Below are 115,343 nucleotides of genomic sequence, written 5' to 3' on the forward strand. Positions count from 1 at the left end.
AATGCATAAGTATCGCCAATTATCGGCTCAAAATCAGTTGTAGAATAGTTTCCATCGTTTTGGTCTACAAATAAAACCTCTGTTCCGCTATTTACATTAAGAACGCTAACTGTGGCACCTATTGCAGGTTGATAACTTGTATCAAAATAAGGTGTAGAGGTGGATAGTTTTATAGTTTGATAATTACCTTCTGTTCCTTTTTCCCAATCTAAAGAAGCTTCTATTACAAGTCTTGTTGGTCCTTCTTGCACCTCTATATCTACAATGTCTTCACAAGAAGTAAAAACTATTAGTATTAGGATAGCTAATTGTTTTAAGAATGATTTCATGATTAAAATTTAAAATTATAAGTAATAGAAGGTAATATGCCAAAAATGGCGGTTCTTGTGGCTTCATTGGCACCGGTCTCAAAGTTTTGCCCAAATGAAATACTGGCCGCATTTTTACGGTGATAGAGGTTGTAAATGCTTAAAACCCATTCTCCCCTAAATCGCTTATTTAAAGATTTTTTGGGCGTGTAAGTTATGGATGCATCCAAACGGTGATACGCGGGTAGACGGTCAGAATTTCTACTTGAATAACTTGCAATGGACACTCCCTCGTAACTATACTGCCCATTAGGGTAAGTCACTGGTCTACCAGTCTGAAAAACGAGGTTGGTTCCAAAACTCCAGCTATCGCTTAAACGGTACGCTCCAGAAATGGATATATCATGGGTTCTATCAAAAAAAGTAGGATACCAACTACCATTGGCGATTCCAGGTCCGCCAGCTGTATCACCTAGGGTACGTTGTTCAGATTTTGACAAGGTATAAGCTATCCAGCCCGTAAAATTTCCTGTGTTTTTGCGCAGTAAGAATTCTAGTCCATAGGCACGCATTTCTCCATTCAATATTTCGGTTTCAATGGTATTCTGGCCTATAAGGTCAGAACCATCTATATAATCAATCCTATTTGCTACTGATTTAAAATAACCTTCTACCTCTAAAGAATAGGTTTTATCCTCAAAATCATAAAAGTATCCCAGGGCGTATTGATTAGACAATTGGGGCTTTATAAAAGGGCCGCTTGGAGTCCATACATCCAAAGGCGTTACGGAAGAAGTATTAGACAAAAGATGAATATACTGGGCTGTTCTAGAAAATCCTGCCTTTACAGAACTATTGTCATTAATTAAATAGGCTAAAGATGCTCTAGGTTCTAAATTGCGAAAAGAAGTTATTACATCGCTCTTTTTATAAGCAGTTTCATCAATTACTTCTCCCCTCTCATAGATTTCTAAATCTGGATTATAAACTACTGGTTGGTCATTTTGATATGTTGAAATTGGTTGCCCTCCTAATCTAGAAAACCCACTAAAACGAAGTCCATATTCAGCAGTTAATCTATTGCTTAACTTATGCTCTGCATTTAAATAGATAGCACTTTCCAAAGCTCTTTTCCGATCTAAAGCAAAGGGGTTAATGGAAGATGTATTTGATGTTGGATTTATTTGACCAGGGTCAAACACATAGAGCAGACTGCTGGCCCCAAAACCCATAGTAAAACTATCCTTTAAGTAATATTTAAAATCATACTTAAGATTGTAGTTGTTTATGGAGGACATCCACTCAAACTCTTCAAAATCCAAATCTAAATCATAATCATATCTACTAACAATTGCAGAGAGATTAGAGAATAATTTATCATTAAAAATATGGTTCCACCTAAGATTACCAGAAGCATTACCATAACTACTGGCAAAGCTTTGTCCAATTTTAAAAGCATCTCTTCCAAAATAACCACTCAGGTAAATTCTATTGTTTGGATTTATACTGTAATTGGTTTTAAGGTTTAAATCATAAAACATTACGGAATTCTCTTCGCCTGCTGCTTTAAGAAAAAGATCTAGATAAGAGCGTCTGCCAGCAACCAAATAAGAACCCTTATTATTAAACATGGGTCCTTCTGCTGTTACCCTACTAGAAATTGCTCCAATACCACCCGTAAGTGCAAATTTTTTACTGTTCCCGTCTTTTTGTCTGATATCTAAAACAGAAGAAACTCTACCTCCAAAGCGAGCCGGTATTCCGCCTTTGTAGAGTTTTAAATCTTTAATAGCGTCTGCGTTAAAAACCGAAAAAAAACCAAACATATGAGAGGTATTGTAGATGATAGCCTCGTCTAACAATACTAAATTTTGGTCCTGAGCACCTCCTCTTACATGAAAACCCCCAGTTCCTTCTCCGTTGTTCGTAACCCCTGGTAGCATTTGTAATGATTTTAATATATCTACCTCTCCTAACACCACAGGCATTTTTTTAACGGTGTTAATATTCATCTTTAACACGCTCATTTCTGGTTTTCGAAGTAGTGCTTTCTCTGGTTCTTCTGCAGTTACAATTACCTCGTTCAATTCGGTAGATAGTTCGTCAAGTTCTATATCTTTTTTTGTGTCTGTTTGTAAGCTCAATTTTACAGTAATATCAGTAAAACCTATATAAGAAACGTTTAAATTGTAGTCGCCTTCTGGAGCGGAAATAGAATAAAAACCATATGTATTGGTAGTAGCACCAATGGTTGTACCCTCCAGAAAAACAGAAGCTCCATATAGCGTCTCTCCATTACTTTTATCTTTTATGATTCCGCTAATTGTATAATGAGTTTGTCCTAAGCCCCAGAATGATTGGAGTATTAATACAACCACAATCCATGGTATTTTTTTTGAATTCATTTTTTAATTTGTTTTTTGATGATTGAATGAAAATGTATACCACCAATAGACAATTCTAAAAAGACAAGGTTGCATTTCACACTAAAAAAAGTGGGATAACTTCGCTTCACTATAAAAAACTTTACACTTTTTTTACTTTAGGTGCAACCCTTAGTTAGTTCCTTTGTCTTTAGAGCAGAAAGTATCAACCAAAACCATTGAAAACGGACATTCGTTTTACGCATAAGTCATTAGTAGAACAGAGCAAAGCAGGCCATAGTAGTTCTCAATACGAACTCTATAGTTGCTATGTAGACGCCATGTATAATGTAAGTTTTAGGATTTTAGAAAATAAGGAAGATGCAGAAGATATAGTACAAGATAGCTTTATTGATGCTTTTAAACAATTACACTCCTTTAAATACCAAAGTAGTTTTGGAGCTTGGTTAAAAAGAATAGTAATTAATAAAAGTATTAATCATCTTAAAGTAAAAAAGGTAGACTTAGTCCCTATGGATGAGCATGAATTTCATCTAACCCAACCAACAGAGGCTATGTTACCAGATGTATTGGATATTACTAAAATAAAACGTGGCATTGCGTTATTACCAGATGGCTATAAGCAGGTTATTAATCTCTATTTGATAGAAGGATACGACCATCTGGAAATTGCGACAATTTTAGAAATAACGGAAAGCACTTCTAAATCCCAATACCACAGAGCTAAAAAGAAGTTAATGCAAATTGTAAGTGAATTATGATGGATGATTTTGAAAAATATATACGTAAGAATGCGGCAGCTTTTAATACTGAAAAAGCGAATAAAGATAAAATGTGGCTACATATTAATTCTGCCTTAAAAGATGATAAGCCTAAAGTTGTTCCACTTTATCAAAGGAAACTACTTTTAAAATTTGCAGCAAGTTTGGTTGTAATAATGGCTATTACATTGTTTTTTACTCAATTTAAATCAAGTGTAAATACTGGAGAACAACTGGTTTCAAAAGAACTGCTTGAAATAGACATGCATTACAAAAGCTTAGTGAATTACCAAGTAGCGTTGGTAAAGAATAATCCTAGACTAAGTATAAAAGATAAAAATGAATTTTTGTCTTTTATGGACGAATTGGATACGGAATACCTTGCACTCAAAAAAGAAATGGCAATCAATTTAGATAATGAACAGGTTTTAGAAGCCATTGTTGCCAACTACAAAAAACGTATTGAGCTTATTGAAAAGCTTTTAGAAAGACTTAATGAAACAAAAAATATTGAGCAAGATTATGGGTACACTTTATAAAACTTATCTAGTATTGCTCCTATTGCTTTTTGGGGGTAGCTTAATGGCACAAGAGTCACTTACGAAAACCATTCACAAGGAATTTAAGCTAGATACCAATGGAGAATTGCATGTAGAAAACAAATACGGTAATGTAAAAATTACGGGTTGGGAACAGTCTAAGGTTAAAGTAAATATTACAGTAAAAGTAAATCATAAAAAAGAAGAAAACGCAAAAGACCTTCTAAACCGCGTAAGACCAGAAATACGTTCAAATCAAAGTTTTGTCTCCATTACTTCCCTAATTACGAATAGAAATACGGGATGGTTTGCCGATTTCTTTAATAAAACAAACCCTATTGATACCGACCGTAGCAGAGTACAAATAGATTATGAAGTGTATGTACCCAAAGAGGCTAAACTGAATGTTAAAAACAAATTTGGAGATATTCTGATAGAAGATTGGAAGGGCGAATTAGAGACCAATCTGGAACATGGTGATTTATGGCTTGGAGAAACCATTAATAAAGCAAATATTCAGTTGAAATTCGGAAAAATAAGAGCAAAAAGCATAATAAGCGCTAGAATAGCATTAAAAAATGGCGAATTAAACATGGATGACGCCAAAAAACTGCAATTAACTACAGAGGGTAGTGAAATACAATTAAATGCTACGGAGACCCTTGAGCTATACTCCAATAAAGACGAAATACATTTAGAAGAAGTAACGCATCTTTTTGGGAGTCTCAAATTCTCTTCCATTAGAATAGAGCAATTGCAATCCGATATTGATACCGAGTTAAAAATTGTAGATTTTGTGATTGGGAAAGTAAATAGTCCTAATGCCACTATTACCTTAACTCAAGAATCCTCAGATATAGCCATTAAAACAACCAATTTTTCACATCGGTTTTTAGCTACTTTAGAACAAGGGGTAGTTAGACTGCCTAAAAGCTATGAAAATGTAGTTTCTAAAATACTTGACAAGGGTAAAAAACTTAGAAAAATAGAAGCTACTTATGGTAATAAGAAACAAGGTACCATCACTATTTCTGGTGTAAAAGGAATTGTAACCATTAACGATTAAAATAGAATACAGATGCAACCTTTTTAAACTTAGGTTGTCTTTAAAGCATATCAATCAAAATTAGAATTATGTTCAATCAAAAAACGACAGTATTATTTATATTTTTTATTAGTGTGTTATCACTACACGCGCAACAAACAAACAGTGACGAATACATCACCTTTAACGACCGTAACAATGTAGTTCATGGTGTTTATCTTGGCATTCCCTTGGCAATTGGTGAAATTGATGGTAAGGATACTTTTTTTGCTGGTCTAAAACTGGCGTATGTGGCTAACCGTAAATTAGAAATAGGTTTAGCAACGTACGGGTTTTATTCTCAACAGAACTTAACAGGAGAATTTTCAATAGATAATGAAGATTTAATTGGTGGTTATGTAGGGTTACATTTAGAACCTATACTTTTTGGTAAACGGACAATTAGCCTATCATTTCCACAATTTATTGGCGGAGGAGGCATTGGTTATGTAGATGGTGACACTTTTGAAAACGATGATAGTGATTTTGATAATGAAGATTTTGAAACTTCAGATTTTATTTTTGTTTACGAGCCAGGTGTAAGTTTATTATTTAATATTAATAGATATGTACAATTAGAAGCTACAGGCAAATACCGATTTTCTAGTAAAATTGAATTGGAACAACAAGCGCTAGACCGCATTAATGGATTCTCTGCAGGTTTGGGGATTAAAATAGGCATATTTAATATGGGTAAAAATCGCTATAAGAAGCAAATAGATGAGGATGCACAGAGATAATTTACCCAACAAAACAGCCATACCTGTTACAAAAGTATTTATTAAAAACAACATTGTTTTTACTTATAACGAAAGAAAAATACCTAAGCCATTTCAATTTACTTGGTCTACTTTAGAGGTATAGAAAAAGCCCCATTCCTGGGGCTTTCTTTAATGTCTTTCTATCAAAACCCTTTCAATATCTTTTAAGGTGTAACCCTTGGCTTGTAGTAAGATTAAATAATGAAAAAGTAAATCTGCACTTTCATTTAAAAACAATTCTTCATTATCGTCTTTGGCCTCAATTACGGTTTCTACCGCCTCTTCCCCTACTTTTTGAGCAATTTTATTAATTCCCTTTCTAAAAAGAGAAGCTACATAGCTTTTTTCATCCTCTTTATTTTCTTTTCGGGAAGCAATTACATTTTCTAACTCAGACAAAAAGCTAAAATTTGGTGTGTTTTCTTCGTCCCAACAGGTGTCTGTACCTGTATGGCAAGTAGGTCCAATTGGCTTCACTTGTACCAACAGGGTGTCCTTATCACAATCCACCTTCATAGAAACCAGTTCTAAAAAGTTGCCGCTTTCCTCTCCCTTGGTCCATAATCTATTTTTAGAACGACTAAAAAAAGTGACCTTACCTGTGTCTTGTGTTTTATCAAATGCTTCTTGGTTCATATACCCTAGCATTAACACATTTTTGGTGCGTGCATCTTGAATTATTGCGGGTACTAAACCGTTCTTATCTTTTGAAAAATCGATTTTCATTATGCTGTATTCTCTTGTTGTTTTTAAACTTTTTGAATTTGAACCGTATTTTGATAATCAAATACGTACTGGTATTCCTTCTTTTTCTAACTGTTGTTTTAAATCTGGAATGGCTATTTCTTTAAAGTGAAATACACTGGCCGCTAAAGCTGCATCTGCCTTGCCATTTTTAAAGGTATCTGTAAAATGAGAAACCGCTCCCGCACCACCAGAGGCGATGATAGGAATGTTTACCAGACTAGAGAGTTTTGCTAATTCCTCATCAGCAAAGCCATTTTTAGTACCGTCATGGTCCATGGAGGTAAACAGAATTTCGCCAGCGCCACGTAGTTCTACCTCTTTTGCCCAATCAAACAAATCCAATTCCGTAGGCACTTTGCCGCCTACCAAATGTACTTTCCAACCATCAGTAGTTTTACGGGCATCTATGGCCACTACTATGCATTGCGAACCAAATTTGGCTACCAATTCGTTAATCAAGTCCGGATTTTTAACCGCTGATGAATTGATAGAAACTTTATCCGCTCCATTTTTTAGTAAGATATCCACATCTTCCACGGAAGAAATTCCACCCCCCACAGTAAAGGGAATATTTAATTTTTCGGCAACATTGTAAACTAATTCGGCTAAGGTTTTACGTTTATGTTCAGTAGCAGAAATATCGAGAAAAACGAGTTCATCTGCACCCTCATCCGCATAACGCTGTGCTAATTCTACAGGGTCACCCGCATCACGTAAATCCACAAAATTTACGCCTTTTACGGTTCTTCCGTCTTTTATATCTAAACAGGGTATAATTCTTTTTGTGAGCATAATTTATATCGTTATTACAACGAAAGAATATATCCTTCCAATTGTTTTAAACTAATTCTATTTTCATAAATGGCTTTGCCAATAATTACTCCTTCACAGCCTATTTCATTTAATTTTGGAAGCTCATCAAAAGTAGAAATGCCACCACTGGCAATCAATTTTATTTGATGCTCAATATCTTGCACACCACTACCCGTAATTTCTGTTGTTACCGTTTTTGTTTTTTTTAATATTTTCTGATACAAATCAAATGCCGGCCCTTGCAACATGCCATCTTTAGAAATATCTGTGCAAATAACATAAGAAATGCCTTTTGCTTGATACGCTTTTATAAAGGGAACTAATTCTTGGTCCGATTCTTCTTGCCACCCAGAGACCGCAATTTTCTCATTATTGGCATCGGCACCAAGAATAATTTTGTCGCTACCGTGTTGTTTAATCCACCCTATAAAAGTGTCAGGGTCTTTAACAGCAATACTACCACCTGTAATTTGATTTGCACCACTTTCAAAGGCAATACGTAAATCTTCATCTGTTTTTAGTCCGCCTCCAAAATCTATTTTTAAATCAGTTTTTGTAGCAATTTGTTCTAATACCTTATGGTTTACAATATGCTTGGACTTAGCACCATCTAAATCTACCAAATGTAAGTATTGAATTCCGTGATCTTGAAACTCTTTAGCTACTTCTAGCGGATTCTCGTTGTATATTTTTTTGGTATCGTAATCGCCCTTAGACAAGCGAACACATTTACCGTCTATAATATCTATTGCTGGGATTATTCTCATTTCTTAGTTAATAGTTGTTAGTTGATAGTTGATAGTTCTTAGCTAATCTAATTTTGTCTTATCTATTGCCATCCATAATTCTGAATTGCCCACAGACTTAAAACCATATTTTTCATACAGTTTATGCGCATCTTTTGTTTTAAGACTAATAGTTAGTACATTTTTTAGGCAATCATCTTCTAAAATATGGGCAACTAGCCATTTGCCCAATCCTTTACCTTGATATCCATCAAATATGATAACGTCCATGATATAGGCAAAAACAACTTGGTCCGTTAGTACTCTAGCAAAACCTACCTGTTCCATTGCATCATTGTAAACACCAAAACAAATCGTGTTTTCAATGGTAGTTTTAGTTTGCTTTTCGGTTCTATATCCACCCCAATACGATGTTTTTATCGTTTTATGGATTTTATCGAATTGCAATAAATTCTTATCCTTGGAAATGGTGTAACCAATCATAACTAGAGACTCAGGAAGTTTTTAAGTATTTGAGCGCCATATTGGCCCGACTTTTCTGGGTGAAACTGCACCCCGTAAAAGTTGTCTTTTGCCAAAGCTGCTGCGTATTCTAATCCGTAGGTACAGGTAGCTATGGTTTCCTCACATTTTGGAGCATAAAAACTATGAACCAGATATATAAAATCGTTTTCCAAATTTTTAAACAAGGGCGATTGCAGGTTTTCAATCTTATTCCACCCAATCTGAGGCACTTTTACGTTAGAATTAAACTTAATTACCTCCACGTCAAATATGCCTAATCCCTTAGTATTTCCTTCTTCCGAAGCATTACACATAAGCTGCATACCCAAGCAGATACCCAAAACAGGTTGTTTTAGGGTTGGAATAACAGTGTCTAAACCGCTTTCTCTTAACTTACGCATAGCGGAACTTGCTTCCCCTACTCCAGGAAAAATAACTTTTTCTGCCTTACGGATAACTTCTGGGTCATTACTTAGCACAGCATTTACCCCCAAACGTTGAAAGGCAAATTTGATGCTTTGTATATTCCCAGCTCCATAATCTATAATTACCAAACTCATAACATTCCTTTTGTAGATGGTAAAATCATTTTTTCTTTGTCTTGTTTTACCGCCATTTTTATAGCCTTTGCCAACGCTTTAAAAATTGCCTCTATTTTGTGGTGCTCGTTGGTGCCTTCTGCCTTAATATTTAAATTGGCCTTTGCACCATCTGTAAACGATTTAAAGAAATGATGAAACATTTCTGTTGGCATATCTCCTACCTTTTCTCGTTTAAAATCTGCTTCCCAAACCAACCAATTTCTACCACCAAAGTCTATAGCTGCAGAAGCCAAACAATCGTCCATAGGCAAACAAAATCCGTAGCGTTCTATGCCCAACTTATTTCCTAGTGCTTTGTGGAAGACTTCGCCTAGGGCTATACCCGTATCTTCAATGGTATGGTGTTCATCTACCTCCAAATCGCCATTCACTTTTATGTCTAAGTCCATTTGACCATGGCGCGCAATTTGGTCTAACATATGGTCAAAAAACTTTAAACCCGTATCTATGTTAGCTTTACCAGTACCATCTAGATTTACTTTAATATGAATTTTGGTTTCCTTGGTTTCTCTTTTTATTTCGGCAACTCTATCTTGTACCTTTAAGAACTCATAAATAGCTTGCCAATCATTGCTTTCTAGAGCAATGTAGTCATCCAAATCTTTACGGTCTACTGTAATTTCGCCAGTACCCAAATTGGTGTTATCGTTGATAAAAATTCCCTTTGCACCTAAATTTTTTGCCAATTCCACATCGGTTAGCCTATCGCCTATTACAAACGAATTTTCCAAGTCGTACGCTTCAGAAAAATATTCCGTTAACATTCCAGTGCCTGGTTTACGCGTATCGGCATTTTCATGCGGAAAAGTTCTATCAATATAAACCGCATCAAAGTGTACGTCCTCATTTTCAAATGCCGTGATAATAAAGTTGTGCACGGGCCAAAATGTATCTTCAGGGAAAGCTTCGGTACCCAAACCATCTTGATTGGTAATCATGACCAAGGTATAGTCTAACTCTTTAGCAATTTTACCCAAATAGGTAAACGCTTTAGGATAGAAAATCATTTTTTCAAAGGCATCTATTTGCTCATCAACAGTTTCTTTGATGATGGTGCCATCACGGTCTATAAATAATACTTTTTTAGCCATTTAAAGGGCTTTAAGGGTTGAAATTAGTTTGTCGTTCTCTTCTTTCATACCAATGGTTAGTCGAAGCGTATTGTCACACAAGGGTTGTGTACTCCGGTTTCGTATTACGATTCCTTTTTCTAACAATTGGTTGTATCGCTTATTCGCATCATCTACTTTAATTAAAATGAAATTAGCGTCGCTATCATAAATTGTTTCGATGTACGGAATTGTAGCTATGGCTTCTGATAATCGCTTACGTTCTTGAAGTAAGGTTTGCACCTGCTCTTTTACCCTTTCATAATTCTCCAAAGCTTCAAATGCCTTTTGTTGCGTTAATTCATTTACATTATAGGGCGGTTTAATTTTCTTTAAAACCGCTATGATTTCTTCCGAAGCAAAACACAAGCCCAAACGAATACCCGCCATAGCAAAAGCTTTAGAAAGTGTCTGTGTTACAATAAGATTAGGGAAATCATTTAAACGAAAACTCCAACTACCATTTGTTGCAAAATCGATGTAGGCCTCGTCTACAACAACTAATCCAGGAAACTCAAACAGCAAGCGTTCTATCGCTTCAAAATCAAAACTATTCCCGGTTGGATTGTTTGGGGTGCACAGAAATAACAATTTGGTATTCTCATCTGTAGCAGCCAAAATTTCGTCCACATTGGGTTGAAACTTATCTGTTAGCAGTACTTCTCTATTCTCAATATTGTTGATGCCAGAAAGCACCTTGTACATACCGTACGTTGGTGGCAAGGTTATAATATTGTCTTTCCCTGGTTCACAGAACGCTCTAAAAATTAAATCGAGTACTTCATCGCTACCATTACCTACTAAAATCTGACTGGCCTCTACTTGTTTTACCTCAGAAATCAGTTGTTTTAAATTACGCTGGTGTGGATCTGGATATCGATTTAAACCATTTTCAAACGGATTTTCATTCGCATCTAAAAATACCATCTGTTCACCAGAAGAAACATACTCGTCTCTTGCAGACGAATACGGTTTTAACGCCTTAACGTTTTCACGAACCAACAGGTCCAAATTAAATAGTGTATTCATTCCTATTCCTCTAGAGCTTTAAGGCGCAAGGTAACCGCATTTTTGTGCGCTTGTAACCCTTCTGCTTCTGCCATTAATTCTATACTTTTTCCTAGTTTTTTAATCCCTTCCTCACTCAAACGTTGGAACGTCATGCTCTTGGTAAAACTATCTAGATTAACCCCACTATACTGCTTAGCATAACCGTTTGTTGGTAAGGTATGGTTGGTGCCAGAGGCATAATCTCCCGCACTTTCTGGTGTATAATTGCCTATAAACACAGAACCCGCGTTATAGGTGTTTTCTACATAAAAATCTTCATTTTCTACACAAACAATGTAGTGTTCTGGTGCATATTGGTTGATTATAGCCAACGCAGTTTCATCATTATCTACAATAATTAGCTTGCTATTATCGATTGCCTTCGCTGCAATTTCTTTTCTTGGTAAAACCGCCAATTGATTTTCCAATGCTACAGTAACCTTAGAGGCAAAGGCTTCTGATGTAGTTACCAAAACCACCTGACTATCCACCCCGTGTTCTGCCTGACTCAATAAATCTGAAGCTACAAAATCGGCATTTGCAGTATCATCTGCTACTACTAACAATTCGCTAGGGCCTGCAGGCATATCTATACTAACACCAAATTTAGTTGCCATTTGCTTGGCTGTGGTTACGTATTGGTTCCCAGGGCCAAATATTTTATATACTTGAGGTACGCTTTCCGTACCAAAGGTCATTGCACCAATAGCTTGTATACCACCAACCTTTACAATTTTGGTAACACCGCACAATTGAGCCGTAAATAAAATAGCAGGATGTAACTTTCCTTCCTTATTAGGAGGACTACACAATACAATCTCTTGGCAACCTGCAATTTTTGCAGGTAAGGCCAGCATTAAAATGGTAGAAAACAAAGGTGCTGTACCACCAGGAATGTAAAGACCAACTTTTTGTATAGCTCGTTTTTCTTGCCAACAATCTACACCTGGCATGGTAGTAACGGCTACCCGTTCTGTTTTTTGTACTTGGTGAAACACTTCAATATTAGCTTTAGCTACTTTTATCGCCTCTTGCAAATCTGTTGAGACTAAGGATACACCTTCTTTAATTTCTTCTTCAGAAACCAATAAGTTATCCAGATTGGCACCATCAAATTTTTGAGTGTACGCCTTTAAGGCTTTATCTCCTTGGTCTTGAACCGCATCAAAAACCTCTTTTACAATGGGCTCTAAAGCTTCATAAGATTGTGTAGGTCTTCCTAAAATGGAAGCCCATTCACTTTTAAGCGGATTTGTATAACTTTTCATTTTAAAGCACCATTTTTTCTATAGGACAAACTAAAATACCTTCTGCCCCAGCTTGTTTTAATTCGTCTATTACTTCCCAAAAAGTATCTTTATTAATTACGGTGTGTACAGAGCTCCAACCCTCTTCTGCCAAAGGTAAAACCGTAGGGCTACGCATACCTGGTAAGATGGTAAGTATTGTATCTAAACTATCGTTAGGCACATTCATTAAAACGTACTTGCTCTGCCTTGCTTTTAAAACGGATTGTATACGGAATAATAACTTATCCAGAATTACCTTTCGTTCGTTATCAATCTTTGGGGAAACCGCTAAAACCGCTTCACTCTTTAGCAAAACTTCAACTTCTTTAAGATTATTCTTGAACAAGGTGCTACCACTAGAAACGATATCACAAATAGCGTCTGCAAGACCAATATTTGGTGCAATTTCTACAGAACCATTGATCAAATGAATATCTGCTTTTACGCCATTTTGTTCTAGAAATTTGTTTACGGTGTTTGGGTAGGAGGTGGCAATACGTTTACCTTCAAAATCTTTAAACGAAGTGTACTGTTTCCCTTTAGGAATGGCCATACTTACCTTGCATTTAGAAAAACCGAGTTTTTCTGCAACAGTAATACCTTCTCCTTTTTCAAATAGTACATTTTCACCAATAATTGCAATATCTACCACACCATCTTTAAGGTACTGTGGAATATCTCCGTTACGCAGGTAAAAAACTTCCATAGGAAAATTACGGGCAGAGGCCTTTAATTGGTCTTTACCATTATCTATGGATACGCCGCAATTCTTTAAGATATCTAGAGAATCTTCATTTAAACGGCCGCTTTTTTGAATAGCAATTCTTAGTTTCATTTTAAGTTTACGTGTTTCGCTTTACGCTTGTTTTACTTTTCTTTTTCAGTTATAGACATAAAAAAACCCGTTTGAATGCTCAAACGGGTTTTTATTATTTTGATATACACAAAATACAGTTACCTCGCTTGAGCGATTGTAAAAGTATGATGATGTACATGGTTTCTTTTCATAATGCTTCAAAAGTAAAACGAAAATCTTTTACAAAAAAGAAAATTTTAGTTATTTCCTAAAATTAATGGTAACCCATCATCTCCAGAACCTACCACAACCACTTTAGAATTTGGACTTTTGGCCAATTCTAACGTAGCTTCTATTCCTTTGTCCTGTAGAATTTTATCTGTTAAAGAAGCACTTAAAATTTTATTGGCGTCTGCTTTACCCTGCGCTTCTATACGTACTTTTTCTGCTTCTTTTTGAGCTGTTACCAATCTAAATTCGTATTCTAACGACTCTTGTTCTTGCTTTAGTTTGCGCTCAATTGCCTCTTTTATTGTTGGTGGCAAGGTTACATCTCTAATTAAGATGCTATTGAGTTGAATAAATTGAGATTGAACAATGCTTTTTGTCTCTTCAAAAATCTCATTCTGAATGGCATCTCTTTTACTAGAATACAACTGTTCTGGCGTGTACCTGCCTACTACACTACGCGCCGCACTTCTTACGGCAGGCTTTAGTACTCTAACTAAGTAATCTTGACCTTTTTCTTTGTGCAATCTTCCCAAATTTTCATACTCTGGTTGATATAAAACTGATGCGTCTAGTTTAATATCTAGACCATTAGAAGAAAGCACAGACATAGTTTCTGGTTCCTCTTGCTGCCTTACCTCGTACTCAATCACAGAATTCCAAGGAGCTACAAAATGTAGACCTTCACCTAACGGAGGTTTGTTTGGGTCTACCCCACTCCCTAATGTGTATAAAACACCGGCATGTCCGGAATCTATGGTTATTGCTGCTTTAGAAATTAGAATAAATAGAATAATTATTCCAACAACGACTGGTATCCCAATCTTAGGTAATCTGTCCATGGTATATAGTTTAATTTATAGTAATCCGTGATATTTTCTAATAAACCACTCTACAGCTAAACTAAGAGCTAAGAGGCCTAATAGCCATTGAAAATCTATTAAAGGTACCATATTTTTACGGCTTTTTTGTATAGGCGTAAATTGGTTTTCTGTAAGTAATAGCTGCTTAAGTTCTTGCAATTGATTGGGATAAAAAAGCTTTCCCTTGGTATTCGATGCCAATTGCTCTAATTTTTTATAATCCGCAGAAAGTAGTTGCCCTTCTAAATCGAAATCTAAAATCCTGAACATACCACTTTTAGAAATGCGTTCCTCTTGTTCTGTAACAGTAAAAACAAATTCGCCCTGAGGCAAATGACTCAAATCTACCTCATATTGTCCATTAGAGACAATCATTGGCAAAGATTGTTCAAAATCAACATCTTTTCCTGAAACTTTAATGGTAAGATTCTTAGTTGTTGTTAATTTAAAACTATTATCATAAAATGTAGCATATAGCTTTGCAGTAGCGGCATTTGTATAGGTGTTATCATATGTGAGTTGCAATCTACCTTTTGCTTTATCATTTGCCAGATAAAATATAAGCTTCCCTATAAACTGGTCAAAATTGTCAAAGTTTTGAGTGTTTCTAAAGCTTTGCATTCGCCATTTCCATAGATCATTCCCCATTAAAACTGCAGTTTTCTGTGGTTCTTTCATTGCAAAAAACAACGGTTCGTTTAAATTCACTCCACGGATACTTTGCGTGCTAATTAAATCATATTCTTTTGTGATTTCTACCTCTCCAAGATTACCAGCAAGTGGCGGATAATCTTCTAAAGTAAATGCTGCACTATCAAAAAGGGAAAAACCTGCATTTTTAACTGGTAACAGTTCTTCTGTTTGATTTAAATCTTCCTTAGTAAATCCTAATTCTAGTTCATTAATAAAACTCCAATCTGTTTTAGGTCCCAAAATAAAAAAACTGCTCAGACCTCTATTTTTAATTTGGTTAATTACTGGCAACTGGGTTCTTGTAGGATTAAAAAGAACCAAAAGACTCATATCTTCTAATTCCTCTGCAGTGGGAGTAGCACCTAGCAATTGTACATCTCTTTGTTCATTACTTGATATTGATTTTGTGAGAGCTCCAATATCTGGGTGTTTATAATTGGATACAATTCCTATTTTAGTCCGTTCATCTATGACTTCTACATAGGAAGTTTTATGATTATTTATGGTGTTTTTTTCATTCTCTAGAGCTGCAACGGAAATGGTAATAGGTTTAATTCCGACAGATTTTGCTTCAATAAGTGTAGAAAGTTTTTTGGTGTTCTGCTGATTATTTAGGGTGATGCGTTCTTGATACACTTTGCTGCCATTTACAGATATACTTGCTGTAGCATTAATGGTTGAGCTCCCAGAATATACTATTGTTGTTTCAACTGGAAATTTATTACCTAAAAAAGCAAATTTATTGCTATTGATATTTGCAATTCTTACATCTGTATAGGTCGTTGTATCCCCTACTACCACAGGAAATATTTTAAAATTATCCGAAAAGGTTTCAAATTGGTAATCGCTACCAACATTTTGATTTCCATCGGTAAATAAAACAACGGCACTTTGTGTACCTGTATAGGCTTGGTGAAGCTCTTTTAATCCTTCTTGTAAATTGGTTTGGGTCGCCGTAAAAGCTAAACTATCCCTAATATCTAATCCATCGGCAATGGTAAATTGATGTGTTGAAAAACGTTCGGATAGCTTTGAATCTTCAGAAATAAATTGGGTGCCCAGTAATACATCATTAGCTCCTGACAATTTTACAATGGAACCGCTATTATCTGTAAGTACCAGTAAATTTGCTTTTTCTATGCTTGTTGTTCTTTTGCTGTACTTGGGGTTAACTAACAATACGAACAAAATGAGGAGAGATATAAAACGCAAAGCGGCCAAAAAGATATTTACTTTAGACCGCTTTGTTTTATAGTAATATTGAAATACCGAAATTGCAAAAGCCACTAAAATGGCTGAAATTAAAAGCAATACGGTATAATTATTCATTAAAAAAAAATTAGGTTAGCATACCACCGTCTACGTTCAACACTTGCCCAGTAACATATGCAGATAAGTCCGAAGCAAAAAACAAACAAGCATTAGCTACATCTTCTGGAGCCCCTCCTCTTTTTAAAGGAATACCATCTCTCCATCCTTGCACCGTTTTTTCATCTAACTTTTCCGTCATTTCGGTTTCTATAAAACCTGGAGCAATGGCATTACAACGAATGTTTCTAGAACCCAATTCTAACGCCACAGATTTAGTAAAACCAATCATTCCTGCTTTAGAAGCCGCATAGTTGGTTTGGCCTGCATTTCCTTTTACCCCAACAACGCTACTCATGTTTATAATAGAACCTTTACGCTGTTTTAAAAAAGTACGTTGTACCGCTTTTGTCATGTTAAAAACAGATTTAAGGTTTACTTCTATCACCTTGTCAAAATCATCTTCTCCCATACGCATTAACAAGTTGTCTTTGGTAATACCCGCATTGTTAATCAGAACATCTAAACCTCCAAAATCTGCTAATACATCTGCTACTAGCTTTTCTGCCTCAGTAAAATCTGCCGCATTACTCTTATAAGCTTTTGCTTTAACCCCTAAAGCGGTTAATTCTTTTTCTAGTTCCAAAGCTGGGGCTTCGCTAGAACTATACGTAAAGGCAACATTAGCTCCATGCTTAGCAAAAACTTCTGCAATACCCTTACCAATGCCTCTACTGGCACCAGTAATAATTACATTTTTATCTTGAAGTAATTTCATCTTAATTGTTTAATAGTTGGAGCGCAAATATATCAAATTAAAAACCCTGTTGAAAAACAGGGCCTTTAAATAAGTTCTTAATCTTTTATTGGTGGTGGTGTTTCATAATTAAACAGATAATCTACATCCAATTCTTTTACTTTACCTAGTTTTTCTAATGCTTTAACATCCAAGTCGTTCTTATTCCCAACAACAAGTAAAGTATAATCTGTTTCTGCAATGTTGTCTGTAAAGAAAGTTGCCAAATCATTAAGTTCCATTTGTGCTACTTCGTCATAAATAGCTTTTGCGTTATTTTCTCTAATACCACGCTTCTTTAAAGACTCATAATTCCAAAAAATATCTTTGTCTAATACTCTTTCTGCAGCCATTTTATTTAAAGTGGCTTCTTTAGCAGCGTCAAAATTGGCTTGCACTTCTGGCATTTCTGTCATTAAATCTAACATAGCATCTACTGCCTGGTTTAATTTATTTGCCTGAGTACCAATGTATGCGTAAGTATAGTTAGGTTCTCCTTTTTTAGACGCTAAACTGTGCGCAGAAAAAGCAGCGTATGCAAGGGATTGAGATTCTCTTATTTCTTGAAAAACAATAGAGGATAATCCAGAACCAAAATATGAATTAAACACTTGTGCCTTTGCCATCTGGTTGGCATCAAAAGTGTTTCCTTTTCCTAAGAACACCATTTCTGCCTGGACCATATCATAATTGGTAAAGAAAACATTATCTCCTGTGTCTTGTTTACTATACTCTTTTTTAGCAGGATAGGGTTTTAAATCTGTAATCTTATGGTATGCAGCAATGGCCGTTTTAGCTTCCTCTATATCTTTGCCATAATAAAAGAACCGATGCTTGTATTCTTTTAAGCCTTTTATAAGGTCTACTAATGTCTGAGGTTGCATTTGCTTTAACTCATTTATGGTATAGATATCTCTGGTTGGGGAATTCTCTCCGTATTGACCATAACTAAATAAGCCATTCCAAAGAATTGCCCCTTTATTAGCCTTGGTTTCTTCTCTACTTTTAGCAATTTTTAAAACATATTTATCATATGCTTCTTGGTTGGGTACTGCATTAGCCCATAAATCTTCTAAAAGTCGTAAGCCTTCACTTAAATTTTCTCTTAGGCCGCTTAAATAGATTACCGTTTGCTCACCCCTTGTGCGTACGCCATAATCTACGCCAAGTTTATAAAATTCCTTACTAATATCTTCTGCAGACATTTGGTCTGTTCCTAAATATTCTAAATAGTTAAGTGCGATAGGTAATTGTTTATTATGTTCACTACCCATATCAAAAATGAGATTTAGTTCCATTAAATCGTTCCTTTCATTGGCGACATACGAAAGCGGCACGTTGTTTACTTCACTATTGGTTATTGCTTTTTCATAATCGATGAAAACTGGCTCTAATTTTGGCATTTGTACACTATCTAATTGTACAAAGAAATCTGACTTTTTATCACGATTTAATTCAACAGGAGTAATGCCTGGATTTTCTACCTTAACTACATTAGAAGGTTCACCTTGTCTTTTATAAACCACTACATAATTGTCTTTATAAAATTCATTAGCAAAAGCAACGAGTTCTTCTTTAGATACCTTTTTCATTTTATCTAAAAGTGCTACCCTATCCTTCCAATCTTGAAAATGAACAAAAGATTCAACCAAATCATAAGCTACATTAGAAGCGTCTTCATAGTTTTTCATTTTCTGCAATTTTAAATCGTTCACCACTGCATTTGTCAGCCAATCATCAAAATTTCCTTTTTTGACCTCTTCTATCTGGCCTAATAGTAAATCCTTAACTTCTTCTAAAGTTTGACCAGACTTTGGACTGCCATAAAAGACATGCATTCCATAATCATTCAAAAATTGCGTATAACTACCAGATTGTTGTACTTTTTGAGCCTTGTTTAAATTCAAATCGATTAAACCCGCGGTAGAATTGCTCAAAATCATATCTATTATCTTAATTTTGATTTCATCCTCTGTACCCATTGCAGGAGTTCTAAATGCTATGTTTAAACGTTCGGTTTCAGGTCCAAAAACTTCGCGCTCTACAACAGTGGTTAATGGGTCTTCCGTTGGTCTTTCTGGATGGGTTACTTCTTTATATTCCATTTTACCAAAAGTCTCATTAACCATTTGTATGGTTTTTTCAAAATCCAAATCGCCCACCAATATCACAGCCATATTATTAGGCACATAGTACTTGTTATAATAGTCACGAATTGCGACCATTGAAGGATTTTTTAAATGTTCTGAAGTACCTATGGTAGTCTGTTGGCCGTAAGGGTGCTTTGGAAAAAGTGCATCGTTCATTGCATAGCTAGCTCTTCTAAAATCATTATCCTGACTACGGTTAAACTCCTCATAAACAGCCTCTAATTCGGTATGAAAAATTCTAAGAACTAACTCGCCAAAACGCTCGCTTTCTAAGGTTAACCATTTTTCTAGTGCATTAGAGGGAATTTTGTTGGTATAGACTGTTTCTTCATGCCATGTCCATGCATTGGTTCCTTGCGCTCCGTAAGAGGCTACCATTTTATCATACTCATTCGCTATAGACACGGTAGAAGCTTCATAAGAGACTTGGTCTATTTGCTTATAAATTTCCTTTTTCTTTTCTTCATCACTTTCTGCTTTGTGCAATTCGTATAAGTTAGAAATAGAATCTAAAAGTATTTTCTCCGTTTCCCAATCCGACGTACCAAATTTAGAAGTTCCTTTAAACATCATATGCTCTAAGTAATGAGCTAGACCTGTATTATCTTTTGGGTCATATACAGAACCGGCCCTTACTGGTACAAAGGTTTGTATTTTTGGTTCAGCAGTATTTTTGCTTAAGTAAACCGTAAGACCATTTTCTAGTTTATAGATACGAGTTCCTGTAGGGTCATTACTAACAGTAGTGTACGTAAACCCATTAATATCTGTTTGCTGAACTTCCGCAAACCCCTGTTTATCAATGTTTTTTTTGCAAGATTGAAATACCAATAGAAGGACTAGCATTCCGAAGAAGAAGGTTTTTTTCATAATAGTGATGTAATGATTGATATAAAAAAAGCCGTTAGGTTACTCCTAACGGCTTTAAAGTACTTATATAACTGTTGTTGAGCAATTAACTTACAACTTCTTTAACTTTTACTCCAATCTCTGCAGGACTGTCTACCACATGGATTCCACATTCACTCATAATGCGCTTTTTAGCTTGAGCAGTATCATCGCTACCGCCAACTATAGCACCGGCATGCCCCATGGTTCTACCTGCAGGAGCTGTCTCACCAGCAATAAAGCCAACTACGGGTTTATCACTGCCACTTTCTTTATACCATCTAGCAGCTTCAGCTTCTAACTGACCACCAATTTCGCCTATCATCACAACACAAGTAGTTTCTGGGTCATTTACCAATAATTCTAAAGCTTCTTTAGTAGTAGTCCCAATAATTGGGTCGCCCCCAATACCAATAGCTGTAGAGATACCTAATCCTTGACGCACCACTTGGTCAGAAGCTTCATATGTTAACGTTCCAGACTTAGAAACAATACCTACGCCTCCTTTTTTAAATACAAAACCTGGCATAATACCGACTTTTGCTTCTTCTGGAGTTATTACTCCTGGACAGTTAGGACCAACTAATCTACATCCTTTATTTTTGATGTAATTATTAGCTTTAACCATATCTGCTACAGGTATACCTTCTGTAATAGTTATAATTACTTTTATACCTGCATCAGCAGCTTCCATAATAGCATCAGCAGCAAATGCTGGCGGCACAAAAATAATTGTAGTATCTGCACCAACTTTTTCTACTGCTTCTGATACAGTATTAAAAACAGGTTTTCCCAAATGTTCTTGACCTCCTTTACCTGGAGTAACACCACCAACAATGTTGGTTCCGTATTCAATCATTTGCTCTGCATGAAAAGTTCCTTCACTTCCTGTGAAGCCCTGTACAATTATTTTTGAGTCTTTGTTGACTAATACGCTCATAGTATCTTGTTTGTAAGTTGAACAAAAATATGCTATTCACTAAGAATATTAAAACCTAGCTTTTTAAATGTTGTTTAATTTTTCAATTATTCTGGGAATTTGCTTTACGTGTGCCAATTGTTTAAGACGTTCCCTCGCCTCTTCTGCAGGACTTCCAAAGTAGGTTTTACCACCTTCTAAAGATTTAGATATCCCTGCTTGGGCAAGAATTACTGATTTTTTACCTATAGTAATACCACTAATAATCCCAACTTGACCCCAGATTGTTACTTCGTCTTCTACCACTACACAGCCGGCAATACCACATTGAGAAGCAATAAGGCACTTTTTGCCAATGACGGTATCGTGTCCTATTTGTATTTGATTGTCTAGCTTAGTGCCCTCTTTAATTGTAGTATCTCCGGTAACTCCTCTATCAATAGTACATCCTGCACCGATATCTACATTATTCTCTATAATAACCCTACCTCCTGATATTAATTTATCAAAGCCCTCAGGTCTATTTTTATAATAAAAAGCATCGGCTCCTAAAACGGTACCAGAATGGATTATAACATGATCACCAATAATACTACCGTCATAAATAGTAACGTTAGCGTGAATAACGCTATTCTTTCCTATTACTACATTATTGCCGATAAAAGCATTGGGTTGTATTACCGTACCTTCTCCAATTACTGCAGAGTCAGAAATAACAGCTTTTGCTGCCACAAAAGGATTAAAGTGATTGGTAAGTTTGTTAAAATCTCTAAACGGATCATCAGAAAGTAACAAGGCTTTACCCGGCGGACAATCTACCTTTTTGTTTATAAGAATCGTAGTGGCCTTAGACTCTAAGGCTTTATCATAATACTTAGGATGATCTACAAAAACAATGTCTCCAGGTTCTACTACATGAATTTCGTTCATACCTAAAACCTGGAATTCTGGAGCACCAACAAATTCGGTTCCGATTAAAGCAGCAATTTCTTGCAATTGATACGGTTTAGGAAACTTCATGCTTATTATTTAGCACGTTCCATATACGCACCCTTTTCTGTATCTACCTTAATCTTATCACCCTCATTAATAAACAATGGCACATTTATACGCGCTCCTGTTTCTACAGTTGCGGGCTTAGTAGCATTAGTTGCTGTATTCCCTTTCACCCCTGGTTCTGTGTGTGTTACTTCTAAAATTACACTAGCAGGCATATCTACAGATAATGGCATTTGATCTTCTGCATTAAAAATAATAGTCACCACTTCTCCTTCCTTTAAAAGTTCTGGTGTATCTAAATTATCTTTTTGCAGTGCAATCTGATTGTAATCATCCGTATTCATAAAATGGAACGTATCCCCTTCTGGGTATAAAAATTGATAGGAACGCGTTTCTACCCTAACATCTTCTATTTTATGACCAGAAGAAAATGTATTGTCTATAACCTTACCAGAAGTAACGCTTTTTAATTTAGTTCTTACAAACGCTGGACCTTTACCTGGTTTGACATGTAAAAACTCTATAATTTTATAAATATCATTGTTGTAACGGATACATAATCCTTTTCTAATGTCTGATGTACTTGCCATAGTAAATTAATTATTGCTAAAATAACCTTTCATAATTCCTCGTTGGGAATCACGAATAAATTGAAGTATTTCATCTCGCTCTGGAGTAGCCTCCATCTCTGCTTCTATAATTTCTGCAGCTTGCGAGTTGTTATAATTTTTTTGATATAGAAATCTATAAATATTCTGAATTTCTCTAATCTTCGCCGCATCGAACCCTCTTCTTCGTAGTCCGATAGAGTTTATACCTACATAAGATAGAGGTTCACGAGCCGCTTTTACAAAAGGAGGTACGTCTTTACGCACCAAAGAACCACCCGTTACAAAAGCATGCTGCCCTACAGATACAAACTGATGTACTGCCACCATACCTGCCAAAACAACATTATCTCCAATGGTTACATGACCTGCTAAAGTGGAATTGTTACTAAAAATACAACCATTACCAACAAAACAATCATGAGCCACATGGCTATACGCCATGATAAGACAATTGTTTCCAATGACCGTTTTCATGCGGTCACTCGTACCTTTATTTATGGTAACACACTCTCTAATGGTTGTATTGTCTCCAATAATAACCGTAGTTTCTTCACCTTGATATTTTAAGTCTTGGGGCATTGCAGATATTACCGAGCCAGGGAAAATATTACAATTTTTACCAATTCTGGCGCCTTCCATAATGGTTACATTAGAACCTATCCAAGAGCCCTCTCCAATAGTAACATTATTATGTATGGTGGTAAATGGTTCTATAACCACATTTTTGGCAATTTTTGCCCCTGGATGAACATATGCTAATGGCTGATTCATTTCTTAGTTTCCTTTAGTTTTTACAATCTGTGCCATTAGTTCCGCTTCTGATACCAAACGACCGTTAGCGTATGCATACGCTTGCATATGACAAATTCCTCTGCGTATAGGCGATATTAAATCGCACTTAAAAATCAATGTATCTCCCGGTAGCACTTGTTGTTTAAACTTCACCTTGTCTATCTTCATAAAAAAGGTCAAGTAATTTTCTGGGTCAGGAACAGTACTTAAAACCAAGATACCCCCTGTTTGCGCCATGGCCTCTACCTGTAATACACCAGGCATAACAGGTGCTCCAGGAAAATGACCAACAAAAAAAGGTTCGTTCATGGTAACGTTTTTAACACCAATCACATGCTTATCAGAAAGCTCCAATATTTTATCTACCAATAAAAATGGTGGTCTATGAGGCAGCATTTCCATAATTTGATTTACATCCTTAACGGGTTTAGCATGTAAATCCACATCTGGAACGTTATTCCTACGTTCTTGCTTGATTATTTTTTGAAGTTTTTTTGCAAATTGGGTATTCACAAAATGCCCAGGCTTATTGGCTATAACTTTACCTCTGATAGGCGTTCCAATTAAAGCCAAATCGCCAATAACATCTAATAATTTGTGTCTTGCAGCTTCATTTGGTTGATGTAACGTAAGATTATCTAAAATACCATTAGGTTTTACAGATAGCTTTTCTTTATTAAAAGCCTTTTCAAGCTTTTTCATGGTAGCTTCAGAAATTTCCTTATCTACATAAACAATGGCATTGTTTAAATCGCCCCCTTTGATAAGTCCATGCTCTAAAAGTGCCTCTAACTCATGTAAAAAACTAAAAGTACGCGCGTAAGAAATTTCATCCTTAAAATCTGACATGCGCTCCAAAGTAGCATTTTGTGTGCCTAATACCTTAGTGCCAAAATCGACCATAGTGGTTATTTGGTAGGTATCAGAAGGTATTATCGTGATTTCACTGCCCGTATTTTCATCGCGATAGCTAATCACATTTTTAACTACATACTCTTCTTTCTCTGCTTCTTGCGCTACAATACCTGCCTTTTCTATGGCTTCTACAAAATATTTAGAAGAACCATCCATAATAGGAGGCTCTGGTGCATTTAACTCTATTAATACATTATCTATACCTAAACCAACTAGCGCCGCTAAAACGTGTTCAGAAGTCTGTATCATTACCCCTCTCTTTTCCAGATTGGTGCCTCTTTGAGTATTAACCACATAACTAGCGTCAGCTTCAATTATTGGTTCACCCTCTAAGTCCACCCTCTTAAACGCATAACCATGATTTGGTTCCGCTGGTAAAAAGGTCATAGTCACATCTTGGCCTGTATGCAACCCAACGCCTGTTAGGGTAATAGATTTTGCTATTGTTTTTTGATTTGTTTTTATGACTTCCATGGTCAGCTTTTCTTTTCTAATTCAGAAATTTTATTGACTATTTTAGGTAAGTTCTTAAAATGAACGTAAGATTTATTATAATCTCCGTAGTTTAATGCAGGAGAACCTTGTAAAACTTCATCATCTTTAACATTACGCCCGATACCAGATTGTGCTTGTATCTTAACGCGGTCACCTATAGTAATATGCCCAACTATACCTACCTGCCCACCAATTAGGCAATGTTTACCAATTTTAGTAGACCCAGCAATACCTGTTTGCGCAGCAATAGCGGTATGTTCACCAATCTCTACATTATGCGCTATCTGTATCTGATTGTCTAGTTTTACTCCTTTTCTAAGTATAGTAGACCCTAAAGTGGCTCTATCAATTGTAGTACCAGCTCCTACATCTACATTATCTTCTAAAATTACATTTCCCGTTTGTGGCACCTTATTATATTCTCCTTTTTCATTAGGAGTAAATCCAAAACCATCTGCCCCAATAATAGCCCCACTATGTACCACGCAATTGTTACCAACAACGCAGTCTGACTGAATTTTAGCACCAGCAAATATGCTTGTGTTGTCTCCAATAACAACATTATCACCAATAAAGGCATTAGGGTAAATCTTTACATTAGTTCCTAGCGTTACATTCTCTCCAATGTAAGCAAAGGCACCAACATACAATTGTGCTCCAAAGGTGGCGCTTTCAGCTATAAAAGAGGGTTGCTCTACACCTATTTTGTTATTTTTTACCTGATTGTAATATTCAAGTAATTTAGAAAAGCTAGTGTATGCATCTTCTACCTTAATAAGCGTGGTATCTATTGCCTGTTCTGGCTCAAAATCCTTATTTACTATGGTAATTGAAGCTTTAGTAGTGTAGATAAAGTGTGTATACTTAGGATTAGCCAAAAACGTTAACGAGCCAATTTCCCCTTCTTCTATTTTAGAAAGTTTATGAACGGCTATTTCCGGATTTCCATGAACCTCACCATCTAATATCCCGGCAATTTGAGTAGCTGTAAATTTCATTGGCGCAAAAGTAAGAAAATTTGTTAAACGCTTGCTTTGGGGTAACAGGCATAATATTTTACCACACGCTCAGACAGGGCTTTTAAATTTAGATGGTCTGATGCTCTTGCAACATCAATAAGCTTACCATTTTTAGCTAAAATCATGATGTTCTGATCATCAGCGTCATAGGCCTGATTGCTAATTTCCCCTTTGAAAACTAAATAATCTACTTCTGTATCATTTAAACCAAAACTCTTTTTGTATTCTTCCCTTTTTTGTTGAAACTTTTCTTCATTGAGAGGCTTTTTCTTCAACTTAATCTTTAACAAATTCCGATTTAGAATGATTTTTGACAATTCTGACAACACAAAATCGGGATGAAACTGCCACGACTTTAATGCAGAAAGTACATCTACATCATCCAATCTAGAAAAATACTCTAGAGCTGTAGCGTCCATATCAGTAGTAGATTTTCGTTCCATAAAATACATTAATACGGGTGAAGCATGTAGTTCAACTCCTTTATTATAAAGTTCTCTACCCCGTTGTATCACTCTAACCAATAGCTGTTCTGCCACTAAACTCGTTTTGTGTAAATAGGCTTGCCAATACATAAAACGCCTAGCCATTAAAAATTTTTCTACAGAATACAAACCCTTTTCTTCTACGACCAACTCATTTTGCTTAACGTTGAGCATCGTGATTAAACGTTCAGAACTAATATTACCTTCTGTTACTCCGGTATAGAAACTATCCCTTCGCAAATAATCCAAACGATCCATATCTAGTTGACTAGACACAAGCTGATTTAGAAATTTCTTTGGATGCTTTTTCTTAAAAATTGTAATGGCCATATCTAGCGCACCCTCAAATTCATCATTTAACTGTTCCATCAATTTTAAAGACAACTCTTCATGATGCAATCCTAAAACCAAATGATGTTCTAAGGCATGGCTAAAAGGTCCATGACCTATATCATGCAATAATATGGCACATAAGAGACCATTTTCCTCTTCTTCCGTAATAGGCACTTGTTTAAAACGTAATATTTCTACTGCTTTACGCATTAAATGCATACAACCTAACGCATGATGAAACCGGGTGTGGTGGGCTCCGGGATACACTAAATAAGATAACCCCATCTGACTAATACGGCGTAGTCGCTGAAAGTAAGGGTGTGCAATTAAATTAAAAATGAGTTCGTTTGGGGTGCTGATAAACCCATAAATAGGGTCGTTGAATATCTTAAGCTTGTTGGTCTGTGCCAAGGTTTTTATTTTTAAATTGCAAAGATAAGGCACTGTATTTATAAATCTTTATTTCTTTGCAATCTAGCCTTGCCAAACACCAAAAACGAAACAATTTGTATTAATTAGACACTTAAGGCGCTATAAATGAGAAAAATTTCCATTTTATGGGTAGATGATGAAATAGACCTACTCAAACCTCATATTTTATTTTTAGAAAAGAAAAATTACCAGGTGGCTACCGCCCCTAGTGGACAAGAGGCTCTTGAAGCCATCCGCGAACAACAATTTGATATTGTTTTTTTAGATGAAAACATGCCTGGAATTAGCGGCTTAGAAACCTTGGCTGAGTTAAAACAAATAGACTCTAACTTACCTGTGGTGATGATAACTAAAAGTGAAGAAGAGTATATTATGGAAGAGGCTATTGGTAGTAAAATAGCTGATTACCTTATTAAGCCAGTAAATCCAAATCAAATTCTACTTTCTTTAAAAAAGAATTTAGATTTATCTAGACTGGTTTCTGAACGTACTACTGCAAATTACCAGCAGGAGTTCAGAAAAATTGCTATGGACCTTTCTATGGTGAATTGTTGTGATGAATGGGCAGAAATGTACAAGCGGTTAATATATTGGGAATTACAGCTAGAAGAAATAGAAGATACGAGCATGGCTGAAATTTTAGAATCCCAAAAAATAGAAGCCAACAATCAGTTTAGCAAATTCGTAGATAAAAATTATCGTAATTGGTTTGATGAAGATGGCCCCGTTTTGAGTCACACGCTTTTTAAGAAATTAGTAACCCCAGAACTTAAAGGACAAAAGACCTTAATGGTGGTTGTAGATAATTTAAGATACGATCAGTGGTTGGCTTTTGAAGAAACCCTACATCCTTTTTACAAAAAGAAATCAGAAACCCCTTATTTTTCCATTCTACCAACGGCCACCCAATACGCCAGAAATGCTATTTTCTCTGGACTTACACCTTTGGCGATGGAAAAACGACATCCAGAATGGTGGAAAAACGATACGGATGATGGAGGTAAAAATTTACATGAGGCCGATTTTCTAGGTGCACAATTAAAAAGATTAGGACTGCAATTGCAATGGGAATACCACAAAATCAGCAGCCTAAAACAAGGAAAGCAACTCGCAAAAGACTTTAAATCCCAAAAAGAGAACGACCTTACCGTAGTAGTCTACAACTTTGTAGACATGCTTTCTCACGCTAAAACAGAAATGGAGGTGATACGTGAACTTGCCGGTAATGACAAAGCGTACCGTTCCCTAACCCTTAGTTGGTTTAAAAACAGCCCTTTATTAGAGATGATACAGCAAGCACAACAACTAGGACTAAAACTTATTATAACCACAGACCATGGCACTATAAATGTGAAGCAACCTAGCAAAGTTATTGGTGATAGAGACACAAGCTTAAATTTGCGCTACAAAACTGGAAAGAGTCTAACTTTTAATGACAAAGAAGTTTTAGCTGCAAAAGAACCTGCACAAGTGCACTTACCCAATATTAATGTGAGTAGCTCTTATATTTTTGCTAAGAACGATATGTTTTTTGCTTACCCTAATAACTACAACCACTATGTTAGCTATTACAGAAATACCTACCAACATGGCGGTATTTCTTTAGAAGAAATGATTATTCCATTTGTTGTATTAGAACCCAAATAAAATGAAGCAAATACGTTTTAATAAAACTGAAGTAAAAAATATTGCCCAACAACTTTTAACCCACATACCAGAAAAAATTATTTGTTTCCATGGCGAAATGGGAACTGGAAAAACTACTACTATTAAGGAAATGGTTCAGTTATTAGGTGCAATAGACGCAGGTAATAGTCCAACCTTTGGTATTGTAAACGAATACCACAACAAGCAAGGTGAATTAGTAGCCTATCATTTTGATTTTTATAGACTCAATCATGAGGAAGAAGCCCTAGATTTAGGCCTAGAAGAATATTTAGATTCTGGCGTGCATGTATTTATTGAGTGGCCAGAAAAAATTGAAAATCTACTACCAGAAATAAAAAGAGATGTGTATTTGCAGTTCGTCGAAGAATCAGTGCGGACTGTCGAATACTAACTTCGATAAATAAGACTTTTTCTATCTTCACAAGCAATAAGTTCCCTCGATTAACGGTTAAATTTTCAGATAAACTGTCATTTTTTGTCGACGAAATGCATTTTTAATGAAATATTTTCTTACATTGTAGGGGATTATTCAAATCATTTATTAACCAAAAATTTAGTACGATGAACACTAAAAAACTAATTTTTGGTCTTTTGGCAGTAGTAACACTAGTAGCATCTTCTTTGTCTACTACGATATTGACTGAGCAGGAGACTGGAGTAAGAAAAGATCAGATTGTAATCAAACCCAAGCGTTAATTTGTTTAGAACAATTAAATTTTCTTTAAAGAGCAATACTATTATTGCTCTTTTTTCGTTAGATATCCTAAAGTTTCAAAATTGAAAAAGAACAAATCTTCGAAAGAAACAAAAATTAGGTTTTTATTTGAATCAATATTAATTATATTAATTATCTTATCTCCTTTTATTTACAAGCTTCACGAAGCTACACCTTTTAACCCAGAGGTAGAGAGTATAAATATTTTAGGGATTAATATTTATAAATCTGGATTTCCTTCAATTCAAAGTCATATTTGGTTTCTATTAAGTAAAGCAATTCCATTTTACTTATTAATGATTTGGTTTTTGACATGTAAAGAATGGTGGTACCATATCTTATTAATTCCATTATTAATGTATGCTTTTCAAATTTTTGAGATTTATATTGGTGAAAATTCATCAGAAATTGCTGACAGTAGTAATGTAATATGGCTCTTACCAATATGCGTGATTATAATTCCTTTTGTATATTTAATAAGAACAAAATTATACGATAAATATGTCCATGGCATTGACCTTAAGGCTATGGATGAGGAGTTAAAGTTTTTGGAAGAAAAAAAGGCCTTACGTAAAGAATGGGAAAAGTTAGAGGAGGAAAAAGCTGCCCTCTTAAAAAAAATGTAAATTTGTTCTTTTAGTAAAACACTAAGCTAACAGAACACTATTTATGGACCAACCTGCTTTTCCTTTTAGCAAGCAACAGCTTTTACCACAAGAAGAAACGCTAGAGTTATTAAAACAAAAAGGAGAGTTATTCATAGGTCTGCCTAAGGAAAATCAGTACCAAGAAAAACGTATCTGCCTTACTCCAGATGCTGTAAATGCTATTACAGCAAACGGTCACCGTGTCCTCATAGAATCTGGTGCTGGTGAAGGTGCTAATTATTCAGATACAGATTACACTAATGCCGGAGCAGAAGTAACCAACGACCAGAAAAAAGTGTTCTCCTGCCCTATTCTTCTAAAAGTAGAACCGCCCAGTATAGCAGAAATAGAGTTAATGAATCCGCAAGCCATTATTATTTCTGCTTTACAGATTAAGACACAAACCAAAAAATATTTTGAAGCGCTTGCTAAAAAGCGCATTACGGCCATTGCATTTGAATATATTAGAGATGAAGATGGAAAATACCCGGCAGTCCGTTCGCTAAGTGAAATCGCTGGCACTTCTTCTGTATTAATTGCTGCAGAATTAATGGCTGCTACCAGTGATGGCAATGGACTTATGTTTGGGAATATAAGTGGTGTTCCACCCGTGGAAGTGGTTATTATTGGGGCAGGAACGGTTGGCGAATTTGCTGCTCGTTCTGCACTAGGCTTAGGAGCTAATATTAAGGTTTTTGATAATAGTATTACCAAGTTGCGCAACATACAAACCAACTTACATCAGACGATTTACACCTCTACCATACAGCCGAAAAACCTTTTAAAAGCATTAAAACGTTGCGATGTTGCCATTGGTGCCGTTAGAGGCAAAGACCGCTCTCCGGTATTAGTTACCTCTACCATGGTAGAACACATGAAAAAAGGAGCTGTTATAATTGATGTTAGTATAGATATGGGGGGCTGCTTTGAAACCACAGAAATTACTAATCACGATAAACCAACAGTAGAAAAATTTGGTGTAGTGCATTATGGCGTGCCCAATATACCTTCTAGATACCCCAGAACAGCTAGTATATCTATTAGCAATATATTTACACCCTATCTATTAAAAATTGGTGAGGATGGTGGATTAGAACATTCCCTACGTTTTGATAGAGGTTTACGCAATGGTTTGTACATGTATCATGGCATCTTGACCAATAAAAGCGTAGGCGATTGGTTTGGACTTTCTTACAACGATATTAATTTCTTGATTTTTTAAAATAAATGACCGGATTTATTAAACGCTTAGGATGGTACTTGGTTGGACTTTCCATCGGATTGCTTTTTTTTGTATTTATTTTGAAGAAAAAATCGGGTGATAAAAGTTTAGAGTTTTGCTATTTACCAAACTGCAGGGTACTTAAGGAATTAAGAACAAAACCGATGGAATTCAGCCCAGAATTGCAAAGCCAACTAGAAAAAGATAAAGATTCTACTGTGTTCTATTCTTATTTTGAGGATGGAGATGTATTATTCTCTAAAAGCGATACCAAAAGTAAACCGTGTAGTTTTTACATTATAGAAAACAATAAAGGGCAATTGATAAAAGCTAACAACTGCCCTGAAAAAGTTTCAGTTTCTGTATTTACACCATAACAATCTTACAAATTACGCCTAGTCTTTTCTTTTCGCAATAATTCTAATTCTCTAGAAGTTTGCCCGGCTACAGAAGTATTTTCTTCTGCTCTTCGTATAAGATAAGGCATTACATCTTTAACCGGACCATAAGGCAAATATTTGGCCGCATTATAACCATTATCCGCTAGATTATAGCTTATATTATCGCTCATACCATACAACTGGCCAAACCAAATTCGCTGGTCATTGTTCTCCAATTGTTTTGCTTTCATGATATCTAGTAAACGGTAAGTACTTTCTTCGTTATGCGTCCCAGCAAAAATGGTAAACACTTCTAAATTTTCTGACATAAAATCTATTGCCGCATCAAAATTTACATCCGTCGCCTGTTTAGAACTACAGATGGGCGATATATATCCTTTTTCTTCCGCACGGTCATTTTCTTTTTCCATGTAAGCCCCTCGTACTGCTTTTATCCCTACTTTAACACCAAACGCTTTAGCTTCTGCATGTAAACGTTTTAGATACTCTAAACGGTCCCAACGATACATTTGAGCTGTATTAAATACAACAGGCTTTTCTTTATTGTATTTTACCATCATTTCCCATGCCAATTGATCAGCGGCTTGTTGTATCCAGCTTTCTTCAGCGTCGATTAAAAGCATCACATCTAGATCATATGCTTTTTTACACACTTTATCATAACGATTTACCACGCGTTGCCATTCTGCCGCTTCGTCTTCAGTTAAAGCAATTCCCTCATTAACCTTTTGTAACAATCCAAAACGAGCAAATGCGGTAGGTTTAAATACAGCATAAGGGATGGCTTCTTTCTCTTTTACAAAGTCTAAAACCCTTAATATTTTTTCAAAAGCACTATCTAACTGATTCTCTACCGTTTTGCCTTCAACCGAGTAGTCCAAAATAGAATAGACTCCGGCCTCATACATACTATCTATGGTAGACATACAATCTTCCTCGTTAACTCCTCCACAAAAATGGTCAAAAACAGTAGCACGTATCAATCCTTCTACTGGCAATTTGGCATTGAGTGCAAAATTAGTGACCGCCGTACCAATACGCACCAATGGCTGATTCGCAATTAATTTAAATAGAAAAAATGCACGTTCTAATTCCGAGTCGCTCTTTAGGCGAAACGCTATTGAAGTATCCTCAAAAATTCGCTTCATAATTAAGAATATAATAAAGGTGCGAATATAAGCAGGTATGATAGAAATATATCTTCAAAAATATTTCTTTCTTTGAGTAATATTTAAAAAATATGCAGTCAGTAGTTACGGAAGCTCACGAAGTTCATTTTAATCAAATTGCAAAAGAGGCCTTAAATCAATGTATGGTTCAAAAAGGCTATTCTAAAATCTTCGTTTTAGTAGATAAGAATACAGAAAAACTTTGTTTACCAAAATTTGAAGCACTATTTGACCATAAAATAGATGAGGTAATCTGTATAACTCCAGGAGAAGAGCACAAACACATACACACCTGTCTTTATGTGTGGGAGCAACTGTCAGAACTTGGGGGTGACCGTAAAAGCTTACTCATAAATGTTGGCGGTGGCGTGGTAACTGATTTAGGTGGCTTTGTAGCCTGTACGTTTAAACGTGGCATAGATTTTATTAACATCCCCACTACACTTTTAGCAATGGTAGATGCTTCTGTGGGTGGTAAAAATGGTGTGGATTTAGGAACTCTTAAAAATCAGGTTGGGGTAATACAGCAACCCAAAATGGTCCTAATTTTCCCTGAATTTTTAGAAACCTTAGAGGATAGGCAAATGATAAGCGGTTTTGCAGAAATGCTTAAACATGGACTTATTGTAGACCGACAATACTGGAAAGATTTAAGAACTGAAGGACTTTCTAAAGACGCTGAAAGCATAGCCCGTTCTGTTGTTATTAAAAGTGATATTGTTACAGAAGACCCAAAAGAACATGGGATTAGAAAAAAATTAAACTTTGGCCACACTTTAGGTCATGCTATAGAATCTTTTTATTTAGATAGTGAAGAAAAAGAAACTTTATTGCACGGTGAAGCTATAGCTATTGGCATGGTGATGGAAGCATTTTTAGCACATAAAATTACGGGATTAAGCAGAGTCGATTTAGACGAAATAAAGCAAACCATGTTAAAATATTATCCTTTTGTAGTTATTAACGATGAAGATATACCAAAAATAAAGGAGTATTTGATTCATGATAAGAAAAACTCTCACGGAGAAATCAATTTTGTACTATTAAATGAGATTGGTTCTGCGGTTGTAGATGTTAAAATTCCTGATCATCTTATTGCGGAAGCATTTGCTTACTACAAACTTCCCTAGTTACACCAACAATTTTTGCTTGCTTGGCAACTCTTTGGAATATTCAACTTAAGAATTTCCTAGTTTAGGATTATCAACTTAAACCCCTAAAGTTATGCAACGTAAAATTGTAGATTACAAAAAGTTAAGCCACGAAGTAGCAGCAAAATTAATTGACAGATACCCTCACGGTTACGGAGATGATGATATTTATATATTTCAGAAAACGAGTGGTGAAATTGTAGAGGCAGTAGAAGTAAAAACAGAGGATACTATTTACTTGGTTAAAATAAGTAAAAGCTTATCTAACTTCATTACCAACTTTGCTGAAACCATAGAAAGTAAAATGAATTCGGAAGAGGATTCAACAGCAGATTTGCCAGATTTTAACAAGTCTGATGCCGCTTAACTTAAATACCGTAACGGTCTTTTAAAATAGTTACATGGTGTAATTGATGACCGGCAATCATGTATAGGATTGCCCTTGCAGAAACATTACCACCACTTACAATGGATGACCGCTCTAATGCTTGAGCATCTAGAGAATAAAACAAGGTGAGGGTCGACTCCCTTACTGCTTTGTATTCGACTATTATACTTTCTAAACTTCTGTTTTGTGCATTGCAAGTAGGAACAAAAATATTTTGGTCAAAGCCAGGAAGTTCGGTTTTATCATTTCTTGCTAAACGCAATACTCGGTATTGAAATACACGTTCTGTATCGATAATATGGATAATAGCTTCTGCTACTGTCCATTTACCTTCTGCGTAAGCATATTGTAATTGCTCAGGATTAATAGATTGCAATAATTCTAAAAAAGAAGATTTGGAATCTTCTAGAGCACTAGATAATTCCAAATCTCCTAAAACTTCTATATAAGGCCTGTAAAATTCTGGATATTCAGAAACAGACAATTCACTTGCTTTCAAATAAAACCTATTATAGTTCGTTAAAAATAGTGTGCATTAAACGTTTTTTATCGTTAATGCTTTCTTCTAAAGAAATCATGGTTTCTGTTCTGCTAATACCATCTATATCATCAATCTTAAAAATGATATTTTTAGCATGTGTTGTATCTCTAGCTCTAATCTTACAAAAGATATTAAACTTACCGGTTGTAATATGTGCTACGGTAACATATGGGATTTGAGAAAGACGCTCTAAAACGAATTTGGTTTGATGCGTTTTCTCTAAAAAGATACCTACATAGGCAATAAAGGAATACCCAAGTTTTACGTAATCTAAGGTTAAAGAAGACCCTTTTATAATCCCGGCTTCTTCCATTTTTTTAACCCTAACGTGAACAGTACCAGCAGAAATCAATAATTTTTTAGCTATATCTGTAAACGGAGTTCTAGTGTTGTCAATCAACATATCTAGAATCTGATGGTCTATTTCGTCAAGTTTTACTTTGCTCATTTTTGATAAATTTTGCAGTAAAATTAATGAATTAAGAAATATAACATAATAAAACCGTACTTTTTTTAAACATTATGTAAGAAAATGCGATAAAATACCATAAAATGGGTCGAAATAAAACAAAAATCGCTGAATTATATTTATTTGACACAACTAATAGTAAAGGATTAATCTTAAGGTAAATTTTACAATTGTAAATAAGCTCTATAAAGACAGCACTATATAGTTACATTTCAATATATTAAAAGACTTTAATTAAAGCTACAATACAGTTATTTGAGCAATATATTTTTAACGAATATTTGTCACTCTATCGATATAATTTACATTTGTAAACACTATGATAGACCGTTTAAAACAGATTATGGAATACTATAAACAAAACTCCACCGCCTTTGCGGATCAGCTAGGGGTGCCACGCTCTAGTATTTCTCACCTCCTATCCGGTCGAAATAAACCTAGCTTGGATTTTATACTTAAGCTTATAAATACCTATCCAGAAGTAAATCTGTATTGGTTCTTAAATGGAAAAGGAGAATTCCCAAGTACTACTTCGGATAAACAAAATAACTTGAGTGGCTGTGAATTTCAAGAATCTGAAAACACACAAAACCAACTGTCCATTAGCCCTACAAATACTACAAAAGAAATCAGGCAAATAATGGTGCTTTATACCGATGGTACTTTTGATACCTACCACCCTGGAAAATGATGTATTTTTGAGCTAAAATTTACATTATGAAATATTACTTAGCCTACATACTATTCTTGATTACCCTACTATCCTGTATGAAGCCTGTAGAAAGAGATTGCAAAGCTCATAAGGACGGGACATATAGCTTTACAATGATTTTAGATAAAGACAGTGTGAGCACCACATTTACCAGAAAAGGCAATTTAGAAATTGACCGTTTTAACGGTAAGATAGATAGTTCTTCCGTTCGTTGGATTAATGATTGTGAATATGTCCTTAAAAATTTAAACCCAAAAAACAGAGAAGAAGAAAAAGCCATCCACATAAAAATCTTGTCTACTACGGACAGTTCTTATACATTTGAATTTAGCGCCGTTGGCGAAACAAATAAATTACGTGGAACCGCAATTAAAACACACTAACTATGTTCGACATTTTTTCTAGTCCCGATGCTTGGTTTGCATTATTAACGCTAACCTTTTTAGAAATAGTTCTTGGGATAGACAACATCATTTTTATTTCTATTGCCGCAGACAAACTCGAGAAAAAAGACCGTAAAAAAGCAACTAACATAGGTTTAGTTCTTGCAATGGTTCTTAGAGTAGTTTTACTGTTCGGCATTTCTTGGCTTACTTCTTTAAAAAAACCGTTCTGGGTTTTAAAACACGAATGGATTCACGGTGGAATTAGCTGGCAAGCATTAATTCTATTTGCTGGTGGATTATTCTTGTTATACAAAAGCACCAAGGAAATTCACGAAAAAATAGAAGATAAAGGTCATGATGAGCGCGAAGTTAAAAAAGGTCGCTCTTCTACGCTATCCAACGCTATCGTACAAATTACCATTATAAATATTGTCTTTTCTTTTGATTCTATTTTGACAGCAATAGGAATGACAAATGGCTTATCTCCTAATCCTAATGATGCTTTAATTTTAATGATAATTGCCGTAATAGCATCTGTATTAATTATGATGCTTTTTGCAAACCCTGTGGGCGAGTTTGTAAGCAGACATCCTTCTATACAAGTGCTAGGTTTGTCATTCTTAATTTTAATTGGCTTTATGCTAATTGCTGAAGCAGCACACCTATCTCACTTAGTTGTTTTTGACCAAGAAGTAGGTGTAATTCCTAAAGGCTACTTATACTTCGCTATTGCATTCTCCTTAATGGTTGAGTTCTTTGATATGCGAATGAAAAAGAATAAAAAAACAAATGCTGTTGAAGAACAACAGCATTTGGAAGATTAATTAGGTCTTTGAAAGGCCACGGTGGAGTTTTTTTTATGCTCCTTAAACTGGGCCTGTTGTTGTTTTACGGTCATGGTGCTACCATCATGACTCCATCCTGGTGGGCCAAATATGTACATTAGTTTATGTGATATTTTGTCCACCTTTTTTACATCATTCCAAATATCTTTAAACTCATGCGTTAAAATTACAATAGGATTGTATGAGTTAGGTGCATGTATTACTCCGTATTTTACTTCTATTTCTTCATCATATTCTTTCCACGTGCCAAAAATACGGTCGAAAACATTTAAAAAACCGCCATGATTTTTATCTAAATATTCCACATTCTGTGCATGATGCACTTGATGCATGGTATGCGTATTTAAAAACTTTTCTAAAAAACCCAGCTTTGGTATGTATTGTGAGTGCAGTTGAAATTGCCATAACGCTTCTATTCCTAAGCAAACGATTACCATTTCTGGAGGAAAACCTATGGCAGGCATCCACATATAAAAAAGAGGTTTGTAAAGAATTGTAAACCAACCGTTTCTAATAGCAGTTCCTAAGTTAAAATTATCAGATGAATGGTGCACTATGTGTGCAGCCCACAAAATTCGTATTTCGTGATTGGCTCTATGAAACCAGTAATACGTAAAATCATCAGCAAGCATACAAAATAGCCATACGTACCATGCATAGCCGAAAGACTCATAGCCTAACAAATGATGCCTTACCCCGTTTGCGTCTAAAGGATTAAAAAACTCAAATGTAGCGTTGAACAACACTACCATGAATATGATTTTAAATAAAGGTCCTAAAACAGCAGAACCAACCCCCATAAAACCACTCGCGGCTAAATCTTTCCAATCATACAAATGGTCATCTCCATGAGTCTTACTATAGGTAAGCTCAACTAAAATAAAAGCAATAAAAACAGGCACTCCGTAGACTAACGGATTTGTTAAGTCCATATAAAATATTTAAGATTAGCGTTAGTTAAAACGGTTCTAAGATAAATTGAAATTTACATTAAAACAATGAGGTTTGGTCAGAATCCTGATTACCATTTGTTATTTCATCATCATCTAAATCAATCCCATCTTCTTCGTTGATATCAATTTCTTCTTCAATGGCTTCTTGCTGGTAAAGAAGTGGTTCTAAAGCATTGATATTTTTAAGTTTAAATGTAGTCAGTTGATTTCCTTGTGCTTTTATTCCTTTGATAGCGATAAAATCCTCCACATTTACCACCTCATTAGGTTTAGCTTCTTTCCCTCTTGGTTTATAGAATTCTAATTCTACCATTGGCCTCCAATCCGTCAAAAGTATTTCTAATTGTGAATCTGGATGGTCAGAAATAATAAGTTCCTCTTTTCCTGTATTTTCTATTAAAAAACGCTTTAAGTAGTACCTTTCTTTTTCACCATCATAGTAGATAGCGGAAATAGGTTTTTCTGGAATCCATTTTTCTAAGAGAATCATATCCTCATCAAAACGAGTATTTAAATCTGGTGTGATGGTTTTAATAAATCCTTTTTGATTCGCTACCAGAAGCAAATCTTCACCTTTAAAAGCACCAAGTAGCTCTCCTCGTTCTTCCGTATTTAAACGCCTTACCACATCATCAAACCAAATTTTTCTTGGCTTTAAAGTAGAAACTCCTTTTTCTTTAAGTTCAATTCTTTTTACTGGAAACTTGGTAACAATGTTACCTTTAGAGGCTCTACCCTTAATTAAAATATCTGCAAAATCAATATCCCATTTCAGTTTTTTAATACTTCCAGATTGTCTTAGGTGTATGGTTACAACTTCTGCCTCGCCGTTAGGGTTAGCGCTAAAATAGGTAACATCACTACTAGCCTTACCATTGGTTAAATCGTACATCCTATCTCTAGTCATACTAGTTACATTAAATCTTTTAATATAACTGGGTCCGCCTTTACCATCCTTGTAAATCATATTATATGTAGTGCGCTTGTCTTTTTTCTTAAAGACCGCAACATGGATAATCCCTTTATCAATAAAAGTTTTACTATCCACTTTCGTGACCATCATCCCTCCTTTTTGGGTAAAGACAATGATGTCATCTATATCACTACAGTCGGTAACATATTCATCTCGTTTTAAAGAAGTACCAATAAAGCCTTCTTCTCTATTTACGTAAAGTTTTGTGTTTCTTATTACAACTTTGGTAGCTTCAATATCATCAAAAACCCTAATTTCGGACAGTCTTTCACGACCTTCTCCATATTTAGCTTTTAGGTTTTTAAAGTAATCAATTGCAAAATCTATCAGATGTTCTAAATGATGCTTGGTTTCTGCTATGCGCTCTTCTAGACTATCTAGATGCTGTTTCGCCTTGTCTAAATCAAACTTAGAAATACGTTTTATCCTTATTTCCGTAAGTCTTACAATATCTTCTTCTGTTACCGCTCTACGTAAATGCGTGGTATGTGGTTTAAGACCTTTATCAATAGCAGCAATAACACCTTCCCAAGTTTCCTCTTCTTCTATCTCTCTATAAATTCGATTTTCTATAAAAATGCGCTCTAGAGATGCGAAATGCCAAGATTCTTCTAACTCATTAAGCTGAATTTCCAACTCTTGTTTAAGCATTTCTACCGTATTATCGGTACTCCGCTTAAGCATTTCCGTTACACCCATAAAAACAGGTTTGTTATCCTCTATAATACATGCTAAAGGAGAAATGGAAGATTCGCAAGCGGTAAAAGCGTATAATGCATCTATGGTTTTATCTGGAGATAAACCACTTGGTAAGTGCACTAAAATCTCAACTTCAGCAGCGGTGTTATCTTCAATTTTTTTAATTTTTATCTTTCCCTTATCATTAGCTTTTAAAATACTATCAATTAAGGAAGATGTATTGGAACCGTAGGGAATTTCTTTAATAACCAGCGTATTCTTATCTAAGCTTTCAATTTTTGCCCTAACCCTTATTTTTCCGCCACGAAGACCATCATTGTAATTGGTTACATCAATAATACCCGCTGTAGGAAAGTCTGGAAACAATTTAAAACTCTTACCCCTTAAATGTTTTATAGAAGCATCTATTAGTTCTACAAAGTTGTGCGGCAAAATTTTAGTAGATAAACCCACCGCAATACCCTCTGCACCTTGAGCTAATAATAATGGAAATTTTACCGGAAGATTGATTGGCTCCTTTTTACGACCATCATAAGAAAGTTGCCACTCTGTAATCTTTGGACTATAAACTACATCTAATGCAAATTTAGATAAACGGGCCTCTATATATCTGGATGCAGCAGCACCATCACCAGTTAAAATATTACCCCAGTTTCCTTGGGTATCTATCAACAAATCTTTCTGGCCAATTTGCACCATAGCATCGGCAATACTAGCATCTCCGTGTGGATGATATTGCATGGTATGCCCTACTACATTAGCTACCTTGTTATACCTGCCATCATCTAACTCTTTTAAAGAGTGCATAATTCTGCGTTGTACTGGCTTAAAACCATCTTCAATAGCAGGTACTGCTCTCTCTAGGATTACATATGAAGCGTAATCCAAAAACCAATCTTTGTACATTCCCGTTACCCGGGTAAGCGATTCTCCTTTAGTATCTTCTGTATTCTGCAAAGAATCGTTTAATTCTTCATTCTCTTCCATTAAAGATTAGTGTGGCGGTTTGGTTATTAATTAGTTATCTTCTATTAGGTCTAACTCTACTTTAAGGTTATTTATGATGAATTTTTGTCTGTCAGGTGTGTTTTTTCCCATATAAAACTGCAGCAAAGCTTCTATAGACATAGCCTTATCTAACATCACTGGCTCTAACCGAATATCATCACCAATAAAATGTTGAAACTCATCTGGCGAAATTTCACCCAAACCTTTAAATCGAGTAATTTCTGGCTTACCTGTTAGTTTTTGGATTGCTTTTACTTTTTCTTCGTCACTGTAGCAATAAATCGTTTCCTTTTTATTGCGCACCCTAAATAGTGGTGTTTGCAATATGTAGAGGTGATTTTCCCTTATAAGTTCTGGAAAAAATTGCAAAAAGAACGTAATTAACAGCAGACGAATGTGCATACCATCCACATCGGCATCAGTAGCAATAACAATGTTATTATATCTTAAATCCTCTAAAGAATCTTCTATATTTAAGGCTGCCTGCAAAAGATTAAATTCTTCATTCTCATAAACAATCTTCTTAGACATTCCATAAGAATTCAAAGGTTTACCCCTAAGACTAAATACAGCCTGGGTATTTACATCTCTAGATTTAGTTATAGATCCAGACGCAGAATCTCCCTCTGTAATAAAAAGAGTGGTATCTAAACGTCTGTCGTTTTTCATATCACCCAAATGCACGCGGCAATCTCTAAGTTTTTTATTGTGTAAGCTTGCTTTCTTAGCCCGTTCCCGAGCCAACTTACGAATTCCAGAAAGTTCTTTTCTTTCCTTTTCTGCCTGCATTATCTTACGTTGCAAAATTTCGCGAACATCAGCATTTTTGTGCAGGTAATTATCTAAATACTTTCCTACAAAATCATTAATATAAGTACGTACAGTTGGTAAATTACCACCCATATCCGTAGAGCCTAATTTTGTTTTTGTCTGACTCTCAAAAACAGGCTCCATTACCTTAATTGAAATGGCAGAGATGATAGACTTGCGCACATCTGACGCATCGTAATTTTTACCGTAATGATCACGAATGGTTTTTACAATAGCTTCTCTAAAAGCCGCTTGGTGCGTACCTCCTTGTGTGGTGTGCTGCCCATTAACAAAAGAATGGTAAGACTCGCTATACTGCGTTTTACTATGTGTTAACGCAATTTCAATATCATCCCCTTTTAAATGAATAATTGGGTATAAGAAATCTTCCTGATTGTTATTGTCTTCTAATAAATCTTTTAAACCGTTCTCTGAGACAAACTTTTCTCCATTAAAAACAATAGTTAAACCAGGGTTTAGGTATACGTAATTTTTGAGCATGCGCTCTACATACTCATTCCTATATTTATAATTCTTAAAAATGGTTTCGTCTGGTGTAAAAGTGACCATCGTACCTTTTCGCTTAGACGTTTCTACCAAATCTTCATTTACCAAATTACCAATAGAAAATTCAGCGGATTTAGCCTGACCATCTCTAACAGACTCCACCTTGAAAAATGTAGAAAGTGCGTTAACAGCCTTTGTACCAACACCATTTAAACCTACCGATTTTTTAAAAGCACGGGTATCATATTTACCTCCAGTATTCATTTTAGACACTACATCTACTACCTTACCTAGAGGTATACCCCTACCGTAATCCCTTACTTTAACAGTATTTTCTTTGATATTTATTTCGATGGTTTTACCAGTACCCATGACAAATTCATCAATACTGTTATCTAAAACCTCTTTTAAGAGTATATATATACCATCATCTGCAGAAGAACCGTCGCCAAGTTTACCAATATACATTCCTGGGCGCATACGAATATGTTCCTTCCAATCTAACGAACGTATATTATCTTCGGTATACTGTGTTTGCGACATGCTTTGAGGGATTATCCCAACGAATATATAATTATGATTGAAAAATCAAAATGTTGCATGCATAAAATAATCAACAATTACAGCAGGTTTTTTGTTGATATTTGATTTAGAGCTTATTGTGCTTTAGCAACAACGTAGTAGGAATCCAAAAAAAGCCCAGAGAAATGGGCTTTTTTTTTAAATTATGCGGAATACTTATTCTACACATTAAACCTAAAATGCATTACGTCCCCGTCTTTTACGATGTATTCCTTACCTTCTACACGCATTTTCCCAGCTTCCTTTACTTTAGCTTCGCTACCGTAAGTAACATAATCATTATAAGCAATTACTTCTGCACGAATAAATCCTTTTTCAAAATCGGTATGGATAACTCCCGCAGCTTGTGGTGCAGTAGCTCCAACAGGTATAGTCCATGCACGTACTTCCTTTTCACCTGCAGTAAAATAGGTTTCTAAATCTAGTAATTGGTATGCACCGCGAATAAGCTTTGCAGAACCCGGTTCTGACAAACCCAAATCTTCTAAAAACATTTGTCGCTCCTCATAAGATTCAAGCTCATTTATATCCGCTTCTGTACCAACAGCTAGGAAAATAACTTCCGCATTTTCATCTTTTACTGCTTCTTTTACCTTTTCTACATAATCGTTACCTTCTGTAGCGGCAGCTTCATCCACATTACAAACATACATCACAGGCTTATCTGTTATCAATTGCAATGGTTTAACAAACTCTAACCTATCTTCCTCTTCCACTTCTATGGCTCTCACAGATTTACCCGCTTCCAAGCCATTTTTAATTGCCGTTAATACCGTAGCTTCTTTTTGAGCATCTTTGTTGCCAGTCCTAGCGGTTCTATTTACTTTTTCTAGCTTTTTATCAATGCTTTCTAAATCTTTTAACTGCAGCTCCATGTCTATAGTCTCCTTATCTCTAATGGGGTCTACAGAACCATCTACATGCACCACATTATCATTATCAAAACAGCGTAAAACGTGTAAAATAGCATCTGTTTCTCTAATATTTCCTAAAAATTGATTTCCTAAACCTTCTCCTTTACTCGCTCCTTTAACCAAACCTGCAATATCTACAATCTCCACAGTTGCAGGGATAACTCGCTCCGGATTCACTAACGATTCTAATTTTTCTAATCTTGGATCCGGTACGTTTACCACTCCAATATTAGGTTCTATGGTGCAAAAAGGAAAGTTGGCACTTTGTGCTTTTGCATTAGACAAACAATTAAAAAGGGTGGATTTACCTACATTAGGCAATCCTACAATACCTGCTTTCATATACTTCTATTCGGTTTAGGCTCTTGTGCTAAAAATTAAGGCTGCAAATATAGTCCGAAGTTTAAGATTTTAAGCCCCAGAAATTAATAAATACACCCCTAACCCTATTAAAACAAGAATTCCAATTAAGGCTAGAGAAGATAAAAAGCATCCTACCTTCATCCAAATACCACTATACTCCTCTTCTTCTTGGTTGTTCATTTTAAAAATTTAATACCAGCACAAATGTACAATACCAATTATCAACCATAAAAATTTACAAATTCACAATTGAACTGTTCGAGGATATGATTTTAACTATGCTTTTTTGTTAAAAAAACATTAATTAGCTACATTAGTCTATAGAACACTGTTAAAATGGAAATGATTGATCAAATTTTATGGTCAGAATTTAGAAAAGGAAGCAAAGAGGCTTTCCAATCTTTATTCAGGGAATTCTATAGTCCCCTTTATTTCTATGGGGTTAAATTTTGTAATGATAAAGAGCTTACCGAGGAAGTATTACAAGATTTTTTTATTTATCTCTACAATAAATCAAACAGTTTATCTCCTGTAAAGCATATAAAATCTTATTTACTAGTTTCTTTTAGGCGAATGCTTTTAAAACGTTTAGAGCAAAAAAGAGGACATTTAAAAAAAATCACAAACCTTGAAAACTGTAGTAGTTTTTGTTTTAATTCGGACGAATTAGAAGATTTCCAAACTTTTTCTTCAGTAAAATCAACAGACCTTGCATTAATGTTAAATAAGTTGCCAGAAAGGCAAAAAGAAGTAGTCTATTTAAAGTTTTACAACAACCTTAAAATAAGCGAAATAGCAGAGGTTATGGAAATAAGCACTCAAAGCGTTTCTAACACACTACAAAAAGCCTTTTCTAAATTGAGAAATCTGATAGAAAATGACAAAATTCTATCAATCTTTAAATAAATTCCATAATTCATAGGGTATATTTTCAGAATACCATCTCTTTAGGTGCAAATGCCTTAGTTTATCCACCTTTTATTTCTCTGGTTATTTTCTCAATAACTCATATGAGATTATTAATTGGGGTTTAATCATAAGTAGCATTGAGAATACTAACTCATTTTATGAATTATGAAGAAACCTAAATTGACGTATTGGGGACTTGCCGCAGCGATGGTTGTAGCTACCAATGTTAATGCAAGTGCACTTAACACCCCCAACAATGAAAGTGACAACACCAACAAACTTAATGTTACAGCCACAGCGTACCAGAGTGTGGTTAATGGTAAAGTTACAGATGCAGACGGCCTTCCACTAGCTGGAGTAAACATTGCAGAGAAAGGCACCACTAATGGAACAACCACAGATTTTGATGGTAATTACCAAATTACAGTGCCTAGTGACGCTACCCTAGTCTTTAGTTTTATAGGGTTCAGCACTACTGAAGTTAAAGTGGGTGGCAAATCTACTGTAAACGTTAGCCTTTCTGAAGGAGTGCAACTAGACGAGTTCATTGTAGTTGGTTCTAGAACCGCCCCAAGAAGTAATACTGACACTCCTTTACCTGTAGATGTTTTACCCGCAGCAGAATTAACATCTACCGGGCAAATCACATTTGATAAGGCTTTGCAGTATAAAATACCATCTTTTAACACGGTACAAACACCTGTTAATGATGCAACTTCTCTGTTGGATCCATACGAAATAAGAAATATGGGACCTAGTAGAACTTTAATTCTTATCAATGGAAAGCGTAAAAATTTAAGCGCACTTTTATACACCCAAACATCTCCTGGTCGGGGTGAAACTGGTGCAGATATCTCTGCCATACCAACAGACGCTATTAAAAGAGTAGAAATTTTAAGGGATGGGGCTTCCGCTCAATATGGTTCTGATGCAATTGCGGGGGTTATGAACATAATTCTAAAAGATAGCCCAGAAACTGGGTCGGCAACCTTGCGTGGAGGTATAACGTCTGAAGGTGACGGAGAAATGTATGGAATTGCGGTCAATAACGGAACCACAATTGGTGATGATAAAGGTTTTATTAATTACACTATAGATTTATCCAAAGTAAATCTAGCCAACCGTCCAGGCACTGTAGATGCAGAGGGTGAATTTGGAGACTTTGTTTTCGTAAGTCCTGATTCTCCTTATAGCTATGTAAATAATGATAACACCTTAGGTGGACAAGATATTACAGGTCTAAGTGACGCACAAGTTCAGCAAATATTTAATGATTATCAATCATCCGATGATTACGCAGCAAAATTTAATGCCATAAATTCTGGAAATGCAAATGGTCTTAGCTTTGTAGAAGAGTTTTTAAGTAGAAGACCAGATGCAGGAAATATTAACGGTTCGCCAGAAACGGCTGCTGCCAAATTCTCAGTTAACTTTGGTTATGATATTGCCAACAATACAGAATTATATGCCAATGCCGCATATGTTTATAAAAATGTAAATAGCTTTGCTAACTATAGAACACCTTATTGGAGACAACAAGCAGATTTATTTGCCACCCCTAGTATTCCAAACTGGAGAGGTGGTTCAGCAATCCCATACTTAGCAGATTTTTTTCCTGGAAATAATCCAAATACCGCAGGAGGTTATGATGGTTACCTACCCACTTTTGAGGGGCTATTAAGTGATTATAATGGTACTGTTGGCTTACGTTCTAATATCAATGATTGGAATGTAGACTTGAGTTTCACCACTGGTGGCAACTTACAAACCTATAAAGTAAACAACTCCCATAATAGAAACTTTGTTTACTCCCCTTCTACTTGGATAGACGCTAATGGCAACGGTTCTGTTGACGATGGTGAAGTTACAGAAGGTTCTTTACTATACAGAGAAAATTCACCAAGATCCTTTGACCCAGGAGGCACACGCTTTTCTCATAATGTAGGTAATATTGACATATCTAGATTATTATCAGATAAAGTAAGTATTGGTTTTGGAGCCGAGTTTAGAACAGAAACTTTTGAAGTTATTGAAGGTGGACTAGCTTCTTATGATGGTGGTGGAGCCGATTCTTTTGCAGGAAATACGCCTCAAAATTCAGGAAAATTTAACCGTTACAATATCGGTGGTTATTTCAGCTTAGATTACGATGTTACAGATGCCTTTTTATTGAGTGGTACGGTTAGAGCAGAAAACTATTCCGATTTTGGTGGTGCATTTGTTTATAAGTTTAGCTCACGTTATAAATTTAGCGATGCTTTAACCCTGAGAGGGTCTATTTCTTCCGGATTTAGAGCTCCTACCCTACACCAGATTTACACTCAGAAGGCGCAGTATAGCTTTATTCCTGGTCAAGGTATCCAAGTTGGTGGTTTAGTAAACAATGTTTCTTCACAGGCACAATTATTAGGAATACCTCAATTAGACGCAGAAACATCTAACAACTTTACTGTAGGATTAGGTGGTAAAGTAGGAAGCAACTTTAGCTATACAGCAGATTACTATAACATTGCCGTAAAAGATAGAATTATATTGAGTAATGAGATTGGCCCTACTGCAGCTGGTAATACAGCGTTAGACCAAGTATTAGCAGACAATAACCTTTCTGATGTTAGTTTCTTTGCAAATGCTTTAGACACAAGAACATCTGGTATAGATGTGGTATTAGGCTATAAAAACATTGCTTTAGGAGAAGGCGATTTAAGTTTTAATCTTTCTGGTAATTACACATTTCAGAACGAAAGAGATGGAGCTGTTAAAAATCCTACCCTTGTAGAACAGGCTGGGCAATCTGTAGTAGATGCAACGCAAGAAGCATTATTCTTTACTTCTAGACCAGAAACCAAGTGGATTTTAGGAGCTAATTACCAATTAAATAAGTTAGGCATCTCTTTAAACAACACGTATTTTGGTAAAACTACCTTTAAACAACAAGGTATGGATACTAACATTAGAACAGAGTTCACTCCTAAGGTTGTTACAGATTTAGGCTTTAACTATAATGCAACAGACAAGTTAACCTTGGCTTTGAATATTAATAACCTATTAAATGTATTACCAGAATGGAGCTTTAAAGCAGACAATGCTGCTGGTGAAGCGTTATTGTCAGATCCTGCACAAGTTAAAGCACAGTCTAACTTAATCACATTTAACCAAAGATATTCTCAGATGACTTATGATGGTTACCATTTTAGTCAATTGGGGACATTGTTCAATTTATCAGTGAATTATAAATTCTAACACTGATTTTCTTTAATTATTTTTGAGTTATTCATTAAAGGCTACCTTTATAAGGTGGCCTTTTCTTATTGATTTTGACCAACTATTTGGTTTTTGAACTTAAACCTTAGAAAAAAATAAAAATACCTTAAATTTTTAGGGTATATTTTGAATTTATTAAACTCTATAATTTTAAAGCTGGCTTTGTAGATGATTCAACGTAGAGACATAACTGTGGATAATTTGCTAGAGGATACCTCTTTTGCAAACTGGGCAGAAGGTAAAAACCAGAACGATATTGATTTTTGGAACCAATATATTAAACAGCATCCAGACCAAATTGCTACTATTCGTTTAGCAAAAGATTGTGTTTTAGGCATCCATTTTAAGTCGAAAGTAGTACCAGAAAAACAACTGAATAATGCATGGGAGAAACTAAATCTAAATTTAGAGAATCCTTCTGAAAGTAAACCCATATCATCAAATAGCAAATGGGGTATTGTAACTGGTATTGCAGCCTCTATAGCTCTTATTGCTGTGCTTTTCTTTAAGTTTCAAAATGATATTCCTAACGAATATAAGACCGGTGTTGGAGAAACTTTAAAAGTTTCCTTAACAGATGGCACTAAGGTTCATTTAAACTCCAATTCTAGTATTCAATTCCCAAAAAAAAATCCTAGGAACATTACATTAAATGGTGAAGCCTATTTTGATGTAGAAAAAAAACCAACCACCAAAGCTAAATTTTTTGTAACCACGAATGATTTAACAATTGAAGTTTATGGTACTCGTTTTAATGTAAATACAAGAAGAAATAAAACTGATGTATCCTTAGATGAAGGCAACATTCACTTAAAGCTTAAAAACGGTGTCACCAAAAAAATGATTCCAGGGGATTATATTTCTTATTCTGATACAGATGATCAGGTACTTAAGCATAAACGAATAGAAGAAATCGCTAAGGTATCCGCATGGAAAAGCGGCTCCTTAGAATTTAATGAAACTCCACTTTATATTGTAGCTACTCAAATAGAAGATATTTATAATATTACCATAGAATTTAAGGATGGGGAAGCTCCTAATCAGTTAATGTCTGGGGGAATACCTGTAACCAATCTGGATATTTGCCTAAATGCAATTGCCAAAGCGACCAATACTTTAATCCATAAAGAAGATAATCATATTACCATACAATTGAAAAAGTAACAACTAAATCCTAGCTGCCATGAGAACACCAATCAACCGTAGCAAAATCACAACATTATTAGCATGCCTTATTGGTTTTATTGCCTTAGCAAAAGATAACATACCTGCTAGTTCTTCCGAAACGATGCCCCTTAGCTCCTTCTTAAAAATAGTTGGTGAAAAACATCAAGTATTTTTTAATTACAATCCTTCGGAAATCTCCAGTAAAAAATTAGACCCCTCCAGATATCAGATTAATAAATTGGAAAATACCTTAGTTAAATTAGAACTAGAGACATCCGTAAATATTGATTATTTAGGCGCTAACTATTATGTGGTTTATAATGATGAAAGTTTACGCGCAAAAAAATCGAGCAAAATAAAAACCACCTTACTAAAATCCATAAAGCAGATTCGCCAGCAAAATCAAGTTAAAGGTAGAATTACAGACATGAATGGCTTACCCTTAGCTGGCGTAAACGTTGTTATTAAAGGCACTAATTCGGGAACTACTTCTGATTTTGATGGTAATTATAGTATAAATGCGAATACAGGAGAGATTTTAATTTTTAGTTATATAGGATTTAATACCATTGAAAAAACAATTACAAGTGCTGTTTTAAATGTACAATTAGAAGAAGGAATTTCTTTGAATGAAGTTGTGATGATTGGTAACAGGTCTAAACCAAGAACAGTTCTAAATTCAGCAGTACCAATTGATAATATAGGAGTAGCAGAACTTGCCAGTACCGGACAACCTACGGTAGATAAAATGTTAACCTATAAAATTCCTTCTTTTAACTCTACCAACCAGACTATTTCTGATGCTACAGCCCATTTTGACCCAGCAGATTTAAGGGGTCTTGGTCCTAGTAGAACCTTAGTGTTGGTAAACGGTAAACGTAAAAATCAAAGTGCACTTGTCTACATTAATGATACTCCTGGAAAAGGAGAAGTAGGTGTAGATTTAAAAAGCGTACCTGCGGCAGCCATTGAACGTATTGAAGTGTTACGAGACGGAGCTTCTGCGCAATATGGTTCAGATGCTATAGCTGGTGTTATTAATATGATTTTAAAAAAAGATGTAGAATACACATCTGTGAACGCCAAAACAGGAATTACCACAGAAGGCGACGGTTTTAACTTTGGAGTAGACTTTAATTCTGGTTTAAAACTTGGAGTAGATGGTGGTTATTTAAATGTAACGGCTGCTTATTACCAACAAGAGCTTACTAATAGAGCTGGCGAGCCTGGAGAAGATTTATTATTTGGAGTGACTGCGGACGATCCTACTTGGGGACCTTGGCTACAAGAAAATCCCGATTTAGGAATGACGGTAGGGCAACCAGAATCCAAAAATCTAAATCTAAATTATAATGCAAGTGTCCCTTTTAAAAACAAAAAAGGAGAATTTTACACATTTGGCGGTCTAGCATACCGCGTGGGTAAAAGTTTTGCCTTATACAGAACTCCCTACTGGGTTCAAGACCCATTTAATTTATTGCATTCAGAAGGAACAGCTTATAATGGTTTCCAACCCACTTTTGAAACCGATATTAGAGATAACAACTTTACCGTTGGTATACGTTCAATAGTGCTAGGTTTTGATATGGATATTTCTGGTACCCAAGGAAGAAACGCTGTGGACTATGAAGTAAATAATAGTATAAATCCAGATTTAGGAGCCAATAGTCCTACATCTTTTGATGTTGGTGCTTACACTTTTGATAACATATTAGCCAACCTAGATTTTTCTAGAAGTTTTGGTCAAATAAGCCTTAGCTTTGGTGGTGAAGCAAGAAGAGAGCGTTTTACAGCAGAAGCTGGTCAACCTGAATCTTACGTAGGTAATGGAGTGCAATCCTTTCCAGGTTTACAACCTAATAATGCTGTAGAAGCCACCAGAGACAATTACGGTGTATATGGCGATTTAGAATGGGACATCACAGAACAATTTTTAATAGGAGGCGCTATCCGTTACGAAGATTTTAGCGATTTTGGTGATAATACCTCTTGGAAGATTAGTGCCCGTTATTTGCTACCAGAAGAAAAAGGGGCTATTCGAGCCTCTTATAGCACAGGATTCAGGGCACCTTCTTTGCATCAAATTTACTTAAGCAACGTACAAACCTTAGTATCCGGTGGAACCATTTCTAACCAAGGTACTTTTAATAATGTAGACCCAATTATTAGAGACGGATTAGGTGTACCACAATTAACAGCAGAAACTTCTAAGAATATTTCTGCCGGTATTACTTTTAAGCCTATTCCCAATCTATTCTTTTCTTTGGACTATTACAATGTAAAAGTAGATGACCGTGTTTTGTTTACAGGAGAAATTGGATTTGATGGGGATAACACCACCACCAATCCAGTGGAAGAAATACTAGAAGCCAATGATATTACCAGTCTTAAATTTTTTGTAAACGCAGTAAACACAGAGACAAATGGTGTTGATTTTGTTTCTAACTATTCAAATATAGGTTTAGGAAATGGCGCATTAGATATAACCCTGTCCGCAAATTTTAATAAAACTGAAATTGTAGACGATATAGCTACTCCTACACTACTGGCCAATAGTGGGTATGATATATTTAATAGAAAAGAACAGTCTAGAATTATCTCTGCTAGACCACGTTCTAAAATTCTTCTTGGGCTTAATTATGAACTAGAAAAATGGCAATTTGGTTTAAATAACACCTATTTTGGAGAAGTAACATGGCAACACGCAACAAATCCAGAAAATGACCAAACGTTTGCAGGTAAAGTAATTACAGACCTTAACCTTGGTTTTGATGTCAATGACAAAATCCATCTTTATGTAGCAGCCAACAATCTTCTGAATATATACCCTGATGAGATTGAAACTAATGGGGATGTGGTTACCGACTTAGGTGGCAGATTTAGATACCCTTGGGAGGTGAACCAGTTTGGTTTTAACGGTACAACAATAAATGGTGGCGTAAGTTTTAAGTTTTAAGTGAAAATAATTTACACCAAACAAAAAAGCGGACTTTTATATGTCCGCTTTTCATTTTCATATAAGTTCCTGTAAAAGGTTATCCTTCTGGGTGCATAAAAGCCTGTTTAGCCAACAATTCTTCTTCAGATTCCTCTCTATCCTCATCTGGCACACAACAGTCTACTGGGCAAACTGCAGCACATTGAGGTTCTTCATGGAATCCCATACATTCGGTACATTTATCAGGTGCAATGTAATAGATTTCGTCGCTTATGGGTTCTTGTACTTCGTCTGCATTGACTGCTTTGCCGTCTGGTAAAACTACATCACCAGACAAGGATGTACCATCACTATATCTCCACTCATCTGCACCTTCATATATTGCTGTGTTAGGACATTCTGGTTCGCATGCCCCACAATTAATACATTCGTCTGTTATGATTATTGCCATTATTTTTGCTTTTTCAATCCGTACTTTTGCACAAAGGTAATTCCTACTAATTTAGTCTACAAATATAATGGCAGAACATATACCGCATTTAAAAGCTTTTGTTAAACTAGGTAACTTATTTACCGATTTTTGTAATAAAACCGAATCAGAATACACAGATTGGGACCTAAAAATAGCAGATGCATTACTTAATGCAGAGGCTCATAACGGTTGGTTTACGCAAGAAAACTGCTTAAGAAGCCTACAGGCTTGGGGGGCAGAACTTACAGAAGAAAAACTTACGCAATGGTTAAGTACGTATCCAGAGATAGGTAGCAAACCTGCTAAAAAAATAGCCATTATCATGGCAGGTAACATCCCTTTAGTTGGCTTTCATGATTTTTTAAGCGTTTTATTGTCTGGCCACAGGGTTTTAGCGAAGCTTTCTAGCAATGATAAAATTTTATTACCTCTGGTAGCCAGCTATTTGCAAGAAATAGATCCAGTTTTAGTTGATAAAATTGAGTTTACGGATAAAAAATTACAAGATTTTGATGCTGTTATTGCTACAGGCAGTAACAATACTGGGCGTTATTTTGATTACTATTTTAGCAAATTTCCGAGTATCATTAGAAAAAACAGAAATTCTGTAGCTATAATTGATGGAACAGAAACTGCGGAAGATTTGGCATTGTTAGGGAATGATATTTTCTGGTATTTCGGGCTAGGCTGTAGGAGCGTTTCTAAATTATTTGTCCCAAAAGGATATGATTTTGACCATTTTTTTAAGGGTATATATGCTCACGCAGCTATCATAAATAATCACAAATACGCTAATAATTACGATTATAACAAGGCAGTCTATTTAATGTCTAATTACAACATCTTAGACAATAACTTTATTTTATTGAAAGAAGAAAAAGGTTATGCCTCCCCTATTGGTTGTTTATTTTATGAGTATTATGACAACAACCTAGAACTGCAAGAAAAGTTAAAGGCAGATGCAGAACAACTGCAATGTGTGGTAGCAAAATCAGGGTATGAAAACACAATAGACTTTGGGCAAACACAAAAGCCGGCATTAAGTGATTATGCTGATGGTGTAGATACTATATCTTTTTTAGTATCACTCTAAAAATAGATTGAGCAATCCACAAAAAATTAAGACCTTTATCCATTAAATCCATCGCAATGAAAAAACACAATTTTAGTGCTGGTCCTTGTATTTTACCACAGCAGGTAATGCAAAAAGCCTCAGAAGCCGTAATTGAGCTAGACGGTATGGGCCTTTCACTTATAGAAATATCTCATAGAAGCAAAGAGTTTGTATCCATTATAGAAAATGCTAGGGCGTTAGCTTTGGAACTTTTAGGCTTACAAGACAAAGGGTATTCCGCCTTATTTTTACAAGGTGGTGCAAGTATGCAGTTTCTACAGGTTGCTTACAATCTTTTAGAAACCAAAGCGGGCTACATTAACACAGGTACATGGAGCTTAAAGTCCATTAAAGAAGCTAGATTGTTTGGGGAAGTAGTTGAGGTAGCAAGTAGCCAAGAACAGAATTTTAATCACATCCCAAAAAACTACACTGTTCCTGGGGACTTAGATTTTTTACATGTCACCTCCAATAATACTATTTATGGAACTCAAATAAAAGATTTCCCAAAGGTGAACGTTCCACTGGTTTGTGATATGAGTTCTGATATTTTTTCCAGACAGCTAGATTTTTCTAAGTTCGATTTGATTTATGCGGGAGCACAAAAAAATATGGGTCCAGCGGGCACTACTTTAGTGGTAATCAAAGACGAAATTCTAGGTAAAGTTTCGCGTAAAATTCCATCCATGCTTAACTATCAGGTACATATAGCAAAAGATAGTATGTTTAATACACCACCTGTATTTGCAGTATATGTATCTATGCTCACCTTGCAATGGCTTAAAGATTTAGGCGGTATAGCCGCTATTGAAGAAGTAAATGAGAAAAAAGCTAATCTAATTTACTCAGAAATAGATTTAAACCCACTATTCCACGGTATTGCAAATAAAGAAGACCGTTCTATAATGAATGCTACCTTTAATTTAACGGATGATACTTTAAAGGAAACTTTTGATATCATGTGTAAGGATGCGGGAATTAGTGGCTTAAACGGGCACCGTTCTGTAGGTGGTTACCGTGCCTCTATGTACAATGCATTACCACTAGAAAGTGTAGGAGTTTTGGTAGATATAATGAGCGAATTGGAACGAAAAGCGTAATAGTTACTATGATACTTTTAGCCAATGACGGTCTTGCACAAAAAGGCAAAGAAAAATTAGAAGCTGCTGGTTTTACCGTAAAGGTGGTTCATGTAGCTCCTGAGCAAATCGTAAATTACATTAATGAGCACAAGGTAGAAGGAATTTTAGTGCGTAGCAATACCGAATTAAGTAAGGAGGTTTTACAAAAATGCCCTAATTTAAAACTAATTGGCAGATTAGGTGTAGGTCTAGATAAAATTGATGTTGCATTTGCAGAAAGTAAAAAAATTAAGGTGATAAATACACCGAAAGCTTCTGCCAACGCAGTCGCCGAGTTGGTATTTGCTCATTTGCTTTCTGGAGCCCGTTTTTTGTACGATGCTAACAGAAATATGCCTTTAGAAGGAGATTCAAGGTTTTTGGCATTAAAAAAAGACTACGCCAAGGGCTCGGAATTAAAAGGCAAAACCTTAGGAATTATAGGTCTAGGACATACGGGGACGGCAGTGGCAAAAAAGGCATTAGGCTTGGGTATGCGCGTTGCTTTTTACGATAGAAAGATTAAAGAAAAATCAATAGAATTATCTTTTTATGATGGTCAACGATTAACCTTTGATTTGGATGGAATTACCTTAGAAGAGCTCTTACAAACTTCTGATTACATCAGTATACATGTTCCTAAAAACCAAGAATATGTTATTGGTAAAAGGGAGCTAGGCTTAGTAAAAAAAGGAGTTGGTATTATAAATGTATCAAGGGGTGGCACTTTGGATGAGGTGGCTCTTGTAGATGCTTTAGAGAACGGAACAGTAGCATTTGCCGGATTAGATGTTTTTGAGTCGGAACCAACACCAGAAATACGCATTTTAATGCATAGTAGCATTTCTTTATCTCCACATTTGGGAGCATCTACATTAGAGGCGCAAGAACGTATTGCCTTAGAATTGGCAGATAAAATCATCGATTCTTTTAAAGCTTAGTTAAAATTTTGGTCTGGTTTTTGTAAATTACCAACTAATAATAAACACTAATTAAAATTATAATGTCAGGATTATTAGATTTAATCAATAGCCCTATAGGGCAGCAGTTGGTCAGTGGAGTTGCAGGCCAAACAGGACAATCCTCCAATAAAACTGCAGAAGTATTGTCTATGGCAATGCCACTTTTAATGGGTGCCATGAAAAAAAACACGGCTAGCCCAGAAGGCGCACAAGGATTGATGAATGCCTTAAACGCTAAACATGATGGCGGTATTTTAGAAAATCTTACAGGATTGTTTGGTGGTGGTGTAGACCAATCTGTAATGGATGATGGCGCAGGAATCCTTGGCCATGTTTTAGGAAGTAAACAGACTCAGGTAGAAAATGCTTTAAGCAGTAAAACAGGTATGGATAGTGGTGCTGTAGGCCAGATTCTTAAAATAGCAGCTCCAATTTTAATGGGATACTTAGGCAAACAACAGCGTCAACAAAATATTAGCTCACCAGACGGTCTTAATGGATTATTAGGTGGGTTAATGGGAGGCAATGCTGCTGCTAATCAACAACAGTCTCTAATAGAGTCTTTCTTGGATTCTGATGGTGATGGTAGCATTATAGATGACTTAGCCGGAATGGTACTTGGTGGAGGAAACCAGAAAAAAGGCGGTATTGGAGGTCTTTTGGGCGGTTTATTTGGAAAATAAATTATCAAATTAGATAGATTAACAAGTCGTTTGAAAATTTCAAGCGACTTTTTTTGTATCTTATAATTATGAAAAAGAGTGTTTTAGTATTCCTTTCTTTAATCCTATTTAGTTGTGGAGCCACCAAACAACAAATGGTAATCTCCAATGAAGAAAAACAAATTTTGGAGTCCACAGAAGAACAAGAAGTAGCTATATCTGACGAAGAATCTGAGTACGAAATCATTATCATAGAGCCAGGTTTCTATACATGGCTTAATAGTATCGCGAAACCAGAAGGGTATTACTCGCAAAGCTTTTTAGAAAATAGAAATCAGATTTATGTAATAAATTGGAATCAAAGAGTGATGAATCCTTCTGTTTACAATCCTAATCTGTACGAACTTCAAATTAATTATGACCCAAACATAGACTATGGGTATGATGTAAACTACAAACTTTATAACTACTTTATATTCTTTCAACGCAAGTATAACCAACGTTTAGGTCCCTTTGTGCCCCGCATATAATGTTTACCTTTGCAGACTTTATATAGTTATGGAAAGAATTAAAAAACGTTGGGATATTATTAAAAGTTGGCAATTTGTATTTCCAATATTAGGTTTTCTACTCACGTTGGCCACAGCTTACTACTTTGCTAGAAAATTTATACACCTTACAAACACTAATAACACAATATGGGAATGGCCTATCACCTTAATTGTAACTATAATCCTATGTACAGTACTCCTAAAATTCTTTTTGTGGTGCTTTGAAAAGTTAAAAAACAAATGGATAACACAATATAGATGGGAAATGATTGCCATTTTTATTGTGTTTGCGATTACTGGTAGTCTTTCTGCTAGATTAGCTGCCCCACTAGTAAACCTTATAGGATTGGACTATGAAACAAGTAGTGGATGGTTGTATTGGCCAGTTCGTATTTTAATAATTTTTCCTATTTATCAATTTCTTTTGGTTGCCATTGGCTGGTTGTTCGGTCAATTTCGCTTTTTTTGGGCTTTTGAAAAACGAATGCTAAAAAAAATGCGACTAGGTTTTTTGATTCCTTAAATTGTGATTTTATTAACAACTAAAAATCTAATTAATAACTTAGATTTGTGAATCAATGAAAGCAAAACAGATTTTCACTTATGTTCTGTTATTTACCTTATTTACTTTTAAGGTATCGTCTTTTCATGTGTTTTCACATACCGATAATGAAGATACGGAAATTGAAAACTGTTTGTTATGTGAGGTTGCCTTAACCGATCAACAGGAAGTTTTTTTTGTACCTTCTTCTTTAGAAATTGAAACGTTGGCGGTTTCAATTACATTCACTTCTTTGTCAATTAAACCGGCAAAAGCATTTAGTTCTTTTTACTTTTATAAGCATACCTCTCGCCCACCCCCTAAAAGCTTAGTTTAGGCAGATTTTACTTTAATTTTAATTCAACATTATTTTAGATGAGAACACTTGTGTTCTTGGTATTCCTTTTAGGAATAGCAATCATTGGCTTAGGTCAACAGTGTAACGTTACCTTAAAGGGTACTGTAAAAGATTTTCATGATAATTCCTTTCTAGAGGGGGCTACCGTAGTAGTTGTCGCTACAAATCAATATGCGGTTACGGACCAAAACGGATATTACCAATTACAAAATTTGTGCCCTGGTAAAATTGAGGTAGAAGTGTCTCATATTTCTTGTAATACACGTATTGAAGAACTAGAAATTACTGAAGATACTACCCAAAATTTTAGCTTAGAACATCATTTTGAAGCGCTAAAAGAGGTAAAAGTAATTGGTGATGCCGTGCACGATAAAACCAATTCGAGCCAAGAGGCCTCTATTACTGCCGCAACATTGGATGAAAGCAGCGCTGGTAGTTTGGGTGATATTTTAAAAAACGTAAGCGGAATAACAACATTAAACACTGGAGCTTCAATAGTAAAACCATCTATCCACGGATTAAACGGAAGCCGCGTACTTATTTTAAATGATGGTGTCCGTATGCAAGATATGGAATGGGGAGATGAACATGCTCCTAACGTAGACCCCAACAGTATTGGCAATATACGCGTTATAAAAGGAGCTTCTGCTTTACAGTACGGAGGTGATGCCTTAGGAGGCGTAATTGTTATGGACCAGAATACTTTTTTTAATAGAGATACCCTTTATGGTAAAACCATAATAAATGGTATATCTAATGGCCGTGGGGGTAATATAACTACCAAATTAACCAAGGTTTTTGATAATCATTGGCATATTAGCGCCAATGCTTCCTTTAAAAAATTGGGAGACCAAGAAGCACCAGATTATATACTAAGCAATACAGGTGTACAAGAAGCGGGATTCTCAATCAATGTGGGCAGACACGGTTATAAACAAGGTTTTAACGCCAAGTACGCATACTTTGATACAGAGATTGGAATTCTTAGGGCATCTCATATTGGCAGTATTGGGGACTTAATTTTAGCTATAAATAACGATGTTCCTTTAGTCATAAATGATTTTACTCATGACATCGATAACCCTAAGCAAAAAGTACAGCATCATCTTGCTAAATTAGAATACTACAGACGCTTTAAAAGCCTAGGAAAACTTAGCTTTCAGTATGATTTTCAGCAAAATAACCGCCAAGAGTTTGATGTAAGACGAGGCGAAAATGCAAATAGGGCTTCTGTAGATTTAGAATTGACTACACATACTGCAGGCCTACAAATGGAGTGGGTAGATTGGGGCAAGTTTGAGCTGCAAACGGGATTAATGGGCAGATACCAAGAAAACTTTCCAGACCCTAGCACGCAGGTGCGTCGTCTTATTCCGGACTATGACAAGTACGATGCTGGATTTTATAGTATTTTAACCTATAAAGCCAATGAAAAATGGACGCTAGACGCTGGTTTACGCTATGACTTTTCTCATATAAACGCTCAAAAATTTTATATCACTACACGTTGGGAACAGTTGGGTTATGACCAAGAATTTGGTGATTGGGTAGTAGAAGATTTTGGAAACCAATTATTGACAAATCCTACTTTTGATTTCCATAATATTTCTGCCACCGTAGGTGCTAAATTTTCTCCCTCTAATTTTGATAGTTTTAAAGTGAATTACGCTATGGCGCAACGCGCTCCTAACCCCTCTGAATTATTTAGTGAAGGCTTACACCATTCCGCTTCTAGAATAGAATTAGGAGATTTGCGTATTAATAGTGAAACTTCGCACAAGATAGCTATAGCTAAAGAACGAGACTACAATTTTTGGGGATATGCTTTGGAACCCTACTACAACTACATTCAGGATTTTATTTTACTAGAGCCATCTGGTGTAGAATTTACTACGCGTGGCGCTTTCCCTGTTTGGTCTTACAGACAAACTAATTTACGTTTATTGGGCTTGGACGTTAGTGCCTATGCCAATTGGTCTAATTATTTTAAGACCAATCACATGTTCTCTATAGTAAAGGCTAAAGACTTAGAACAAAACGGACCTGTAGTTAATATTCCATCAGCAAGGACTACAAATTCCATCACCTATAAAAATGCTAAATTAAATCAATTAGAGGTTGCACTAAGTAGCAATTATGTATTTAGACAAAACGAAACTCCAGAAAATCTATTTGTGTATTCGCCAAGAGAAGACCAACAGGTAGAAGTTAAAATTAATAATGCTCCAAATGCGTACCACCTACTTAATTTTAGCACCAAAATACAATTTTCTTTAAGTGAAAAAACGCAACTTACTACCTCATTAATGGTGAATAATGTACTTGACACTTCTTATAGAGACTACTTAAATAGGCAACGTTATTTTGCCGATGACTTAGGACGAAATTTTATTTTACAATTAAAACTCAATTATTAATAACTACTATTATGAAAGCAATTAAATTTTTATCAATCTTAGCAACCACTGCAGTTCTATTTTCTTGTTCTGATGATGACGATGCAGACACTCCAGAATTAATTAACGATGAGGAAACCATTACTACAATGAATATTACCTTAACGCCACAAGGTGGGGGTGATGTTGTGGAATTCACCTATGTAGATTTAGATGGTGATGGGCCAAATGCTCCAGAAGTGAGCGCACCAGACTTGGCTGGAGGCATCACCTATGTAGGCAGTATAGAATTACTAAATGAATCTGAGGAAGACCCAGAAGACATTACGGAAGAAATTATGGAAGAAGATGAAGAACACCAATTAATCTTTGAAACCACAGGTTCTTTAAATTCAGTTGTGGTAACAGATGTAGATGGTAATAATAATCCTGTAGGTTTAGCATTTACCTTAGAAACACTTACCGCGGGAGCAGCGAGTTTAACGGTGTACTTAAAGCACGAACCTATTAAGCCAAACGATGGTACTTTTGAAGGTTCTGGAGGTGAAAGTGAATTTGAGGCAACATTTCCATTTAATATTACCCAATAAAAAGATAAAGGCCGCTTTTAGCGGCCTTTTCTAATTTTAAACGTCTATTATTTTACCAACTTTTTTACCAGAGAATACATAGGTGTACAACCACATTATTGTAAAGGTGGGTATTACATCTAAACCAGGAACTAACTCTTCTATAAAGGTTACCACCCCTGCAGCTTTACCCATTTTGCCTTGGTACATACGGGTCATTAACCAACCTGCAACTGGTGCCCATACCAAATCTAACATATCTCCTAAGCCAGGAAATAAAAGGGAAGACATCCCCACTAAATCTAATAAGAGTCCTAGAATAAGATATTTTATTTTTTTGTCTTTCTTCTTTGTCATGTTTGTAATTTACTTAAAAAGTTACAATTATCAAGCCAAAAAATTTAAGACAAATCGGCACTAATCAGTTTTAAAAATTCGTTTCTAGTTTCAATTTTTTCAAATTGTCCCCTAAATCCAGAAGTGGTGGTCACCGAATTTTGTTTTTGTACGCCACGCATCATCATACACATGTGGCTAGCCTCTATAACTACCGCTACGCCTTTTGGTTTTAGCGTATTATTCAAGCATTCTAAAATATCATGTGTAAGTCGTTCTTGTACTTGTAATCTTCTGGCAAATACATCTACTACACGTGGTATTTTGCTTAGTCCTACAATATGTCCATTGGGTATATAAGCCACGTGGGCTTTTCCAAAAAAAGGCAGCATATGGTGCTCACACAAAGAATATAACTCTATGTCTTTAATAATCACCATGTCATCATAATCCTCTTTAAACATCGCCCCTTTCAAGATTTTTTCTGCATCTTGCTTATAACCTTGTGTTAAAAAAAGCATTGCTTTAGCAGCACGTTCTGGAGTTTTCACTAAACCTTCTCTAGCTACGTCCTCTCCTATTTCATCAATAATTTTAGCATAACGCTCTTTAACTTCATTGGTAACGCTAATGTTATATTCTTCTAAATTCTGATATGGTGCCATATTATTTATATTCTTCTTTTAATTGCTCCGCAAAGTGCGAATATAGCTTTTTGATTTTTGGGTCGATAATAACTCTACAATACGGTTGCATTCCATTTTCATTATAATAATTGTGATGGTCTTCTTCTGCTAGATAAAAAGGAGCTTCTGGTGATATCGCTGTAACAATGGGGTTTTCGAATATTTTAGCAGCATCCAATTCCTTTATAAATGCTTCTGCAATGGCTTTTTGTGCCATATTGGTATAAAATATCTCACTCCTATATTGTGTGCCCACATCATTACCTTGTCGGTTTAATGTAGTTGGGTCATGCGTAGCAAAAAAAACTTCCAACAGTTCAGAATAGGTTATTATATCTGGATTAAAAGTAACTTTTATAGCCTCTGCATGCCCTGTTCTACCGGTACAAACCTCTCTATAGGGAGGATTTTTTATATGCCCCCCAGTATAACCCGATACCACATGCTTAACTCCCTTTAAGCGCTGAAAAACCGCTTCTGTACACCAAAAACATCCATTCGCTAAAATGGCAATTTCTGTATTCTCAATATTTTGTTTATTCATTACAAAATTTTATTAAACAAAAATACTAATTATAAAATCAGTCTAAACATTAAATATATAAATCTTATAAATGCCTTCATCTTTAACATTTATAGTCTTGTTAATATCAAGATGCTTACATTTACAGTAATTCTGTTTTAGATGATAAAAGCAAATAATTTAAAGAAAACATACGGCGATTTAGAAGTTTTAAAAGGAGTTGACTTGCACATACAAAAGCAAGAAATTGTTTCTATTGTTGGTGCTTCTGGAGCTGGTAAAACCACGCTATTGCAATTGTTAGGTACTCTGGATGTTCCCAGTAACATTACGGAAAGTAGTTTGGAAATAAATGGTGTAAATGTAAATGGATTAAACGATAAAAATTTAGCTAAGTTTAGAAATGAACATATAGGATTCATATTTCAATTTCATCAATTATTACCAGAATTTACTGCCTTAGAAAACGTTTGCATTCCCGCATTCATCAAAAAAACCCATAAAAAAGAAGCAGAAAAAAAAGCTAAAGAACTTTTAGATTTTTTAGGACTTAGCCATAGGTTTGAACACAAACCCAATGCCTTATCTGGTGGAGAACAACAACGTGTAGCAGTAGCCCGCTCTTTAATAAACAGTCCTTCTGTTGTGTTTGCTGATGAACCTAGTGGTAATTTAGATTCAGAAAGTGCAGAAAATCTACATCAATTATTTTTTAAACTTAGAGAAGAATTTGAACAAACCTTTGTGTTGGTTACGCATAACAAAGATTTAGCCGCAATGGCAGACCGCTGTTTAACTATGGTAGATGGGCGTATGGTATGATGTTATTAAAAAAAGTATGGTATTTTTTTATAAATCCTTGCTATTTGCCATTACGGATTAGTACTTCTTTTAAAAAACGTATCCTTTATAGTCTACTAGGTTGGCAATTATTGTTTGCGATAAGTATTGGTATGTTTGCAGGGGTATTACAAAAATTACTGGCATTAGACTTTGGAGAACACTCAGTAACAAAGCTCTTAGAAGAATATTCTGGCTTACAATTATTACTTTTTGCAGTGGTTTTAGCTCCTATTCTAGAAGAAGTAATTTTTAGGGGACCTTTATACTTTTTTAGAAAATGGAGCAGATTTAAATATGTATTCTACCTTTTGTCCTTTCTATTTGGCATCATGCACATGTTTAACTATCAGAACTATGACGATGCTCTGTGGTTTGCACCATTATTAGTGGCACCCCAATTGGTCACTGGAATCTTTTTAGGATATGCACGGATTAAACTCGGTCTTTTGTATTCTATAGCATTGCATGCTTTATTTAATGGTATTTTGGTGGGACCATTTCTTTTTATAAAATTAATTCAGGGTTTAGCATGACAAAAACCGAGTTAAAATCATTTTTAGATGAGAAAGCTGCTTTTTATGAGAATCCAGAGTTTCTAGAAACCGACCCTATACAGATTCCGCACACCTTTACGCGTAAAGAAGATATAGAAATCAGCGGGTTTTTAACAGCTACCATTGCTTGGGGTAATCGAAAAAGTATCATCAACAACGCGCAAAAAATGATGCGCTTTTTAGATCAAGCACCGTATGATTTTGTTATGAATCATAAAGATAAAGACCTATTAGCCTTACAGTCTTTTGTTCATCGCACTTTTAATGGAGATGATTTTAGTTTTTTTATTAAAGGATTACATCATATATACAAGGAATATGGTGGTTTAGAGAATGTATTTAAATCTCATCAATCTAAAACAAGTTTACAACCTGCCATTAGCCAGCTAAAACTTTTGTTTTTTGAGCCAGAACATTTATCTAGAACCCAAAAACATGTTAGCGACCCGGCCAAGGGTTCTGCCGCCAAACGTATTAATATGTTTTTACGTTGGATGATTAGGCCCAATACTAAAGGAGTGGATTTTGGACTTTGGGATATTCCTACCGCTAAACTTTCTTGCCCATTAGATGTGCATTCTGGAAATGTAGCTAGAAAATTAAAACTCTTAAAACGAAAACAAAACGACGCTAAGGCGTTACAAGAGTTAGATACATCCCTACAAAAATTAGACCCAATAGACCCAGTAAAGTACGATTTTTCTCTCTTTGGACTTGGTGTTTTTGAATCATTCTAAATAGTAACGTAACCGTAATATTCTAAACCTTCTCTTAATCCAAAGAAAATATGGGATTAAGAAACGCTTAATAATGTGGCGATACTTTTAAGAAAATTTTAAAAAGCAAACCACATTTAAATGAGAACACTTAAAAACACATTAATTCTTGCGGGCATTGCGGCCTTTGCGTCTTGTGATAGATTAGACGATTTTGTAGGCGGTGGAGACAATGAAGGAGAGGAGCCAAAGGGGATTACTTTAGCTAACCACTCTAACACCGCTGCTTATTTTAAAACCATGCCTGGTTTTGAAAACGTAGAAATTTATTCTTTATTAAGTTCTGGAGATCAATTGCCAGACTCTCCCAATTTTGTGTACGGATCTATGGCAGATGGTGCAGGTCTTATCGCAGAAGAGGATGGTACTTTTACTTTAATTAACAATATAGAAGCAGACTATTCTATAGCCAGAATTACACTAGACGAAACCTTTAAGCCAGTTAAAGGAGAATACATTCTTAATGCAGAGGCTACGGCTTACACTGCTCAATGTTCTGGTTCTTTAATTACGCCAGAAGAACACGGTTTTGGTCCTATCTACCTTTCTGGTGGGGAATGGGGTGGTTCTTCTAAAGGTGTTTTTGCAACTGACCCTTATAAAAGTACTACTAACGCAGGAGTAGCTTCTTTACTACCAAATTTTGGACAGTGGTCTACAGAGAATGCTGTTGTTATAGGTAAAGATGCTTTCCCTGGTAAAACAGTGGCTTTTATAGGTGATGACCATTCTGATAACGAAGTTCCTTCTGGACAATTAGGTATGTATGTGGGTGACCATGGCGATTTAAACGGTGGTAAACTATATACATTAAAAGTAATGACAGAAGGCATCAACTACGAAATGGATATGGTAGAGGGCGAAACTTACGAAGCTGAGTTTATAGAAATGGAAGAAAGAACTATTGACCTTTTAGATGCTGAGGCTAAAGAAAAAGGAGCTATGGGCTTTTCTAGATTAGAAGATATAGACTGGAGAAGAGGTATTGGCGCTAACCAAAGAGAAATCTATTTTGCTGTTACAGGTAGAAAAAAAGATGGTTTAGTTGGTAAAGGAACCCTTTACGGTAGAGTTTACAAAGTTGTTTTAAGTGAAGACGACCCAACTAAAGCTACTATTTCTTGTGTATTAGATGGTGACAAATTAGATGGTAAGGCTAAAGAATTCCATAGCCCAGATAACATTGTCGTTACTAAAAACTATGCTTACATACAAGAAGATCCAAATGGTTATCCTGATACTGATGACAAAGCACACTATGCACGTTTATATCAGTATAACTTAAATACTGGAGAAATAAAAACAGTACTAGAGTGTGACCAAGTAGCAGCTGCTGCCAACGGTGTTGGTGTAGAAAATAGAACTTGGGAAATTACAGGTATGATAGACATTTCTGAAACAATAGGAATGGATGATACGTTTATCATGATCACTCAAAATCACGGTTGGGAGCCAACAGACGGTTCTGCTTTCACAGATCCTATGGCAAGTACTGACCCTAACTCAAGAAAAGAAGGAAGCCAAATGTTCGTAGTGAAGGGATTGGCTAACTAATTAGTACTATGAAATATCATTTTAGAACTATTACCAAAGGGGTTTATGCTTGCATAAGCCTCTTTGCTATTGTGTCTATTTCTTGTAAAAACACAAGTAAAGACAAAGAAATTACCAATGTAAAACAACCGTTTAACTTGCGAATTGCTCAAATTTACAAGGACGATTTGCTACGTTGTGCTGCTTATGTAGATAGTATACAACATACAGAAAACACCAAAGACCTTGAACGCTACTACTTAGAAGCGCGTTCTCTTTTTAAAGCTGTAGAACCCATATTGGCGTTCCAAGATGTTAGTAATTATACCTTTTTAAATGCTCCAAATATTTTAAAGATAGAAGAAGAGGATTTAACTAATATTCGTATTAATGACCCTAAGAGTTTCCAAACTTTAGAAGAAAGCATTTATGCAAATGAATTGGATATACAGACCATTCATGGAGCTGCAAATCTTATAACGCAACGTCTTAAGCTTCTAGAAAAAAATACAGATTTATCATACTTAAAAGACCATCACATTTTATGGATGCTTCGTGATGCCTTGCTGCGTGTAGCATTAACTGGAATTACAGGATACGATTCTCCTGTTCTAGAGGCTTCACTTTCAGAAAGTGCAACGGTGTATCAAACTCTTAAAGATGTTTTGATGGCGGCCCAAACAAAATTCCAAGATAAAGCTCTATATGAGGCTTGGTTAACCGAAGTAAACCAAACTATACAAGTATTAAATGAAGGAGAATTTGTCTCTTTTGACCGATTCGATTTTATAAAAAATCACACCAACAAACAGCTAACACTTTTTAACAAAACAGTAGTAGATTGGGAGGTGAAATTTCCGTTTACCATGGCCATTAACAATGATGCTACTTCGGTTTTTTCTAATACCACGTTTAATACAAAACACTTTACGGATTTAAAAAATCCTAAAACAGGTGATGCCGTTGTACAACTAGGTCAACTACTATTTAATGACCCTAATTTGTCTAAAAAAGGGAACATGAGCTGTGCTACATGTCACCACAAAGACAAGGCTTTTACAGACGGATTAAAAGTTTCTAAAGGTCAAAAAAGAAATGCCCCTACCCTCACCTATGCCGCTTTACAGCAAAAATTCTTCTATGATACTAGAGCGGGAAGTTTAGAAGGACAAATTGTGGCAGTTGTAACTAATCAAACGGAGTTTCATGCAGATTTAGACTTTTTATTAGAAAAAGTAAAGCAAAACAAGGTATATAAACCACTATTTGATAGTATATATAATGGCAAAGTTACTGACTTTACCATTCGTAATGCTATGGCTGAGTACATCCGCAGCCTGTCTCCATTTAATTCTAAATTCGATAATAACATAAATGGTTTAGAAAATACGATTACAGAAAGTGAAAAACTGGGTTTCAACATATTTATGGGGAAAGGTAAATGCGCAACATGTCACTTTCCACCGGTATTTAATGGCACTATTCCGCCCGCATACAATGAAACTGAGGTAGAACTTTTAGGGGTCCCAGCAAAAAATGATACTATTAATGCCGTGGTAGATGCAGATTTGGGTGGTTTTCATTTATTTGGTACGGAAGAGCGTAAGTACTTTTTTAAAACACCAACGGTAAGGAACGCTGCTTTAACAGCACCTTATATGCACAACGGAGTATACCCAGAATTAGCAGAAGTAGTAGATTTTTATAATCGCGGTGGCGGTGCTGGCATAGGTATAAATCTACCCTTACAGACCTTACCACCAGACCCGTTGCAATTAAGCATAAAAGAACAACAGGCACTAGTGGATTTTATGGAATCCTTAACGGACTCCAATTTATAATTTAAAAGCCCCTGAACGGGGCTTTTAAGTTGAAAAACCATAGTTTTCTGGGATATCTAAAGCTATTGTTTTACCTCCTTTAGCAATAGATTCATAAATGGCACTTACTATAATCATATCTCTTTTACCCATTTCTCCAGGTGCCAAATTGGTAGTACCATATAAAATATGAGCGGCAAAATCGTCCATTTGTAATTTTTGTTGACTTTCATGCGGAAAATCTAATTTTTTACCATCAGAAGTACTACCGCTTAAAGGGCCATAATTGTTAGCTGGCTGCAATTTAAACCATCCATTAGTGCCTGATACATACATGCTGTTGGCACTAAAATTATGAGAAGTGGTAATGTTGGCTATCGCTCCACTGGAGAAATTCAATTGAGCTGTAATAGTCTCATCCGTATTCTTAAAATATTCTGGTCGTGTAGAGAATTCTTGAGCAGAAACAGAAATGGGGTTCTCACCTGTTCCGTAAATAGCACTTTGTATAGCGTAAACACCCATATTTAGTAACGCGCCACCACCAGACAATTCTTTATTTAATCGCCATTGACTTGGATTACCCGTAGAACGGTAAGCTGCTTCCGCAGAAACAAAGGTTACATCGCCATAGGTTTTCTTTTTCACAAACTCCTTTACTTGTTGGGTATAGGGTTCTGAATGCAACCTATAGCCGACTCCCAATTTTACGCTAGCCTCTTTACAGGCCGCAATAATTTGGTCACATTCAGCTACAGAAACCGCCATAAGTTTTTCACAAATAACGTGTTTACCTGCCTTTGCCGCGCGTATACAAAAATCGGCATGCATAGCGTTGGGCAGCACTACATACACTACATCTATTTCGTCATTGTCTTTAATAGAGTCAAAATTTTCGTAGTTATAAATATTACCCTTAGGAAGATTGTATTTTTTAGCCCACACATCTTCTTTTTGGGGTGTTCCCGTAACTATACCAGCTAGGTAACAATTTTTAGTATCCTGCAAAGCAGGTGCCAATTGGTCTGTGCTATAATTACCTAACCCTACCAAGGCTACACCTAATTTCTTTTTATCCATTTTTAGTTGCGTTAATCCCAAAGGCAGGTTGGCGGCGAGTAAAGTTCCACCAGCACCAATTGCCATTTTAGAGCTGAAGTTACGCCTAGACAACTTTTTCATAAGCTTTTAGTGTTTTCTCTAAAGGTAAAGAGAATCGCGCTATAGGTTTAAACTCAATTCGTTTAAAAATTGATTATTTTCGGAAGTAACTAATTAGACCCAAAAAATGATAAAAAAACTTCTATTCCCAGTAACCCTAATAGTAACTACATTGTGTTTAGGGCAACAACGCACTATACCCATAGACACTTCTGTGACTACCCAACATTCTGTAACCATAAATGGAACTCCCTTAAATTATACCGCAACAACTGGAACACAACCCGTTTGGGATGAAAACGGTAAACCCATTGCTGCTGTACATTATACCTACTACACAAAAAATGGTGTAAAAGACAATACAAATAGACCATTACTTTTTTCGTTTAATGGTGGTCCCGGATCTGGTTCTGTATGGATGCATTTGGCTTATACAGGACCTAGAATATTAAAGATAGACGATGAAGGATACCCCGTACAACCTTACGGCGTAAAAGAAAACCCCTATTCTGTACTAGATGTTACAGACATCGTTTACATAAATCCTGTAAATACGGGTTATTCTAGGACTATTCCAGAAAGTGGTAAAGAAGTAGACCGTGATAAGTTTTTTGGCATTAATGCAGATATTAAATATTTGGCAGAATGGATGAATACTTTTGTGAGCAGAAACAACCGTTGGCGTTCTCCAAAATATATTATTGGTGAAAGTTACGGTGGTACCCGCGTTATGGGGCTTTCCTTGGCTTTACAAAACCAACAATGGATGTATCTAAATGGGGTAATCATGGTATCCCCTGCAGATTATAAAGTGATTCGCGTAGGCGGTCCTGTTTCTTCGGCTTTAAACCTGCCCTACTTTGCTGCTGCAGCCTGGCATCACAAAGTATTGCCATCATCGCTACAATCTAAAGATTTGTTAGAGGTTTTACCCACCGTAGAAGATTTTACTATCAATGAATTGATACCCGCAATAGCCAAAGGTGGATTTATTAGCAAAACAGAAAAAAATGCAATTGCCAGCAAAATGGCCGAATATTCAGGCCTAAACAAACAAGACATATTAGACCACAATCTTGACGTACCTACCGGTTTTTTCTGGAAAAATCTTTTAAAAGACAAAGGAGCATATACCGTTGGTAGATTAGATAGCCGATATTTAGGCATTGATAAAAAACGTTTTGGAGACCGTCCGGACTACAACTCAGAAATTACTTCTTGGCTGCATAGCTTTACTCCTGCAATCAATTATTACCTACAAGAAGAATTAAATTTTAAGACCGATGTAAAATACAATATGTTTGGTCCTGTACATCCTTGGAACAATGAAAATGATAATACAAGAGACAATCTGCGCCAAGCTATGGCACAAAACCCTTATTTAAATGTTTTAGTCCAATCTGGCTATTATGATGGGGCTACTACTTATTTTAATGCCAAATACACTATGTGGCAGGTAGATCCAAGTGGTAGAATGAAAGACCGGTTTGAGTTTAAAGGATACCGTTCTGGACATATGATGTACTTGCGTAGAGAAGACTTGAAAAAAGCAAATGACGATATCCGAGCTTTTATTAAGAAAACAACAACTAAGGGTGCTAGTGCCAAGTATTAAATGAAGAAAATAACTTTTACTTCTCCGCATAGAAAAAAACATTTTGATTTTTTTAATGGAATGAGTCATCCACATTTTCAGCTTACTGCAAATGTGGATGTCACCTATTTTTTATCAATTATTAAAGCAAATAAGTTACCACTAAATCAAAGTATTGTTTATTTGCTTTCACATACCGCAAATACACTACCAGAGTTTAGATGGCGAATACGTGATAACGAGATTGTAGAACACCCAACGGTACAACCTTCTTATACAATACCTGTAGCTAATGAAGATGTTTTTAGCTTTTGTACAGTAGCATATCATCCAGATTACACCACTTTCTTAAAAAGAGCAGAAGAAGTTCAACAACAAATGATTGCCAATCCTTCTTTTGAAGATGAAGTGGGAAGGGATGATTATCTTTTTATGTCTGCCATACCTTGGATTAGTTTTACCAGCATGCAACACGCAATGAACTATCATCCCCACGATTCTGTACCACGCATTTCTTGGGGAAAGATTTTTGAACAAAATGACAAGATGTTAATGCCATTGAGTGTACAGACTCATCATGCTTTAGTGGATGGCAGCCATATGGGTAAATTCTTTACCATGTTTGACGAATTTCTAAACAATTTTAATAAATAACCAGTAATTTTTAAAAATTAATAGGTTTTTTGTAACAAATTGATGATTTTACATACAAATATGTAATCCTACTTAAGAAGCATCGGCTTTGGCAAATGATTAAACATCCTAAATTATTGGTTCACTGATGTTATTTAAAAGGTTATTAATCAATCTTAAAATCTATAAATATGGGTTTCTCCAGTGCATCAAAAAGTGTAAAATTTAATCTTAATCAACTAAAATCTAGAGCACATTTAGATTACAAAGATGTGTATGGAAATAAATCTATGCGCGGTAAAACCGAGTTAAATTTTACTCAAAGTTCCCCTGCAGCTATGGCCAAAGTAGAAAAGCTTATAAGTAAAAACAGACGTGTAGCTCGTTTTTGGAATCTGGTTAGTATTGTTCTACCCATTGCCCTAGGACTGTTGCTTTTCTATTTAGTTTATACCCTTTAAAACTGTAAGTTTTACGTCTTTTTCCGTACTATTATACTAGAAAAGAAAGAGGAGTAATTGACGTATGGAAACTTTAAAATATTCGGTATTAGACTTAGTTCCTATAACTGAGGGTGATACCACCAAAATAGCATTAGATAAAAGTTTGGATTTGGCACAGCATGCCGAACAACTGGGTTATACTAGATTTTGGGTGTCTGAACACCACAACACTCCTAGTTTAGCTAGCTCTGCTACAGTTGTTGTTTTGGGCCACTTAGCACATGGAACAAAAAAGATAAGAATTGGTTCTGGTGGCATCATGTTGCCTAACCACGCTCCTTTAGTGGTTGCAGAACAATTTGGAACTTTAGAAGCATTGCATCCAAACAGAATAGATTTAGCTCTAGGTAGAGCACCAGGTACAGACCAGGCAACTGCTTTTGCTCTTAGACGTGGCCGCGATGAAAGTGTACAAGATTTTCCTAAAGAGGTAGTAGAACTACAAAACTTTATAGCTGTAGAAAATTGGGGCAGTAAAGTGCGGGCCCTTCCAGGAGAAGGAGCTAATATTCCCATTTATTTATTAGGCTCCAGCAACTTTTCTGCTAATTTGGCTGCTGAGCTAGGTTTACCCTATGCTTTTGCTAGCCATTTTGCTCCAACGCATTTGTTTTCTGCCTTACATGATTATTCTTCAAACTTTAAATCTAGCAAACAATGCCGTACACCTTATGCCATGGCGTGTGTTAATGTGATTGCCGCGGACACGGATGAAGAAGCACACTATTTAGCTACCAGTTTTTATCAATTTGCTATGGGGATTATAACCAATGTTAGAAGACCTTTGCCACCGCCTGTAAAAAGTATGGATAAGCTATGGACGTTAGAGCAAGAAATGATTATTAAAAATATGATGCATTATACATTTATTGGGTCTCCTAGCACCATTAGAGAACAATTACAAGTGTTTATTGAGAAAACTAAAATTAAAGAATTGATTGTTACCACCAATATTTACGACCATGAGGCAAGAAAAAAATCGTATACGTATACCGCTGCAATTTTACAACAAATGGTAATGGTCTAATTAATTGTTTTATCTTAAGTGCTTAAACTGCACAACCTATGAAATTGACCAAAACGTTTTTAATTATCATGCTTTCATTTCTAGGAATATCACAAAACAGTAAAGCACAAGAACAAGATTGGCCTAATCTTGCTAAATACCAAAAAGCCAATGCGGAAGCAGAAAACGTGTCTGTGGTTTTCATGGGCAATAGTATTACAGAAGGCTGGGCCAACGTAAATCCAGACTTTTTTGCTAATAATAACTATGCTAATCGTGGTATTAGTGGACAAACCACACCCCAAATGGTATTGCGTTTTAGACAAGATGTTATTGCACTACAACCAAAAGCAGTGGTGATTTTAGCGGGCACTAATGATATTGCGGGTAATACAGGACCTATGACCTTGGAGCAGATTAGAGATAACATGTTATCTATGGTAGAAATGGCTCAGCGAAATGATATAACACCCATTGTATGTTCTGTACTTCCAGCATATGATTATCCTTGGAGACCAGGTCTGCAACCTAATATTAAAATACCTAAGCTAAATTTGCTGCTCCAAGAAGTTTGCAACAATACGGGAGCCGTATACTTAGACTATTTTACCCCTTTGGCAGATGAAAGAAACGGACTCCCCAAAGAACTTTCTTATGATGAAGTACACCTTACCAAAGAGGGCTATAAAAAGTTAGAAAAACTTGTTACCAATTGCTTAAACCAACAGCTTTAATTGTTTTCTAGATGATATAAACGTACGGCCTTTAATAAAGCTTTGGCGCGTTTAGTTTTTCCTTTTTTCATGTAGAAATACGCACGGTCTAAATATTTTTTAGGCCCATCATTATCCTTTATTGCCGTAGTTTTTGCCGTGGTTTCATTTGACGCTAGAGCCTTACGTAATTGATATAATTCTAAGGCAGTTTGCAGGTCTTCTGGCGTGTAAGAAACCCCAGTATATTGTTGTAATAATTGTAAATATAGAAATCCGAATTCTTCTGTGGGTTCTATCATGGTACCTTCTCCAAAATCATTCCAAGTTATTAATTGTATAAAATCGGCATCTTTATGATGAGTATAATTTAAGGTCTCCACAAAGGTATCTCCAGCGTTATGCGGTATTTGCCAATCGTGTTGTAAGCCCCAACCACCTTCTTCGCTATAATTAATAAACCCAGGGTAAGCACTACCCACTGTCATTTTATTAAATTGAGGATAATACCAATAATAATGTTCGTGAGCCTCTAAATGCGTACGGTCTACCCACGTAAATTCACCGCTGGCACTCTCGCCCACCCAATTGGCTGCAGTTCCCCAAATGCTTAAATAATTAGGTTTGTTGGCAGGAGAAAAAACACTAAATATTTCGTCCCAAGCTTCTGGTTCTTGTATATGGTGTGGTCCAAAAACAAAGAGAAAAGGTTTATTACGCCATTTCATATACCTTGGACTCGCAAAATAAGTATCCTTAATGTAGTTAAAATCATGTTTAGCAGCTTCAATTTTGTTAGGTGCAAGACCTAATTCCACAGCTTGTACAGCAGTCCTATCCTCGTACATTACAGAAAAATCTAATCCCAAATCCTCTAATCGCCACATAAAAGACTCTGTAGCCTCTTTAATTACCTGATAATCGTAAAAATCTCTACTCCCATACCAGTCAAATATAACTCCATCAATACCCGCTAATTTCATCATTAAAAAATGATATTCTTGTAAATCTGGGTCAACCGAAGAATAAGGTCCTATTAATGGATAATAAAACGAAGCAATTTCACGCTTTCCGTATTCATCAATATTATCAGGATTCATATTAGCCATGGTCCAGTGATTTCCCCAGTAACCATCCACTGGTTTACTCTGAAACCAAGGCATGTAGTGGGCAAAAACTTTTTTAGGATTAGTTTTTACAACTTCCATCCCAGAAACATCCATGATTTTGGCTGTATCTGTTAATAATAACAAGCTATCTTCCTCTACCAGCAATTGCTTTAATTCAGCGGCAGACAAGTCAGATTCTGAAAACGTTACATCAACTACTCTAGTTTCTGATGTGGTTGATACCTCCTCTTTCTCACAAGAGAAGAAAAAAACGAAACTTATAATAATTAATACGGAACGTAAACGGTAATTTCTATTCATTGGTGGATTTTTTGAAGCATCAAAAGTATGAATTGGACTACATTTCAATCAATGTATTCGATAAATGGTATATTTAGTGTCGATGATTAGCATACTTATTCCGTTCAAAAACACGCAAGCCTATTTAAACGCCTGTTTAGAATCCATTTTAAAGCAAACTTATAAAGATTGGGAAATACTAGCGGTTGATGATAGTTCTACTGATAATAGCAAGGATATAGTTGAAGGATACGCTAAACTGCATCCTAACATTCATTACATCTTAAATACAGGTAATGGTATTATACCTGCACTACAAACAGGCTACCGACATGCAAAGGGCCAATTTATTACTCGGATGGATTCTGATGATATTATGGTGCCGCACCGTTTAGAGGTTATGGTACAATCTTTAAGGTTACATGGACACGGACACGTAGCGGTAGGGCAAGTTAAATATTTTTCTGAAGAAGGTATTAGCGATGGTTATGCACGGTATGAGCGTTGGTTAAACCAACTGACCGCAAAAGGGACTAACTATACAGAAATCTATAAGGAATGTGTGATTCCTTCTCCTTGTTGGATGGTTCACAAATCAGATTTTGAAAAGTGCGATGCATTTAACCCTACTAGATATCCAGAAGATTATGACTTAACTTTTAGGTTTTACGCTAACCATCTTGAAGTTATACCTTGCAAACAGGTATTGCATCTGTGGCGCGATTATGGGACTAGAACCTCTAGAACGCACGAACATTACGCGCAAAACTATTTTTTAGAGATTAAACTTCATTACTTTCTAAAATTAGAATACAACACTAAAAAACCGTTGGTAATCTGGGGTGCTGGCTATAAGGGTAAAACCATAGCAAAAAAGCTAACCAAAAAAAATATTCCATTTATTTGGGTCTGTGACAACCCAAATAAAATTGGTAAACATATTTATGGTACGGAATTACAACATTTTTCTTTAATTGAATCTTTAAAGGAACCCCAAAGTATTATTACCGTTGCGAACGAAAAAGCACAAGAAGAAATTAGAAAATTCCTAAGTCAACAAAATCAAAAACAGGCATTAGATTATTTCTTTTTCTGCTAATACCAAAAGCGTATCTTTGATAATTAAAACTAGGAATGCAGTTTAAATATCCAGAACTTCTTTGGGGCTTACTCCTACTCATTATTCCTATCCTTATTCACCTTTTTCAACTACGTAAGTTTAAAAAAACAGCTTTTACCAATGTAGCAATGTTGCAAAAAGTACAAGCCAATTCTAGAAAAAGTAACCTTCTTAAAAAATGGCTTTTATTAGTAACCAGACTACTTTTGTTAGGTTGCCTTGTAATTGCTTTTGCACAACCCTTTTTAGCTAGTAAAAAGGCTATGACCACACAAGAAATTGTGGTATACATAGATAATAGTTTTAGCATGCAAGCCAAAGACGGTAACATATCTTTACTAGAAAAGGCAGTGCAAGGATTTATACAAAATTTACCAGACAAGGCTAGCTTTAGCCTTTTTACAAATACAGATACCTACAAAAATGTACGGTTAGATGCTGTGGAAAATCAATTACTACAGCTCTCCCATACGGCTAAACAACTCACTAAAAATGAAATTAAGATAAAGGCAAACTCGCTTTTTACTACATCTAAAACTACCTTAAAACAATTGTTGGTTTTTTCTGATTTTCAAAATCGATTGAAATGGAATAACGATAGCATACCTAATGTTGAAACTTATTTGGTGCCTTTACGCCCAGAATACACTACTAATTATAGTTTAGATTCTCTTTATTTAGTAGATAACGCTGGTCAAAAGGATTTAAAAATTTTGGCAAGTGGAATTCCAGAGAATGAAAATGTACCGGTTTCTTTATATAATAAGGATAAACTAATTGCAAAAACTGCAATTTCTGGCGTTCGAGATGGAATTGCAGAAACTACTATAACATTAACAGAAAAAGACGCTATTAGCGGTAAGCTAGTTTTGGATGATAATGGACTTCAATACGATAATCAATTTTACTTTTCAATTAATGCAGGCCAAAAAATTAAAGTTCTTGCCTTATCGGAAGGGACTGGTAATTTCCTTAATCGTATTTATACCAATGATGAATTTGATTTTAATAAGCAGTCTTTAGCACAAGCAAATTATAGTGCCATAGCAGAGCAACATCTCATCATTCTTAACAATTTAGAGCAATTTCCAGACAATCTAATCATCGCTTTAAAATCATTTAAGGATAACGGTGGCAGCATAGTTTTAATTCCATCGGTTACGCCAAACATATCTAGTTATAATAGATTACTTAGCTCGCTGGGGAATTTAAGCGTTTCTGGAATCATTAATTCTGAACAGCAAATAAATACCATTGTTTTTGAGCATCCTATTTACAAAAATGTTTTTAGTAGAAACGTCTCTAATTTTGATGCACCAACCTTACAGACATATATAGATATTAAAGGCAGCGGTAGTGCTGCTCTTAAGCTTAATAATGGAAAGCCTTTTTTACTAACACAACCACAATTATATATTTTCACGGCTAGTTTTGAGCCAATAAACAATAATTTCACCAACTCTCCCTTAATTGTGCCCTCACTTTACAATATGGGATTGCAAAGCTTTAAACTCCCTCCGTTATATTTTAAGATAGGCACTAACGCTAAATTAGATGTGCCGTATACACTAGAAGAAAATAGTATTCTTAGTCTGCAAAAAAGTGAAGCAGAATTTATTCCTCTACAACAAGTTTACGCCAATTTTACTTCCCTAGATTTTAAAAATGGTCCAGAGGAAAGTGGTACTTATACAATTAAAAAGGAAGAAGAAGACATAGGGTTACTAAGTTTTAATTACGCTAGACAGGAAAGCAAATTAAATTATACGGATGTTTCTAATTTTAAAGCCTTTTCTATTGCAGAAAGTATACCCAACTTATTTTACAATTTAGAACAGGACCGCAACATAGTATCTTATTGGAAATGGTTTGTTATTTTTGCGCTGGTCTTTGCCCTACTGGAAATTCTTATCCAAAAATTCATTAAATGAACGTACTCTTAAAATCGGCCAAGATAGTTGCTCCAAACGCTAAAGAATACCACTTAAAAACACGGGATATTCTTATTAAAAATGGAAAGATTTCAGCTATTGAACCTACTATTGAAAATAATGAAGTCAAAAACCTAGTACTAGACAACTTGCATGTTAGTTTAGGTTGGTTTGATTCTAGTGTGGCGTTCGGTGAGCCAGGTTATGAAGAAAGAGAAACTATAAGTAATGGATTACGAGTTGCAGCACTTAGTGGATTTACTTCTGTAGTAGTTAACCCTAATGGTAATCCTACACCAAATACGAGTAGTACTATTGTTTTCTTAAAAGAACGAGGAAAAGGACATCTTACAGATTTGTATCCGCTTGGTAATTTTACGGTGGATGCAGAAGGTAAAGATATGGCAGAATTGTACGATATGTACAATACAGGGGCTGTTGGTTTTTTCGATTATAAGCGCCCTATTAGCAATGCTAACTTACTTAAAATAGGATTGTTATACACTCAAAATTTTGAGGGCTTGTTATATTCCCATCCTTTAGATAAAAGTATTAAAGGTAAAGGTGTAGTGAATGAAGGTGTTGTTTCTACAACTCTAGGTCTCAAAGGCATACCTGCATTGGCAGAAGAATTGCAAATAGCAAGAGATATTTTTTTATTGACTTATACAGGAGGTAAATTACACATACCTACAATATCTTCTGCTGGCGCGGTAAAATTAGTCGCTGATGCTAAGAAAAAAGGCTTAAATATAAGTTGTAGTGTTGCTTTACAAAACTTGTGGTTTACAGATGATAAACTAACGGATTTTGATACGCATTTTAAATTGAGTCCTCCCTTGCGTACCGCTAAAGACCGCAACGCCTTACAAAAAGCTGTAGAAAATGGCACCATAGATTTTATTACTACAGATCACACACCTATAGACATTGAGCAAAAACGTATAGAGTTTGATAATGCTGCGTATGGCAGTATAGGCTTAGAGGCGGCATTTGGTGTTGCAAATTCTCTTTTTGGCATAGAGAAAAGTGTTGCACTTTTAACCAAGGGTAGAGATAGGTATGGCATAGAAGAACCTAAACTAGAAGTTGGGGCAGAAGCTAACCTATCGCTTTTTAATCCTGAGGAAGAATACACTTTTACTTCAAAAAACCTACTATCTACCTCTAAAAATTGCGCCTATTTGGGTGAGGTACTAAAAGGCAAAGTATACGGTAGTATTAACAATAACAAATTGCTTGTTAAATAATGCAGACAGAAGAAGCACAGAAAGGAAAAACGACAGCCATAGTAGCTTATTTAACATTAGTAGGATGCCTTATCGCAATTACCATGAATTTAGAGCCTAAAAATACATTTGCTCGCTTTCATATCAGGCAAGCTTTTGGCATTCATATCCTTTTTCACGCTATGGCTATTGTAGCAACTTATGCGGGTATAGCTGTAGCCTCTGCTACAACCGTGCTTTATTTGCTGTATATGGCTATGTGGATTTTCGGATTTGTACAAGCTTTAAATTTATCTACAAAACCACTACCCTTTTTAGGTCCACTTTTTCAAAAGTGGTTTACATTTATAAATTAAAATACAAATGACAACCCAATCTTTATCCCTAGAGCACTTAATACAACCTAATGCTAAAAATACTGGTGAAAAACCAGCTGTGTTATTTATGTTCCACGGTTATGGTAGTAATGAAGAGGATTTATTTTCTTTTGCTCCAGAATTACCAGAGAACTTATTTGTAGTAGCTGTACGTGCTCCTTATAATCTAGAGCCTTTTGGCCATGCGTGGTACGCTATCAATTTTGATGCAGAGCATGGTAAATGGAGTGATGACGCACAAGCTATTGAATCTAGAGATAAAATTGCTGCTTTTATAGATGAGGCTTGTGAAGCTTATCACCTAGATAAAGAACGGGTAACGTTGCTAGGTTTTAGCCAAGGAACAATTTTAAGTTATGCCGTAGCACTCTCCTATCCAGAAAAAGTAAAACGAGTTATTGCATTAAGTGGGTATATTAATGAAGCCATTCTAAAAAAAGACTACCAAAAAAACGACTTTACCCAATTGGCGTTTTACGCTTCTCACGGATCAGTAGACCAAGTTATTCCTGTAGAATGGGCCCAAAAAGCTCCTATTTTACTACAAGAATTGGGTATTAAACATAAATACGAAGAGTTTCCGGTAGGGCACGGTGTTGCTCCACAGAACTTCTATTCTTTCAAAAATTGGTTAGAAAATAATTAGTTACTGCGGGTATACAAAAGATGGTCTACTAACGTAAAATCAACACTTAAATCATCTTTAAGCTCATATTTCAGAATTAAATCACCCCAATATTTACCGTCACTAAAATCGGTAACTATCCAGCGGTGGTTCATGACTTTAATTTTATTTATTTTAAAATCACTATCCATTCCCTCATAAGGTATCAACGGATTGTCTCCTTTTTTTTCATTTGTTTCTAACAACTTATCTGCTATATAGTTGGCTGGGTTTTCTAAATTAAGATGGTCATAATAAGCTAAAGCATCATCATTGTTCTCTAATGAAAAATACTGCATTTCTAATTGCCTTATCTTACCGGCTTCTACGGAGTCTTTTAATTGCTGTACTTCTGTTTTTAAATCTGCTATTTCTGCTTCGTTAGCCTTAGATTTTTTATTGCCGTTGACTATTGCGTATAGTGCTATTAAACTAGCAAACACAAACAGATAAAGGAATATATTCTTTTTCATTCTAAATGGTAATTTTTAAATTATCGTAGGCTAAATGTATACCCTCTGGCAGTTTGGCTTCTACCTCTTTATGAAAACCCAACAGGTGACTAATATGCGTAAAATAGGTAGTTTTTGCTCCAACTTGTTTAGCAAAAGCAATGGCTTCCTCTAAATTAAAGTGAGAATAGTGTTGTTCTTCTCTTAGAGCATTTACTACTAGTACTTGTAGGCCTTTCAATTTTTTTATTTCTGGTGCCTCTACCCTTTTCACATCCGTCAAATAAGCAAAATCTTTAAATCTGAACCCCAATACTGGCAATCTATTATGGAAAGCTTCAATCGGTATTACTGCCAAACCGTGTAAATCTAACTCAGTATTTTTATCAATCTGATGTATCTGTACTGCAGGAGCGCCAGGATATCTATCTTCATCAGCAAAAATATAATCAAAACGTCTACGTAAAGAAGCTATCACACGTTCATCTGCATAAATAGGGATATCACCTTGTCTAAAAAAAAATGGCCTTATATCGTCTAAACCAGCCGTATGGTCAGAATGCTCATGCGTAAATAGAATACCATCTAATTTAGAAATTGGGTTTGCCAATAACTGTTGCCTAAAATCAGGACCACAATCAATAATATAATTATATCCTTCCCAAGATATAAGAACTGAGACTCTTAAACGTTTATCCTTTGGGTCCGTACTTAAGCAAACAGGATGCGTGCTACCTATTATGGGAATACCTTGTGAAGTACCGGTGCCTAAAAATGTAACTTGTAAACCTTGGTTCATTGTTTTCAAAATTATAACATAATTGTTTAAAAGGTTTATATAACTTATTAACTTTGATCCAATAAAATAGTTGTTATGCCCATTGCTCCTCATACAGAGAATGAATTTGAGAATATACCCTCTATAAAAGCAAAGACCTTGCGTATTAACCTAAATAGGGATATCTACGGAACTTTTGCAGAAATAGGGGCCGGACAAGAAACCGCAAGACATTTTTTTAGGGCTGGTGGTGCTTCTGGTACTATTGCAAAAGCAATGAGTGCTTATGATAAAGCTTTTAGTGATGCTATTTATGGCATTGAGGACGATGGCCGTTACGTAACACAATCTAGATTACGTAAAATGTTGTCTTATGAAATGGATTTAGTAGAAGAACGTATTTCTAGAGAAGACAATCCTAACTACTTGTTTTTTACATACGCCAACACTGTTGCAACCATAGATTTTTCTAAGCGATACAAAGGCCATGGTTGGGTTGGACTACGTTTTCAACTAGATCCAAACCAAAAGGAATATGATGAAATTATCTTACATATTCGCTTTAAACAAAATGAAGCCCGTTTACAACAAGAAACACTAGGTATTCTAGGAGTTAACTTAATATATGGCGCCTTTTACAAGTTTGATAAGCCCAAGAAAATTTTAAAATACCTATATGATCATATAGATAAGGACACCCTAGAAATTGATATGATTAATTTTACGGGGCCTAGTTTTAGCCATGTAGACAACCGCTTAATGAGTTTACAACTTATTAAGAACAACATGACAGATGCAGTAATGTTTGGTCCTGATGGGCACAACTTATTACCCGCAGCAGTATTATATAAGAAAAACATTCTAGCATTACGTGGTAGTTTTAGACCAGTGACTAAGGTTAATATGGATATGTTTAAGAAATCTTACGACATATTTATACGAGAACAGACCGTAGATTTTGACAATACCATAGTTATTTTTGAAATAACGCTATCTAACTTAAAAGCTTCTGGAGAGATAGATGAGCAGGATTTTATGGATCGAGCAGAACTCCTATGCTCACTAGGCCATACTGTAATGATTTCTAAATTCCAGGAATACTACAAACTTGTAGAGTATTTTAATAATTACACCAAAAATAAGATTGGTTTAACCATGGGTGTCAATAACATGGTAGACGTTTTTGATGAAAAATATTACCGTCATTTAAGTGGTGGCATTCTTGAAGCCTTTGGCAAACTTTTCTTTAAAGATTTAAAAGTATACTTGTATCCTATGAAAGACCCAGAAACTGGTCAGATATTAACAAGTAACAATGTAAGGGTACACCCTAGAATGAAGGAATTGTACAAATTCTTTAAATACAATGGTAAGGTTATGGACATTATTGATTATGACCCAGATATTTTACATGTATTCTCTAGAGATGTGTTACGCAGAATTATTGAAGGAGAAGAAGGTTGGGAAGAGATGCTACCCGAAGGAATTGCTGAGATAATAAAAGAAAAAAATCTTTTTGTTCGTAAAGAATTACCTTTAGCAAAAGAAGAAAAATAAAAAAAAAGCCCTCAATGGAGGGCTTTTTTTATGCTAAAATCTGAGCAGCGTGGTCTTTTGTTTTGACCTTTGTAATTACCTCTTTAACAACGCCTTCTTCATTTACAATAAAAGTTGTTCTATGGATACCATCATATTCTTTACCCATAAACTTTTTTGGCCCCCAAACTCCAAATGCGTTTATTACAGTCTTATCTTCATCTGCCAATAACGGAAAAGGAAATTCGTATTTATTCTTAAAATTGGCTTGACGTTTTTCAGAATCTGCACTAACTCCAAGTAAATCATACCCTTGCGCTTGTAATTCTTTATAATTGTCTCTTAAATTACAGGCTTCCGCAGTACAGCCTGGTGTACTTGCCTTAGGATAAAAAAAGACAACTAACTTTTTACCTTTATAATCTGATAAGGAAATTGTGTTGCCATCTTGGTCTTTTGCAGAAAATTCAGGTACTTTATCACCTGCTTGTAACATATTCATAGCATTAAATTTTGTTAACTACTTTTTCTTCAAAATTAAACATTAATGACCAAAAAAGAGAAAGTTCAATTTGTTTTGGACAAGTTGAATGAACTTTATCCTACAATACCTGTTCCTTTAGACCATAAAGACCCCTACACCTTGCTCGTTGCCGTGCTATTATCTGCCCAAAGTACAGATGTACGAGTAAATCAAATAACCCCGTTACTCTTTGCTAGGGCAGACAATCCTTTTGATATGGTAAAGCTATCCGTAGAAGAAATTAGAGATATTATTAGACCAGTTGGGCTATCCCCTATGAAATCTAAAGGTATACACGGTTTGTCTCAGATTTTAATTGATAAATACAATGGAGAAGTACCAAAAGAAATAGAACTGCTAGAAGAATTACCTGCCGTTGGACATAAAACCGCTAGCGTAGTGGTATCACAAGCCTTTGGAATACCCGCTTTTCCCGTAGATACACACATACATAGATTGTTATATAGATGGGGGTTTTCTAACGGTAAAAATGTGGTGCAATCAGAGAAAGACGCTAAAAGGTTATTTCCTAGAGAAGAATGGAATAGACTTCATTTACAAATAATTTGGTACGGTAGAGAATACTCTCAAGCCAGGGGTTGGAATTTAGAAAAAGATATCATTACCAAGACTATTGGCAGAAAAACAGTTTTAAATGACTATTATAAAAAGAAAAAGACCGCCAAATAGCGGTCTTTTTAATATTGTATGGTTAATGTCCTAGTTAAGAACATTGTCGAACTGCATGTTATTGTAATTGATAACATTTAAGGATTTAGAGTATCCTAATAAAAATTTAACGGTTTCTGGTCTAGCCTTAGCAATTCTGCAAACCGTAGGTTCTTCAGAGTAAATTTTTTCCATATCCTAGCGTTTAAATTCAATAGTATAACGCCAGTAAAACGGATTTATTGCAGGCTTCGACCTATGACCAATTAATTCGTTAAAACGATATTATTGCGTTCTACTATCTTTCTAAGGTTAATTAATGCATAACGCATTCTACCTAAAGCCGTGTTTATACTTACCCCTGTATTTTCAGAGATTTCTTTAAAACTCATGTCTTTGTAGATGCGCATAATCAACACTTCTCGTTGGTCATCCGGTAATTCATCTATTAAACTAGATAAATCTGTGTCAATTTGATCTTTAATCATTTGTTTCTCTGCATTCAATTTATCATCATGGATAACAGAGAAAATGTTAAAGTCATCACTACCTTCAAACTTTGGCATTCTTTTGTTTTTACGGAAGTGATCAATAATTAAATTATGTGCTATACGCATTACCCAAGGCAAAAATTTACCTTCTTCGCTATAAGACCCTCTTTTAAGAGTCTTAATTACTTTAATAAATGTGTCTTGGAAAATATCTTCTGTAATGTCTTTATCTAAAACTTTAGAATAGATAAAGCTAGAAATTTTTTGATTGTGTCTATTAATCAACAATTCAAGGGCTTTCTCGTCACCGTTAATATAGTTTTTTACTAATACTGAGTCATCTATTTGCAGTTCCATACAAATTACTTTTTTGGTTATAACAGACCACGCTCCTTTGGGAACAAAGTCTTTGTGTTATTGGGTTATTAATTAAAAAAGTAATTATTTACTGTATAGGCCTATCAGAGATTTAATTACACATCAAATATAGATATTCAGTATACCTGCCAAAAAACTATGTTGTGATTTGCGGTATTTGTGATGTCAAAGTTAATAATATTGGTATAAACTGCATTCAATAGTATCTTTATTCTTTAATTAAGACGAAAATGACTTCACTTTCAGCTGTAGATCCAAAGCAGAATATCATCATAAAAGGTGCCAAATTGCACAATCTTAAAGATATAGATGTTGTTATACCCCGTAATAAACTGGTTGTGATTACTGGTTTGTCTGGTTCTGGCAAGTCTTCTCTGGCATTTGATACTCTTTTTGCAGAAGGTCAGCGCCGTTACGTGGAAAGTCTTTCTTCTTACGCAAGACAATTCTTGGGTAAACTAGATAAACCCAAAGTAGACTATATAAAAGGTATAGCCCCTGCAATTGCTATAGAGCAAAAAGTGAATTCTACCAATCCTAGGTCTACCGTTGGCACAACCACAGAAATTTACGATTACCTTAAACTATTATTTGCGCGTATTGGTAAAACCATATCTCCTATATCTGGTAACGAAGTAAAAAAAGAAACCGTATCTGATGTTGTAGATTATGTAAAGACTTTTGAAGAAGGTACCAAACTACTTTTACTAGCTCCCATACATATTAAGGAAGACCGTGATGTTTACAAATCATTAGAATTATTCTCTAAACAAGGGTATGCGCGGATAAAGTATAAAGGAGAAGTGTTGCGTATAGACCAAGCGCCAGAGAATATGGAGCGCAATTTTGAACTGGTGGTAGACCGGATAATAGTTAAAAATGAAGATGAAGATTTTCTAAATCGGTTAGGTAATGCCGTAGATAATGCCTTTTTTGAAGGCAAAGGTGAATGTGCAATTGAAGAATTATTAGCGGATACAAAAAGAACGTTTAGTAATAAATTTGAATTAGACGGTTTAAAATTTTTAGAGCCTAATGTGCATCTTTTTAGTTTTAATAATCCCTATGGCGCTTGTCCAAAATGCGAAGGTTACGGTGATGTAATTGGTATAGACCTCGATTTGGTAATTCCTAATACAGCACTATCAATTTATGAAGAGGCAGTATTTCCATGGCGTGGAGAAAGTATGAGCTGGTACCTGGAACAATTAGTAAACAGTGCATACAAATTTGATTTCCCCATACATAAACCCTGGTTTGAACTTACCGAAAAGCAAAAACAATTGGTATGGGAAGGTAATCAGCACTTTATTGGCATTCATAAGTTTTTTGAACAATTAGAAGAAAAGAGCTATAAGATACAAAACCGGGTAATGCTGTCTAGATACAGAGGTAAAACAAAATGTAAAGTCTGCAACGGAAAACGATTACGTCCAGAAGCAGATTATGTAAAAATAAATGGTAATTCTATTTCTGATTTAATAGAATTACCCATTAAAAATCTAGCGCGATTCTTTAATTCATTACAGCTTAATGAGCATGATACTGTTATTGCCAAACGTTTACTTAAAGAAATTACCACTAGACTGGAGTTTTTAGAAAAGGTAGGTCTAAGTTATCTAACCCTAAACCGAAAATCCAATACCCTATCTGGTGGCGAAAGCCAGCGAATTAATTTGGCAACTAGCTTAGGGAGTAGCTTAGTAGGTTCCATGTATATTTTAGATGAACCTAGTATTGGCTTACACCCAAAGGATACAGAAAATTTAATTGATGTACTAAAGTCATTACGCGACTTAGGTAACACCGTAATTGTTGTTGAGCATGATGAGGATATAATGAAAGCCGCAGATGAAATTATAGATATTGGGCCAGAAGCAGGTACACTTGGTGGTAAAGTGGTTGCTACAGGGGATTTTAATACCATACTTACTGCAGAATCGCTAACTGCTAAATATCTTAATGGTTCCATGGAAATTGCCGTACCAAAAGAGCGTAGACATTCCAAAAACTACATTAAGATTATAGGCGCAAGAGAAAACAACTTAAAAAATATAGATGTAACCTTCCCCTTAAACCAACTCACTGTGGTAACCGGAGTATCTGGTAGTGGAAAAAGCACCTTGGTAAAGAAAATTTTATATCCTTGTATGCTTAAAGCTACGGGTGGATACGGAGAAAAAGCAGGGCAATTTTCTGATGTTGAAGGTAAATTTTCTCAGATTAAGCATGTAGAATTCGTTGATCAGAACCCCATTGGCAGATCCTCCCGTTCTAATCCTGTTACCTATATAAAAGCGTATGATGAAATTAGGTCTTTATTTGCATCGCAAAAGCTTAGTAAATTAAGAGGTTACCAAGCCAAACACTTTTCTTTTAATGTAGATGGTGGCAGGTGTGAAAAATGTAAGGGGGAAGGAGAAATAACTGTAGAAATGCAGTTTATGGCAGATGTACACTTAGAATGTGATGTATGTAATGGTCAACGTTTTAAGAGAGAAGTCTTAGAAGTTCAATTTGAAGGAAAGAATATTAACGATATTCTAAACCTAACTATAGACGATGCTATTGACCATTTTAAACAACACGAACAAAAGAAAATAGTACAACGATTAAAACCATTGCAAGATGTAGGTTTAGGCTATGTTACTTTAGGGCAAAGCTCTTCTACCCTATCTGGCGGTGAGGCACAGCGCATAAAATTGGCTTCGTTTTTAGTAAAAGGAGCAACTAAGGATAAGGCACTTTTTATATTTGATGAACCTACTACTGGTTTACATTTTCATGATATTAAAAAATTATTGAAATCTTTTGATGAACTTATAGATAAAGGACATTCCATAATAGTAATAGAGCACAATATAGATTTAATAAAATGTGCTGATTATTTAATTGATTTAGGTCCAGAAGGTGGTGAAAATGGGGGTAATTTACTCGCAGAAGGCACCCCAGAAGAAGTGATTAAAAACAAAAAATCTTTTACCGCTAAATATCTAAAAGAAAAACTTTAAAAGACCTCGGTTAATTGGTTCAAATAAAAATATATAGTTTAAATATAACCGTTATGAACTGAATATGATAAAATTTAAAACTCAGTTCTTTTCTTTAGGGGTACTATTCTTTTTCATCAGTTGCGTTTTTTCTCAGAAAGAGACTAGCGTAAAGGTACTTAAGGATTCTATTTTAAAATCTTTAGAGATAGAAGTAGCGCAACCAGACTCCTTGTCCATAAATTTTGATGGAGCTACAAATTCAGAAATTTTAAATTATCCTGAATTTATTGCTCCTAATTATGGAATGCCTAAATCCATTTACACTGTAACAGAAGTACCCTCCCCTAGGGGAACTGGAATTTTTGGTTATGTGTCTGACCCCTTGGACTATATCTCAGAAACTGAAGAACGCTATTTAAACCAAGAGCTGTACCATTTAGAACAAGAAACAACTGCAGAAGTTACTATTGTATTTCTGCCTAGTATAGGAAACGAAATACCTAAAGAATTTGCGGTTTCGTTATTCAATACTTGGAAAATTGGTAAGGAAAAAACAGACAACGGTTTACTCATCCTTACAGTAATGGACCAAAGACGGACAGAATTTGAAGTAGGTTATGGTTTAGAGCCTTATTTAACTGATGCTATTTGTTATCGTATTGGTACACAAGAAATAGTTCCTCTTTTTAGAAATGGTTATTTTGGATTGGGTTTAATGCGTGCAACTGACCGTATTACTGAGATTATTAGACATCCAGAAAGCGTTCAAGAAATCTATGACACAAATACCTCTATTCAATCGACTAGCAGTGTGTCAAAAAAATGGATTATCCCTTTACTTATAAGCTATTTAATAATTTCCATTTTATTAGCCCTCTATTTTTATACTAAAGCTTATACCATACATAATTCGCAAGACGATTATTACGATAAGTATTTGCGTTTAGACGATGCCAAAGCTGGCTGTCTGCAATTTCTATTTCCGTTACCGCTATTTTTCTACCACAGAATGGCAAAAAGAAGACTAGCACACTACCGTAAAGCACCCAGATATAGTAAAGTTAACGGCAAACCTATGGTGTTATTAAACAATTATGATGAGATAGATTTTTTAGAGAAGCATCAATTAGTAGAAGAAGAAATACAATCTCAAGATTATGATGTTTGGATAGTAAAAGACCACTCTGATATAAGAATATTAAAATATCCAGGAAAAGCCTACACCAAATACAGTAACTGTAAAAAATGTTCCTTTAGAACATTTGGATTAGACCGCACAGATTATATAAGTGCTGCAACCTACTCGAGTGATGGTTTAAAAGTAGAGCATTATCTGTGTAAGAACTGCAACTATACAGAAGAAAAAGAAATAATTATTCCCCAAAAACAAGAGTCTAACAGTTCTTCTTCTTCTAGCTCTTTTAGTTCAAGTTCTAGTTCTAGCTCCAGTTTTGGTGGGGGTAGTTCTGGCGGTGGTGGTGCTGGTGTTAGCTGGTGAACCCTGAAATTACTTTGTCCTATTTTTTTAAAATGATATTCTTCCAAGAAAACAAAAAATACAAAACACTACAATTCAGCTATTTAAGTAAAGATATATTTTTTGGCACGCTGTTTGGTAAGTTTAAATCAGGATGTAAATAGTTGCATTCAAAACTTAAATCAGAGCGTATGAAAAAGTTAGTACTATTATTGGTAGCGGTGGTTTTAGGAACTGGTAGTTCTTTTGCCACTACAACAAAAGAGAGCACAGCAGTAAGGTCTTATGCATACGGCAACTCATTTATTTTTACAGAAGGTGGTATTACCTTTTCTGTATATCCTGATGGTGAATTTGATTTTTACATAGACAATAGAGTTAATGTAGGGGTGGGTGCACGCGTCGGGAATGTGGGTATAACCTTTAATTCTGGTTGGGATTATAATCCTTTTGTACAGTATGACGATTATGGAGCGGTAATTCAAGTAGAGAATGTTCCCATATTTTATGACTATTATGGTAGAGTTACCCAAATTGGAGACGTAGATGTTTGGTATAGAAATAACAGAGTTAGACGTGTAGGCGGGCTAAATATTTACTACAACGGAGGTGTTATCAGTCATTATACTGGATTTATTAACGTATACAACAGAGGTTATGTGTATAGACCATTTCACCGGTATTTTGCTAGACCTGCAGTAGGGTTTTGCAATGTATACACCAGACCATATAGAAGATACTACACTCCTGTAAGATATACTTGGTACCGTCCATACAGAAATAACAACAGAAGAGTCTACGCTAATGTAGGTAGAGAGTACAGATATAATAAAGGTAGAAGAGATAATATCTACAGAAACGATAAGCGCGTAGTTGTAAGAGATAACAGAAGTATAAGAAGGTCCGCCGATTATGGTAGAAGTAGCAAGGATTATAGTAGAAGAAGCACAATAGCACGTACTAGTAACCAAGGCTATTCTAGAAAATCATCCAATGCGGTGAGAAATACTGATAGAAGGTCCGAAGTTGCCAGAAACAATAATGCCTCTTCTAACAGAAGAAATAGTGTTCAAAGTAGAAGTAATTCTAGAAGTCCACAAGTTACTCAAAGAACTGTGACTAGGACTCCTAGAAGCACTACGGTAACAAAAAGAGAAGTTACAAGAACGCCAAGTAGCAGAACGGTAACTCAGCGTAGTACAACGTATAAGAAACCAAATACTAGGGTAACTAAGGGCAACAGCGCTACAGTTAATAGAAGTACAACTATAAGAAAAAGTACTAACAACGGTAAAAGAGCAACAGTGAGCAGAAGTACAACCGTATCAAGAAAAAGCACACCTGTAAGAAGCAATACCTCTAGAAGAAGTACTACTAGTACTAGAAGTACAAGAGGACGATTATAAGAATTAGTTTTTAGGTTGGTTAGTTGTTTGGCTCCGCATTAGATTTATCTATGTGGGGCCTTTTTTTATTTTCTAACAAACAACTTCTGTAATAGCGCTGTGATATCTTCAGAAATTTTAAAAAGATAAAGCGCACTTACATAAGATACGATAATGGCAATTGATTTGACTAAAATTGCCAAAATAGGATGCCACGGTAAGATTACTACACTAAAAGCTGCTCCTAAAACAACTAATAGGATAAGGGTTTTTAAAATTGCTATACTGTATGGCCACAGCTGTAATTTCCATTTTACAAATAATACTTTTACAACATTGAAAATAAATAGGGCTATAAAACTTGCCAGAGCTGCACCATATATTCCATACTTTGGAATAAGCCATAAATTGAGAAGAATAGTAGCTATGGCCAGTAAAACTCCGATTACTAATACCGATTTATAGTACTGAGAATTGTATAGTATAGAATTGATATTTCCACCAGAAGATTCTAATACCTTAGCTAATCCTATTATAAAAACAATAGAAAAACCTTTTGCATACTCCTCTGGTAATAATTGGTAAAGCTCATTTAAATTTAAAACAATAAGCAAAAACAATAAACCAGAAGCGATAAGCAAGGTCAGAGAAGATTTCTTATAAAGAACATTCAACTCTTTTGTATCGTTAGTGTTAATTAGGGTAGCCGTTAATGGATATGTTATTTGATGCATAGCCCTAGAGGGTACAATAATTACCGTTGCAATAAAAACTGCCACACTATAATAAGCAACATTTTCAATGGTCTTAAATTGATTAATCATAAACTTATCAATCTCTAAAAGCACTAAAGATGCAGAACCACCTAAAATAATGAGCATACTGTAGCTCATGATTTCTTTCGTAGCTTTAGGGAATCTTACGCTTAATTTAGGTTTACGTAAGGAGTACGCATAGAACATCATTATCAAAGACCTTAAAAGGTAAATCCCTACCAATCCTTTTAAAAATACAGCTACGGATATCCAATTATAATACAAGAAAAGTAAGAGTATCAACACACAAAGTCTGGCAAAAACTTCTTTCATAAAATTACCAAAAACCGACTTTAAAAACACCTTACACCACGCATAAAACACCTCAAAATAAGCCATGCCAAAACCAACTAAAAAAAGATACCAGATATAATCCTTAACTAGAATATTTTTTTGTGATAAGTAAACAGCTAGTGAATCATAAAATAAATATACCAGCGATGCTAATGGGATGCTACTCAGCAATGGACTTAAAAGCATAAGTGTTAAAAAGCCGTCCTTTTCTGCTTCTTCTTGTGCTGTATAAAATTTAACTAAGGTGTTATGTACACCAAAAGCTAATAAGGGCATTAAAATCGCCGCTGTAGCTAATATAAAATTTACTAGACCAAAATACGTATCGGACAGTATATGCGTATACAAAAAAAGAATGTTAATGGCTCCAATTCCAAACCCCATATAGGTTATCAAGGTATTTTTAAAAGACTGTCTTAGAACTATGCCCATGCTAGTAATTGTGCTAATCTTTTGGTTAGCGCTTTTCTGTGGTATTGTGCAATATTTATAGGATTCACTTCTAAAGACTGGTTTTGAAATGCATTAAACCAAAGTACTAAATTTTCTTTTATACCATCTTTATCTGTAGCGATATGGTACCTACCAGCTTGGTGCCTTTCAACTCGCTCACCAGCCTCCCAGTATTTAGGTCCGATGGCAAGAATAGGACGTTTTGCAATTAAATATTCAAATAATTTACCTGGAATGATTCCCTGAGTTTCTGGTGAATCTATTTCTAATAGTAATAGCACTTGAGATTTAGCTTGATGTTCCAATACCTCCTCATGTCCTAAATAGCCTAAATACGTTACGTAATCCTCTAATTGATAAAATGCAAGGCTATCTTTTATATCTTCCCCCACTACTCCAATTAAGTTAAGTTGTAATTCTTGGGCAAAATGATAGTTTTCTTTCACCAACTCAGACAATGCTTGCCATAATGCTATTGGGTTCCTATCTGTTAATAAGGAACCTATATGCGCAAGTGTAAATTTTTGGTCCAAAATTGTTGGTTTCGGCTCTATTTCGTACCCATTTGTTAGAACATGAATGGGTGTTTTAGTCATGTTTTGAAATTCAAGCTTGGTTTTATCACTAGTTACCAAAAGACCATCTGCGGCAAGTAATATTTGCCGTTCCAAACGCTTATGTTGATTGGCTGCCAATCTAGTAAGCTTTAACTTTTTATGATAACCAATTGTGGTCCATGGGTCTCTAAAATCTGCCCACCAAGTAACGCCAGATTTACGCTTTAGTTTTTGACCTATAAGATGAACACTATGTGGCGGTCCTGTAGTAATTAAAGTTGTAATCTGTTGCTGTTTTATAATCCCTGTTAAATATTTTACAGAAGGTTTTACCCAAAATTTACGCGCATCTGGAATAAATAAATTACCACGTATCCACAGTAAAAGTCGTTCTAAAAAGGTTTGTTTCTTTTGCTTAGGAATAAGACCAAAACTGATTTGCTTGGTTTGTTTTTTTCCAAAAAGTGCAGCTAAACCATACGGCTCAAAAATGGGTTGTTTTAAAATGGTAACTTCTTTTGGTATATCTGCTGCTAGTCTTTCATCTTGTATAGGATAAGTAGGGTTCTCCGGAACATAGACAATTGGTTCAATTCCAAACTCTGGTAAATACTTTACAAAGTTGAGCCATCGCTGTACTCCGGGCCCTCCTGCAGGAGGCCAATAGTAGGCAATAATTAGCACCTTTTGCATTAAGCAACTGCTTTATCCCGTTTAGGTTTTAGTAAAAAGCCTAAACCACATATTATTATTAAGCCTAGTAAAATATTGCTAATTAATGCAATGGTACTTCCTTTTTTAATTACCCCTGGTTCAAACTTAAAAGTAATAGTATGAGCACCAGTAGGTATAGCCATACCACGCAAGGCATAATTCACTTTTATGTGTGGAGCTAGGTTATCATCTAGATAAGCATTCCACCCATCAGCATAATACATTTCAGAAAAAACTATAAAACCATCTTTTTCACTATTGGTATTATAGGTGATGAGATTAGGTCTATAATCCTTGATAGCCACTTTAGCTGTTGAATCTTTCACAAAGGCATTTCTATCAATTTTGAACTTGGAAGCATTGTAAACCGCCGTGGTTTTGGTATCTATCCCATCTAACGCTTTAATTTCTTCATTTTCTGATGTTACTGGTACTAATTCTTGTACAAACCATGCTGGCCCGTTAGCATCTGGATTTACAGCAGGGAAACTCCTACCCTCTTCATCTTCTTGAATAATATATTTAGCATTTAACATATTCAAGACTTCAACATTATTGTTGTATAAATGAAACTCGAATAAATCTTGAATCCGTTTGGGTTTTGCTGCATGATACCCTCCTAAAGACTTATGAAAGAAAGAAGTCCTAGCCCCATTTAATCCTTCTTTTGGGTCAAATACTCTAAATATTTCAGGGTCTTGTTGAATTTGCTTATCTAAATCAGTGGCTTTAAAGGGTCTATTAATTTGCCTCATACTAACAAAATCATCCGCATCTACATAGCGTTTGGCAACTCCACCTAAATCCACTACTACTAGTACGCCTAGGGCTACGATGGTAAAATTTTTATTCAACTTCCCTTTTGCATACAGAAACAACAATACAAAAGTTAGAGAACACAACAGTAATGTTCTTAGGGTATCATTTACATAGACAGCCTCTCTATCGGAACGAATAAGGGCCATTAATTCTTCCCCGTAATACCGTAGATAATTTCCATCATTTAGGCTTTCGAATGAAAACGTCCCTTTTAAAAAAAAGATGATAACAATTAACCCAAGGGATATTACTCCAGACCATATTACAGCATTTAATTTTTGCGATAAAGTAACCTTTTTCCGGAATAGTTGTTTTAACCCTAAAATGGCTAAAACTGGCACACATAATTCCACTATTACCTGTATTGACGATACCGCTCTAAACTTATTGTACATTGGGAAATTGGCAATCATAAAGTCTGTAAGTACAGAAAAATTCTTCCCCCAAGATAAAACCAGAGCCACAACTACGCCAGCAAGCAACCACCACTTACGTTTTCCTTTAACTAGAATTAAGCCAATGAAAAATAGAAATAAAACAACAGCTCCAAGATAGGCAGGACCAGCAACAATAGGTTGATCTCCCCAATATAAAGGCAAATTTTCTGAGAATTCCAGTGCCCTAGAGGAAGAAAGACCTTGAGAAGTTAAAAAATCATAGGTGTTGGATTGTTTTCCCAATTTTTCACTGTTAGAACCCCCAAACATTCTAGGAACAAATAAATCTAAAGACTCCGTTATTCCATAACTGTATTGTGTTATATAATCTGTATCTAAGCCAGAGGTTGTGGCTTTAGGGCTACCATCCGGATTAATGGTTAAATTAGACTCTCCTCTAGTACTCCAATCTGCATATTCTTTTGTAGCCATTAAACCTGTAGCATTGGTGGCAATACCTAAAATAACAGCTACAATCAATAAGCCAACAGATATAAAAAAATGCGTTAACTTTTTATCTATAATAGCATACACCAATTGCACTACGCCCAGAATAAGAACCAATAACATGAAATAATAGGTCATTTGGTAATGGTTAGCACTTATTTCTAAGGCCATTGCCAAGGCTGTAACAATAAATCCTAAGACATACTTTTTTCTAAAAACCAATACTATCCCACCTAATAACATAGGCAAATAGGCTATGGCATGGGCTTTAGCATTGTGCCCTACACCTAGGATAATTATATAGTAGGTAGATAGACCAAAGGCTAAGCTACCTAAAATTGCAAGCCTATAATCTACCTTAAGACTTAACATTAAAATGTAAAAACCTATAAAATAAAGGAATAGATAGTCTGCTGGCCTTGGTAAAAACCGAATTAATCGGTCTAATTTTTTAACGTAATCGTGCGGATAGTTAGCGCCTAATTGGTACGTTGGCATGCCACCAAAAGCACTATTTGTCCAATAAGATTCTTCGCCTGTATTTTCTTTAAAGGAATTTCTTTCTTGGGCCATGCCCTTGTATTGGGCTATGTCTGACTGAAAAATACCTTTACCTTGTATAACAGGATAAAAATAGACCAGTGCGGCTATCATAAAAAACAGAAGAACAGCTAAATGCGTAAAAAATGCTTTGGTAGAAAGCTTCATCAATTATATTTTGAGTGGCTAAAGATCACTCAATTTCTTCAAATTCTATATATTCTCCAACTTTTTTTGAAGGGTTACTCTTTGTATTGGATTTTTTATAGACGGTTGTTTTACCCTCTTCTTGGTGTTCTGCTGTCCGTTGTTGAAATCCTCCAAACTGTTGTCCAAACTTTTCTTCTGCCTTTTTAGAGGCATACCGTATAATGTTTGGCATAAATAATTTTAGAAGGAATTTTATCCCGTAGTATACGATAATAAGGATTAAAATCGTTTGTAATAAAACCATAGTATCTCGCTATTGCATCAAAATTACATTGTTAGTATCAGTTTATCGGTATTCGTTTCATAAAATAGTATTAAAACTCTGGCTATGGCCCAATTACCTTACAAATTCATTTTCATTTTAGTAAGCATTCCATTTTTTATAAATGCCCAATACACAGATGTTATTAATTCTAATAGGCCAGGTATTGCGGTAAGCGCCTACTCCGTGGGTACCGGAGTTGTGCAAGGAGAAGCTGGATTTTTATATGAAAGAAGAGACCACTCCCTACTAAATACCAATGGTAGCAGATTAGGAGGCGAAATAGCGCTTAGGTATGGGGTTTTATTTGAACAATTAGAACTTATATACGAAGGGACATATGTAAAAGAGGCTATAACTTATGAGAATTTTGATTTTGAAGAAACACGTTCAGATTTTACCAGAAATAGATTGGGAATTAAATATTTAATATTTGATCCTTACAAAAATCCAGAAGCTAATAAACCCAATATTTATAGTTGGAGAGCAAACAATAAATTTCAACTAAAAAATTTAATACCAGCAGTTTCCTTATTTGCAGGAGCCACATTTAATTTAGGAGACAATCCTTTTTATCCTGAAGATGGCACCATAAGCTATAGAGGTATGATTGCCACGCAGAGTAGGCTTAGTCCTAAGCAAGTGTTGATTACCAATATTGCTTACGACCGCATAACTACAGATTTTCCAGAATTAAGCTACGCTATATCATACTCTAGAGCTTTTAGAAACCCAAAGTGGAGTATTTTTGTAGAGCACCAAGGTATTAAGAGCGACAGGCATTCTGACCTATTACTCCGTACTGGCATTGCTCATTTGTTTAGCCCAAATTTTCAGGTAGATTTTAGTCTTGGTGGGAGCCTAAAAGACACGCCAATGCGCCTTTTTGGTAGAACAGGGCTATCTTACCGTTTAGATTTTCATAAAGATAAATTAGTGCCTATCAACAAGCAGAAGCCAAAAAATAAAATTAAAAAAGGTAGTATGAAATCTAAGAAAAAGAAAAACAAGAAAGATAAGTTAGATTTCTAAGACTTATTTGCTTAGTACTCCTTTTAATATTTGTTAATATTGCGTAGTTATTTATACGCAGAATGATTAGCATAAAAGAGGTTACCAATAAAGCAGGCTTAAAGGCTTTTGTGAAATTTCCATTTTCACTCTACAAAAACAATCCCTACTGGGTTCCACCAATTATTAAGGACGAACTAGAAACTTTTGACCAAACTAAAAACCCTGTTTTTGCTAATGCAGAAGCACGCTTTTTCTTAGCTTATAAAGAAAATAAAATTGTGGGTAGAGTTGCCGCAATTATTAACTGGTTAGAGGTCAAAGAGCAAGGACTTAAAAAAATGCGTTTTGGATGGTTTGATTTTGTTGATGATTTAGAAGTTTCCAAAGCATTATTACAAAAAGTAGCGAGCATAGGAGCAGAAAACGCCTTAGATTACATGGAAGGACCTGTTGGTTTTACCAATTTAGATAAAGTTGGTGTTTTAATAGAAGGTTTTGACCATATTGGCACAATGATTACTTGGTATAACCACCCGTATTACCAAAACCATTACGAAGCTCATGGTTTTACAAAGGAAAAAGAATATCTAGAAAACAAGTTTAAGGCAGCCGCCGCAGACCCTAAATTGTTTGAAAAAGCCAACACTTTAATCAAAAGAAGATTTCAACTGCGCGAATTAAACTTTACTAAGAGTGAAGATATAATGCCATGGGTAGATAAAATGTTCGATTTGTTTAACGAGAGTTATGCTAAGTTGTCTTCTTTTGTGAAAATTACAGATGTACAGAAAGAATATTTTAAAAAGAAATACATTTCATTCATCAATCCAGAATATATAAAGTTTGTTGTTGATAAAGATGATGAACTGGTTGCATTTGCCATTGTAATGCCATCTTTTTCTAAAGCCTTACAAAAAGCTAACGGAAAACTTTTCCCTTTTGGATTCTACCATCTATTACAAGCAAGAAAAAATAGCAAAGACGTCATTTTTTACCTTATTGGCATTAGACCAGAATATCAAAACAAAGGTATTACTGCTATAATATTTAATGAGTATTACCACACTTTTAAAGAAAAAGGAGTAGAAAACTGTATTAGAACTCCAGAATTAGAAGAAAACACTGCCATTAGGCAAATGTGGAAGCACTTTAATCCTATTACCCATAAAAGAAGAAGAACCTACCGTAAAGCATTGAATTAGGGTATGATGAAATGGATTTATGAGCTTTTTGAGAGCGATATTAAATCTATTACTTCGCTAAGCGGCGGTAATGTTTCTCAAGTTTTTAAAGTAGTAACTACAAGCGATGTTTTTGTAGTAAAATGCAATTATGAGAAAAATGCTGAAGTATATTTTAAAGCCGAAGTAAACGGATTGCATCAAATAAAAGCAACAAATACTATTGAAACACCTGCAATTCATTCCTACGGTAAAATAGAAAATAACGCCTATCTAATATTAGAATGGATACCCACTAAAAACGCGGACCAAGAGGCTATGCATACCTTGGGTATACAACTTTCACAGTTACATTCAACAACAGAAACCACCTACTTTGGGGCAAAAGAACATAACTTTATTGGTAACTTACCTCAAAACAACACCATAAACCCAAGTTGGAGTACTTTCTACGCTCTACAACGCTTATATCCACAATTAGGGATAGCCAGAAAATTGGGATATCTATTAAAAGAAGAGATTCCCAACTTGGATAATATACAAAAAGTAATGACCACGATAGCTGATAACACCAAACCTTCTTTATTGCATGGAGATTTGTGGCATGGTAATATTCTAATTCATGAGAATGGCACACCTTATCTTATAGATCCATCTGTTTATTATGGCCATAACGAAATGGATTTAGCAATGACCAAACTATTTGGTGGCTTTTCCAATAACTTTTATCAAGGCTACCATGAAAATATCCCACCGCATAAAAATCAAAATGCACTAACAGAAGTATACCAATTATACTACCTATTAGTGCATTTAAATATGTTTGGCAACAGCTATCGTAGCAAAGCTGTTGAACTCCTAAAGCGTTATTTTCTATGAATTATTCGCCCATTGCAGCGGCTACAGCTGCTGATAAACGTTTGTAAGTACCATTTTCTAATCTATCTCTTATTGCAGAAAACGCATCTAAGGTTTCTTTAATATCTTCCATTGTATGGGTAGCCGTTGGAATTAAACGTAATAAAATTAATCCTTTAGGAATTACCGGATAAACTACAATGGAACAGAAGATACCATAATTTTCACGTAAATCCTTTACTAAGGCCATTGCCTCTGGAATACTACCATTAAGGTATACTGGTGTTACACAACTTTGAGTTGTGCCAATATCAAAACCTCTTTCCTTCAGACCACTTTGCAACGCATTTACGTTTTCCCAAAGCTTAGCTTTAAGTTCTGGCATTGTACGCAACATGTCCAAACGTTTTAAAGCCCCTTTTACAAACACCATAGGTAAGGACTTAGCGAACATTTGAGAACGCATGTTGTACTTTAAGTATTCTATTATTCCTTTATCTGCTGCTACAAATGCACCAATACCAGCCATAGACTTAGCAAAAGTTGCTAAGTATACATCTATATCGTCTTGTACGCCTTGCTCCTCACCCGCTCCAGCACCTGTTTTGCCTAAAGTACCAAAACCGTGAGCATCATCAACTAATAAACGAAACTTAAATTTCTTTTTTAACGCAGCAATTTCTTTTAATTTACCTTGCTCACCACGCATCCCGAAAACGCCTTCAGAAATAACCAAAATACCACCACCGGTTTCATTAGCCATCTTAGTAGCACGCTCCAAGTTTTTCTCTAAACTTTCTACATCGTTATGCATAAAGGTAAAACGCTTACCTACGTGTAAACGAACCCCATCTATAATACAAGCGTGGCAATCTACATCATAAACTATAATATCATCTTTAGAAACCAACGCATCTATAACAGACATGAACCCTTGGTATCCAAAGTTTAATAAATAAGATGCTTCCTTATTTACAAAGGCGGCCAGTTCTTGTTCTAATTGCTCATGATAGTTAGTGTGACCACTCATCATTCTAGCCCCCATAGGGTAGGCAGTTCCATGCTCTAAAGCCGCATCAGAATCTACTTTCTTTATTTCAGGTAGATTGGCTAACCCTAAGTAATCATTAATACTCCAAGTAATTACATCCTTACCTCTAAACTTCATTCTATTAGAGATTGGACCTTCTAATTTTGGGAATACAAAATATCCTTCTGCTTGAGATGCCCATTTACCTAATGGACCTTTGTTTTCAATGATTCTATCAAAAATATCCCTCATCTACCTAAAATTGATTTTACTTGCAAAAATATGATTTTTATCTCACTGAGCAATTTGTTTTTACCAACAAAAAAGACAATGCAAAACACATTGTCTTTTAAGTTATTAGCGTAAAATTTGTTATTTAATATATTCTATTGCCTTTGGTTTTGGCATTTTATCACCTTCAAAAAATCCTTGATTTTCCATCCATTCATCACTATAAATTTTACTCATATAACGAGACCCATGATCTGGAAAAATAACAACAACCTTGCTATGAGCGTCAAATTCGCCTTCTAAGTGATACTGCATTAAAGCTTGCATCGCTGCACCACTAGTATACCCCACAAACATACCTTCTTCTGATGCAATTTTACGAGCCATATGTGCACTTTCTGCATCTGTAACTTTAATGTAGCGGTCTATAGCATTAAAATCTGTGGCAGAGGGAATCAAATTTTTACCTAAACCTTCTATACGGTACGGGTATACTTCATTATGGTCAAACTGCCCAGTTTCGTGATACTTTTTTAAAACAGAACCATAGGCGTCTACTGCCAATACTTTAATATTTGGGTTTTGTTCTTTTAAAAAGCGTGCCGTACCAGATATAGTACCACCAGTACCACTACATGCAACTAAATGCGTAATTTGACCTGCTGTTTGTTCCCAAATTTCTGGACCTGTAGATGCGTAGTGCGCTTCTATATTTAATGCATTAAAATATTGGTTAATATAGATAGAACCAGGGGTCTCCTTGTGTAATCGTTTAGCAACTTCATAATAAGACCTTGGATCATCTGCACTAACATGAGCTGGACAAACATAAACCTTTGCTCCCATAGCACGTAGCATATCTATCTTATCTGGAGAAGATTTTGAACTTACTGCCAAAATACACTCATAACCTTTTACCATACTTGCCATGGCTAGGCTAAAACCTGTATTACCAGAAGTAGTTTCTATTATGGTGCTCCCCCTTTTAAGAATTCCATTTTTTTCGGCTTGAGCAATAATATGAGCGGCAATCCTGTCCTTTGCAGAATGTCCTGGGTTAAATGCCTCTACCTTGGCAAAGAACTCACCAGCCATATCTGCTGTAAGCTTTTGTAACCTTATAAGTGGTGTATTACCTACTAAGTCTAAAATACTATCGTAGGCTTTAATTTGGTTTCTCATAGGGAAAACATTTAAAGGAAAGTCTTAAACTTACCAAGTGCAAAAATAGTATTTTTAATTTTTATCGGATTTTTCCCTCTAAATCTAATAAAAAAGCGTACTCCTTAGCGGTCTCTTTTAAGGCTTCAAAACGCCCAGAAGCACCACCATGACCAGCCTCCATATTAGTGTCTAAATAGAGTACGTTAGTATCCGTTTTTAAATCTCTTAGTTTAGCAACCCATTTTGCCGGCTCCCAATACTGCACCTGAGAATCATGCAAACCCGTACTTACGTACATATTAGGATAGGCTTTTGCGGTTACATTATCGTACGGAGAATAAGATTTCATGTAGGTGTAATAATCTTTGTCATTTGGATTACCCCACTCATCATATTCGCCCGTTGTTAAGGGTATAGAATCATCTAACATAGTAGTGATTACATCTACAAAGGGTACTTGTGCTACTACGCCGTGGTAAAGTTCTGGTGCCATGTTAACAATGGCTCCCATTAATAGTCCACCTGCTGACCCTCCCATAGCATACAAATGTTCTGTAGTTGTATAATTTTCTTCAATCAAAAACTTAGAACAATCAATAAAATCCGTAAATGTATTTTTCTTGGTGAACAATTTACCGTCTTCATACCAAGGTCTCCCCAAATACTCCCCACCTCTTATATGCGCTATTGCATAAATGAAACCACGGTCTAACAGACTTAATCTTGAAGTAGAAAAATAGGGATCTATGGTGGATCCATAAGAACCATAGGCATATTGTAAAAGAGGTGCAGTCCCATCTAAAGGGGTATCTTTATGATAAACCATAGAAATAGGCACCTTTTTACCATCTTGGGCTGTTGCCCAAACCCGTTTAGATTTGTAATTTTCTTTATGGAATTGCCCGCCAAGAACCTCCTGTTCTTTAAGAATGGTTTTTTCCTTAGAGTACATATCAAACTCTATGATTGCATAGGGCGATGTCATTGAACTGTAAACATATCTAAATTTAAGAGTATCAAAATCTAAATTGGTGGTAGGCCCAGCAACATACGTTTCAGAATCAAAAGGTAAATAATAGCTATCCGTACCATCCCATCTCACAATTTTCATTTTACTTAACCCCTGTTCTCTTTCTGTTAGCACATAGTAATCTTTAAAAATATCTATGTCTTCTAGCAATACATCACTCCTGTGTGGAATAAACTCTTCCCAATCCGTAAAATGTGTTGCTCCTTCCTTAGCTTTCATTAACTTAAAGTTAGTTGCGCCATCCTTATTGGTAAGAATGTAGAAGTCATTTTTAAAATGGTAAATCGAGTACTCTAACCCTCTTTCTCTAGGAGAAAACACCTTAAAGTCAGCTTCTGGCTCAGTAACTTTAATAAATCTATATTCAGTAGTCATAGTACTAGCAGAACCAATTACAATGTAATCTCTAGACTTGGTTTTATAAACAAAAGTATTGTAGGTGTCATCATCCTCAGTATAAACCAAAACATCCGCGGTTACAGGTGTTCCTAATTTATGACGATATATCTTATCTGAACGTAGAGTTACTGGGTCTTTCTTTGTGTAGAAAACCGTTTTATCATCTGCTGCCCAAACTGCACTGCCAGTAGTGTTTTCTATTTTTTCTTCAAGTATCTCTCCGCTTTCTAAATCTTTGAATTGTAAGGTGTACTGTCTTCTAGATACCGTATCTACACCAAATGCAGCCTTTTTGTTATCTGGACTAACAGAAACACCTCTTAAATTAAAATAATCGTGCCCTTTAGCTAGTATATTACAATTAAATAGCACTTCTTCTTCGGCATCTAAAGTTCCCTTTTTTCTAGAATAAATAGGATATTCGCTCCCTACCTCGTATCGGGTTATATAATAATACCCATTTAGCTTATAGGGAACAGAAGCATCGTCTTCTTTAATACGCCCTTTCATTTCCTCAAAAAGTGTTTCTTGGAAATCCATGGTATGGGCAGTCATTTGGTAATAATAAGCATTCTCTGCTTCTAAATACGCTATTACCTCCGGGTTCTCACGGTCATTAAGCCAATAATAATTATCTACTCTAACATCTTCATGCATTACGAGTTCTTTGGCTATTTTCTTTGCTATAGGTGGTTTTGGCACGATTGTTTCTTTACTTTTAGTTTTACAAGAGCTTGCAAAAATAATATAGATTATACAGACAAGAATAATTTGTTTTGACATAGTTTTAAAGTATTGTGGCAGGGTAATTTACTAATTTTGACATTATAAAAATTTATAATCATGTTCGGAGATATTATGGGAATGATGGGTAAACTCAAAGAAACCCAACAAAAAGTAGAAGGGACAAAAAAAAGATTAGACACGGTTCTTTTAGATGAAGCGTCTACTGATGGATTGTTGAAAATTACAATTACAGCCAATAGAGAGCTCAAAAGCATTCAAGTAGCAGATGAATTATTAGCAGATAAAGAGCAACTAGAAGATTATTTGGTCTTAACACTTAATAAGGCAATTGCACGTGCTACAAAGGTTAATGAAACAGAATTGGCTGCAGTAGCAAAAGATGGCATGCCCAATATTCCTGGAATGGATTCGTTATTTAAGTAGAAACAAAATTGATTAAAATGAAGTTTGTAGCACTATTTTCCTTAGTTGTACTCTTATTTACCAATGGTGTAGCCGTAGAATCAAAAGATAGCTTAGATTGGAAAACCGATTATGAAAAAGCTCTAAAGGCTGCTAAAAAATCGAATAAAAATGTTTTGGTTTACTTTACTGGGAGTGACTGGTGTACACCCTGCATCCAACTAAAAAAGGATTTATTTGAAACTCGTGATTTTGCAGAGGTATCTAAGGATTATGTTTTGTTGTATGTGGACTATCCTAGAAACCGAGATTTATTAACCGCAGACGAATTTGAAAAAAATAAAAAGCTAATTAGCAAGTATAATAAGAAGGGTGTGTTTCCATTATTGGTAGCTCTATCACCTAAAGAGAAAGTTTTAGATGAATATTCTGGTTATAGTATGAATGGAGAAGTACAATACCATTTAGAATTTCTAAAGCGTAATAAATAAGATTTTACACAAAAGAAAAGCCCTCGGTTTCCCGAGGGCTTTTTTATTTTAAAACAACATTAAATTAGTTGTTAATTAATCTGAACTCTGTTCTTCTGTTAGCAGCGTGCTCTCTTTCTGTACAAGAAACGCCATCTGCACATCTGTTCTTTAATCTCTTTTCTCCGTAACCATTAGCTACTAATAAACTAGAGTTAACACCTTTAGAAATTAAGTAATCTGCAACAGCTTTTGCTCTTCTATCAGACAAATCTTGGTTAGAAGTTGCAGAACCTCTAGCATCTGTGTGAGAAGCAATTTCTAATTTAACTCCTGGGTTTTGAGACAAAACTGGCATTAATCTAGAATCTATAATTCTTTTAGCTTCTGCAGTTAAAGTAGCACTACCTAAGTTCCAGTTAATTGGTAAAGCTTGGTATTCTACCAAAGAACATTCAACCTCTTTCCAAGAAGTTAAACCACCTTTAGATTGTAATACTTCTTTAGTTACTGTTTTAGTTACCGCTGGAATAACCTCTTCTACCGTATAAGCATCCTTATCTAAAACCGTTTTAGTAATTGTAGTGTACTCTGCTGGAATCACTTCTTCTACAACTTTGGCTGGCTCTAACATAACTCTTTTTGTATAGCTAGCATTCTTAGCAGAACCACTAATTCTTTCAAAGCTTGCATCGTTAGATAATACCTGAGTACTTACCGTAGTAAACTCTGCAGGATATCCTTTATAACACCAATAACGGCAATCATCAGGGTTACCAGAAGCACAATCAGGAGCAGGAGAACCAAGTTCCCATTGTGCGTAAGCCGGCTTAATCTCTACAGTTTCTGAACTAGGCGCAAAGCTAGCAGGAATAACTTTTAAAGAACTCCCAGCTTCCTTAGAAACATAAGAAACTGTTTCTGTACCCCATTTTGCTGGTACAACTACTAATTTCTTCCCTTCTTCTTTTACTAAAACACGTTCGGTAACTGTTTTGTAGGTTGCTGGTACTGTTTTTAGCACTTTATAAGCAGGCTTAACGGTTACTGTTACAGTCTCATTGGTATACACATCTGGTGTGGTACATCTTACGTAACATTTACCTGGCTCTGGATTTGCTGGTAAATCCTGTGCTTGAGCAAAAGCAACAACTGCAAAAAATGCAGCGAAAGACAAAACTTTTTTCATAATTTGTTAGTGTTTGTTAAATTAATTTTAAACTATTGAAATTTCGATTTGTAAGTAAGAAACCATTATCTTAAAAAAGTCACAATTTTTGATAAATTTTTAACAAATGTAAGAAAAGTGTTACGAATAATTAAAATTTAGAAGCGATATAATCACTTGTTTTTCAAGAAGTTTAAATTATAAGATACGATGATAGAAATCATAACTAAAAATGAAAGAAATTATCAATTTTTCGTTAAATCCCACTCAGGAGAAGTCCTTTTTACTAGTAAAATCTTTGATGATAAAAATGAAATACAACAAAATTTGAAAGAATTTAAATACAACACAAACGAACGTCAAATAGAACGTAAAATTATGCCAAACGGTAAATTTCAATTTCAATTTCAATCTACTCAAGGCAAAATTTTAGGAACGAGTAATCCATACCTGTCTGAAGCAGGCATGGAAAATGGAATTAAAAACTTTAAAGAAGCTTTACAAAAGGCCTAGATTGTTTTTAAAATGGCTAAAGTAATAGTATGCATTTCTACCGTATAATCCATATGCGTAACCATACGTAATTTACCTTGCCCCATACCTATAATACTTATATTATTTTCTTTAAGCTTAGCCAAAAAATCTGCTTCTGACATGGTGTGGGTATCAATTTCAAAAATTACAATATTAGTCTCTACTGGCTCCACTTTTTTTACCACTTTTAAAGCGTTTAACGCTTCACCCAATTCTTTAGCTCGTTTATGGTCATCTGCAAGGCGTTCTATATGATTATCTATAGCGTAAATACCTGCAGCAGCTAAAAATCCTGCTTGACGCATACCACCACCAAATATTTTACGAATACGCAATGCCTTCAGCATGGCCTCTTCTGTACCTACTAAAACAGAACCCACGGGGCAACCCAACCCTTTACTTAAGCAAACACTAATGGTATCAAATAAAGCACCGTATTGTTCTGGAGTTTCCTTTTTTGCAACCAAGGCATTCCACAAACGAGCTCCATCTAAATGATATCCCAAATTATGCTTCTGAGTAACTGCTTTAATTCTTGTTAATTCTTCAAAGTCCCAACAAGCTCCACCTCCCTTATTAGTAGTATTCTCTATGGCAACCAAACGTGTTAATGGACTGTGGTAAAAATCTGGTGGATTGATTGCGGCTTCCACTTGTTCTGCAGTCATCATACCGCGATGGCCGTCTACCAATTTACAAGAGGCGCCGCTATTAAAGCTCACACCGCCACCCTCATAATTAAAAATATGCGCATATTTATCACAAATAACTTGGTCTCCCGGTTGGGTGTGTATTTTAATTGCGGTTTGGTTAGCCATGGTTCCACTTGGAAAATACAAGGCTGCTTCCATTCCAAAAAGCTGTGCAACCTTAGCTTCTAAAGCGTTGATGGTAGGGTCATTTTTAAAAACATCATCTCCTACATCTGCATGGGTCATTGCATACATCATCTCAGCGGTAGGCTTAGTTACTGTATCACTGATTAAATTTATTTCCATAACTCGTATTAATTCATACAATCCATCCCTATAGGTGAACCATCAGGAATTTTAGGGGCATTAAATTCGTTTTTATAGGTATCTGGGTTAGCCATAAATTGGTCTATCTCATTAACTATTAGCTCATCCATTTTATTACTAGTTTTTCCAGATAATGTTTTCTTAAGCTCCCTAAGATTAGAAATGACTACTGCCTTAACTTGTGGATAGGTTTGCTCAGAAGCTCCCAATTTCATAATTGCCTTTAAAGTTGCATTATTGATTACAAACTGTACCTCTTGTAAATACCCATTCTTAACTTTTCTGGTAATCGTTTTAGCTACAAGCATGTTCAACACCTCTTCCAATCCAATTTGGTTCTCATCAATAGCTTTTTGCTGTACCAAACGATTGGCACGTTCTGGATGCAATAATAGCGAAAGACTCATGTCTGCTGCAGTTTCGGCAGCTCCGTAAGCATCAAAACCAACGCCATTTTTACTTTTAAAAGATTCCCTAGAACGGTTGTAACCTATACTTCGTGGACCAAATAAACCTAATTTTTCTGCTGGTATAGCTAATTCTTCTGCGCTCAAAGTTGTCAGTACAGCTGTAAGTGCTTTTTCTTGTTGTGTTTTGGCTACTGATTTAACCGATGCCTGATTATCGCCTTTCACTCTGTAACTGTAATCTACTCCTCCTACTTGTTTCACAGCAGCTTCGGTTTGGTATCTATGTAGAAAATAGAGCGGTACAAAAACATCTTCCAATATTGAGTATGGCTCTCCAGTTTTAATATTATCCTCCGAAAAATTTGAGATGGCTTGTTTTCTAACAGTCAGTAGTCTGCTTAACTCTTCTGGAATATCAGTACCATTATCCCACAAATGCGCATCTCCACTAGCACTACCTGTTGGTCTCGCATCTTGATCCGATAAATAGCGTAAGCCTTTATCTGTCGCATCTTCAAGAATTTTGTTTAGTGCAGCACCTTCGTCTGTTCCTTTAGGAAAATCACTATAAGAATAGGCTACGGTAACCTTGTCCCATTCCCCTATTCCTGTGGCATACGCATTACTAAAATCCATTTGACCATTTTTAAATTCTAAATACGGATGTGGATAATCCATGACCGATGCTCGGTTATTGGTACTCGCAGCAAAATTGTGTGCAAAACCCAACGTATGTCCAATTTCATGTGCGGATAACTGTCTTATACGCGCAATGGCCATTTGCAACATTGGCTCACTATTGGTGTCACTTTCTTTAAAGGGTTGATTCATTAGCGCTTGTGCGATTAAAAAGTCTTGGCGAATACGTAAACTACCCAAACTTACATGCCCTTTTATAATTTCTCCTGTACGTGGATCACGTACACTAGCGCCATAACTCCATCCTCTTGTAGAGCGGTGCACCCATTGTATCACATTATACCGAACATCCATAGGGTCAGCATCATCTGGCAACATTTTGACCTGAAATGCATTTTTGTATCCTATAGCTTCGAAAGCTTGGTTCCACCAACGCCCGCCTTCTAAAAGTGCAGAACGAACAGGTTCTGGCGTACCATTATCTAAGTAATAAATTATAGGCTCCACAGCTTCACTCATTGCTGCTTCTGGATTTTTCTTTTCTAACCTATGTCTAGGAATGTATCGTTTTACTAAAGATTCTTCCACAGGTGTAGCATAATCATAGAAAGTAAAAGGATAAGAACCACTTCTTGGGTCAAATTTTCTCAGCTCAAACCCAGGTTCTGGTAATTTTATAAAGGAATGGTGTTGTGCAACAGTTACCAAATCAGGATTCGGCGCAACAGAACGTATTAAGTTCCCTTTTGCCTTGCCTGCAAAGGTTAGTAGCACATCAAACTCAATATTTTCAGGAAAAGCCTTGGTTCTTTCTAATGCAAAAGCACTTTTGCTTTTATCTAGCTTATACGTGCCCTGTCCTCTATTTTGTAAACGGTCTGCAACTCCATGCGCATCTTGCATCAAAAAGTCGGTCACGTCTATTAAATAAGTTCCTTTAAGCTCTTCTATGATGGGAAACCCAAATAAAACCGATTTAGCAAAAGCTTGTTCTACAGACCTTTTTTCTAGAAGGTTTGAAGTATTGGCTCTGTACGTTAGATTTGGCTGTACTAATAATAACTTATTACCTGCTTTTTTAAAATGTACTACTTGTTCATTCCCTAATTGGCCCCTATCTAATCCTATATCATTATGCCCTACACCACTACTTAGAGAGTAAACATATAAGAAGTCTTGATTCAGTTTTTCTACTGCAATGAAAACTTTGTCTTTTTCATCATCATAATAAAAATCAAAATAGCCGTTGAATTTTTGGTAATCTGCGGTTGTTTTAAAGCTTTGTGCGGCACTTACCTTACATAAGAGTACCGCTACTAAAAGTAAATGGAATGTTTTTTGCATGGAGTTAGTTATTTGGATTTCTAAAATTAGGCAAATTGTTGTACAGCCACAATGAAACGCTATTTTTGCGCTAAATAAATATAAGTATGATAACTACAGATCAGCAAAAAGATCTTATTGAGCGCCTTGGTGCGTTAAGGAGGTATCTTTGACATTGATGCCAAACTTATTGAAATAGAGAATGAGGAAGAAAAAACCTTAGAACCTACATTTTGGGATAACCCACAAGAAGCTCAAAAACAAATGCAAGCTTTAAAATCCAAAAAAAAGTGGGTGGAAGAATACCGTGAGGGAGAAACCTTAGTAGGCGATTTAGAAGTATTGCTAGAATTTTTTCAAGCGGGTGAAGTTGATGCTAAAGAAGTAGAATCCAAGTTTGAGCAAAGCAAAGCTTTAATAGAAAAATTAGAGTTTAAAAATATGCTTTCTGATGAAGGTGATGAGCTTACAGCAGTACTGCAAATAACTGCTGGCGCCGGGGGTACAGAAAGTTGTGATTGGGCCAGCATGCTCATGCGTATGTATATGATGTGGGTAGAGAAAAATGGCTATAAAGTAAAAGAACTCAATTATCAAGAAGGTGATGTCGCGGGTATTAAAACGGTAACCCTAGAAATAGAAGGCGAGTTTGCTTTTGGATGGTTAAAAGGAGAAAATGGTGTACATAGACTCGTACGTATATCTCCGTTTGATAGTAATGCAAAAAGGCATACATCTTTTGCTAGCGTATATGTATATCCTTTAGTAGATGATACTATAGAAATAGAAGTTAACCCATCAGAAATTGAAATTACTACAGCACGTTCTAGTGGTGCTGGGGGGCAAAATGTTAACAAAGTAGAAACTAAAGTACAATTAGTACACAAACCTACTGGCATACAAATATCTTGTTCTAATTCTAGATCGCAGCATGATAATAGAGCTACCGCTTTAAAAATGCTTAAATCACAGTTGTATGAGATTGAATTAAGAAAGAAGCAAGAAGCAAGAGAAGAAATTGAATCTTCTAAAATGAAGATTGAATGGGGCTCCCAAATTCGGAATTATGTAATGCATCCTTATAAGTTGGTAAAAGATGTAAGAACTAGTGAAGAGACTGGTAATGTGGATGCTGTGATGAATGGTGATATAGATGCCTTTTTAAAATCGTACCTTATGATGATGGGGCAAAAAGAAAATGATGCCTAGTTAACAAAACCTTAAAGAACTCCTAGGGCTTTACCAATTAACAAAGCTTTAGTAAATGTAACATAACACGAACGTTAAATTTGAAAATTCCGTACAAATGAAAACGCTTATAAGAAAGACTTTACTACTTTTTTTAATGGCCGTTGGCTTCCAAAGCTACGCTCAATATGGCTATGGTAATAGATATGGTTCTGGTTATGGAGGTAGAAGCAGTATTCCGCAAGCACAAACCCCAGAAAAAGAACCAGAGAAGTTGACCGCGGAACAAGTGGTAGACCAACAAATGCCCCAGATTAAAGAGACTATGGGTTTAGACCCGTTTGAAGAGGCAGTGGTAAGAACATCTTTTGTAAAAGCAGTTCAAAAACGTATGGAACTCCAAATTTTGAAACTAGAACCTCAAAAAATGAGGGAAGAATTTGAAAAAATTCAAAAGGAGCAAGATGAGGAATTAAAAGCGGCTTTACCCCAAGAAAAATACGAGGTGTATTTAAGTATGAGGGAAAATCCGTCCAAAACTAAACGAAAACAACGCAAAAAAAAGAAAACCAAAACCTAGTATGAAGAAACTGTTCCTATCGCTTTTTATTTTAAGCAGTTTATTGACCCAAGCCCAAAGACCAACCAACAAATCCATAACCTTAACAGGAACAGTAATAGATAAAGATTCTGGCCAACCGCTAGAATTTGCTACTATTGTAGTACAATCCGCAGAAGATTCAAATTCTGTAACAGGTGGTATTACAGACTTAGATGGTAAATTTAATGTAGCTATAGACCCCGGTAATTACCATATTAAGTTCGAATATATTTCGTACAAATCCGTAACACTTAACAACCAAAACATAACTAGCTCCAAAGACTTTGGTAAAATTGGACTTACGCTAGATGTAAATCAGTTAGAAGCTGTAGAAGTTGTCGGTGAAAAAACTACTGTAGAAGTAAGATTAGATAAGAAAATCTATAACGTAGGTAAAGACTTAACTAATAGCGGAGCTACTATAACAGATGCACTTAATAACATCCCCTCTGTAGATGTAGATGTAGAAGGCGCAATAAGTTTACGGGGTAATGAAAATGTACGTATTTTAATTAATGGCAAACCATCTGCACTGGCGGGTTTTGGCTCTAGTGAGGCGCTACAACAATTACCTGCAGATGCCATAGAAAAGGTAGAAGTTATTACCAGTCCTTCTGCCCGTTATGATGCAGAAGGAACTGCCGGAATTTTAAACATTGTTCTTAAAAGAGAAAAAACATTGGGTTTTAACGGCTCTGCAAATGTGTTTATTGGGCATCCTACCAATTCTGGAGCTACCATAAACGGAAATCTTAGAACAGATAAATTAAACATTTTTAGCACATTGGGATACCGTTACAGAGATGCTCCTGGTAATGCTTTTTATGATAACACCTACACTTCTGGTAGTTTTGACCGTATTATAGAAGACCGAGAATACAATAGACTTAATAAAAATTTTAATGCCAATTTAGGTGCGGAATATTTTATAAACGACAAATCTTCTTTAACCACCGCCCTATTCTATCGCCGGTCTGATGGTAACGACCTCACAGAAAATACCAATCAACGTTTTAACCTGGGAACTAAAGAAAACGAAACTTTTAGAGAAGAAGATGAAGAAGAAGAGAGCGATACCTACCAAGTCTCAGTAAATTATGTAAACCGGTTTAATGAAGACGGCCATAAGTTAACGGCAGACTTTCAATATTCTAGAGACAACCAAACTACCGTTTCTAGGATTGAAGAAAATGAAACCTTACCTAACGATGCTTTGATTGCCTTAGAAAATGTATTAGAAGAAGAGACCGAAAACGAGTATCTAATACAGGCAGATTATGTTTTACCCATGGGAGACGCACAATTTGAGGCTGGATTTAGAAGCACTTTAAAACAAGAAATAACCGATTATCAATTGGATTCATTAGACCAAGCTAGAAATCAGTTTGTTATTAATGAAAACCTTACGAACGAATTTACGTATGATGAAAATGTACACGCAGTCTATACGCAATATGGGGATAAGTTTGGTAAATTTTCTGTTTTAGCCGGTTTACGTTTAGAACATACCCAGCTTAAAGGACAAGTAGATACAGAATTTGACCCAGAGGCACTAGAACAGGAATTAGGTGTAGATGTAGATGTTAATTTTGACAAGAAGTATCTGGGACTTTTCCCTACACTTAATTTAGTTTATGAAATTACAGATACAGAAAATGTATCCATAGGTTACAATCGTAGAATTAATAGACCACGAGGATGGTTCATAAACCCATTCCCATCTAGATCCAGTAGAACTAATATTTTTCAAGGGAATCCAGATTTAGACCCTGCCTATTCTAATGCGTTTGATATTGGCTATTTAAAGCGATGGAAAAAACTAACCTTAACAACATCTGTGTATTACCAAAGAGAAACCAATTCTTTTGAACGTGTACAAGAATCCACAGGGCAAACCACTACTGATGGTATTGAAATTGTACGGTCTATACCTATTAATTTATCTACAAACAACCGTTATGGTGCAGAAGCATCTGTAATGCTTAACCCTGCTAAGTGGATACGACTTACAAGCAGCGTTAACTTTTTTAGATTTGCTACAGAAGGTAGTTTTAATGGTGTAGATTATGGTGCAGAAAATAATAGTTTCTTTACCCGTTTAGGTTCTAAGGTTAATTTACCAGCTAAAATTAGTTGGCAAACCAATGCTTTCTATTTTGGACCAAGACAAAACGCACAAACGGAAACCGAAGGCATTTTCTCTTTGAATATGGCATTTAGTAAAGACATCTTTAAAGATAATGCCACGGTAAGTTTAAATGTGAGCGATTTACTAAATAGTAGAAAGCGTAGGTCTTTTACAGAAACGGATTTTTTTACTTCTAACAGTGAATTCCAATGGCGAAGAAGGCAAGTAACGCTTTCTTTCCTTTACAGATTCAATCAATCTAAAAATGACCGCAATAACAGACAGAATAACAGAGGAGGTGATGGCGATGGAGAGTTTGAAATGGAAGGTTAATCCATTTTTAAAAAGATAAAAAAATAAAAAAGGAGCGATAAACGCTCCTTTTTTTATGCTTTTGATTTAGCTTTTTTAGCCTCTCTTTTCTCTTTCCAGATTTCAAGAAGGTTACCACCTAACCAATATGGTATTACGAAAGTCAATAAGAAAATCATTAACCAAAAACCGATTGTTAAAATGGTTAAAAACGCTAAAAATCCTAAATATTGGTCAAACTCTACCATGAATATCAATTTGAACACAAAAATACCTATAAAAATTCAAAAA

At 35.5% G+C, this 115,343-nt stretch carries 108 protein-coding genes (1 of these 108 only partly in view); 56 read left to right on the top strand and 52 right to left on the bottom strand.

Annotation, left to right across the window (positions count from 1 at the left end):
- Both FBT53_RS04325 and FBT53_RS04330 read right to left on the bottom strand, forming a co-directional pair.
- Positions 1-329 carry the start of a DUF4249 domain-containing protein gene (locus tag FBT53_RS04325; RefSeq protein ID WP_136949934.1) on the bottom strand. Its footprint begins 517 nt before the window's first position, so only the first 329 of its 846 coding nucleotides appear in the window; it begins with the start codon at positions 327-329; its stop codon lies beyond the left edge, outside the window.
- A 2-nt stretch (positions 330-331) separates the two neighbouring features.
- Positions 332-2,713 carry a TonB-dependent receptor gene (locus tag FBT53_RS04330; RefSeq protein ID WP_136949935.1) on the bottom strand — a complete coding sequence of 794 codons (2,382 nt, stop codon included), beginning with the start codon at positions 2,711-2,713 and terminating at the stop codon, positions 332-334.
- Positions 2,714-2,910: 197 nt separating this feature from the next.
- On the opposite strand from FBT53_RS04330, the gene FBT53_RS04335 reads away from it, so the two are divergent.
- The 4 genes from FBT53_RS04335 (at position 2,911) to FBT53_RS04350 (ending at position 5,816) form a co-directional block, all read left to right on the top strand.
- The gene (locus tag FBT53_RS04335) at positions 2,911-3,453 is read left to right on the top strand and encodes an RNA polymerase sigma factor (RefSeq protein WP_240729759.1); all 543 of its coding nucleotides are present in this window, start codon (positions 2,911-2,913) and stop codon (positions 3,451-3,453) included.
- Positions 3,450-3,992, top strand: a complete 543-nt coding sequence (locus FBT53_RS04340) for a hypothetical protein (RefSeq protein WP_136949936.1) — start codon at positions 3,450-3,452, stop codon at positions 3,990-3,992. Before FBT53_RS04335 ends, FBT53_RS04340 begins: the two co-directional genes overlap by 4 nt.
- Positions 3,949-5,058, top strand: a complete 1,110-nt coding sequence (locus FBT53_RS04345; protein WP_136949937.1) for a hypothetical protein — start codon at positions 3,949-3,951, stop codon at positions 5,056-5,058. The genes FBT53_RS04340 and FBT53_RS04345 overlap by 44 nt, the downstream gene beginning before the upstream one ends.
- 68 nt (positions 5,059-5,126) lie before the next feature.
- Positions 5,127-5,816 (top strand): hypothetical protein, encoded by a 690-nt coding sequence (locus FBT53_RS04350; protein WP_136949938.1) that lies wholly within the window; start codon positions 5,127-5,129, stop codon positions 5,814-5,816.
- Between the two features lie 150 nt (positions 5,817-5,966).
- Here FBT53_RS04350 and hisIE read toward each other — a convergent pair whose 3' ends face one another.
- From hisIE to FBT53_RS04450, 20 genes are all read right to left on the bottom strand, one after another.
- Positions 5,967-6,563 (bottom strand): bifunctional phosphoribosyl-AMP cyclohydrolase/phosphoribosyl-ATP diphosphatase HisIE, encoded by a 597-nt coding sequence (hisIE, locus tag FBT53_RS04355; protein WP_136949939.1) that lies wholly within the window; start codon positions 6,561-6,563, stop codon positions 5,967-5,969.
- A gap of 57 nt (positions 6,564-6,620) precedes the next feature.
- Positions 6,621-7,376, bottom strand: a complete 756-nt coding sequence (hisF, locus tag FBT53_RS04360) for an imidazole glycerol phosphate synthase subunit HisF (protein WP_136949940.1) — start codon at positions 7,374-7,376, stop codon at positions 6,621-6,623.
- Positions 7,377-7,390: 14 nt separating this feature from the next.
- On the bottom strand, positions 7,391-8,164 hold the full coding sequence (locus FBT53_RS04365; protein WP_136949941.1) for a HisA/HisF-related TIM barrel protein: 774 nt from the start codon (positions 8,162-8,164) through the stop codon (positions 7,391-7,393).
- 42 nt (positions 8,165-8,206) lie between these two features.
- Positions 8,207-8,626, bottom strand: coding sequence for a GNAT family N-acetyltransferase (locus FBT53_RS04370; RefSeq protein WP_136949942.1), 420 nt, complete (start codon positions 8,624-8,626; stop codon positions 8,207-8,209).
- A 2-nt stretch (positions 8,627-8,628) separates the two neighbouring features.
- Positions 8,629-9,207: an imidazole glycerol phosphate synthase subunit HisH gene (gene hisH / locus FBT53_RS04375; protein WP_136949943.1), complete on the bottom strand. Its 579-nt coding sequence runs from the start codon at positions 9,205-9,207 to the stop codon at positions 8,629-8,631.
- Positions 9,204-10,340, bottom strand: coding sequence for a bifunctional histidinol-phosphatase/imidazoleglycerol-phosphate dehydratase HisB (gene hisB / locus FBT53_RS04380; RefSeq protein ID WP_136949944.1), 1,137 nt, complete (start codon positions 10,338-10,340; stop codon positions 9,204-9,206). Before hisB ends, hisH begins: the two co-directional genes overlap by 4 nt.
- A complete protein-coding gene (gene hisC, locus FBT53_RS04385) occupies positions 10,341-11,387 on the bottom strand; it encodes a histidinol-phosphate transaminase (protein ID WP_136949945.1) in 1,047 nt (348 codons plus the stop codon). It abuts the gene before it with no gap.
- A gap of 2 nt (positions 11,388-11,389) precedes the next feature.
- Entirely contained in the window at positions 11,390-12,676 is a 1,287-nt protein-coding gene (gene hisD / locus FBT53_RS04390) for a histidinol dehydrogenase (protein WP_136949946.1), read from the bottom strand.
- 1 nt (position 12,677) lies between these two features.
- Positions 12,678-13,532, bottom strand: coding sequence for an ATP phosphoribosyltransferase (gene hisG, locus FBT53_RS04395; protein WP_136949947.1), 855 nt, complete (start codon positions 13,530-13,532; stop codon positions 12,678-12,680).
- A gap of 218 nt (positions 13,533-13,750) precedes the next feature.
- Entirely contained in the window at positions 13,751-14,563 is an 813-nt protein-coding gene (locus tag FBT53_RS04400) for a prohibitin family protein (RefSeq protein ID WP_136949948.1), read from the bottom strand.
- A 15-nt stretch (positions 14,564-14,578) separates the two neighbouring features.
- Positions 14,579-16,606: a vWA domain-containing protein gene (locus FBT53_RS04405; protein ID WP_136949949.1), complete on the bottom strand. Its 2,028-nt coding sequence runs from the start codon at positions 16,604-16,606 to the stop codon at positions 14,579-14,581.
- 10 nt (positions 16,607-16,616) lie between these two features.
- Positions 16,617-17,363, bottom strand: coding sequence for a 3-oxoacyl-[acyl-carrier-protein] reductase (gene fabG / locus FBT53_RS04410; protein WP_136949950.1), 747 nt, complete (start codon positions 17,361-17,363; stop codon positions 16,617-16,619).
- Positions 17,364-17,440: 77 nt separating this feature from the next.
- Entirely contained in the window at positions 17,441-20,401 is a 2,961-nt protein-coding gene (locus FBT53_RS04415; RefSeq protein ID WP_136949951.1) for a pitrilysin family protein, read from the bottom strand.
- 85 nt (positions 20,402-20,486) lie between these two features.
- A complete protein-coding gene (gene sucD / locus FBT53_RS04420; RefSeq protein ID WP_136949952.1) occupies positions 20,487-21,359 on the bottom strand; it encodes a succinate--CoA ligase subunit alpha in 873 nt (290 codons plus the stop codon).
- 63 nt (positions 21,360-21,422) lie between these two features.
- Positions 21,423-22,358 (bottom strand): UDP-3-O-(3-hydroxymyristoyl)glucosamine N-acyltransferase, encoded by a 936-nt coding sequence (locus tag FBT53_RS04425; RefSeq protein WP_136949953.1) that lies wholly within the window; start codon positions 22,356-22,358, stop codon positions 21,423-21,425.
- A 5-nt stretch (positions 22,359-22,363) separates the two neighbouring features.
- Positions 22,364-22,927 (bottom strand): elongation factor P, encoded by a 564-nt coding sequence (gene efp / locus FBT53_RS04430; protein ID WP_136949954.1) that lies wholly within the window; start codon positions 22,925-22,927, stop codon positions 22,364-22,366.
- 6 nt (positions 22,928-22,933) lie between these two features.
- On the bottom strand, positions 22,934-23,719 hold the full coding sequence (gene lpxA / locus FBT53_RS04435; RefSeq protein ID WP_136949955.1) for an acyl-ACP--UDP-N-acetylglucosamine O-acyltransferase: 786 nt from the start codon (positions 23,717-23,719) through the stop codon (positions 22,934-22,936).
- A gap of 3 nt (positions 23,720-23,722) precedes the next feature.
- Positions 23,723-25,129 (bottom strand): bifunctional UDP-3-O-[3-hydroxymyristoyl] N-acetylglucosamine deacetylase/3-hydroxyacyl-ACP dehydratase, encoded by a 1,407-nt coding sequence (locus FBT53_RS04440; RefSeq protein WP_136949956.1) that lies wholly within the window; start codon positions 25,127-25,129, stop codon positions 23,723-23,725.
- Between the two features lie 2 nt (positions 25,130-25,131).
- Complete coding sequence (lpxD, locus tag FBT53_RS04445) at positions 25,132-26,148, bottom strand: UDP-3-O-(3-hydroxymyristoyl)glucosamine N-acyltransferase (RefSeq protein WP_136949957.1); 1,017 nt, start codon at positions 26,146-26,148, stop codon at positions 25,132-25,134.
- A gap of 23 nt (positions 26,149-26,171) precedes the next feature.
- Positions 26,172-27,398, bottom strand: coding sequence for an HD domain-containing protein (locus FBT53_RS04450; protein WP_136949958.1), 1,227 nt, complete (start codon positions 27,396-27,398; stop codon positions 26,172-26,174).
- A 126-nt stretch (positions 27,399-27,524) separates the two neighbouring features.
- On the opposite strand from FBT53_RS04450, the gene FBT53_RS04455 reads away from it, so the two are divergent.
- The 5 genes from FBT53_RS04455 (at position 27,525) to FBT53_RS16260 (ending at position 32,048) form a co-directional block, all read left to right on the top strand.
- Positions 27,525-29,066: a bifunctional response regulator/alkaline phosphatase family protein gene (locus tag FBT53_RS04455; protein WP_136949959.1), complete on the top strand. Its 1,542-nt coding sequence runs from the start codon at positions 27,525-27,527 to the stop codon at positions 29,064-29,066.
- Between the two features lies 1 nt (position 29,067).
- Positions 29,068-29,478, top strand: a complete 411-nt coding sequence (tsaE, locus tag FBT53_RS04460) for a tRNA (adenosine(37)-N6)-threonylcarbamoyltransferase complex ATPase subunit type 1 TsaE (protein WP_136949960.1) — start codon at positions 29,068-29,070, stop codon at positions 29,476-29,478.
- Positions 29,479-29,864: 386 nt separating this feature from the next.
- Positions 29,865-30,428, top strand: a complete 564-nt coding sequence (locus FBT53_RS04465; RefSeq protein WP_136949961.1) for a hypothetical protein — start codon at positions 29,865-29,867, stop codon at positions 30,426-30,428.
- Between the two features lie 43 nt (positions 30,429-30,471).
- Positions 30,472-31,671, top strand: a complete 1,200-nt coding sequence (locus tag FBT53_RS04470) for an alanine dehydrogenase (protein ID WP_136949962.1) — start codon at positions 30,472-30,474, stop codon at positions 31,669-31,671.
- Between the two features lie 164 nt (positions 31,672-31,835).
- On the top strand, positions 31,836-32,048 hold the full coding sequence (locus tag FBT53_RS16260) for a hypothetical protein (RefSeq protein ID WP_240729760.1): 213 nt from the start codon (positions 31,836-31,838) through the stop codon (positions 32,046-32,048).
- A gap of 5 nt (positions 32,049-32,053) precedes the next feature.
- Here FBT53_RS16260 and FBT53_RS04480 read toward each other — a convergent pair whose 3' ends face one another.
- Positions 32,054-33,220: a proline dehydrogenase family protein gene (locus FBT53_RS04480; RefSeq protein ID WP_136949964.1), complete on the bottom strand. Its 1,167-nt coding sequence runs from the start codon at positions 33,218-33,220 to the stop codon at positions 32,054-32,056.
- Positions 33,221-33,312: 92 nt separating this feature from the next.
- On the opposite strand from FBT53_RS04480, the gene aroB reads away from it, so the two are divergent.
- Both aroB and FBT53_RS04490 read left to right on the top strand, forming a co-directional pair.
- The gene (gene aroB, locus FBT53_RS04485; RefSeq protein ID WP_136949965.1) at positions 33,313-34,371 is read left to right on the top strand and encodes a 3-dehydroquinate synthase; all 1,059 of its coding nucleotides are present in this window, start codon (positions 33,313-33,315) and stop codon (positions 34,369-34,371) included.
- Positions 34,372-34,465: 94 nt separating this feature from the next.
- A complete protein-coding gene (locus tag FBT53_RS04490; protein ID WP_136949966.1) occupies positions 34,466-34,759 on the top strand; it encodes a hypothetical protein in 294 nt (97 codons plus the stop codon).
- Position 34,760: 1 nt separating this feature from the next.
- Here FBT53_RS04490 and FBT53_RS04495 read toward each other — a convergent pair whose 3' ends face one another.
- Positions 34,761-35,279, bottom strand: a complete 519-nt coding sequence (locus tag FBT53_RS04495; protein ID WP_136949967.1) for a DinB family protein — start codon at positions 35,277-35,279, stop codon at positions 34,761-34,763.
- A gap of 10 nt (positions 35,280-35,289) precedes the next feature.
- On the bottom strand, positions 35,290-35,769 hold the full coding sequence (locus FBT53_RS04500; protein WP_010517091.1) for an Lrp/AsnC family transcriptional regulator: 480 nt from the start codon (positions 35,767-35,769) through the stop codon (positions 35,290-35,292).
- 364 nt (positions 35,770-36,133) lie between these two features.
- Between FBT53_RS04500 and FBT53_RS04505 the strand changes: the two genes are divergently transcribed.
- The 3 genes from FBT53_RS04505 to FBT53_RS04515 are packed head-to-tail and all read left to right on the top strand — an operon-like array spanning position 36,134 to position 37,712.
- On the top strand, positions 36,134-36,481 hold the full coding sequence (locus FBT53_RS04505) for a helix-turn-helix domain-containing protein (protein WP_240729761.1): 348 nt from the start codon (positions 36,134-36,136) through the stop codon (positions 36,479-36,481).
- A 26-nt stretch (positions 36,482-36,507) separates the two neighbouring features.
- Entirely contained in the window at positions 36,508-36,885 is a 378-nt protein-coding gene (locus FBT53_RS04510) for a DNA topoisomerase IV (RefSeq protein WP_136949969.1), read from the top strand.
- A 2-nt stretch (positions 36,886-36,887) separates the two neighbouring features.
- Entirely contained in the window at positions 36,888-37,712 is an 825-nt protein-coding gene (locus FBT53_RS04515; protein ID WP_136949970.1) for a TerC family protein, read from the top strand.
- Here FBT53_RS04515 and FBT53_RS04520 read toward each other — a convergent pair.
- From FBT53_RS04520 to FBT53_RS16355, 5 genes are all read right to left on the bottom strand, one after another.
- Positions 37,709-38,665 (bottom strand): sterol desaturase family protein, encoded by a 957-nt coding sequence (locus FBT53_RS04520; protein WP_136949971.1) that lies wholly within the window; start codon positions 38,663-38,665, stop codon positions 37,709-37,711. The two genes, FBT53_RS04515 and FBT53_RS04520, sit on opposite strands and share 4 nt — an antisense overlap.
- A gap of 58 nt (positions 38,666-38,723) precedes the next feature.
- Positions 38,724-41,345, bottom strand: a complete 2,622-nt coding sequence (locus FBT53_RS04525) for a DNA gyrase/topoisomerase IV subunit A (protein WP_136949972.1) — start codon at positions 41,343-41,345, stop codon at positions 38,724-38,726.
- A 30-nt stretch (positions 41,346-41,375) separates the two neighbouring features.
- A complete protein-coding gene (locus tag FBT53_RS04530; RefSeq protein WP_136949973.1) occupies positions 41,376-43,226 on the bottom strand; it encodes a DNA topoisomerase IV subunit B in 1,851 nt (616 codons plus the stop codon).
- Positions 43,227-43,426: 200 nt separating this feature from the next.
- A complete protein-coding gene (gene ychF / locus FBT53_RS04535; protein ID WP_136949974.1) occupies positions 43,427-44,521 on the bottom strand; it encodes a redox-regulated ATPase YchF in 1,095 nt (364 codons plus the stop codon).
- A gap of 69 nt (positions 44,522-44,590) precedes the next feature.
- Entirely contained in the window at positions 44,591-44,722 is a 132-nt protein-coding gene (locus FBT53_RS16355; protein WP_255578208.1) for a hypothetical protein, read from the bottom strand.
- Between the two features lie 156 nt (positions 44,723-44,878).
- On the opposite strand from FBT53_RS16355, the gene FBT53_RS04540 reads away from it, so the two are divergent.
- From FBT53_RS04540 to FBT53_RS04555, 4 genes are all read left to right on the top strand, one after another.
- Positions 44,879-45,448 carry an RNA polymerase sigma factor gene (locus FBT53_RS04540; protein WP_136949975.1) on the top strand — a complete coding sequence of 190 codons (570 nt, stop codon included), beginning with the start codon at positions 44,879-44,881 and terminating at the stop codon, positions 45,446-45,448.
- 168 nt (positions 45,449-45,616) lie between these two features.
- Positions 45,617-48,691 carry a TonB-dependent receptor domain-containing protein gene (locus FBT53_RS04545; protein WP_240729762.1) on the top strand — a complete coding sequence of 1,025 codons (3,075 nt, stop codon included), beginning with the start codon at positions 45,617-45,619 and terminating at the stop codon, positions 48,689-48,691.
- A 189-nt stretch (positions 48,692-48,880) separates the two neighbouring features.
- Positions 48,881-49,876 (top strand): FecR family protein, encoded by a 996-nt coding sequence (locus tag FBT53_RS04550; RefSeq protein WP_136949976.1) that lies wholly within the window; start codon positions 48,881-48,883, stop codon positions 49,874-49,876.
- A gap of 19 nt (positions 49,877-49,895) precedes the next feature.
- Complete coding sequence (locus FBT53_RS04555; RefSeq protein WP_136949977.1) at positions 49,896-52,835, top strand: TonB-dependent receptor; 2,940 nt, start codon at positions 49,896-49,898, stop codon at positions 52,833-52,835.
- A gap of 79 nt (positions 52,836-52,914) precedes the next feature.
- On the opposite strand, the gene FBT53_RS04560 is transcribed toward FBT53_RS04555, so the two are convergent.
- Positions 52,915-53,268: a 4Fe-4S dicluster domain-containing protein gene (locus FBT53_RS04560; RefSeq protein ID WP_136949978.1), complete on the bottom strand. Its 354-nt coding sequence runs from the start codon at positions 53,266-53,268 to the stop codon at positions 52,915-52,917.
- Positions 53,269-53,335: 67 nt separating this feature from the next.
- Between FBT53_RS04560 and FBT53_RS04565 the strand changes: the two genes are divergently transcribed.
- The 9 genes from FBT53_RS04565 (at position 53,336) to FBT53_RS04605 (ending at position 61,584) form a co-directional block, all read left to right on the top strand.
- Positions 53,336-54,382, top strand: a complete 1,047-nt coding sequence (locus FBT53_RS04565) for an acyl-CoA reductase (protein WP_136949979.1) — start codon at positions 53,336-53,338, stop codon at positions 54,380-54,382.
- Positions 54,383-54,438: 56 nt separating this feature from the next.
- Positions 54,439-55,503 (top strand): 3-phosphoserine/phosphohydroxythreonine transaminase, encoded by a 1,065-nt coding sequence (serC, locus tag FBT53_RS04570; RefSeq protein ID WP_136949980.1) that lies wholly within the window; start codon positions 54,439-54,441, stop codon positions 55,501-55,503.
- A gap of 8 nt (positions 55,504-55,511) precedes the next feature.
- Positions 55,512-56,465 (top strand): NAD(P)-dependent oxidoreductase, encoded by a 954-nt coding sequence (locus tag FBT53_RS04575; protein WP_136949981.1) that lies wholly within the window; start codon positions 55,512-55,514, stop codon positions 56,463-56,465.
- A gap of 62 nt (positions 56,466-56,527) precedes the next feature.
- On the top strand, positions 56,528-57,169 hold the full coding sequence (locus FBT53_RS04580; protein ID WP_136949982.1) for a DUF937 domain-containing protein: 642 nt from the start codon (positions 56,528-56,530) through the stop codon (positions 57,167-57,169).
- 68 nt (positions 57,170-57,237) lie between these two features.
- On the top strand, positions 57,238-57,678 hold the full coding sequence (locus FBT53_RS04585; protein ID WP_136949983.1) for a DUF6146 family protein: 441 nt from the start codon (positions 57,238-57,240) through the stop codon (positions 57,676-57,678).
- A 28-nt stretch (positions 57,679-57,706) separates the two neighbouring features.
- Complete coding sequence (locus FBT53_RS04590) at positions 57,707-58,222, top strand: DUF6787 family protein (RefSeq protein WP_136949984.1); 516 nt, start codon at positions 57,707-57,709, stop codon at positions 58,220-58,222.
- Between the two features lie 55 nt (positions 58,223-58,277).
- Positions 58,278-58,577, top strand: a complete 300-nt coding sequence (locus tag FBT53_RS04595) for a hypothetical protein (RefSeq protein ID WP_136949985.1) — start codon at positions 58,278-58,280, stop codon at positions 58,575-58,577.
- Positions 58,578-58,615: 38 nt separating this feature from the next.
- Complete coding sequence (locus tag FBT53_RS04600) at positions 58,616-61,015, top strand: TonB-dependent receptor domain-containing protein (RefSeq protein WP_136949986.1); 2,400 nt, start codon at positions 58,616-58,618, stop codon at positions 61,013-61,015.
- 11 nt (positions 61,016-61,026) lie between these two features.
- Positions 61,027-61,584, top strand: a complete 558-nt coding sequence (locus FBT53_RS04605) for a type 1 periplasmic binding fold superfamily protein (RefSeq protein WP_136949987.1) — start codon at positions 61,027-61,029, stop codon at positions 61,582-61,584.
- Positions 61,585-61,620: 36 nt separating this feature from the next.
- Here FBT53_RS04605 and FBT53_RS04610 read toward each other — a convergent pair whose 3' ends face one another.
- The 3 genes from FBT53_RS04610 to msrA are packed head-to-tail and all read right to left on the bottom strand — an operon-like array spanning position 61,621 to position 63,129.
- A complete protein-coding gene (locus FBT53_RS04610) occupies positions 61,621-61,920 on the bottom strand; it encodes a hypothetical protein (RefSeq protein WP_136949988.1) in 300 nt (99 codons plus the stop codon).
- A 44-nt stretch (positions 61,921-61,964) separates the two neighbouring features.
- Positions 61,965-62,564: a GTP cyclohydrolase I FolE gene (gene folE / locus FBT53_RS04615; protein WP_136949989.1), complete on the bottom strand. Its 600-nt coding sequence runs from the start codon at positions 62,562-62,564 to the stop codon at positions 61,965-61,967.
- A gap of 1 nt (position 62,565) precedes the next feature.
- Positions 62,566-63,129 carry a peptide-methionine (S)-S-oxide reductase MsrA gene (msrA, locus tag FBT53_RS04620; RefSeq protein ID WP_136949990.1) on the bottom strand — a complete coding sequence of 188 codons (564 nt, stop codon included), beginning with the start codon at positions 63,127-63,129 and terminating at the stop codon, positions 62,566-62,568.
- 141 nt (positions 63,130-63,270) lie between these two features.
- Here msrA and FBT53_RS04625 point away from each other — a divergent pair, with 141 nt between their 5' ends.
- The 5 genes from FBT53_RS04625 (at position 63,271) to FBT53_RS04645 (ending at position 68,655) form a co-directional block, all read left to right on the top strand.
- On the top strand, positions 63,271-63,930 hold the full coding sequence (locus FBT53_RS04625) for an ABC transporter ATP-binding protein (protein ID WP_136949991.1): 660 nt from the start codon (positions 63,271-63,273) through the stop codon (positions 63,928-63,930).
- 44 nt (positions 63,931-63,974) lie between these two features.
- Positions 63,975-64,484 (top strand): CPBP family intramembrane glutamic endopeptidase, encoded by a 510-nt coding sequence (locus FBT53_RS04630; protein WP_169630310.1) that lies wholly within the window; start codon positions 63,975-63,977, stop codon positions 64,482-64,484.
- A complete protein-coding gene (locus FBT53_RS04635; RefSeq protein WP_136949993.1) occupies positions 64,481-65,242 on the top strand; it encodes a TIGR02757 family protein in 762 nt (253 codons plus the stop codon). The genes FBT53_RS04630 and FBT53_RS04635 overlap by 4 nt, the downstream gene beginning before the upstream one ends.
- A gap of 120 nt (positions 65,243-65,362) precedes the next feature.
- The gene (locus tag FBT53_RS04640) at positions 65,363-66,835 is read left to right on the top strand and encodes an alkaline phosphatase PhoX (protein ID WP_136949994.1); all 1,473 of its coding nucleotides are present in this window, start codon (positions 65,363-65,365) and stop codon (positions 66,833-66,835) included.
- A gap of 8 nt (positions 66,836-66,843) precedes the next feature.
- Positions 66,844-68,655: a cytochrome-c peroxidase gene (locus FBT53_RS04645; RefSeq protein WP_136949995.1), complete on the top strand. Its 1,812-nt coding sequence runs from the start codon at positions 66,844-66,846 to the stop codon at positions 68,653-68,655.
- Between the two features lie 24 nt (positions 68,656-68,679).
- Here the strand turns inward: FBT53_RS04645 and FBT53_RS04650 are convergent, their stop codons facing one another.
- Positions 68,680-69,816: a Gfo/Idh/MocA family protein gene (locus FBT53_RS04650; RefSeq protein ID WP_136949996.1), complete on the bottom strand. Its 1,137-nt coding sequence runs from the start codon at positions 69,814-69,816 to the stop codon at positions 68,680-68,682.
- A gap of 106 nt (positions 69,817-69,922) precedes the next feature.
- On the opposite strand from FBT53_RS04650, the gene FBT53_RS04655 reads away from it, so the two are divergent.
- From FBT53_RS04655 to FBT53_RS04675, 5 genes are all read left to right on the top strand, one after another.
- Positions 69,923-71,410, top strand: coding sequence for a S10 family peptidase (locus tag FBT53_RS04655; protein ID WP_136949997.1), 1,488 nt, complete (start codon positions 69,923-69,925; stop codon positions 71,408-71,410).
- Complete coding sequence (locus FBT53_RS04660; protein ID WP_136949998.1) at positions 71,411-72,043, top strand: chloramphenicol acetyltransferase; 633 nt, start codon at positions 71,411-71,413, stop codon at positions 72,041-72,043. It begins immediately after the preceding gene.
- A 170-nt stretch (positions 72,044-72,213) separates the two neighbouring features.
- A complete protein-coding gene (locus FBT53_RS04665) occupies positions 72,214-72,483 on the top strand; it encodes a hypothetical protein (RefSeq protein WP_136949999.1) in 270 nt (89 codons plus the stop codon).
- A gap of 64 nt (positions 72,484-72,547) precedes the next feature.
- Positions 72,548-73,552, top strand: coding sequence for an LLM class flavin-dependent oxidoreductase (locus tag FBT53_RS04670; protein ID WP_136950000.1), 1,005 nt, complete (start codon positions 72,548-72,550; stop codon positions 73,550-73,552).
- Positions 73,553-73,590: 38 nt separating this feature from the next.
- Complete coding sequence (locus tag FBT53_RS04675) at positions 73,591-74,265, top strand: SGNH/GDSL hydrolase family protein (RefSeq protein WP_136950001.1); 675 nt, start codon at positions 73,591-73,593, stop codon at positions 74,263-74,265.
- Here FBT53_RS04675 and FBT53_RS04680 read toward each other — a convergent pair.
- Entirely contained in the window at positions 74,262-75,674 is a 1,413-nt protein-coding gene (locus FBT53_RS04680; protein WP_136950002.1) for a glycoside hydrolase family 71/99-like protein, read from the bottom strand. The two genes, FBT53_RS04675 and FBT53_RS04680, sit on opposite strands and share 4 nt — an antisense overlap.
- An 82-nt stretch (positions 75,675-75,756) precedes the next feature.
- On the opposite strand from FBT53_RS04680, the gene FBT53_RS04685 reads away from it, so the two are divergent.
- From FBT53_RS04685 to FBT53_RS04705, 5 genes are read left to right on the top strand one after another with little or no spacing between them, the layout of a single operon-like run.
- Positions 75,757-76,752 (top strand): glycosyltransferase, encoded by a 996-nt coding sequence (locus FBT53_RS04685; protein ID WP_136950003.1) that lies wholly within the window; start codon positions 75,757-75,759, stop codon positions 76,750-76,752.
- Between the two features lie 35 nt (positions 76,753-76,787).
- Positions 76,788-78,704 (top strand): BatA domain-containing protein, encoded by a 1,917-nt coding sequence (locus FBT53_RS04690; RefSeq protein ID WP_136950004.1) that lies wholly within the window; start codon positions 76,788-76,790, stop codon positions 78,702-78,704.
- Positions 78,701-79,954: a dihydroorotase family protein gene (locus FBT53_RS04695; RefSeq protein ID WP_136950005.1), complete on the top strand. Its 1,254-nt coding sequence runs from the start codon at positions 78,701-78,703 to the stop codon at positions 79,952-79,954. The genes FBT53_RS04690 and FBT53_RS04695 overlap by 4 nt, the downstream gene beginning before the upstream one ends.
- On the top strand, positions 79,954-80,289 hold the full coding sequence (locus tag FBT53_RS04700; RefSeq protein WP_136950006.1) for a hypothetical protein: 336 nt from the start codon (positions 79,954-79,956) through the stop codon (positions 80,287-80,289). Before FBT53_RS04695 ends, FBT53_RS04700 begins: the two co-directional genes overlap by 1 nt.
- A gap of 7 nt (positions 80,290-80,296) precedes the next feature.
- Positions 80,297-80,956 carry an alpha/beta hydrolase gene (locus FBT53_RS04705; protein ID WP_136950007.1) on the top strand — a complete coding sequence of 220 codons (660 nt, stop codon included), beginning with the start codon at positions 80,297-80,299 and terminating at the stop codon, positions 80,954-80,956.
- Here FBT53_RS04705 and FBT53_RS04710 read toward each other — a convergent pair.
- Together FBT53_RS04710 and FBT53_RS04715 are read right to left on the bottom strand one after the other, a co-directional pair.
- Complete coding sequence (locus FBT53_RS04710; RefSeq protein WP_136950008.1) at positions 80,953-81,447, bottom strand: hydrolase; 495 nt, start codon at positions 81,445-81,447, stop codon at positions 80,953-80,955. The genes FBT53_RS04705 and FBT53_RS04710 overlap by 4 nt on opposite strands.
- A gap of 1 nt (position 81,448) precedes the next feature.
- Positions 81,449-82,225, bottom strand: a complete 777-nt coding sequence (locus FBT53_RS04715; RefSeq protein WP_136950009.1) for an MBL fold metallo-hydrolase — start codon at positions 82,223-82,225, stop codon at positions 81,449-81,451.
- 75 nt (positions 82,226-82,300) lie between these two features.
- Between FBT53_RS04715 and FBT53_RS04720 the strand changes: the two genes are divergently transcribed.
- Positions 82,301-83,761 carry a TonB-dependent receptor gene (locus FBT53_RS04720; RefSeq protein ID WP_136950010.1) on the top strand — a complete coding sequence of 487 codons (1,461 nt, stop codon included), beginning with the start codon at positions 82,301-82,303 and terminating at the stop codon, positions 83,759-83,761.
- A gap of 28 nt (positions 83,762-83,789) precedes the next feature.
- Here the strand turns inward: FBT53_RS04720 and bcp are convergent, their stop codons facing one another.
- Positions 83,790-84,242: a thioredoxin-dependent thiol peroxidase gene (gene bcp, locus FBT53_RS04725; RefSeq protein ID WP_136950011.1), complete on the bottom strand. Its 453-nt coding sequence runs from the start codon at positions 84,240-84,242 to the stop codon at positions 83,790-83,792.
- Positions 84,243-84,287: 45 nt separating this feature from the next.
- On the opposite strand from bcp, the gene nth reads away from it, so the two are divergent.
- Positions 84,288-84,953, top strand: coding sequence for an endonuclease III (gene nth, locus FBT53_RS04730; RefSeq protein ID WP_136950012.1), 666 nt, complete (start codon positions 84,288-84,290; stop codon positions 84,951-84,953).
- A 30-nt stretch (positions 84,954-84,983) separates the two neighbouring features.
- Here the strand turns inward: nth and FBT53_RS16040 are convergent, their stop codons facing one another.
- Both FBT53_RS16040 and FBT53_RS04735 read right to left on the bottom strand, forming a co-directional pair.
- The gene (locus tag FBT53_RS16040) at positions 84,984-85,127 is read right to left on the bottom strand and encodes a hypothetical protein (protein WP_167987753.1); all 144 of its coding nucleotides are present in this window, start codon (positions 85,125-85,127) and stop codon (positions 84,984-84,986) included.
- 71 nt (positions 85,128-85,198) lie between these two features.
- Positions 85,199-85,780 (bottom strand): RNA polymerase sigma factor, encoded by a 582-nt coding sequence (locus tag FBT53_RS04735; RefSeq protein ID WP_136950013.1) that lies wholly within the window; start codon positions 85,778-85,780, stop codon positions 85,199-85,201.
- 251 nt (positions 85,781-86,031) lie between these two features.
- On the opposite strand from FBT53_RS04735, the gene uvrA reads away from it, so the two are divergent.
- The 3 genes from uvrA to FBT53_RS04750 all read left to right on the top strand — a co-directional run bounded on the left by uvrA (position 86,032) and on the right by FBT53_RS04750 (position 91,677).
- Positions 86,032-88,812 carry an excinuclease ABC subunit UvrA gene (uvrA, locus tag FBT53_RS04740; RefSeq protein WP_136950014.1) on the top strand — a complete coding sequence of 927 codons (2,781 nt, stop codon included), beginning with the start codon at positions 86,032-86,034 and terminating at the stop codon, positions 88,810-88,812.
- Between the two features lie 64 nt (positions 88,813-88,876).
- Positions 88,877-90,292, top strand: coding sequence for a YgcG family protein (locus FBT53_RS16215; RefSeq protein WP_136950015.1), 1,416 nt, complete (start codon positions 88,877-88,879; stop codon positions 90,290-90,292).
- Between the two features lie 170 nt (positions 90,293-90,462).
- Complete coding sequence (locus tag FBT53_RS04750) at positions 90,463-91,677, top strand: hypothetical protein (protein ID WP_136950016.1); 1,215 nt, start codon at positions 90,463-90,465, stop codon at positions 91,675-91,677.
- Positions 91,678-91,742: 65 nt separating this feature from the next.
- On the opposite strand, the gene FBT53_RS04755 is transcribed toward FBT53_RS04750, so the two are convergent.
- The 4 genes from FBT53_RS04755 to FBT53_RS04770 are packed head-to-tail and all read right to left on the bottom strand — an operon-like array spanning position 91,743 to position 97,186.
- Complete coding sequence (locus FBT53_RS04755; RefSeq protein WP_136950017.1) at positions 91,743-93,197, bottom strand: oligosaccharide flippase family protein; 1,455 nt, start codon at positions 93,195-93,197, stop codon at positions 91,743-91,745.
- A complete protein-coding gene (locus FBT53_RS04760) occupies positions 93,188-94,468 on the bottom strand; it encodes a glycosyltransferase family 4 protein (RefSeq protein ID WP_136950018.1) in 1,281 nt (426 codons plus the stop codon). Before FBT53_RS04760 ends, FBT53_RS04755 begins: the two co-directional genes overlap by 10 nt.
- Complete coding sequence (locus FBT53_RS04765; RefSeq protein ID WP_136950019.1) at positions 94,468-96,900, bottom strand: YfhO family protein; 2,433 nt, start codon at positions 96,898-96,900, stop codon at positions 94,468-94,470. Before FBT53_RS04765 ends, FBT53_RS04760 begins: the two co-directional genes overlap by 1 nt.
- Before the next feature lie 25 nt (positions 96,901-96,925).
- The gene (locus tag FBT53_RS04770; protein ID WP_136950020.1) at positions 96,926-97,186 is read right to left on the bottom strand and encodes a DUF4834 family protein; all 261 of its coding nucleotides are present in this window, start codon (positions 97,184-97,186) and stop codon (positions 96,926-96,928) included.
- Positions 97,187-97,270: 84 nt separating this feature from the next.
- Between FBT53_RS04770 and FBT53_RS04775 the strand changes: the two genes are divergently transcribed.
- The 3 genes from FBT53_RS04775 to FBT53_RS04785 all read left to right on the top strand — a co-directional run bounded on the left by FBT53_RS04775 (position 97,271) and on the right by FBT53_RS04785 (position 100,278).
- Positions 97,271-98,236 carry a transporter gene (locus FBT53_RS04775; protein ID WP_136950021.1) on the top strand — a complete coding sequence of 322 codons (966 nt, stop codon included), beginning with the start codon at positions 97,271-97,273 and terminating at the stop codon, positions 98,234-98,236.
- Between the two features lie 62 nt (positions 98,237-98,298).
- Entirely contained in the window at positions 98,299-99,420 is a 1,122-nt protein-coding gene (locus FBT53_RS04780; RefSeq protein WP_136950022.1) for a GNAT family N-acetyltransferase, read from the top strand.
- A 3-nt stretch (positions 99,421-99,423) separates the two neighbouring features.
- Positions 99,424-100,278: a fructosamine kinase family protein gene (locus FBT53_RS04785; protein WP_136950023.1), complete on the top strand. Its 855-nt coding sequence runs from the start codon at positions 99,424-99,426 to the stop codon at positions 100,276-100,278.
- 1 nt (position 100,279) lies between these two features.
- Here FBT53_RS04785 and FBT53_RS04790 read toward each other — a convergent pair whose 3' ends face one another.
- From FBT53_RS04790 to FBT53_RS04800, 3 genes are all read right to left on the bottom strand, one after another.
- The gene (locus tag FBT53_RS04790) at positions 100,280-101,539 is read right to left on the bottom strand and encodes an aminotransferase class I/II-fold pyridoxal phosphate-dependent enzyme (protein ID WP_136950024.1); all 1,260 of its coding nucleotides are present in this window, start codon (positions 101,537-101,539) and stop codon (positions 100,280-100,282) included.
- A 120-nt stretch (positions 101,540-101,659) separates the two neighbouring features.
- Positions 101,660-102,700, bottom strand: coding sequence for a PLP-dependent cysteine synthase family protein (locus tag FBT53_RS04795; RefSeq protein ID WP_136950025.1), 1,041 nt, complete (start codon positions 102,698-102,700; stop codon positions 101,660-101,662).
- Between the two features lie 61 nt (positions 102,701-102,761).
- The gene (locus FBT53_RS04800; protein WP_136950026.1) at positions 102,762-104,894 is read right to left on the bottom strand and encodes a S9 family peptidase; all 2,133 of its coding nucleotides are present in this window, start codon (positions 104,892-104,894) and stop codon (positions 102,762-102,764) included.
- A gap of 60 nt (positions 104,895-104,954) precedes the next feature.
- Here FBT53_RS04800 and FBT53_RS04805 point away from each other — a divergent pair, with 60 nt between their 5' ends.
- Positions 104,955-105,281, top strand: a complete 327-nt coding sequence (locus FBT53_RS04805) for a YbaB/EbfC family nucleoid-associated protein (protein WP_136950027.1) — start codon at positions 104,955-104,957, stop codon at positions 105,279-105,281.
- A 17-nt stretch (positions 105,282-105,298) separates the two neighbouring features.
- Positions 105,299-105,751, top strand: coding sequence for a thioredoxin family protein (locus tag FBT53_RS04810; RefSeq protein ID WP_136950028.1), 453 nt, complete (start codon positions 105,299-105,301; stop codon positions 105,749-105,751).
- 64 nt (positions 105,752-105,815) lie between these two features.
- On the opposite strand, the gene FBT53_RS04815 is transcribed toward FBT53_RS04810, so the two are convergent.
- Positions 105,816-106,919 (bottom strand): OmpA family protein, encoded by a 1,104-nt coding sequence (locus FBT53_RS04815; RefSeq protein ID WP_136950029.1) that lies wholly within the window; start codon positions 106,917-106,919, stop codon positions 105,816-105,818.
- 189 nt (positions 106,920-107,108) lie between these two features.
- Here FBT53_RS04815 and FBT53_RS04820 point away from each other — a divergent pair, with 189 nt between their 5' ends.
- On the top strand, positions 107,109-107,411 hold the full coding sequence (locus FBT53_RS04820; RefSeq protein ID WP_136950030.1) for a DUF1508 domain-containing protein: 303 nt from the start codon (positions 107,109-107,111) through the stop codon (positions 107,409-107,411).
- Here the strand turns inward: FBT53_RS04820 and FBT53_RS04825 are convergent.
- Positions 107,408-108,430, bottom strand: a complete 1,023-nt coding sequence (locus FBT53_RS04825) for a low specificity L-threonine aldolase (protein WP_136950031.1) — start codon at positions 108,428-108,430, stop codon at positions 107,408-107,410. The genes FBT53_RS04820 and FBT53_RS04825 overlap by 4 nt on opposite strands.
- Before the next feature lie 8 nt (positions 108,431-108,438).
- Entirely contained in the window at positions 108,439-110,844 is a 2,406-nt protein-coding gene (locus FBT53_RS04830; RefSeq protein WP_136950032.1) for a zinc-dependent metalloprotease, read from the bottom strand.
- Between the two features lie 86 nt (positions 110,845-110,930).
- Here FBT53_RS04830 and prfB point away from each other — a divergent pair.
- The 3 genes from prfB to FBT53_RS04845 all read left to right on the top strand — a co-directional run bounded on the left by prfB (position 110,931) and on the right by FBT53_RS04845 (position 115,073).
- Positions 110,931-112,032 (top strand): peptide chain release factor 2 gene (gene prfB, locus FBT53_RS04835; protein ID WP_136950033.1). Its coding sequence is split into 2 segments (ribosomal slippage): positions 110,931-110,993 and positions 110,995-112,032, totalling 1,101 coding nucleotides; the frame shifts between segments, so codons are not numbered across the junction.
- A gap of 97 nt (positions 112,033-112,129) precedes the next feature.
- Positions 112,130-112,591 (top strand): hypothetical protein, encoded by a 462-nt coding sequence (locus FBT53_RS04840; protein WP_136950034.1) that lies wholly within the window; start codon positions 112,130-112,132, stop codon positions 112,589-112,591.
- Between the two features lies 1 nt (position 112,592).
- Positions 112,593-115,073: a TonB-dependent receptor domain-containing protein gene (locus FBT53_RS04845; protein WP_136950035.1), complete on the top strand. Its 2,481-nt coding sequence runs from the start codon at positions 112,593-112,595 to the stop codon at positions 115,071-115,073.
- Positions 115,074-115,126: 53 nt separating this feature from the next.
- Here the strand turns inward: FBT53_RS04845 and FBT53_RS16050 are convergent, their stop codons facing one another.
- Positions 115,127-115,300 (bottom strand): hypothetical protein, encoded by a 174-nt coding sequence (locus FBT53_RS16050; RefSeq protein WP_167987734.1) that lies wholly within the window; start codon positions 115,298-115,300, stop codon positions 115,127-115,129.
- Between the last annotated feature and the right edge of the window lie 43 nt (positions 115,301-115,343).

Source organism: Flavobacterium sp. ASW18X, from assembly GCF_005144745.1.
Classification (GTDB): Bacteria; Bacteroidota; Bacteroidia; order Flavobacteriales; family Flavobacteriaceae; genus Croceivirga.

Bases quoted from the DNA above. Each gene is read 5' to 3' on its own strand.
- FBT53_RS04330 (WP_136949935.1), bottom strand. From the start codon at position 2,713: ATGAATTCAAAAAAAATACCATGGATTGTGGTTGTATTAATACTCCAA.
- FBT53_RS04340 (WP_136949936.1), top strand. From the start codon at position 3,450: ATGATGGATGATTTTGAAAAATATATACGTAAGAATGCGGCAGCTTTT.
- FBT53_RS04345 (WP_136949937.1), top strand. From the start codon at position 3,949: ATGAAACAAAAAATATTGAGCAAGATTATGGGTACACTTTATAAAACT.
- FBT53_RS04350 (WP_136949938.1), top strand. From the start codon at position 5,127: ATGTTCAATCAAAAAACGACAGTATTATTTATATTTTTTATTAGTGTG.
- hisIE (WP_136949939.1), bottom strand. From the start codon at position 6,563: ATGAAAATCGATTTTTCAAAAGATAAGAACGGTTTAGTACCCGCAATA.
- hisF (WP_136949940.1), bottom strand. From the start codon at position 7,376: ATGCTCACAAAAAGAATTATACCCTGTTTAGATATAAAAGACGGAAGA.
- FBT53_RS04365 (WP_136949941.1), bottom strand. From the start codon at position 8,164: ATGAGAATAATCCCAGCAATAGATATTATAGACGGTAAATGTGTTCGC.
- FBT53_RS04370 (WP_136949942.1), bottom strand. From the start codon at position 8,626: ATGATTGGTTACACCATTTCCAAGGATAAGAATTTATTGCAATTCGAT.
- hisH (WP_136949943.1), bottom strand. From the start codon at position 9,207: ATGAGTTTGGTAATTATAGATTATGGAGCTGGGAATATACAAAGCATC.
- hisB (WP_136949944.1), bottom strand. From the start codon at position 10,340: ATGGCTAAAAAAGTATTATTTATAGACCGTGATGGCACCATCATCAAA.
- hisC (WP_136949945.1), bottom strand. From the start codon at position 11,387: ATGAATACACTATTTAATTTGGACCTGTTGGTTCGTGAAAACGTTAAG.
- hisD (WP_136949946.1), bottom strand. From the start codon at position 12,676: ATGAAAAGTTATACAAATCCGCTTAAAAGTGAATGGGCTTCCATTTTA.
- hisG (WP_136949947.1), bottom strand. From the start codon at position 13,532: ATGAAACTAAGAATTGCTATTCAAAAAAGCGGCCGTTTAAATGAAGAT.
- FBT53_RS04400 (WP_136949948.1), bottom strand. From the start codon at position 14,563: ATGGACAGATTACCTAAGATTGGGATACCAGTCGTTGTTGGAATAATT.
- FBT53_RS04405 (WP_136949949.1), bottom strand. From the start codon at position 16,606: ATGAATAATTATACCGTATTGCTTTTAATTTCAGCCATTTTAGTGGCT.
- fabG (WP_136949950.1), bottom strand. From the start codon at position 17,363: ATGAAATTACTTCAAGATAAAAATGTAATTATTACTGGTGCCAGTAGA.
- FBT53_RS04415 (WP_136949951.1), bottom strand. From the start codon at position 20,401: ATGAAAAAAACCTTCTTCTTCGGAATGCTAGTCCTTCTATTGGTATTT.
- sucD (WP_136949952.1), bottom strand. From the start codon at position 21,359: ATGAGCGTATTAGTCAACAAAGACTCAAAAATAATTGTACAGGGCTTC.
- FBT53_RS04425 (WP_136949953.1), bottom strand. From the start codon at position 22,358: ATGAAGTTTCCTAAACCGTATCAATTGCAAGAAATTGCTGCTTTAATC.
- efp (WP_136949954.1), bottom strand. From the start codon at position 22,927: ATGGCAAGTACATCAGACATTAGAAAAGGATTATGTATCCGTTACAAC.
- lpxA (WP_136949955.1), bottom strand. From the start codon at position 23,719: ATGAATCAGCCATTAGCATATGTTCATCCAGGGGCAAAAATTGCCAAA.
- FBT53_RS04440 (WP_136949956.1), bottom strand. From the start codon at position 25,129: ATGGAAGTCATAAAAACAAATCAAAAAACAATAGCAAAATCTATTACC.
- lpxD (WP_136949957.1), bottom strand. From the start codon at position 26,148: ATGAAATTTACAGCTACTCAAATTGCCGGGATATTAGATGGTGAGGTT.
- FBT53_RS04455 (WP_136949959.1), top strand. From the start codon at position 27,525: ATGAGAAAAATTTCCATTTTATGGGTAGATGATGAAATAGACCTACTC.
- tsaE (WP_136949960.1), top strand. From the start codon at position 29,068: ATGAAGCAAATACGTTTTAATAAAACTGAAGTAAAAAATATTGCCCAA.
- FBT53_RS04470 (WP_136949962.1), top strand. From the start codon at position 30,472: ATGGACCAACCTGCTTTTCCTTTTAGCAAGCAACAGCTTTTACCACAA.
- FBT53_RS16260 (WP_240729760.1), top strand. From the start codon at position 31,836: ATGGAATTCAGCCCAGAATTGCAAAGCCAACTAGAAAAAGATAAAGAT.
- FBT53_RS04480 (WP_136949964.1), bottom strand. From the start codon at position 33,220: ATGAAGCGAATTTTTGAGGATACTTCAATAGCGTTTCGCCTAAAGAGC.
- aroB (WP_136949965.1), top strand. From the start codon at position 33,313: ATGCAGTCAGTAGTTACGGAAGCTCACGAAGTTCATTTTAATCAAATT.
- FBT53_RS04490 (WP_136949966.1), top strand. From the start codon at position 34,466: ATGCAACGTAAAATTGTAGATTACAAAAAGTTAAGCCACGAAGTAGCA.
- FBT53_RS04500 (WP_010517091.1), bottom strand. From the start codon at position 35,769: ATGAGCAAAGTAAAACTTGACGAAATAGACCATCAGATTCTAGATATG.
- FBT53_RS04505 (WP_240729761.1), top strand. From the start codon at position 36,134: ATGGAATACTATAAACAAAACTCCACCGCCTTTGCGGATCAGCTAGGG.
- FBT53_RS04510 (WP_136949969.1), top strand. From the start codon at position 36,508: ATGAAATATTACTTAGCCTACATACTATTCTTGATTACCCTACTATCC.
- FBT53_RS04515 (WP_136949970.1), top strand. From the start codon at position 36,888: ATGTTCGACATTTTTTCTAGTCCCGATGCTTGGTTTGCATTATTAACG.
- FBT53_RS04520 (WP_136949971.1), bottom strand. From the start codon at position 38,665: ATGGACTTAACAAATCCGTTAGTCTACGGAGTGCCTGTTTTTATTGCT.
- FBT53_RS04525 (WP_136949972.1), bottom strand. From the start codon at position 41,345: ATGGAAGAGAATGAAGAATTAAACGATTCTTTGCAGAATACAGAAGAT.
- FBT53_RS04530 (WP_136949973.1), bottom strand. From the start codon at position 43,226: ATGTCGCAAACACAGTATACCGAAGATAATATACGTTCGTTAGATTGG.
- ychF (WP_136949974.1), bottom strand. From the start codon at position 44,521: ATGAAAGCAGGTATTGTAGGATTGCCTAATGTAGGTAAATCCACCCTT.
- FBT53_RS16355 (WP_255578208.1), bottom strand. From the start codon at position 44,722: ATGAACAACCAAGAAGAAGAGGAGTATAGTGGTATTTGGATGAAGGTA.
- FBT53_RS04540 (WP_136949975.1), top strand. From the start codon at position 44,879: ATGGAAATGATTGATCAAATTTTATGGTCAGAATTTAGAAAAGGAAGC.
- FBT53_RS04545 (WP_240729762.1), top strand. From the start codon at position 45,617: ATGAAGAAACCTAAATTGACGTATTGGGGACTTGCCGCAGCGATGGTT.
- FBT53_RS04550 (WP_136949976.1), top strand. From the start codon at position 48,881: ATGATTCAACGTAGAGACATAACTGTGGATAATTTGCTAGAGGATACC.
- FBT53_RS04555 (WP_136949977.1), top strand. From the start codon at position 49,896: ATGAGAACACCAATCAACCGTAGCAAAATCACAACATTATTAGCATGC.
- FBT53_RS04560 (WP_136949978.1), bottom strand. From the start codon at position 53,268: ATGGCAATAATCATAACAGACGAATGTATTAATTGTGGGGCATGCGAA.
- FBT53_RS04565 (WP_136949979.1), top strand. From the start codon at position 53,336: ATGGCAGAACATATACCGCATTTAAAAGCTTTTGTTAAACTAGGTAAC.
- serC (WP_136949980.1), top strand. From the start codon at position 54,439: ATGAAAAAACACAATTTTAGTGCTGGTCCTTGTATTTTACCACAGCAG.
- FBT53_RS04575 (WP_136949981.1), top strand. From the start codon at position 55,512: ATGATACTTTTAGCCAATGACGGTCTTGCACAAAAAGGCAAAGAAAAA.
- FBT53_RS04580 (WP_136949982.1), top strand. From the start codon at position 56,528: ATGTCAGGATTATTAGATTTAATCAATAGCCCTATAGGGCAGCAGTTG.
- FBT53_RS04585 (WP_136949983.1), top strand. From the start codon at position 57,238: ATGAAAAAGAGTGTTTTAGTATTCCTTTCTTTAATCCTATTTAGTTGT.
- FBT53_RS04590 (WP_136949984.1), top strand. From the start codon at position 57,707: ATGGAAAGAATTAAAAAACGTTGGGATATTATTAAAAGTTGGCAATTT.
- FBT53_RS04595 (WP_136949985.1), top strand. From the start codon at position 58,278: ATGAAAGCAAAACAGATTTTCACTTATGTTCTGTTATTTACCTTATTT.
- FBT53_RS04600 (WP_136949986.1), top strand. From the start codon at position 58,616: ATGAGAACACTTGTGTTCTTGGTATTCCTTTTAGGAATAGCAATCATT.
- FBT53_RS04605 (WP_136949987.1), top strand. From the start codon at position 61,027: ATGAAAGCAATTAAATTTTTATCAATCTTAGCAACCACTGCAGTTCTA.
- FBT53_RS04610 (WP_136949988.1), bottom strand. From the start codon at position 61,920: ATGACAAAGAAGAAAGACAAAAAAATAAAATATCTTATTCTAGGACTC.
- folE (WP_136949989.1), bottom strand. From the start codon at position 62,564: ATGGCACCATATCAGAATTTAGAAGAATATAACATTAGCGTTACCAAT.
- msrA (WP_136949990.1), bottom strand. From the start codon at position 63,129: ATGAATAAACAAAATATTGAGAATACAGAAATTGCCATTTTAGCGAAT.
- FBT53_RS04625 (WP_136949991.1), top strand. From the start codon at position 63,271: ATGATAAAAGCAAATAATTTAAAGAAAACATACGGCGATTTAGAAGTT.
- FBT53_RS04635 (WP_136949993.1), top strand. From the start codon at position 64,481: ATGACAAAAACCGAGTTAAAATCATTTTTAGATGAGAAAGCTGCTTTT.
- FBT53_RS04640 (WP_136949994.1), top strand. From the start codon at position 65,363: ATGAGAACACTTAAAAACACATTAATTCTTGCGGGCATTGCGGCCTTT.
- FBT53_RS04645 (WP_136949995.1), top strand. From the start codon at position 66,844: ATGAAATATCATTTTAGAACTATTACCAAAGGGGTTTATGCTTGCATA.
- FBT53_RS04650 (WP_136949996.1), bottom strand. From the start codon at position 69,816: ATGAAAAAGTTGTCTAGGCGTAACTTCAGCTCTAAAATGGCAATTGGT.
- FBT53_RS04655 (WP_136949997.1), top strand. From the start codon at position 69,923: ATGATAAAAAAACTTCTATTCCCAGTAACCCTAATAGTAACTACATTG.
- FBT53_RS04660 (WP_136949998.1), top strand. From the start codon at position 71,411: ATGAAGAAAATAACTTTTACTTCTCCGCATAGAAAAAAACATTTTGAT.
- FBT53_RS04665 (WP_136949999.1), top strand. From the start codon at position 72,214: ATGGGTTTCTCCAGTGCATCAAAAAGTGTAAAATTTAATCTTAATCAA.
- FBT53_RS04670 (WP_136950000.1), top strand. From the start codon at position 72,548: ATGGAAACTTTAAAATATTCGGTATTAGACTTAGTTCCTATAACTGAG.
- FBT53_RS04675 (WP_136950001.1), top strand. From the start codon at position 73,591: ATGAAATTGACCAAAACGTTTTTAATTATCATGCTTTCATTTCTAGGA.
- FBT53_RS04680 (WP_136950002.1), bottom strand. From the start codon at position 75,674: ATGAATAGAAATTACCGTTTACGTTCCGTATTAATTATTATAAGTTTC.
- FBT53_RS04685 (WP_136950003.1), top strand. From the start codon at position 75,757: ATGATTAGCATACTTATTCCGTTCAAAAACACGCAAGCCTATTTAAAC.
- FBT53_RS04690 (WP_136950004.1), top strand. From the start codon at position 76,788: ATGCAGTTTAAATATCCAGAACTTCTTTGGGGCTTACTCCTACTCATT.
- FBT53_RS04695 (WP_136950005.1), top strand. From the start codon at position 78,701: ATGAACGTACTCTTAAAATCGGCCAAGATAGTTGCTCCAAACGCTAAA.
- FBT53_RS04700 (WP_136950006.1), top strand. From the start codon at position 79,954: ATGCAGACAGAAGAAGCACAGAAAGGAAAAACGACAGCCATAGTAGCT.
- FBT53_RS04705 (WP_136950007.1), top strand. From the start codon at position 80,297: ATGACAACCCAATCTTTATCCCTAGAGCACTTAATACAACCTAATGCT.
- FBT53_RS04710 (WP_136950008.1), bottom strand. From the start codon at position 81,447: ATGAAAAAGAATATATTCCTTTATCTGTTTGTGTTTGCTAGTTTAATA.
- FBT53_RS04715 (WP_136950009.1), bottom strand. From the start codon at position 82,225: ATGAACCAAGGTTTACAAGTTACATTTTTAGGCACCGGTACTTCACAA.
- FBT53_RS04720 (WP_136950010.1), top strand. From the start codon at position 82,301: ATGCCCATTGCTCCTCATACAGAGAATGAATTTGAGAATATACCCTCT.
- bcp (WP_136950011.1), bottom strand. From the start codon at position 84,242: ATGAATATGTTACAAGCAGGTGATAAAGTACCTGAATTTTCTGCAAAA.
- nth (WP_136950012.1), top strand. From the start codon at position 84,288: ATGACCAAAAAAGAGAAAGTTCAATTTGTTTTGGACAAGTTGAATGAA.
- FBT53_RS16040 (WP_167987753.1), bottom strand. From the start codon at position 85,127: ATGGAAAAAATTTACTCTGAAGAACCTACGGTTTGCAGAATTGCTAAG.
- FBT53_RS04735 (WP_136950013.1), bottom strand. From the start codon at position 85,780: ATGGAACTGCAAATAGATGACTCAGTATTAGTAAAAAACTATATTAAC.
- uvrA (WP_136950014.1), top strand. From the start codon at position 86,032: ATGACTTCACTTTCAGCTGTAGATCCAAAGCAGAATATCATCATAAAA.
- FBT53_RS16215 (WP_136950015.1), top strand. From the start codon at position 88,877: ATGATAAAATTTAAAACTCAGTTCTTTTCTTTAGGGGTACTATTCTTT.
- FBT53_RS04750 (WP_136950016.1), top strand. From the start codon at position 90,463: ATGAAAAAGTTAGTACTATTATTGGTAGCGGTGGTTTTAGGAACTGGT.
- FBT53_RS04755 (WP_136950017.1), bottom strand. From the start codon at position 93,197: ATGGGCATAGTTCTAAGACAGTCTTTTAAAAATACCTTGATAACCTAT.
- FBT53_RS04760 (WP_136950018.1), bottom strand. From the start codon at position 94,468: ATGCAAAAGGTGCTAATTATTGCCTACTATTGGCCTCCTGCAGGAGGG.
- FBT53_RS04765 (WP_136950019.1), bottom strand. From the start codon at position 96,900: ATGAAGCTTTCTACCAAAGCATTTTTTACGCATTTAGCTGTTCTTCTG.
- FBT53_RS04770 (WP_136950020.1), bottom strand. From the start codon at position 97,186: ATGGTTTTATTACAAACGATTTTAATCCTTATTATCGTATACTACGGG.
- FBT53_RS04775 (WP_136950021.1), top strand. From the start codon at position 97,271: ATGGCCCAATTACCTTACAAATTCATTTTCATTTTAGTAAGCATTCCA.
- FBT53_RS04780 (WP_136950022.1), top strand. From the start codon at position 98,299: ATGATTAGCATAAAAGAGGTTACCAATAAAGCAGGCTTAAAGGCTTTT.
- FBT53_RS04785 (WP_136950023.1), top strand. From the start codon at position 99,424: ATGATGAAATGGATTTATGAGCTTTTTGAGAGCGATATTAAATCTATT.
- FBT53_RS04790 (WP_136950024.1), bottom strand. From the start codon at position 101,539: ATGAGGGATATTTTTGATAGAATCATTGAAAACAAAGGTCCATTAGGT.
- FBT53_RS04795 (WP_136950025.1), bottom strand. From the start codon at position 102,700: ATGAGAAACCAAATTAAAGCCTACGATAGTATTTTAGACTTAGTAGGT.
- FBT53_RS04800 (WP_136950026.1), bottom strand. From the start codon at position 104,894: ATGTCAAAACAAATTATTCTTGTCTGTATAATCTATATTATTTTTGCA.
- FBT53_RS04805 (WP_136950027.1), top strand. From the start codon at position 104,955: ATGTTCGGAGATATTATGGGAATGATGGGTAAACTCAAAGAAACCCAA.
- FBT53_RS04810 (WP_136950028.1), top strand. From the start codon at position 105,299: ATGAAGTTTGTAGCACTATTTTCCTTAGTTGTACTCTTATTTACCAAT.
- FBT53_RS04815 (WP_136950029.1), bottom strand. From the start codon at position 106,919: ATGAAAAAAGTTTTGTCTTTCGCTGCATTTTTTGCAGTTGTTGCTTTT.
- FBT53_RS04820 (WP_136950030.1), top strand. From the start codon at position 107,109: ATGATAGAAATCATAACTAAAAATGAAAGAAATTATCAATTTTTCGTT.
- FBT53_RS04825 (WP_136950031.1), bottom strand. From the start codon at position 108,430: ATGGAAATAAATTTAATCAGTGATACAGTAACTAAGCCTACCGCTGAG.
- FBT53_RS04830 (WP_136950032.1), bottom strand. From the start codon at position 110,844: ATGCAAAAAACATTCCATTTACTTTTAGTAGCGGTACTCTTATGTAAG.
- FBT53_RS04840 (WP_136950034.1), top strand. From the start codon at position 112,130: ATGAAAACGCTTATAAGAAAGACTTTACTACTTTTTTTAATGGCCGTT.
- FBT53_RS04845 (WP_136950035.1), top strand. From the start codon at position 112,593: ATGAAGAAACTGTTCCTATCGCTTTTTATTTTAAGCAGTTTATTGACC.
- FBT53_RS16050 (WP_167987734.1), bottom strand. From the start codon at position 115,300: ATGGTAGAGTTTGACCAATATTTAGGATTTTTAGCGTTTTTAACCATT.